General features: G+C 37.1%; 103 protein-coding genes, 1 pseudogene and 4 riboswitches (1 of these 108 running past the window's edge). Of the genes and pseudogenes, 18 read left to right on the top strand and 86 right to left on the bottom strand.

What is annotated here, in order from left to right:
- Positions 1 to 138, top strand: partial view of a cytochrome c biogenesis protein gene (locus I0Q91_RS11990; protein ID WP_270454813.1) — the 3' portion only. Its footprint begins 570 nt before the window's first position; 138 of the gene's 708 nt are visible here — the last part of the coding sequence; the start codon falls outside the window, past its left edge; its stop codon occupies positions 136 to 138.
- Positions 139 to 288: 150 nt separating this feature from the next.
- Here the strand turns inward: I0Q91_RS11990 and I0Q91_RS11985 are convergent, their stop codons facing one another.
- The 40 genes from I0Q91_RS11985 to I0Q91_RS11790 all read right to left on the bottom strand — a co-directional run bounded on the left by I0Q91_RS11985 (position 289) and on the right by I0Q91_RS11790 (position 47,622).
- A complete protein-coding gene (locus tag I0Q91_RS11985; RefSeq protein ID WP_270454812.1) occupies positions 289 to 1,680 on the bottom strand; it encodes an MATE family efflux transporter in 1,392 nt (463 codons plus the stop codon).
- A 34-nt stretch (positions 1,681 to 1,714) separates the two neighbouring features.
- Positions 1,715 to 2,998, bottom strand: a complete 1,284-nt coding sequence (gene hemL / locus I0Q91_RS11980; protein WP_270454811.1) for a glutamate-1-semialdehyde 2,1-aminomutase — start codon at positions 2,996 to 2,998, stop codon at positions 1,715 to 1,717.
- Between the two features lie 2 nt (positions 2,999 to 3,000).
- Positions 3,001 to 4,029, bottom strand: coding sequence for a siroheme decarboxylase subunit beta (gene ahbB, locus I0Q91_RS11975; protein ID WP_270454810.1), 1,029 nt, complete (start codon positions 4,027 to 4,029; stop codon positions 3,001 to 3,003).
- Entirely contained in the window at positions 4,022 to 5,023 is a 1,002-nt protein-coding gene (locus I0Q91_RS11970; RefSeq protein WP_270454809.1) for a radical SAM/SPASM domain-containing protein, read from the bottom strand. The genes ahbB and I0Q91_RS11970 overlap by 8 nt, the downstream gene beginning before the upstream one ends.
- Before the next feature lies 1 nt (position 5,024).
- Positions 5,025 to 6,014: a porphobilinogen synthase gene (hemB, locus tag I0Q91_RS11965; RefSeq protein ID WP_270454808.1), complete on the bottom strand. Its 990-nt coding sequence runs from the start codon at positions 6,012 to 6,014 to the stop codon at positions 5,025 to 5,027.
- Positions 6,004 to 7,200 (bottom strand): radical SAM protein, encoded by a 1,197-nt coding sequence (locus I0Q91_RS11960; RefSeq protein WP_270454807.1) that lies wholly within the window; start codon positions 7,198 to 7,200, stop codon positions 6,004 to 6,006. Before I0Q91_RS11960 ends, hemB begins: the two co-directional genes overlap by 11 nt.
- Complete coding sequence (gene cobA / locus I0Q91_RS11955; protein ID WP_270454805.1) at positions 7,200 to 8,720, bottom strand: uroporphyrinogen-III C-methyltransferase; 1,521 nt, start codon at positions 8,718 to 8,720, stop codon at positions 7,200 to 7,202. The genes I0Q91_RS11960 and cobA overlap by 1 nt, the downstream gene beginning before the upstream one ends.
- A complete protein-coding gene (gene hemC / locus I0Q91_RS11950; protein WP_270454803.1) occupies positions 8,707 to 9,645 on the bottom strand; it encodes a hydroxymethylbilane synthase in 939 nt (312 codons plus the stop codon). The genes cobA and hemC overlap by 14 nt, the downstream gene beginning before the upstream one ends.
- Positions 9,646 to 10,296, bottom strand: coding sequence for a precorrin-2 dehydrogenase/sirohydrochlorin ferrochelatase family protein (locus I0Q91_RS11945; protein WP_270454802.1), 651 nt, complete (start codon positions 10,294 to 10,296; stop codon positions 9,646 to 9,648). It lies immediately after the preceding gene.
- Positions 10,296 to 11,609 carry a glutamyl-tRNA reductase gene (hemA, locus tag I0Q91_RS11940; RefSeq protein WP_270454801.1) on the bottom strand — a complete coding sequence of 438 codons (1,314 nt, stop codon included), beginning with the start codon at positions 11,607 to 11,609 and terminating at the stop codon, positions 10,296 to 10,298. The genes I0Q91_RS11945 and hemA overlap by 1 nt, the downstream gene beginning before the upstream one ends.
- A gap of 168 nt (positions 11,610 to 11,777) precedes the next feature.
- The gene (locus tag I0Q91_RS11935; RefSeq protein WP_270454799.1) at positions 11,778 to 12,452 is read right to left on the bottom strand and encodes a bifunctional metallophosphatase/5'-nucleotidase; all 675 of its coding nucleotides are present in this window, start codon (positions 12,450 to 12,452) and stop codon (positions 11,778 to 11,780) included.
- Positions 12,453 to 12,565: 113 nt separating this feature from the next.
- Complete coding sequence (locus I0Q91_RS11930; RefSeq protein WP_270454796.1) at positions 12,566 to 13,228, bottom strand: bifunctional metallophosphatase/5'-nucleotidase; 663 nt, start codon at positions 13,226 to 13,228, stop codon at positions 12,566 to 12,568.
- A 58-nt stretch (positions 13,229 to 13,286) separates the two neighbouring features.
- Positions 13,287 to 14,216: a bifunctional metallophosphatase/5'-nucleotidase gene (locus I0Q91_RS11925; RefSeq protein WP_270454795.1), complete on the bottom strand. Its 930-nt coding sequence runs from the start codon at positions 14,214 to 14,216 to the stop codon at positions 13,287 to 13,289.
- A gap of 91 nt (positions 14,217 to 14,307) precedes the next feature.
- Positions 14,308 to 14,865 carry a DcrB/PsbP domain-containing protein gene (locus tag I0Q91_RS11920; protein WP_270454794.1) on the bottom strand — a complete coding sequence of 186 codons (558 nt, stop codon included), beginning with the start codon at positions 14,863 to 14,865 and terminating at the stop codon, positions 14,308 to 14,310.
- 907 nt (positions 14,866 to 15,772) lie between these two features.
- A complete protein-coding gene (locus I0Q91_RS11915) occupies positions 15,773 to 18,517 on the bottom strand; it encodes an S-layer homology domain-containing protein (RefSeq protein WP_270454793.1) in 2,745 nt (914 codons plus the stop codon).
- A 311-nt stretch (positions 18,518 to 18,828) separates the two neighbouring features.
- Positions 18,829 to 19,257, bottom strand: a complete 429-nt coding sequence (locus I0Q91_RS11910) for a RuvC family protein (protein ID WP_270454792.1) — start codon at positions 19,255 to 19,257, stop codon at positions 18,829 to 18,831.
- A complete protein-coding gene (locus tag I0Q91_RS11905; protein WP_270454791.1) occupies positions 19,250 to 20,608 on the bottom strand; it encodes a DUF3084 domain-containing protein in 1,359 nt (452 codons plus the stop codon). The genes I0Q91_RS11910 and I0Q91_RS11905 overlap by 8 nt, the downstream gene beginning before the upstream one ends.
- 10 nt (positions 20,609 to 20,618) lie before the next feature.
- The gene (locus tag I0Q91_RS11900; protein WP_270454790.1) at positions 20,619 to 21,719 is read right to left on the bottom strand and encodes an LptF/LptG family permease; all 1,101 of its coding nucleotides are present in this window, start codon (positions 21,717 to 21,719) and stop codon (positions 20,619 to 20,621) included.
- A gap of 97 nt (positions 21,720 to 21,816) precedes the next feature.
- Positions 21,817 to 22,536, bottom strand: coding sequence for an LPS export ABC transporter ATP-binding protein (gene lptB, locus I0Q91_RS11895; RefSeq protein WP_270454788.1), 720 nt, complete (start codon positions 22,534 to 22,536; stop codon positions 21,817 to 21,819).
- Positions 22,533 to 23,102 (bottom strand): LptA/OstA family protein, encoded by a 570-nt coding sequence (locus I0Q91_RS11890; protein WP_270454787.1) that lies wholly within the window; start codon positions 23,100 to 23,102, stop codon positions 22,533 to 22,535. The genes lptB and I0Q91_RS11890 overlap by 4 nt, the downstream gene beginning before the upstream one ends.
- The gene (lptC, locus tag I0Q91_RS11885; RefSeq protein ID WP_270454785.1) at positions 23,080 to 23,697 is read right to left on the bottom strand and encodes an LPS export ABC transporter periplasmic protein LptC; all 618 of its coding nucleotides are present in this window, start codon (positions 23,695 to 23,697) and stop codon (positions 23,080 to 23,082) included. Before lptC ends, I0Q91_RS11890 begins: the two co-directional genes overlap by 23 nt.
- Positions 23,687 to 24,874 (bottom strand): lipid-A-disaccharide synthase, encoded by a 1,188-nt coding sequence (gene lpxB, locus I0Q91_RS11880; protein WP_270454784.1) that lies wholly within the window; start codon positions 24,872 to 24,874, stop codon positions 23,687 to 23,689. Before lpxB ends, lptC begins: the two co-directional genes overlap by 11 nt.
- 56 nt (positions 24,875 to 24,930) lie before the next feature.
- Positions 24,931 to 25,743: an LpxI family protein gene (locus tag I0Q91_RS11875; protein WP_270454783.1), complete on the bottom strand. Its 813-nt coding sequence runs from the start codon at positions 25,741 to 25,743 to the stop codon at positions 24,931 to 24,933.
- Positions 25,730 to 26,536: an LbetaH domain-containing protein gene (locus tag I0Q91_RS14460; RefSeq protein ID WP_270454781.1), complete on the bottom strand. Its 807-nt coding sequence runs from the start codon at positions 26,534 to 26,536 to the stop codon at positions 25,730 to 25,732. The genes I0Q91_RS11875 and I0Q91_RS14460 overlap by 14 nt, the downstream gene beginning before the upstream one ends.
- Positions 26,537 to 26,547: 11 nt before the next feature.
- Positions 26,548 to 26,979 carry a 3-hydroxyacyl-ACP dehydratase FabZ gene (fabZ, locus tag I0Q91_RS11865; protein WP_270454780.1) on the bottom strand — a complete coding sequence of 144 codons (432 nt, stop codon included), beginning with the start codon at positions 26,977 to 26,979 and terminating at the stop codon, positions 26,548 to 26,550.
- On the bottom strand, positions 26,969 to 27,829 hold the full coding sequence (lpxC, locus tag I0Q91_RS11860) for a UDP-3-O-acyl-N-acetylglucosamine deacetylase (protein ID WP_270454779.1): 861 nt from the start codon (positions 27,827 to 27,829) through the stop codon (positions 26,969 to 26,971). Before lpxC ends, fabZ begins: the two co-directional genes overlap by 11 nt.
- A 15-nt stretch (positions 27,830 to 27,844) precedes the next feature.
- Positions 27,845 to 28,972 (bottom strand): LptF/LptG family permease, encoded by a 1,128-nt coding sequence (locus I0Q91_RS11855; protein WP_270454778.1) that lies wholly within the window; start codon positions 28,970 to 28,972, stop codon positions 27,845 to 27,847.
- A 21-nt stretch (positions 28,973 to 28,993) separates the two neighbouring features.
- Complete coding sequence (locus tag I0Q91_RS11850; RefSeq protein ID WP_270454776.1) at positions 28,994 to 29,650, bottom strand: LptA/OstA family protein; 657 nt, start codon at positions 29,648 to 29,650, stop codon at positions 28,994 to 28,996.
- Between the two features lie 39 nt (positions 29,651 to 29,689).
- Positions 29,690 to 30,310 carry a hypothetical protein gene (locus I0Q91_RS11845; RefSeq protein WP_270454775.1) on the bottom strand — a complete coding sequence of 207 codons (621 nt, stop codon included), beginning with the start codon at positions 30,308 to 30,310 and terminating at the stop codon, positions 29,690 to 29,692.
- A gap of 2 nt (positions 30,311 to 30,312) precedes the next feature.
- Positions 30,313 to 31,383: a UDP-3-O-(3-hydroxymyristoyl)glucosamine N-acyltransferase gene (gene lpxD / locus I0Q91_RS11840; protein ID WP_270454774.1), complete on the bottom strand. Its 1,071-nt coding sequence runs from the start codon at positions 31,381 to 31,383 to the stop codon at positions 30,313 to 30,315.
- On the bottom strand, positions 31,352 to 31,906 hold the full coding sequence (locus tag I0Q91_RS11835) for an OmpH/Skp family outer membrane protein (RefSeq protein WP_270454773.1): 555 nt from the start codon (positions 31,904 to 31,906) through the stop codon (positions 31,352 to 31,354). The genes lpxD and I0Q91_RS11835 overlap by 32 nt, the downstream gene beginning before the upstream one ends.
- Positions 31,899 to 32,873 (bottom strand): hypothetical protein, encoded by a 975-nt coding sequence (locus I0Q91_RS11830; protein WP_270454771.1) that lies wholly within the window; start codon positions 32,871 to 32,873, stop codon positions 31,899 to 31,901. The genes I0Q91_RS11835 and I0Q91_RS11830 overlap by 8 nt, the downstream gene beginning before the upstream one ends.
- A 91-nt stretch (positions 32,874 to 32,964) precedes the next feature.
- Positions 32,965 to 33,387 carry an OmpH/Skp family outer membrane protein gene (locus I0Q91_RS11825; RefSeq protein ID WP_270454769.1) on the bottom strand — a complete coding sequence of 141 codons (423 nt, stop codon included), beginning with the start codon at positions 33,385 to 33,387 and terminating at the stop codon, positions 32,965 to 32,967.
- 85 nt (positions 33,388 to 33,472) lie between these two features.
- Positions 33,473 to 35,104 (bottom strand): BamA/OMP85 family outer membrane protein, encoded by a 1,632-nt coding sequence (locus tag I0Q91_RS11820; protein ID WP_270454768.1) that lies wholly within the window; start codon positions 35,102 to 35,104, stop codon positions 33,473 to 33,475.
- 23 nt (positions 35,105 to 35,127) lie between these two features.
- The gene (locus I0Q91_RS11815; RefSeq protein WP_270454767.1) at positions 35,128 to 39,600 is read right to left on the bottom strand and encodes a translocation/assembly module TamB domain-containing protein; all 4,473 of its coding nucleotides are present in this window, start codon (positions 39,598 to 39,600) and stop codon (positions 35,128 to 35,130) included.
- 83 nt (positions 39,601 to 39,683) lie between these two features.
- Positions 39,684 to 41,579: a SpoIVB peptidase S55 domain-containing protein gene (locus tag I0Q91_RS11810; protein ID WP_270454766.1), complete on the bottom strand. Its 1,896-nt coding sequence runs from the start codon at positions 41,577 to 41,579 to the stop codon at positions 39,684 to 39,686.
- Positions 41,580 to 41,613: 34 nt separating this feature from the next.
- Positions 41,614 to 42,636, bottom strand: a complete 1,023-nt coding sequence (gene mreB, locus I0Q91_RS11805; protein WP_270454765.1) for a rod shape-determining protein — start codon at positions 42,634 to 42,636, stop codon at positions 41,614 to 41,616.
- A gap of 30 nt (positions 42,637 to 42,666) precedes the next feature.
- Positions 42,667 to 43,935, bottom strand: a complete 1,269-nt coding sequence (gene murA / locus I0Q91_RS11800; RefSeq protein ID WP_270454764.1) for a UDP-N-acetylglucosamine 1-carboxyvinyltransferase — start codon at positions 43,933 to 43,935, stop codon at positions 42,667 to 42,669.
- Positions 43,936 to 44,148: 213 nt separating this feature from the next.
- Positions 44,149 to 45,243, bottom strand: a complete 1,095-nt coding sequence (locus I0Q91_RS11795) for a hypothetical protein (protein WP_270454763.1) — start codon at positions 45,241 to 45,243, stop codon at positions 44,149 to 44,151.
- Between the two features lie 132 nt (positions 45,244 to 45,375).
- Positions 45,376 to 47,622: an amino acid permease gene (locus I0Q91_RS11790; protein WP_270454762.1), complete on the bottom strand. Its 2,247-nt coding sequence runs from the start codon at positions 47,620 to 47,622 to the stop codon at positions 45,376 to 45,378.
- Between the two features lie 254 nt (positions 47,623 to 47,876).
- On the opposite strand from I0Q91_RS11790, the gene I0Q91_RS11785 reads away from it, so the two are divergent.
- Positions 47,877 to 48,599 (top strand): PHP domain-containing protein, encoded by a 723-nt coding sequence (locus I0Q91_RS11785; protein WP_270454761.1) that lies wholly within the window; start codon positions 47,877 to 47,879, stop codon positions 48,597 to 48,599.
- A gap of 2 nt (positions 48,600 to 48,601) precedes the next feature.
- On the top strand, positions 48,602 to 50,398 hold the full coding sequence (locus I0Q91_RS11780; RefSeq protein ID WP_270454760.1) for a sensor domain-containing diguanylate cyclase/phosphohydrolase: 1,797 nt from the start codon (positions 48,602 to 48,604) through the stop codon (positions 50,396 to 50,398).
- A gap of 9 nt (positions 50,399 to 50,407) precedes the next feature.
- On the opposite strand, the gene I0Q91_RS11775 is transcribed toward I0Q91_RS11780, so the two are convergent.
- The 3 genes from I0Q91_RS11775 to I0Q91_RS11765 form a co-directional block, all read right to left on the bottom strand.
- On the bottom strand, positions 50,408 to 51,118 hold the full coding sequence (locus I0Q91_RS11775; RefSeq protein ID WP_270454759.1) for a HesA/MoeB/ThiF family protein: 711 nt from the start codon (positions 51,116 to 51,118) through the stop codon (positions 50,408 to 50,410).
- A gap of 124 nt (positions 51,119 to 51,242) precedes the next feature.
- On the bottom strand, positions 51,243 to 51,875 hold the full coding sequence (locus tag I0Q91_RS11770; protein WP_270454758.1) for a class I SAM-dependent methyltransferase: 633 nt from the start codon (positions 51,873 to 51,875) through the stop codon (positions 51,243 to 51,245).
- Between the two features lie 112 nt (positions 51,876 to 51,987).
- Positions 51,988 to 53,262 carry an MFS transporter gene (locus I0Q91_RS11765; RefSeq protein ID WP_270454757.1) on the bottom strand — a complete coding sequence of 425 codons (1,275 nt, stop codon included), beginning with the start codon at positions 53,260 to 53,262 and terminating at the stop codon, positions 51,988 to 51,990.
- 162 nt (positions 53,263 to 53,424) lie between these two features.
- Here I0Q91_RS11765 and I0Q91_RS11760 point away from each other — a divergent pair, with 162 nt between their 5' ends.
- Positions 53,425 to 55,077 (top strand): S8 family serine peptidase, encoded by a 1,653-nt coding sequence (locus tag I0Q91_RS11760; protein WP_270454756.1) that lies wholly within the window; start codon positions 53,425 to 53,427, stop codon positions 55,075 to 55,077.
- A 31-nt stretch (positions 55,078 to 55,108) separates the two neighbouring features.
- On the opposite strand, the gene I0Q91_RS11755 is transcribed toward I0Q91_RS11760, so the two are convergent.
- The 4 genes from I0Q91_RS11755 to I0Q91_RS11740 form a co-directional block, all read right to left on the bottom strand.
- The gene (locus I0Q91_RS11755) at positions 55,109 to 55,825 is read right to left on the bottom strand and encodes a hypothetical protein (protein WP_270454755.1); all 717 of its coding nucleotides are present in this window, start codon (positions 55,823 to 55,825) and stop codon (positions 55,109 to 55,111) included.
- Positions 55,826 to 56,044: 219 nt separating this feature from the next.
- Positions 56,045 to 56,626, bottom strand: a complete 582-nt coding sequence (locus I0Q91_RS11750; protein WP_270454754.1) for a 2-oxoacid:acceptor oxidoreductase family protein — start codon at positions 56,624 to 56,626, stop codon at positions 56,045 to 56,047.
- A complete protein-coding gene (locus I0Q91_RS11745; protein ID WP_270454753.1) occupies positions 56,619 to 58,535 on the bottom strand; it encodes a thiamine pyrophosphate-dependent enzyme in 1,917 nt (638 codons plus the stop codon). The genes I0Q91_RS11750 and I0Q91_RS11745 overlap by 8 nt, the downstream gene beginning before the upstream one ends.
- A 168-nt stretch (positions 58,536 to 58,703) precedes the next feature.
- Complete coding sequence (locus I0Q91_RS11740; RefSeq protein WP_270454752.1) at positions 58,704 to 59,540, bottom strand: Wzz/FepE/Etk N-terminal domain-containing protein; 837 nt, start codon at positions 59,538 to 59,540, stop codon at positions 58,704 to 58,706.
- A 192-nt stretch (positions 59,541 to 59,732) separates the two neighbouring features.
- Between I0Q91_RS11740 and I0Q91_RS11735 the strand changes: the two genes are divergently transcribed.
- Positions 59,733 to 61,832: a S8 family serine peptidase gene (locus I0Q91_RS11735; protein WP_270454751.1), complete on the top strand. Its 2,100-nt coding sequence runs from the start codon at positions 59,733 to 59,735 to the stop codon at positions 61,830 to 61,832.
- A gap of 14 nt (positions 61,833 to 61,846) precedes the next feature.
- On the opposite strand, the gene I0Q91_RS11730 is transcribed toward I0Q91_RS11735, so the two are convergent.
- From I0Q91_RS11730 to I0Q91_RS11720, 3 genes are all read right to left on the bottom strand, one after another.
- On the bottom strand, positions 61,847 to 63,967 hold the full coding sequence (locus I0Q91_RS11730) for an LPS-assembly protein LptD (RefSeq protein ID WP_270454750.1): 2,121 nt from the start codon (positions 63,965 to 63,967) through the stop codon (positions 61,847 to 61,849).
- Positions 63,968 to 64,142: 175 nt separating this feature from the next.
- Complete coding sequence (nagB, locus tag I0Q91_RS11725; protein ID WP_270454749.1) at positions 64,143 to 64,868, bottom strand: glucosamine-6-phosphate deaminase; 726 nt, start codon at positions 64,866 to 64,868, stop codon at positions 64,143 to 64,145.
- The gene (locus I0Q91_RS11720; protein ID WP_270454748.1) at positions 64,868 to 65,665 is read right to left on the bottom strand and encodes a GntR family transcriptional regulator; all 798 of its coding nucleotides are present in this window, start codon (positions 65,663 to 65,665) and stop codon (positions 64,868 to 64,870) included. The genes nagB and I0Q91_RS11720 overlap by 1 nt, the downstream gene beginning before the upstream one ends.
- Positions 65,666 to 66,283: 618 nt before the next feature.
- Here I0Q91_RS11720 and cysK point away from each other — a divergent pair.
- Complete coding sequence (gene cysK / locus I0Q91_RS11715) at positions 66,284 to 67,264, top strand: cysteine synthase A (RefSeq protein WP_270454747.1); 981 nt, start codon at positions 66,284 to 66,286, stop codon at positions 67,262 to 67,264.
- 66 nt (positions 67,265 to 67,330) lie between these two features.
- Here the strand turns inward: cysK and I0Q91_RS11710 are convergent, their stop codons facing one another.
- From I0Q91_RS11710 to I0Q91_RS11695, 4 genes are all read right to left on the bottom strand, one after another.
- Positions 67,331 to 67,651, bottom strand: a complete 321-nt coding sequence (locus tag I0Q91_RS11710) for a type II toxin-antitoxin system RelE/ParE family toxin (protein WP_270454746.1) — start codon at positions 67,649 to 67,651, stop codon at positions 67,331 to 67,333.
- Positions 67,652 to 67,900: a type II toxin-antitoxin system Phd/YefM family antitoxin gene (locus tag I0Q91_RS11705; RefSeq protein WP_270454745.1), complete on the bottom strand. Its 249-nt coding sequence runs from the start codon at positions 67,898 to 67,900 to the stop codon at positions 67,652 to 67,654.
- A 61-nt stretch (positions 67,901 to 67,961) separates the two neighbouring features.
- Positions 67,962 to 69,269, bottom strand: a complete 1,308-nt coding sequence (gene purD, locus I0Q91_RS11700; protein ID WP_270454744.1) for a phosphoribosylamine--glycine ligase — start codon at positions 69,267 to 69,269, stop codon at positions 67,962 to 67,964.
- Positions 69,270 to 69,292: 23 nt separating this feature from the next.
- Positions 69,293 to 70,597, bottom strand: coding sequence for an adenylosuccinate synthase (locus I0Q91_RS11695; protein WP_270454743.1), 1,305 nt, complete (start codon positions 70,595 to 70,597; stop codon positions 69,293 to 69,295).
- A gap of 235 nt (positions 70,598 to 70,832) precedes the next feature.
- On the opposite strand from I0Q91_RS11695, the gene I0Q91_RS11690 reads away from it, so the two are divergent.
- The 5 genes from I0Q91_RS11690 (at position 70,833) to I0Q91_RS11670 (ending at position 78,844) form a co-directional block, all read left to right on the top strand.
- Entirely contained in the window at positions 70,833 to 71,915 is a 1,083-nt protein-coding gene (locus tag I0Q91_RS11690; protein ID WP_270454742.1) for a DnaD domain protein, read from the top strand.
- 20 nt (positions 71,916 to 71,935) lie between these two features.
- Entirely contained in the window at positions 71,936 to 73,288 is a 1,353-nt protein-coding gene (locus I0Q91_RS11685; RefSeq protein ID WP_270454741.1) for a replicative DNA helicase, read from the top strand.
- Entirely contained in the window at positions 73,278 to 73,505 is a 228-nt protein-coding gene (locus I0Q91_RS11680; RefSeq protein ID WP_270454740.1) for a hypothetical protein, read from the top strand. The genes I0Q91_RS11685 and I0Q91_RS11680 overlap by 11 nt, the downstream gene beginning before the upstream one ends.
- 88 nt (positions 73,506 to 73,593) lie before the next feature.
- Positions 73,594 to 73,673, top strand: a riboswitch (cyclic di-GMP riboswitch).
- Between the two features lie 88 nt (positions 73,674 to 73,761).
- Entirely contained in the window at positions 73,762 to 75,390 is a 1,629-nt protein-coding gene (locus tag I0Q91_RS11675; RefSeq protein WP_270454738.1) for a S8 family peptidase, read from the top strand.
- A gap of 250 nt (positions 75,391 to 75,640) precedes the next feature.
- A riboswitch (cyclic di-GMP riboswitch) is annotated at positions 75,641 to 75,720 on the top strand.
- Between the two features lie 242 nt (positions 75,721 to 75,962).
- A riboswitch (cyclic di-GMP riboswitch) is annotated at positions 75,963 to 76,042 on the top strand.
- Between the two features lie 231 nt (positions 76,043 to 76,273).
- Positions 76,274 to 78,844 carry a S8 family serine peptidase gene (locus tag I0Q91_RS11670; protein WP_270454736.1) on the top strand — a complete coding sequence of 857 codons (2,571 nt, stop codon included), beginning with the start codon at positions 76,274 to 76,276 and terminating at the stop codon, positions 78,842 to 78,844.
- 397 nt (positions 78,845 to 79,241) lie between these two features.
- On the opposite strand, the gene I0Q91_RS11665 is transcribed toward I0Q91_RS11670, so the two are convergent.
- The 32 genes and pseudogenes from I0Q91_RS11665 to rnpA form a co-directional block, all read right to left on the bottom strand.
- The gene (locus I0Q91_RS11665) at positions 79,242 to 79,493 is read right to left on the bottom strand and encodes a hypothetical protein (protein WP_270454735.1); all 252 of its coding nucleotides are present in this window, start codon (positions 79,491 to 79,493) and stop codon (positions 79,242 to 79,244) included.
- A gap of 192 nt (positions 79,494 to 79,685) precedes the next feature.
- Positions 79,686 to 80,912: an AfsR/SARP family transcriptional regulator gene (locus tag I0Q91_RS11660; protein WP_270454734.1), complete on the bottom strand. Its 1,227-nt coding sequence runs from the start codon at positions 80,910 to 80,912 to the stop codon at positions 79,686 to 79,688.
- Positions 80,913 to 81,143: 231 nt separating this feature from the next.
- Complete coding sequence (locus I0Q91_RS11655; protein ID WP_270454733.1) at positions 81,144 to 82,397, bottom strand: ABC transporter permease; 1,254 nt, start codon at positions 82,395 to 82,397, stop codon at positions 81,144 to 81,146.
- A gap of 10 nt (positions 82,398 to 82,407) precedes the next feature.
- Positions 82,408 to 83,646: an ABC transporter permease gene (locus I0Q91_RS11650; protein ID WP_270454732.1), complete on the bottom strand. Its 1,239-nt coding sequence runs from the start codon at positions 83,644 to 83,646 to the stop codon at positions 82,408 to 82,410.
- A gap of 2 nt (positions 83,647 to 83,648) precedes the next feature.
- Positions 83,649 to 84,338: an ABC transporter ATP-binding protein gene (locus I0Q91_RS11645; protein ID WP_270454731.1), complete on the bottom strand. Its 690-nt coding sequence runs from the start codon at positions 84,336 to 84,338 to the stop codon at positions 83,649 to 83,651.
- A 164-nt stretch (positions 84,339 to 84,502) separates the two neighbouring features.
- The gene (locus I0Q91_RS11640) at positions 84,503 to 84,811 is read right to left on the bottom strand and encodes an AzlD domain-containing protein (RefSeq protein WP_270454730.1); all 309 of its coding nucleotides are present in this window, start codon (positions 84,809 to 84,811) and stop codon (positions 84,503 to 84,505) included.
- Entirely contained in the window at positions 84,801 to 85,496 is a 696-nt protein-coding gene (locus I0Q91_RS11635) for an AzlC family ABC transporter permease (RefSeq protein WP_270454729.1), read from the bottom strand. Before I0Q91_RS11635 ends, I0Q91_RS11640 begins: the two co-directional genes overlap by 11 nt.
- Positions 85,497 to 85,633: 137 nt before the next feature.
- Positions 85,634 to 86,236, bottom strand: coding sequence for a thioredoxin-dependent peroxiredoxin (gene prxU / locus I0Q91_RS11630; RefSeq protein WP_270454728.1), 603 nt, complete (start codon positions 86,234 to 86,236; stop codon positions 85,634 to 85,636).
- Positions 86,237 to 86,387: 151 nt separating this feature from the next.
- A pseudogene (gene prxU, locus I0Q91_RS11625) lies at positions 86,388 to 86,990 on the bottom strand (thioredoxin-dependent peroxiredoxin); the annotation flags it as partial.
- A gap of 211 nt (positions 86,991 to 87,201) precedes the next feature.
- Positions 87,202 to 87,654: a 50S ribosomal protein L9 gene (gene rplI / locus I0Q91_RS11620; protein ID WP_270454726.1), complete on the bottom strand. Its 453-nt coding sequence runs from the start codon at positions 87,652 to 87,654 to the stop codon at positions 87,202 to 87,204.
- 27 nt (positions 87,655 to 87,681) lie between these two features.
- Positions 87,682 to 88,599, bottom strand: a complete 918-nt coding sequence (locus I0Q91_RS11615) for a DUF2232 domain-containing protein (protein ID WP_270454725.1) — start codon at positions 88,597 to 88,599, stop codon at positions 87,682 to 87,684.
- 71 nt (positions 88,600 to 88,670) lie between these two features.
- Positions 88,671 to 88,883, bottom strand: a complete 213-nt coding sequence (gene rpsR, locus I0Q91_RS11610) for a 30S ribosomal protein S18 (protein ID WP_270454724.1) — start codon at positions 88,881 to 88,883, stop codon at positions 88,671 to 88,673.
- 28 nt (positions 88,884 to 88,911) lie between these two features.
- Positions 88,912 to 89,352 (bottom strand): single-stranded DNA-binding protein, encoded by a 441-nt coding sequence (locus tag I0Q91_RS11605; RefSeq protein ID WP_270454723.1) that lies wholly within the window; start codon positions 89,350 to 89,352, stop codon positions 88,912 to 88,914.
- A 22-nt stretch (positions 89,353 to 89,374) separates the two neighbouring features.
- Positions 89,375 to 89,668: a 30S ribosomal protein S6 gene (rpsF, locus tag I0Q91_RS11600; protein WP_270454722.1), complete on the bottom strand. Its 294-nt coding sequence runs from the start codon at positions 89,666 to 89,668 to the stop codon at positions 89,375 to 89,377.
- A gap of 137 nt (positions 89,669 to 89,805) precedes the next feature.
- Positions 89,806 to 90,903, bottom strand: coding sequence for a redox-regulated ATPase YchF (gene ychF, locus I0Q91_RS11595; RefSeq protein WP_270454721.1), 1,098 nt, complete (start codon positions 90,901 to 90,903; stop codon positions 89,806 to 89,808).
- Positions 90,903 to 91,112, bottom strand: coding sequence for a DUF951 domain-containing protein (locus I0Q91_RS11590; RefSeq protein ID WP_270454720.1), 210 nt, complete (start codon positions 91,110 to 91,112; stop codon positions 90,903 to 90,905). Before I0Q91_RS11590 ends, ychF begins: the two co-directional genes overlap by 1 nt.
- Positions 91,113 to 91,133: 21 nt before the next feature.
- Positions 91,134 to 91,688, bottom strand: a complete 555-nt coding sequence (locus I0Q91_RS11585) for a tetratricopeptide repeat protein (RefSeq protein ID WP_270454719.1) — start codon at positions 91,686 to 91,688, stop codon at positions 91,134 to 91,136.
- Positions 91,689 to 91,809: 121 nt separating this feature from the next.
- A complete protein-coding gene (gcvPB, locus tag I0Q91_RS11580; RefSeq protein WP_270454718.1) occupies positions 91,810 to 93,249 on the bottom strand; it encodes an aminomethyl-transferring glycine dehydrogenase subunit GcvPB in 1,440 nt (479 codons plus the stop codon).
- Positions 93,242 to 94,591, bottom strand: a complete 1,350-nt coding sequence (gene gcvPA / locus I0Q91_RS11575) for an aminomethyl-transferring glycine dehydrogenase subunit GcvPA (protein WP_270454717.1) — start codon at positions 94,589 to 94,591, stop codon at positions 93,242 to 93,244. Before gcvPA ends, gcvPB begins: the two co-directional genes overlap by 8 nt.
- Positions 94,592 to 94,978: a glycine cleavage system protein GcvH gene (gene gcvH, locus I0Q91_RS11570; RefSeq protein WP_270454716.1), complete on the bottom strand. Its 387-nt coding sequence runs from the start codon at positions 94,976 to 94,978 to the stop codon at positions 94,592 to 94,594.
- A gap of 26 nt (positions 94,979 to 95,004) precedes the next feature.
- Positions 95,005 to 96,084 carry a glycine cleavage system aminomethyltransferase GcvT gene (gene gcvT, locus I0Q91_RS11565; RefSeq protein ID WP_270454715.1) on the bottom strand — a complete coding sequence of 360 codons (1,080 nt, stop codon included), beginning with the start codon at positions 96,082 to 96,084 and terminating at the stop codon, positions 95,005 to 95,007.
- 141 nt (positions 96,085 to 96,225) lie between these two features.
- A riboswitch (glycine riboswitch) is annotated at positions 96,226 to 96,323 on the bottom strand.
- Between the two features lie 107 nt (positions 96,324 to 96,430).
- A complete protein-coding gene (locus I0Q91_RS11560) occupies positions 96,431 to 97,081 on the bottom strand; it encodes a potassium channel family protein (RefSeq protein ID WP_270454714.1) in 651 nt (216 codons plus the stop codon).
- A 117-nt stretch (positions 97,082 to 97,198) separates the two neighbouring features.
- Positions 97,199 to 98,164, bottom strand: a complete 966-nt coding sequence (locus tag I0Q91_RS11555; RefSeq protein ID WP_270454713.1) for a ParB/RepB/Spo0J family partition protein — start codon at positions 98,162 to 98,164, stop codon at positions 97,199 to 97,201.
- Positions 98,157 to 98,918, bottom strand: a complete 762-nt coding sequence (locus tag I0Q91_RS11550) for a ParA family protein (RefSeq protein WP_270454712.1) — start codon at positions 98,916 to 98,918, stop codon at positions 98,157 to 98,159. The genes I0Q91_RS11555 and I0Q91_RS11550 overlap by 8 nt, the downstream gene beginning before the upstream one ends.
- On the bottom strand, positions 98,919 to 99,770 hold the full coding sequence (locus tag I0Q91_RS11545) for a ParB/RepB/Spo0J family partition protein (protein WP_270454711.1): 852 nt from the start codon (positions 99,768 to 99,770) through the stop codon (positions 98,919 to 98,921). It lies immediately after the preceding gene.
- A 61-nt stretch (positions 99,771 to 99,831) separates the two neighbouring features.
- Complete coding sequence (rsmG, locus tag I0Q91_RS11540; protein ID WP_270454710.1) at positions 99,832 to 100,590, bottom strand: 16S rRNA (guanine(527)-N(7))-methyltransferase RsmG; 759 nt, start codon at positions 100,588 to 100,590, stop codon at positions 99,832 to 99,834.
- Between the two features lies 1 nt (position 100,591).
- Positions 100,592 to 102,505: a tRNA uridine-5-carboxymethylaminomethyl(34) synthesis enzyme MnmG gene (mnmG, locus tag I0Q91_RS11535; protein ID WP_270454709.1), complete on the bottom strand. Its 1,914-nt coding sequence runs from the start codon at positions 102,503 to 102,505 to the stop codon at positions 100,592 to 100,594.
- A 20-nt stretch (positions 102,506 to 102,525) separates the two neighbouring features.
- On the bottom strand, positions 102,526 to 103,914 hold the full coding sequence (gene mnmE, locus I0Q91_RS11530) for a tRNA uridine-5-carboxymethylaminomethyl(34) synthesis GTPase MnmE (protein WP_270454708.1): 1,389 nt from the start codon (positions 103,912 to 103,914) through the stop codon (positions 102,526 to 102,528).
- Positions 103,915 to 103,991: 77 nt separating this feature from the next.
- Positions 103,992 to 104,618, bottom strand: a complete 627-nt coding sequence (jag, locus tag I0Q91_RS11525) for an RNA-binding cell elongation regulator Jag/EloR (RefSeq protein WP_270454707.1) — start codon at positions 104,616 to 104,618, stop codon at positions 103,992 to 103,994.
- Positions 104,619 to 104,632: 14 nt separating this feature from the next.
- Positions 104,633 to 105,298: a YidC/Oxa1 family membrane protein insertase gene (locus I0Q91_RS11520; RefSeq protein ID WP_270454706.1), complete on the bottom strand. Its 666-nt coding sequence runs from the start codon at positions 105,296 to 105,298 to the stop codon at positions 104,633 to 104,635.
- Between the two features lie 21 nt (positions 105,299 to 105,319).
- The gene (yidD, locus tag I0Q91_RS11515) at positions 105,320 to 105,532 is read right to left on the bottom strand and encodes a membrane protein insertion efficiency factor YidD (protein ID WP_270454705.1); all 213 of its coding nucleotides are present in this window, start codon (positions 105,530 to 105,532) and stop codon (positions 105,320 to 105,322) included.
- Positions 105,533 to 105,552: 20 nt separating this feature from the next.
- Positions 105,553 to 105,894, bottom strand: coding sequence for a ribonuclease P protein component (gene rnpA, locus I0Q91_RS11510; protein ID WP_270454704.1), 342 nt, complete (start codon positions 105,892 to 105,894; stop codon positions 105,553 to 105,555).
- 474 nt (positions 105,895 to 106,368) lie between these two features.
- Here rnpA and dnaA point away from each other — a divergent pair, with 474 nt between their 5' ends.
- From dnaA to gyrA, 7 genes are all read left to right on the top strand, one after another.
- Positions 106,369 to 107,730, top strand: coding sequence for a chromosomal replication initiator protein DnaA (gene dnaA / locus I0Q91_RS11505; RefSeq protein WP_270454703.1), 1,362 nt, complete (start codon positions 106,369 to 106,371; stop codon positions 107,728 to 107,730).
- 226 nt (positions 107,731 to 107,956) lie between these two features.
- Entirely contained in the window at positions 107,957 to 109,072 is a 1,116-nt protein-coding gene (gene dnaN, locus I0Q91_RS11500) for a DNA polymerase III subunit beta (protein WP_270454702.1), read from the top strand.
- 8 nt (positions 109,073 to 109,080) lie between these two features.
- The gene (gene yaaA / locus I0Q91_RS11495; protein WP_270454701.1) at positions 109,081 to 109,302 is read left to right on the top strand and encodes a S4 domain-containing protein YaaA; all 222 of its coding nucleotides are present in this window, start codon (positions 109,081 to 109,083) and stop codon (positions 109,300 to 109,302) included.
- A 1-nt stretch (position 109,303) separates the two neighbouring features.
- On the top strand, positions 109,304 to 110,425 hold the full coding sequence (recF, locus tag I0Q91_RS11490) for a DNA replication/repair protein RecF (protein WP_270454700.1): 1,122 nt from the start codon (positions 109,304 to 109,306) through the stop codon (positions 110,423 to 110,425).
- 15 nt (positions 110,426 to 110,440) lie between these two features.
- Positions 110,441 to 110,707, top strand: a complete 267-nt coding sequence (remB, locus tag I0Q91_RS11485; protein ID WP_270454699.1) for an extracellular matrix regulator RemB — start codon at positions 110,441 to 110,443, stop codon at positions 110,705 to 110,707.
- A 5-nt stretch (positions 110,708 to 110,712) separates the two neighbouring features.
- Positions 110,713 to 112,629 carry a DNA topoisomerase (ATP-hydrolyzing) subunit B gene (gene gyrB / locus I0Q91_RS11480; protein ID WP_270454917.1) on the top strand — a complete coding sequence of 639 codons (1,917 nt, stop codon included), beginning with the start codon at positions 110,713 to 110,715 and terminating at the stop codon, positions 112,627 to 112,629.
- Between the two features lie 45 nt (positions 112,630 to 112,674).
- Positions 112,675 to 115,128, top strand: coding sequence for a DNA gyrase subunit A (gene gyrA, locus I0Q91_RS11475; protein ID WP_270454698.1), 2,454 nt, complete (start codon positions 112,675 to 112,677; stop codon positions 115,126 to 115,128).
- The last annotated feature ends 215 nt before the right edge of the window (positions 115,129 to 115,343 follow it).

Here is a 115,343-nt window from a genome sequence, read left to right as displayed (position 1 = left end):
GTTTTAATCTTTTCAGTCCTTGCTATCACAATTCTATACCTGCAACTGATTTCTCTTAAAATCAAGCAACTTAAAAATAAAGAAAGAGTTGAAAAGATCCAGAATACTTTAAGAAGAAAGGAGGGCATGGCTCCCTAAAGCCATTAATATGAACTATTTATCTACAGCATATTTGATTTTTTGGATATTAATATTCTTTTATATCTATAAAGTCCGTAAAACCAACCATGAACTAACTGAAAAAATAGAGATACTTGAAGAGAAACTGGAAGAACTGGAACAGAAAAATTAATTCTGACTTTTATGTCGCTCATCAATCATAACCCTTGCCTCATCTGCCCAGTCACCAGATAAATATCTTCTGGCAACCCAGCCGGCTCTTGCTATAAAATCAAGGACCATGCCTATAAATATTCCTGGCAAACCAATCCCGGCTGGAACTGCCAGCAAATAACTTAAACCTAACTTAAAAGATGTCTGGCTGATTACCAGCCCGTAAAATGGCGTCCTTGTATCTCCAGCAGATGACAGTAAGCCAGAAAGCACTCCATAAAGGGTTAAAATAGGCGCCCCAATCCCTAAAGCTCTCAAAAAGTTGATACTATGATTTAAAGTTACAGGATCATCAGTGAAAAATCCTGTTAGAACCGGTGCCCCCACAAATAAAACCACTCCACCGGCAGTAATTGTAATTGCTGTCAGCCATAACATAGCATCAGTTATCTTTTTGCTTTCAAAAGGCTTATCCATCCCTAAAGCCTTGCCAGTCATAATAGTCGTTACAGTGCCATAAGCTCTATGCAGGGGAGCCACCAATTGCTGGTGAACCCTTCTGGCAATATGATAGGCCGCTGCAGCTTCAGTTCCAAAGAGTAAAACTAAAGCATTAAAGGGAAATGTAATCAGACTCTGATACCCGCCCTGGAGTATTCTAGGCAGACTAATCTTAAATAACTGTTTAACGATTATTAAATCCCAGCCATCATCAGGCAGACCCAGGCTTAAATGACTAAAAGAAAAAGTAAATATCACAAGATACATTAGAGCAGCCACCAGTTTGGCAACAAAGGTACCCCAGCCAACACCAACCACTCCAATTTCAGGAAATGGCCCAACTCCTAAAGCCAGGCCAACTGAAAGCACAATATTTACAACATTACTTATCACATTAACAACCATCGGTGTTCTGGTATCGCCTGTCCCCTGTAATGACCTGTCAGAAATAAGAGTTATCATTCTAAAAGGAGCAGCAGCCAGAATGATCATTAAATACTCAGCTCCAAGTTGAATAACCTCTGGAGCCGCACCTAAAATAGCTATTAGAAAATCTGAAAAAAGCAGACCAACCAGCAAAAAAGGCAGACTAATTACAACACCAGTTAATAAAACCTGAGACAAGACTTCATCGGAACTCCCGGCTTCACTTCTAACCTCTTCAACCCCGGTCTCCTGGGAAATCAGGGCAATACTCCCGGTACCCAGGCCAAGCCCAAATCTTAAAACAAGCCGTTCCCAGACATCACCCAGGCCAACAGCAGTAACAGCCGCCGGCCCAAAAAATCCCATTAAAAGCATATCAGTCGTCCTCATAGCTGTTGTGAAAATATGATTGAGAACTACCGGCCAGGCAAGAACTATTGCCTCATTCCAGATACTATAATACTGTCCCAGGTTAACCATAATACCATCCTTTTTAGCTAAATTTTAGCAAAAACTATTCAATCCGGCTGATTGCAACTCTTGCAGCATCTAAAAACTTATCCAGTTCAGTTTTATCATGGGCCATAGATAAAAAGATGGCCTCATATTGTGAAGGCGCCAGATATATACCTTCCTTAAGCATCTCCTGAAAATATTCCGCATATAAATCAGTATCTGAACTGGTTGCAGTTTCATAATCAACAACTTCTTCATCAGTAAAATAAAGACTAACTAAAGTGCCGGCCTGATTCACAGACAGCTTAAGGCTGGACTTTTCAGCAATTTCTCCGAGCCCGGCAGCTAAATAATCTGCCTTCTCTTTTAGCTCCTCATAAACACCAGGCTCCTGAATCAATTTCATCATCTCTAGCCCTGCTGCCATCGCCAGCGGATTACCAGATAAAGTACCGGCCTGATATACCGGCCCTGATGGAGCAACCTCATCCATAATCTCTTTCTTACCGCCGTAAGCACCAACAGGCAGACCGCCACCGATAATCTTGCCCAGACAGGTCAGATCAGCCTCAACACCATAATATTCCTGAGCTCCACCTGGGGCCATTCTAAAACCAGTAATAACCTCATCAAAGATCAATAAACTGCCATGTTCTTCAGTAATCTCTCGCAAAAAATCAAGATAGCCTTCTGCTGGAGGAACTACCCCCATATTGGCAGCAACAGGCTCCAGAATAACAGCTGCTATCTCATCACCCTCTTCAGCAAAAACCTCTTTAATAGCCTCCTTATCATTATAGGGCAGGCTAATAGTTAGACGGGCAAGCTCAGCAGGAACACCTGGGCTATCTGGCAGACCTAAAGTAGCCTGACCTGAACCAGCTTTTATCAAGAAACTATCGCCATGGCCATGATAACAGCCATTAAACTTTATAATTTTATCCCGGCCAGTATATCCTCTGGCCAGTCTGATCGCACTCATAGTTGCCTCAGTACCTGAATTAACCATTCTCACCCGATCAATAGAGGGAATCAACTTAACAATCTCTTCAGCCATCTCAGTCTCAACAACAGTTGGGGCTCCATAACTTGTTCCCTTTTCAAGCTGGCCCCTTACAGCCTCAACAATTTCCTTTTTATTATGGCCAAATAACATCGGCCCCCAGGAACCAATAAAATCAATATATTCATTGCCGTCAATATCAAAAATCCTGCTACCCTGTGCTTTTTCAATAAAAAGCGGGTTCTCCTTAACAGATGAAAATGCCCTGGCTGGACTATTTACACCGCCAGGCAACAGATCACAGGCCCGCTTATATTCCTCATAAGATTTCTCGTACATCTTTAGCCCCTCCCATTAAAGCTATAATATTTCATGCTCGACTTCTTGAATTCCTCTAAACTATAAATAATCTGATAATTTTTATTTCCAATCTCCTCAGCCATCTCTTCAGCAGTAGCTTCCAATCCAGCCTGGGTTTTTGCATGGGTCATGGCATACAGATTAAAAGGCCAATCTGGTGGATATGCCGGCCGATGATAACAATGACTCACCTGATCAAAGGCAGCCAGCTGATAACCAGCCTCATCTATCTCAGATCCAGCCATCTTCCAGACAACCATCCCGTTCGCCTGATAGCCACTCCGGCGATGATATAATAAAGGAGCAATCCGTTTTAATGCACCGGCCTCCTTCATCTGCTTGAGCCTGGCAAGAACTTCATCCTCGCCACAGCCACAGCTATCGGCTATCACCTTAAAAGGCCTGGCCACCAGCTCGATATCCTCCTGCAGCAGAGCAATTATATTCCTATCCAGTTGATCTGGTCGATAAATATCCTGCCTGGCTTCTCTAACCTCATCAGCCTGACCGGAACCTTTATCTCCAGCATCCCTGGCTTTAGTTTCCATTTTGCCTTTATCCTGGAGATCAAGTTTAACCCCGAGTTTATATCTCTTAATCGCAGGAAGTTGCAAAATTTCAATATCCAAATCTTCTTCCAGCTTGCTAATCTTCTGATCCAGGCTATCTTCAGGTCCAACAGTCAGCGTAAACCATAAATTATAATCATGGGAACGCCTGTAATTATGAGTAACTCCAGGCAATTTATTAATCTCCCTGGCAACAGCCCTAATCCGAGCCTCAGCCACAGAAGCTGCCAGCAGAGTACTCTTAAAACCAAGTTGGCCAGATCTAAATACCCCACCAAAGCGCCTGATAATATCACCTTTTAAATCATTAAGTATATCTATAGCCTCAGATTCCTCTATACCAGCACGTTCAGCCAGACTCCTAAAAGGCCTGCCAGCAATCTCAATTCCTTCCTGGGCCTCTGTTAATAACCTCCTGGTTTCAGTATCTAAATTACTCATTGGTCTTAACACCACACCAGGGATCCCCAGCTAAATAATTGCCATCAGAGTAATAAAAGGCTCTGGCCCTGCAACCTCCACAGATTCCAAGATATTTGCAGCTATCACATTTGCCTTCATATTTATCATAATCCCTTAAATCCTCAAAAACTTCGCTATTCTGCCAGATCTCAGAAAAACTCTGCTCTTTCAAATTACCTGCTGCCACCGGGAGATATGGACAGATATGAACTTCACCTTCCGGCAGAATACAGCAATAAGAGACACCAGCCAGACAGCCCCGGCTAAAACGCATCTCAAAGCCTCTCTCTTTAGCCAGAGGCAGAAACTGGGGCGCACAGGTCGGCTTTAATTCAATCTCAACTTCCTCCGCCTTATCCAGAATAGATTCTATCATCTCCTGATATTTCTTGCCCCTTAAGGAATCCTCTTCAATCTCTTTGCCCCGGCCAGTTGGAACTAAAAAGAAAGGATGCACAGCTCTAACACCTAATTCTTCAGCAAGTTCAATAATTCCTTCCAGTTCAAAAAAGTTCTGTTCAGAAATAGTCGTATTTATCTGCACCGGGATTCCGTATTCCCTGACCAGTTTAATGCTCTCCACAGTATTCTCCCAGGCACCTTCCTGGCCTCTAAATTCATCATGAATCTCAGGGGAAGCACTATCAAGGCTTATCCCCATACCTTTCAAACCAGCAGCTTTTAAAGCTTCAACCCTATCAGCAGTTAAATCAAGAGCATTTGTCCCTAAAACAGGATACAAACCCTTTTCAGTGGCGTATTCAATCAGACTATCCAGGTCAGCCCGCAAAAGCGGCTCACCGCCACTTAAAATCAACAATCTAAAGCCCTGCTCAGCCAGATCATCAATCAACTGAAAGCCCTCTTCAGTCGTCAACTCCTCAGACGTATCTATTTCAGGTCCAGATTCACGGTAACAATGCTGACAGTATAAATTACAGCGTTTAGTAATATTCCAGGAAACCATCTTCATTTTAATTATCCCTCTTCCTGTATTCTTCAGAAAACCTATTGGCAAATTCTAAAGCCGCATAAGTAATAATCAAATCAGCGCCAGCCCGTTTAATAGCAGTTAAAATCTCATTTTGCAGCTCCCAGCGATTCACCAGGCCAGCTTCACTCCCGGCATGAACCAGCGAATATTCTCCACTGACATTATAAGCAGCCACAGGCAGATCAGTCTTTTCTCTAACATCTTTTATAATATCAAGATAAGCCAGAGCTGGCTTAACCATTAAGATATCAGCACCTTCATCCTCATCAAGCAATACCTCTCGCATAGCCTCCCGACTATTGGCATAATCCATCTGATGGCTTGAACGATCGCCATCTGTCGGGCTCGAGCCCTGGGCCTCTCTAAAAGGCCCGTAAAATGCCGAATTATATTTAGCAGCATAGGACATAATCGGAATATCTTTATAGCCATTCTTATCTAACTCTTCCCTGATAGCAGCAACCCTGCCATCCATCATATCAGATGGAGCCACCATATCAGCCCCACTCTCTGCATGGGATACAGCCATCTCAGCCAGATGAGGCAGAGTCTTATCATTTAAAATCTCTCCATTATCAACAAGACCGCAATGGCCATGGGAAGTATAGGCACAGAGACAGACATCAGTAATCAGATAAAGCTCTGGATACTCCCTTTTCAATAACCGACAGGCCTTCTGAACCGGGCCATCATCAGCCTTAGCCCTGCTGCCAACTTCATCCTTATCAGCTGGCAGCCCAAAAAGTATTACACCTTTCAGCCCGGCCTCAACAATTTTTTCAGCCTCCTGTAATAACATCTCATCAGGTGAAAGATGATAACAACCAGGTAATGAACCGATCTCATCTCTAATCCCTTCACCTGCTTTAATAAATAATGGGTAAATCAAATCCTCAGGCATAACTCTGGTCTCTCTGACCAGAGACCTTAAACCACTATCTTGCCGCAATCTTCTTGGCCTAATCTGCATTAATATCATCACCTCTAGAGTAAATCTCTTCATCAGTCAAATAACAGCCTGGATCAGAAGCCCAGTAATCATCAAGCACAGCCTCAGCCCTGGCCCTAAAATTACCGCTACAGTTCTCAAACCAGCTGCATTCACTGCAGCGGCCAGTAATATATTCTCCTCTATCTCTTAACTTAACAAGCAACTCTGCAGGCTTATCTCTCCAGATATCAACAAGCCTATCCTCTCTGATATTGCCTAAAGTATGTCCAAAGGAAAACTGATCAGGATGGACATTGCCCAGCCAGTCGACACAGCCAATTGCCTGGCCAGATCGGTTACCCTGATTCAAACCAATATATTTTAAAACCTGCTCAGCCCGGGGATCATCCTCGTATAAAAACTTATAATATAAGTAAATAGCATCAGTATGGTTGGCCACAGTTAAGATCTCCTGATCGCCACCTTTACTTAAAAACTCATCAGTTCTCTCTATCAGATCATCAATGATCGCCCTTTTTTCTTCCAGGGGTATCGGCGTAGAACCTAACCGCTCCCCTCTGCCACTGGCCACCAGATGATAAAAACAGACCCTGGGAATATTCTCCTGCTCCAATAACTCAAATATCCCTGGTATATCCTGATAATTAGCCCTGGTAATAGTAAACCTTAACCCAACCTTCTGATCAATTTCCAGGCAGTTTCTAATGCCTGTCAGGGCAGATTTAAAGGCCCCTTCCTGGCCTCTAAACCTATCGTTGGTCTCCTCTAAACCATCCAGGCTAATCCCGACATAACTGACCCCTAAATCCTTGATCTTCCTGGCAACTTCCTGATCAATCAAAGTTCCATTAGTCGATAAAGTCACCCTGATACCCTTCTCCCGGGCATAACCAATCAAATCAAATACATCTGGCCGCATCAACGGCTCGCCACCAGATAAAAGCAATACCGGCACATTTAATTCCTCAAGCTGATCAATCAACTCAAAACCCTCTTCAGTCGTGAGCTCATCAGCTGCAGGCTCTGCACAAGCCGAGGCATAACAGTGGCGGCAGGTTAAGTTACAGGCCTTTGTTGAATTCCAGACCATCACCGGTCCCCGATCAGTTCTGGTTCCGCTGCTGGCCTTTTTGCTATGACGGCTATATCTCAAAGAATCCCCATAACTATCAACATCAGCCAGCAATTTACTTAAAGAAATCATCAACTTCCTCCTTCAATATTTCTAACATAATCTAAAATAGCATCTCGCAAGCCCTCAATCGTATATTCTTTAGCAACAATAGGTACATCAAGACCAGCCTCCCTGGCAGTCTCAGCAGTTATCGGTCCAATCGCAGCCCCGATTATTCCCTCAAGATATTCAGCCCCACCAGCAGATTTCACCAGTGATCTCACAGTCGACGAACTTGTTAATGTCACAATATCAATCATCCCATCATCTATCAATCCCTGAACATCCTCAGGCATCTCAGCCTCCTCAGTCAGATAAGCTGTTAACTCATCAACCTGATAGCCCTTTTCTTCAAGACCGACAGCTAGAGTCTCCCGGGCCAGAGGAGTTCTTGGCAGGAGCACCTTTTCGCCAGCATCGGCCTGATCAAACCCGGCCACAAGTCCCTCAGCAACATATTCATCTGGCACAAAATTAAGTTTTAAACCTAAATCCTCCAGGGCAGCTCCAGTCTTGCTGCCAATAGCAGCCAGTTTAACCCCGGCCAGCTCCCTGATATCATGGCCCTTAACTCTCATTCTATTAAAGAAATTATCAACTCCATTGGTACTGGTAAAGATCACCCAGCTATATTCTTCCAGCCTATCCAGGGCCCTGTCAAGTTCAGTATAATCTGCTGGCGGCTCAATCGAAATAGCTGGAGCCTCTCTAACAACAGCCCCTTCACTCTCCAGCAGTTCAGTCAAAACTCTGGCCTGATGAGCCGGCCGAGTATTCAAAATCCGATAACCCTCTAAAGGCAGATCTTTATCCCAGCTTAATCTAGCCCGCAAACCAACAACCTCACCAATCACAATGATAGCCGGCGGTTTTATCCTGGCCTGATCAGCTTCCTCAGCAGCCACACCTAACCTGCTAACCAGCACATTCTGTTCCGGCCAGGTTCCCCGCTCTATAAAAGCAACAGGGGTCTCAGGATCCCGGCCATTCTCCAGCAGCTGTTTCTGAATCCCAGGAAAATTACCGACCCCCATTAAAACAACAATCGTATCTGAACCCCGGGCTAAAGCCTGCCAGTTATGTTCATTATCCTCCTGTTCCGGGTCATGATGCCCGGTCAGAACAGTAAAGGATGAGGCAATTCCTCTATGAGTCAGCGGGATGCCAGCATAGGCAGGAGCTGCCATGGCTGAGCTTATCCCTGGCACAATCTCAAACTTAACACCTTTAGCCTTTAAATAATCAGCCTCCTCACCGCCTCGGCCAAAAATCAAAGGGTCTCCGCCCTTTAATCTAACAACAACTTCCGACCTGCCAGCAGCTTCAGCCAGCCTCCGATTTATCTCATCCTGGCCCATACTGTGGGCACCAGGCTTTTTGCCAACATAAACCAACTTGCAGCCAGCCTTAACATAATTTAACAGAGAAGGCTCCATTAAACGGTCATAATAAACCTCATCTGCACGTTCTAGCAACTCTCGACCCCGGCAGGTTAAAAGTCCAGGATCCCCGGCACCAGAACCAACTAAATAGACCTTACCCATCATCATTCCGAACCTCCTCAAGTATTTCAGATGCACCAGCTTCTTTTAATTTACCGGCTAAATCCCTGGCCAGCTGACTGGCAAATTCAGGCCTGCCAGTAATCTCATCCCTGACTATCTTTTGACCATCAAGGGAACCAACCAATCCGTAAAGAGTTAACTCTTCATTAATCACCCTGGCATAGGCTCCAACAGGAACCTGACAGCCGCCACCTAAAACTTTCAGCAGAGTTCTCTCAGCAGTCAGCTCATTCTCAAGATCTTTGTTAATCAACCTGCTTAAAAACTCCCTGATCCCCTCATTATCAGAGGCAATCTCAATCGCCAGCGCTCCCTGACCTGCCGCCGGCAGAAAGCTTCTCGGTGAAAAATAATCAGAAATTCTATCAGTCATTCCCAGCCGCTCAAGCCCGGCTGCCGCCAGAACTATCCCGTCATAATCTTCCTCAGCAAGCTTTTCCAGCCTGGTATTTACATTGCCTCTAATCGGTTTAACAACCAGGTCAGGCCGAAAACCTAAAAGCTGACTGGTCCGCCTTAAGCTGCTGGTACCAACAACTGCCCCCTCAGGCAACTCCGAGACTGAATTATACTCCAGAGAAATAAAAACATCCCTGGCATCAGCCCTTAAAGTCGGCCCTAAAAGTTCAAGCCCGGCAGGCAGTTCTGTTGGCACATCCTTTAAGCTATGAACAGCCAGATCAATCTCGCCAGCAAGCAGTTCTTTCTCTAATTCCTTTAAAAAAAGTCCTTTCCCATCAATCTCATGGAAAGGTTTATCGATAATCTGATCACCCTTTGTAATTATTTCCTTTATCTCCACACCAGTATCAGAATAATACTCTTTGATCATTTTCTCCACAGCAGCAGCCTGAGCCAGTGCTAACTCACTTGCCCTGCTGCCAATCACAATAGTTTCAAAAGTTTCCATTTATAACGCCCTTTCATTAAAAAATCTTTCTGGAATAGCTTTTTCCATCTCTCTAAAAACTCTATCTAAATCACCAGCCAACAAATTGTCAAAAATCTCTCGGCTGGCAATCGCCCTAAGAATTCTCCGTCTTTCTTCCAGATCCTCATTTTCAAGTAACCATTCTCTAACTTCACCGGCAAATTCAAGATATTCACCAAAACAATCCCCAAATTTATCTGCCAGCTCTCTCCTTATCTCAGCCGAAAGAGCCGGGGCTTTCCCGCCAGTACTAATAGCTATCTGCAAATCCCCTTTTTTAACTCTGGCAGCTGTATAAAAAGTTGAAAGATCAGGCCTATCAGCAATATTATACAATTGCATCATCTCTTTTGCCTCTTGATAAACCTGATGATTAACGCTGCTATCAGAAGTCGCAGCAATAACCAGCCAGAACCCTTTCAGGTCGCCATATTCATAGCTCTTTTGCCGCCATTCCAGCAGCCCGGCTTCTACCATACCCTCCAGCCTGGCATTTATTTCAGGGCTAATAACCACAATCTCAGCGCCAGCCTCAACTAAAGAACTAACCTTTCTGCTGGCCACACTGCCCCCACCGATAACAGCCACTTTCTTATCTTCCAGCTTCAAAAAAACAGGTAACCCGGCCATTAATTACCACCCTCATTTTCCAGACCGAACAAATTAAAAGCTATCTCCAGTATTCGTTCTTCTTCCTCGGCAGAATCAGCTTCCTGCAGCATTTCCTTTAACCTGATCCTGGGGTGATGCAAAAGCCGATTGATAATTCTATAGCCCATCTCCTTAATAGTCTCCTGGTCATTACAACCCTCAAGATTATTAATAGCCCGGTTCTCTTCTTCTCTACTTATCTCCCGGGCCTTATTACTCAACTTCTTTATCAACGGCACAGCCTTTCTGGTCTGGCACCAATCCTGCCAGTCCAGCTTCTCTTCAGCAATTATCCCATAGACAGCCTCACATTCATTCTCTCTAAATTTCATATTTTCAGCAACTATCTCCTGGAGATCATCAAGCATATAAAGCTCAACATTCTCAATTTCCCCAATAGCAGCCTCAATATCCCTGGGCATCGCCAGATCAATCATATATAACGGCAGCTGTCTCTTCCCCATTTCCAATTCAGGAATAACCCTATCTCCATATAAAACAGGATGGGGCGCATTTGTTGAACTTACCACAATATCATATTCATTTATCTTCTTTATCTTATCATCCCAGTCAACAACTTTTAAAGCACTGCAGTTTGCAAAATCATCTTTCACAGCTTCCCCCTGTATAAAATCCTGAATTCTGGCCCTGGTCCGATTAGTTATCGCCAGCTCCTTAAGCTCCAGTTTGAGCAGATTCTTCAAAACTATCTGCCCCATCTCACCGGCTCCAATTACCAGCACCTTAGAATCCCTGATATCACTAACCTCGCCCTTTAATAATTCAACAGCAGCATAGGCCACCGAGGCAGCCTTTTCACTGATACCTGTTTCAGACCTGGCCCTTTTTCCAGTTCTAATAGCCCGGTTAAATAACTCATGCAAATATGTAGAACAGAAGCCCCGGCCAGCAGAAAACTCATAGGCCTCCCGAACCTGTCCTAAAATCTGTGGTTCCCCCTGAATCATGGAATCCAGGCCAGTGGCAACCTCAAATAAGTGATTTGCAATTTCATCATCCGTTAAAAAATATGTACAATCCCTGATATCTTCATTCAAATAACCCTCAAGATTATTAATCAATAACTTCCTGCCATCAGAGATATCCTCAGTACTCATATAGATTTCAGTCCTGTTACAGGTAGCAAGGATAACTGCCCCATTGCAGAAATGACAATCTGTTAAGTTACCTATAAATTCAATCTTTTCAGCCTCAGAAAAGGCAACCTTCTCCCTGGTCGCAACTGAAGCAGTTTTATGATTTAACCCTAATAGGATTAAACGCTCCCCCATAAAAAGCCCTCCTGTTAATAAAGTAACATGCTATTAATACTTATTCTAGATAATAGATCATATTCCTGCCCTATTATCATATCATATAAATATCATAACATATAAAAACCGACCCCACCAATTAATGGCAGGACCGGTTAATTTAATAAATTATCTTAAAATGAATCTCTAGTCCATAACAACTATTCTACCCTCTACAACCGGGAAGAGCGGGCTGTTATCCTGAATGTACTCAATAAACATAGCCTGATCTCTGGTACCGAAGGTCATCAGCTGTCTTGATTCTTCCATCATATAATACTCATCGCCACCGGCAGCTAGGAAATCATTAGTGGCAACTTCATAAGTTTCTCTAAATCTTAAACGCTGGCCACCGACATAAATATCCTTTACCCTATTACCAGGCTCAGCATCAGCATCAAAATAGAATCTCAAACCACTGACCTGCAAGAATTTACCAGATACTTCAGGGTAATCACTTACAGCATGCTCCAGCATCCTTTTAATATTGAGACCTGTCATCTCAAGTGAGACAACCTCATTATCAAAGGCTAAAATTTCAATAGCATCTTCAAGGGTAATGTCGCCTAAATCAGCTGAATCACGGATACCTCCACCGTTATATACAGCTATGTCAGCACCAGTATTCCAGCGAATAATATCAGTAACTAAATTTCCAAGATTGGTTTCCTGGGTTCTCACATGCTGTCTTTCTCCATTCAGGCTAATATCGGTCTGCCCGATAACAGTATCGAGAGCCTCAACATTAGCAGCCATAAAGATTGAAGCAAAGACAAAAATAGCAATTACTGAGATTGATAAATACTTACGATTTAACTTCATCAATAAACCCCTCCTAATATAGTTTTTAAAGATTCTTATTTATTATAGCTAACAGCTGTCAGCTTATAATCTACATAATAATGACAGCTAATAACTTACAGGTAATTGATAATTTATTCAAGAATAGTTATTCTACCTGTAACTCTAGGCTGTACAGGACTATTTTCCTGGAAGTGATCTATCAATGCTTCATCAAGAGCAACAAATTCTTCTAAAACTCCAGCTTCTTCTAGCATATCAAACTCATCGCCACCTGAAGCCATGAAATCATTGGTAGCTACAACATAGGTAGCATCCATATCTAGATCTTCACCGTCAAAATGGACCCACTGAACTCTTTCGCCAGATGGTTCTGCTGGATCAAAGGCAAATCTAATTCCACTAACCTGCAAGAAGCGGCCATCATGCTCAGGGAACTGACTTACGCCATTTTCAAGAGCTGCCCAGAGCTGCTCGCCAGTTAACTCCTGGGTAACAATAACATTTTCAAATGGATGAATATCAAGGGCATCTTCTAAAGTAATCGGACCAACATCAACTGAATCACGGATACCGCCACCATTAGTAATAGCTATATCTGCACCGGTTAGGTCTCTCATCATATCAGTAATCATGTTCGCAAGATTAGTCTCGTTGGTTCTAACATGTTCTCTTGCCCCTACCAGCAATATTTCAGTCTCACCAATCTCAGTATCAAGAGCCTGAGCCTGACCAACTGTAAAGACAAAAGCTAAAACCAAAGCAACTACAATAATTCCTAAATTTCTTTTACGCATTAACAATCCCTCCAAATTTATATTTTTAGTTCCATTGAAACCAGCATAATCAAAACATTTAATTACCGAGCATTATTCTCCGAACTTCAGCTCTAAAATCATCAAGCATTGTTATAACTTCTTCATTTGGATTAAATTCAGCTGTAACATCTTCAAAAGCCATAACTGATGCAGTCATCTCTGGCCTATCAGCACCAAGCCCAATTTCAACCTTACCTAAATACTTGGTATACTCATTGGCCTGGACAATCAATGTATCATCATGCCATTCGCCTTCTCTTAAAAGGCTATGACTGTGGCCATCAACAAAAAGATCTACCCCGGCAACCTGAGTTACAACATCAGAGGAGGCACTCAACCCTATATGGCCCAATCCAATCACCATATCGACCCCATAATCGTTTCTTAAGACATCGACATACCTTTCAGTAGCCTCAGCCATATCAGTGAAATCTATGCCCCTTATATTATCAGGATGGGTAGTACTATAAGTCGCAGAAGTGGCTAAACCAAAAATACCGATAGTATAATCGCCAACCTCCCGGATCACATAAGGATTAAATAGCAATTCCCCGTCTTTTTCAACATTGGCAGCTACAAGATCAAATTCCATTATCTCTTCTAACTCAAGTAACCGCTCATAACCAAAGTTAAAATCGTGATTTCCAGGAACCATCACATCATAGCCGATAAAGTTCATAAGCTCAACAGTACTCTCACCATAAAGTCTGTCAGTAATCGGTCTGCCATGAATCGTATCGCCGGCATCCATTACCAGCACATGCTCATAATTCTGACGATACTCCTCGATTACAGAGGCTATATAGGGAAATCCCATATAGTCATCGCCAATCTCAATCCGGCCATGAATATCATTGGTATGCAACACAATCAGATCATCGCCAGCCCCGTAACCAACCATACTAATTGACATTACAGCAAAAACCATAACAAAACTAATAATCAATAACTTTCTGGTTAGCTTCATCTCTATTCCTCCTGTTTTTATATATAGTTCAAAAAGTTTATCATCGCATCTTAATAATAACAAAATTTCATAGTTTAAACAAGTAATTTATTTACCTAATTACAAAATTTTCAACCATATTCTCAAATTCTTCTCTATTATCTTCAGCATACTTCACCAGATTTGCATATGTTATTACAAAGGCATTATCCCCGGTCGTAATTAATATCTGCTCAAAATTAATTAAACCCTCTTCAGCGTCAACCTGATACACTATTTTCTTGCCATCATAACCGTCAACTTCAAAACTCTCTGGCTCCTGCTCAAGTTCAAAATCAGGAAACTGATAATCAAGGTTCTCCAGGTTAGCCTCAAGATACTCCTCAACCTCAAGATCAACACCCTTTTCCACCACAACATTTATATTAGGATTAAACCTGTCATCAACTACCTGATAAAAATAAACAATCTCTATAAACTCATCAATCTCAGTATCAACAGAAAAATTCCCAGGATAATAAATCTCAAAATAGTCATTCTCCGTATACTCCAGATATCCCTCAGGGGCTTCAGCCTCTGCAACACCTGCAATTCCAGCACCACCAGTAAATAAACCGGCTCCAAATACCAGACCAACTATAATTCCAATAACAACAATTCTTCTATTCATCAAATTAATACCTCCTGGGTATATAGTATCATAAAAACACCAGATAAAAAACCACCTGCCGGTTACCCGACGGTTACCAAACGGTATCTCTTAACAAATTTCACAAAGTTGACGAACTCGATGTTCTAATGCTGAACTATCCATGCGTTTATAAAAGAAAGTTCAGTGAGACGCCATCGATGTCTTAGTGCTGAAATATCCATTCGTTTTAAAAAGAGATTTCAGTGCGACGGGTTAGATACCCTATTGCTGAGCTGACAATGCGTAATAAAATGAAAGATCAGCAAGACGACCTCGATGCCCTGGTTCTGAGCTATCCATGCATAAAAAATCCTGACCTATCTCACTCAGGCCAGGAACATAATTCATATTAAATTAATTCAATTCTAAACCAGCCTAAATACGATCATTCTTCGGTCTGGCTTCGGTTCAGGTTCGCTATTGATTCGGTCTAGATTCGGTCTAGATTCGCTTTAGATTCGCTATAGTTACGCTCTAGATTCGCTTCTTATTAAATTAACCTTAAAGATTTATTCCAGATACCCTTTAAAACTCTTTCGAAAATCCAAAAAAAATCTATCCCATTTTCAAATAATTAATTGCAATAATCTCCAGATATCCTCCATAATTGCTCCAGGACTTCTCCGGGTTTGCTCCGGGATTCCTCCGGGTCAGCTCCGGCTTCTATCCTATATTCATTCATATAAAACTAATAATCTCCTATACAAACTTTTAAAATTGATGACTATAAAGAGCTGAAACTACAAAATCATAAATAAGAATTCATTTATATTCATTATACTATATCAGGTTAATTCAAAAAAGTCAATAACCAGCTAGTGCAAATAAAAAAAGAGCCCCACCCAGAGGTGAGACCCTTTTGATATACGTTCTATTTTAGTTGAGATTAAAAGTCTATGCTGACACCAGCTTTGATTTCTCTAGTTGACCAATCATCATCAGCGTTATCATCATCACTGAATCTGAATAGTCTTTCCTGCCAGCTAGAAGTAAACTCAACATCTTGAACTAGTTCATAATCTAGGCTGAATGTATTATCAAATAGGTTACCATCAGAAACGGCATCACCAGTTTTATTGGTGAATTCAAAATTGTTACCGAAAGTAGCTCTACCCATAACATATTCTAGACCTACATTAGCGGAAATAGTATTCACATCAAGTGTATCTGCAGCCCATGCTTCTTCTACAGCATCAGCATAATCAGTAGCATCGGCTTCTTCAGTATAATCGAATTCATAACCAGTAATCATTTCATATGATGCACCGGCATTTAGAGTTAAGTTTTCGATTACTTCAAAGTCTACAAGATCTGCACCAAAGCCAATAGTCTGCTTTGAAAGATCTTCATCAATGTCATCAAAGTCAGCTGCATCATAATTACCTAAGTTTTGAACTAACTCATAACTTGCGTTCAATGTTAGATAATCCATTGCTGCGAAGCTACCATTAGCACCAAATGTTAACTCATCAGCTGATTGTTCCTGACCATCAACATCTGTACGACCTTCTTCTAACATAACCATCTGGAAGTTCAGACCTAATTCAATAGGATCTACATCATAAACACCAGCTGCTTTAATGGTATCAGTATCTTCGTCTGGAGCTTCATGTAATCTCTGGAAGCTAGCAGTACCTGATAGACCATCGATTAATAGGTCATCGATTCCGCCACCAACAGTAAGTCTCCAGTCTTCATCATAAAGATCGAAGTTTACATAACCGTCAAACAGATCAACAAACTGCTGCTCTACACCTAAGTTAAGAGCAAATCCATCTTCTGGAATACCAGTATCAAATCTATCCGCATCATCATAATCGAAGTGTGCATCTGCACCATACAGGTCTTCGAATGTATCGTTCTTCCAGCGTAATTCTGCATCAATCTTAGCAACATCTTCTACATCAGCATCTCCACTAGCAACTATTGCTGTACCAAGATTTAAGTCATCAGCAAATGGCTCCATGCTAAATGCAGCATCTACATCAAGACTCAAGTTATCGATAACAGCACCAGTACCTAGAGTAACAACTGCTCTATTGGAATCAGCAGTGAAATCATATCTGTCTGAACGCATAGCTGCTCCAGCTCTAATATTAAAGTCAGCAAGACTAATATTAGTGTCAGCGCCCATTAAATAATAGTTATTAGTTACTTGATCATCTAGACCCTGAGTAAAGTAAGCACTATAGTCTTCATTACCAATTACAAAGAAGTCATCTTCAAAATCTTCATCTAGTTCATCAACTTCATCATAATCTGATACAAACTGATCGGTCTCATCTGCACCAGTGGTTTCACTTAAGTGACCAAAGAATGTATTAACATCCCATTCTTTAAATTCTACAGTTACACCATTAACAGTTTCGCTATCTACGGCAAATTTATTTAATGATACAGTATTACTTGTACCATAAACGCCTTTTAAGAAGTCATTTTCTAACTCAAGACCAGCGCTAGAAAGTGCAACCTCTTCATCTGTTCCCTCGATATCAAGGTCTACGGTAGCATCAAAGAAGTCAGTTCTAATATCCATTTGTAATTCTAGTAGCTGACTGAAACCAGTTGATTTTTCTAAACCAGTAAATTCAGTAGCTGATGCCCAACCAGGTAGTGCAAGATCATCAGAAGTATCTTCCTGAATTCTTAATGAACTTAATGGAGCAACATTTTCATTGAAAGCTTTAACAGCTGCTGCTAAGTGATCGTCAAATGAAGTGTATAATCTATCTCCATCTTCTTCAGCATCATAAGCAACATAATTTTCATTATCTGAGTCAGTCATGATTGCTTCAATTTCCTGAGATACTACATAATACCAAACATCTCTAGCGGTATCAAATGTTGCTATAACCTCATCATCTTCATCAGTTAAAACATATTCGTCTTCTTCGCCATCATATTCAAATTCAAAATCATCAAAATCTTCAATAATTCTTTCTAATAAAGCGGAATCTACATCTGGAAGATAGTAATAATTTAAATCTGTACCAAATGTATAATCTTCACCTTCATGATCAAAAGTCTGAGTATGATTGAAGTCTACAGAATAACTACCACTAAACTGAACAGTTTCAACGGCAGCCATTCTTTCTTCAAGATCAGCAATTAGCTCCTGATTAGCTTCGATGTCGGCGCCCCATGCTTCCATGGCACCAAGATCGTCGCGGAGCATTCTTAGCTCAGTGTTGAACTCAGCGGTTAGAGCTCTAATTAGGTTAACAACCTGCTCTGACTGCTCTGCAGTTAATCCTTCTTCTCTTTCAGGTACATACTCTTCGAGCATGGCCTGAACGATAGCTGCAACGTCGTCAGCCTGTGCGGCTGTTAGACCTTCGCTTAGTTCGTCAACTTCAGCATATAGAGCGTCAATGTCATGCTCCATAGCGTCAAGCTGCATGTTTAAGTCGTCTAGCATTCTGGCAATGATTAGAGCCATTTCGTAACGAGTCATGTTCTGCTGACCTTTAAACTCGCCATCTGGATAACCTTCGATAACGCCAGCTGCTTGCAATTCTACAACGGCCTCATATGCCCAGTGATCTTCGGACACATCAGGGAAGTTAGCCTGTGCAGGCATTGCAACTGCAACAGCTAAAAGTAATACTAATACAAATGTTAGTTTTTTCATTTTTATTTATCCCCCTTTGGATAATTGTTTCTAGTGTTATGGACTAAGTTCCATTCGGCTACACATCTGCCCGGTGGGGGATCTTCCAGACGATGAGTTTCCTCGTTTCCTCATTCCTGGCCTGATCTCCTCTTGCGGGTGGTAGCCTATATCTTATCATTTTAGAACCCTATCACCTCATCAACCTCGCGGACCCGGGGGCACCTCCTTTCTGCCGCAGTTTAGTCTTAAGATGATAAGAAATAGCCATAACTGTCTTTATTATAGCATAGCCTCTCGGCTTTGTTAACCCCTATTTGAACTTTTTTTAATTATTTTTGATATTTTTTTAAATATCTCCTGGCTAAAACCAGGGCTGCGTATTGATCTATCGGGCTTTCTGGCCTCCAATTAAATATTTTAAAGAAAATATTTTTTATAGACCCAGTCTTTTCATATTGCCGATAAAGCTCAATCGCCTCATCAGTACTGCCCCATTCATTAATTTTAATAAATCTAGTTTCTGATTTCAAGACCGATTTTATAATTTCTTCTAATACTTCCGAACCAGTCCCATCGCCAATAACAACAACCTCTAGCTCATTCAACTGGCCAGACAGCTCGCCATCAAACAATTCTTCAAATTCTTCAGCAAAATTTTCAATAGCAAGAATCCCCAGCCAGATAGGTTCACCATCGCCATCAGTTAAAGCCAGGCCAGCTTTATCCTGGCCTGGATCAATAGCAAGTATTCTACTCATCAAATTCATCCTCATCAGTCTCTACTTCATCACTTTCAATATCTAAAGTCTCCTCATCAACCTCATCGCTCTCTATTTCTCTAAACTCAAATTCCAGATTATCAGAGAGTCTGTCATGACGCCAGATCTCCTCGGCAGCCCGAACACTAACCTCAACTTCACCAGAATAAGCCTGAATCTCATTGACTATCTGATAAAAATTCATAAAGTCAAGGCTGCCAACAGAACCATCAATATCCTGGAGCATACCTCTTAAGGAGGCCTCCCGATTAACTTCAGCCAGGAGCTCCCTTAACTGATTATCAATCCGGTTAGTTCCAGCATCAGCATCAATCACAGCCGAACTAATCTCTTCATTTTCACGATAAACAACAAAATTCCTATTTATATAGATATCAGCCCTTAAACTATCATACCTGGGCACATTAACCCTGGCAGCCAGGCTAATTATTAGCCTCTCGCCTTCTTCTACATTATACAGCATCTGGGCTGCATGGAGTATATCCTCAGTCTGTAAATGCAGGGCCATTCCAGTCTCCTCATCGACCTGCACCTCACGCTGCTGGGCAACCTGATTGGCCTGGGAGAGAAACTCATTTAAATCAGTTAATATCTCATTCTCACTCCGACCACCTTCAATTACCTCAGAATAAACGATCTCGCCTCTTCTAAAGACAATATCTTCATCCATAAAGTAAAGAACCTGCTCCCTGGCATCCTCTAACTGTTCATTAACTTCAGTCAATTCCATATTTAATTCTTCAAGCTGTTCATCCAGCTCATCCCGTTGAGCTCTCAAATTCTCGACCATCTCATCGAGCTCATCTCTTTCAGTCAGGAGTTCGTCCCGTTCAGCAACAAGTTCATCTCTTTCAGCCATCAATTCATCTTGCTCCGCTAAAAGCTCATCTCTTTCAGCTCTAAGCTGTTCCCGTTCAGCTTCCAGATCAGCAATATCCTCCTGGGCTTCTACCAGATTGGCCTCAGCTTCATCAAACTCAATCCTAACTTCCTCCAGTTCATCCCGGAGCTCATCTCGCTGGGCCTGAAGTTCCTCAAGTTCTAAAGTCCTTTCAGCCAGGCGATTATCCAGCTCATTTAATCGCTCCAGCACTTCATTTATATTAAATAATGCCTGCCGCAATCCTGAATAAGCAGTCAATAAAATAACAATTGAAATTCCAGCAATCATCATACCTGTAATCACAGTAATGATTATAGATGAATATCTCGGACGGAGTCCAAAGAGCGATATTCTCTTTTTACCCAGTTTCATACCTATCTGATCACCAAGATAAGCGACCAGGCCTGATAATAATATTAGTAACAGGATTAATCCAAATGCATACATAACCTGTCACCTACCTTCCTGTTTTATATAGTAAAACCGATCCGACACCGGCAAAAACAATATTCTGCAACCAGGCCCCTAACCAGGGCGATATCGCTCCCTGGCTGCCCATAGCATCTCCTAATGTCATCAAACCATAATAAATAAATATTATAATAACACTCAAACCCATTCCAGTTGCCGAGCCACCCTGCCTCTTCGGTTTCATTCCAAGAGGAGCAGCCATCAAAGCAAAGATAAAACTGGCAAAGGGCACCGAAATCTTCTGATGCCAGAAGACTCTCTCCTCAAAGACATCCCGGCCCTGACTTCTCATAACAGCAATATATTCACTTAATTCCCATAAAGTCATCTCATCAGTATCCCTGTCCAGCTCAGCAATCCGGTCCGGTGATTCAATCTCTGCCCTGACAATATATTCTGAAAAGTCCATCCTGGCTACCCGGTCTCCTGCCCGGAGCTGATAGATCTGGCCATCATAAAACTGCCAGCCATCTTCCCGCCAGACAGCCCTGTCAGCCTCTATCAACCTTGCCGGCCGGCCATCTTCATACTCCTGAAGATTAACAACCTCCATCTCGCCATCATCAGCACTAAAGCGCCTGGTATATAAGATAAACTCAGGCCGGTTCGTCGCAGAATCCAGAGGAGTTAAAAATAAATCATACTGGGTCCTGGGCCGCTCTTCACCGCCATGCTGAAACTCATAAACCATCTGACTGTACCGGTAATTGGCCTCAGGAACAACAAATTCATTAATGGCTATCCCGCCAAAACTGGCCAGCAGTCCAACAATCAAGGCCGGAATTATCAATTTCCTCAGACTAAAACCGCCAGCCCTGAAGGCCGTAATCTCCGAATCACCATTCAGCCTGCTATAAGCCAGAATCGTCGCCAGGAGTGTCGCCATTGGAAAGGTATAGACAATAATCTGGGGCAGGCTCAACAAAAATAACTCCACTGTTGTCAAAATAGAAACATCGAAATTTGAATAAAAATCAGCAAGTCTAAATAGAATATCAGTCCCTACAAAGATTGCTGTAAAAGCCCCGATTCCAAAGATAAAGGGCTGGATTAACTCCTTTAAAATATATTTTAAATAAATCTTCATCATTTAATCTCCTATTAATAAACATATAATTATATAAAAATTTATATTATTGCTTTTCTTCCCCATATAATAACTTGAATTCTCGCAACATTATAGCTTATAGCCTGAATTTCTCCCCGAGATAAAACTCCCTGGCTATCTTGCTATCAGCAACTTCCTCCGAATTACCGGATAATAAAATCTCACCCTCGTGCATAATATAGGCCCTATCAGTAATCGATAAAGTCTCCCTTACACTGTGATCAGTTATCAATACTCCCAGGCCTTTTTCCTTTAAAAACTTGATAATATCCTGGATATCATTAACAGCTATCGGATCAACCCCGGAAAAGGGCTCATCCAAAAGAATAAATGAAGGATCAGTCGTTAAAGACCTTGCAATCTCAACCCTCCGGCGCTCACCGCCAGAAAGCTGAAAGGCCTTCCTATCCCTTAAATGACTAATTCCAAGCTCATCCATTAAATCTTCAGCCTTCTTATCCTGTTCTTCCTTTGATAAATCCTGGCCCTCAAGAATGGCTAAAAGATTATCCTTTACATTAAGCTTCCTGAAAACCGAGGCATCCTGGGCCAGATAACCGACTCCTTTTCTGGCCCGTTTATACATCTGCAGCTCTGTAATATTTTCATCATCTAAAAAAACCTGGCCACCATTAGGCTCAATCATCCCGACAATCATATAAAAGGTTGTTGTCTTGCCGGCACCATTAGGCCCTAAAAGCCCGACAATCTCGCCACGGTTAACCTCTATATCAACATTGTCAACAACTTTTATCTTATTATATTCTTTAGTTAAGCCTTTGCCAGCTAAACTCATTCAAGGTCACCTTCATCAATCTCACCTTCAGGCAACTGCATTCTGGCCTGGCCAGAAAGTTTAATCTTATCTTCAGCAAGATTGACCTCAACCTCATCACTGGAAAACTCCTGCTGGCCCCGGCGGCCTTCAACATTGCCCCGCAAATAAACCATCTCTTCAGCCATCAAGTATTCAACCTCATCAGATGATGCATCAAGTTCAGCATACTGCACCCTGGGTCGCCCAGTCATAAATGCCCTCTCTCCTATCAGTTCATAGATTAATTCATCTGCCTCAATATTTAAATCCGGTCCAGTCACAACAACATTATCAAAAAATCTGGCCTCCTGCTCCAGGCTATGAAACTCTCCTAAATCCCCGGTAACTTCCAGCTCATCAATCTTCAAATGAGCATTACCTCTGGCCTCAAAGATATATTCATCATCCTCAAGAGCAGTTATCTCAAGCTCATCACCGGAAATTTCTCTTACAGCTTCAACCGGTCCTGCCATGAGTACCAACCCGGCAACTATCACTATAATCGCAATAAATCCTGTTTTTTTATAATCCATCAAGTTCATCATCTTCTCCTGCCTCCCAGGTTACCCGGGCCTGATTATCGTCACTCCGATAAATTATCAGAGTCTCTAAATCGCCTGTAGCATCAAAACTGCCACCCCGGGCTGTAAAATTATCTGTTCTTATTTCAGTCTCGCCTTCAGATGAAATCATATTTGTCGCCTGATCCCAGACAATATTTTCAGAAATAAATATATAGCGATCGCTCTCAAGCCTGGCTGAACCAATCAACTCCAGAATCCCATCTCCTTCTCTATAAAGACCGGCATCACTTTCAAGCCAGTAAGCAACAATCTCAGAAAAATCATCACCATCAGCCAGAAAAGCCTCAACATCAACTGGTTCCAGTTCAAGCTCACCGGTTCTTTCAAGCTGTCTGATCAGATCAGATTCCAGCCTCCATCTAGTCTCATCATCGTCACTATAGAGATTCAATCTACCAGAACGGATCTCCTGGCCAGGTTCATCCAGTCTATCGTCAACCTCTTCTTCTGCCACTGGCTCCTCAGTTTCCTCAACTTCTCCATTCTCACAGCCAGCAAGCATGCCAATAGCTAATACCATTATAACAAAAAATATTAAAAAATTTTTATTCTCCATTAAATATCCCGGCCTCTTCTAATAAAAACCTGGCCGTCCTATCAATAGCCCCAGGCTCTCCTAATAATTCTCGCAACTGATTATAACCTTCTACCTGCTTTCTAATCACCTTCGGATCAGTCAGATAAGGCACTGCCCTCTTTGCAATTTCAGCACCATCAACATCATCCTGTAGAATTTCCGGCACCAGTTCCTGATCAGTTAAAATATTCGGCAGACCAATATATTCAGGTCCAATCAGATATTTTCCTAAAAAAGCAGTTAATTTATCAGCTCTATAGATTAAAAGCTGCGGCGTTCCCAATAAAGCAGCCTCTAAAACAGCTGTCCCAGAAACTACTAAAGCCAGATCAGCAGCAGCCAGCAGTTCCCGGCTATAACCTGATAAAAGTACCGGATTTATTCTGTGATTTTCAATCTTTTCTTCCACCTGTTCAATATCTATTCCTCTGGCCACAGGGATCACTGGCCTTAAAGCAAAGTCATGGGCCAGCTGATCAGCAGCAGCTAACATCGGTCCCAGGTGGGTCTCAACTTCCTTTGGTCGGCTCCCTGGCATTATCGCCAGTAGCCTCTCACCTAACTGAAGTTCTCGTCTGCCAGCCAGTTTGATCAGTTCAGCCAGCTCCTCCCTGGCATCAGCCTGATCCCTGGATTCAGGTATCTCATCTAAAAGAGGATGGCCCACATACTTAACTTCAGCCCCGGCCTCCCTGTAAACATCAGCTTCTTTCGGGAAAGTTGCTGCAACCTTCACCCCGGCGCTGGCCAGCCATTTTGCTCGCCAGCGCCCCCAGATCCAGGCAGTAGGAGGAAAGTAATGAATCACAGGCAGATCAAGTTTCTTCCTTAACCGCCTGCCTAAATACATATTAAAACCTGAGTAATCAACTAAAAAGCAGACCGCTATATCTCTGTCTGCCACCAGGTCTGTTATTTTATGGGCCAGTTTAATATGACTAAATAACCCAGTAATACCTGAGGCAAAACCATGGCTACCAGTCTTAATCTCTTCAGAAGGAAGTAGATTCTCAAGCTTTAGATAATCAAGTTCCCTGCCACCAAGGCCAGAAAATTTGACCCCTGATGTCAGCTCTTTTATTCTGGCTACAACTTTAGCAGCATGCATATCACCAGATGTTTCCCCTGTTATAACCAGTATCTCTTTATCAGCCATCAAATACTTCCTCCCTTCATCTTAAGATTATTTGTGCTCATCTAAAACTTATATAATTAACCTGCCATCACCGTTATTCCCAGTTCATCAGCAAGCTTAATAATTTCTTCCTCTTCCAGCATAAATACCTTTTCAGCCTCTATAATTACTGCCTGGCCACCGGCCTCAGCTAAATTCCGCAAAGTTTCAGCCCCAATTGCTGGAATATCAGACCTGAAATCCTGATCAGGTCTGGCTGCTTTAGCCAGAATCAGATCGCCATCTTCACCGGCCAGTTCTCCTGCCCTGGCAATCGTCTCATCAGTGCCTTCTAAAGCCTCAACTGCAATAACCTGACCTGCTTTATAAAGCAGAGTCTGTCCAATATCAAACTCAGCCAGTTCTTTAGCCAGCTGTAATGCCTGCTTCATTGACATTCTCAAATCTTCAGACGGTTCAGGTCCTGCCAGCAGACCGGCTTCAGGTAACAACCTCTCAACATAACTTGATTGGGGCAATACATCAAAGCCCTCTTCTTCAAACCGCTGATTGATCGCCTCAAGAATAGTCATATCCATGTAATCATCAAGGCTCTCAAGCATTTCTTCCAGTTCAGAATCTGGCTCAAGGTCCTGGTATAAATGCTCCTTATGCACCTTACCTAAAAATATTACCTGTTCAACATTATCTTCTTTTAATCTATTTAAAATATCACCTAAATTTGCCAGACTTACATCCTGGACCTGATTGGCTGATTCAAGAGCAAGAGGTTCTTCCTCCTTTAAGCGATACGCATAAACTTCAACTCCCTTTAACCTGGCAGCTTCCAGCCAGATTTCAGGCAAACTGCCCCCGCCAGCGATCAGTCCAGTCCTCTTATTTCCTGCCATGTAACTCTACCTCCTCCAGAATAAACTTCTGCAATTCCCTGCCTTCTTCTGTCTCTAATTCCATCTCCTTAATTGGAGTATCACCATTTTCTCTACTTAATTTACGATAAACCTTTTTAATTTCAGAAAATGCCTCTCTTGAGATATCAGTTCTTCTAATCCCAACAACATTCATGCTTTCAACTCCAGCAGGATTGCCATCTGCCAGCAAAAATGGTGGCAGCGGGTCAACAATCCTGGCACAGGCTCCAACCATTGCCAGTCTGCCAATCCTGGTTTCCTCCGGGATATAAGCAAGGCCAGCAAGAAAAGCCTGATCATCTATCAGACAGCCCTCATCAAGAACACTACTATTGGCAACTGTAATTCTAGATCCTAATCTGGCTCCTGATTTTATCTGTATATAAGCCATAAGGAAATTGCTATCACCAATTTCCGTTGGCTTCTTTTCTACTCCTACCCGCTGACCGCCATAGATTATAGCATATTCTCGAATAATATTATTATCTCCGATTATCAAATCAAAATTATCATCCTGGTCAGTGCCTTCAAGCTGTTTGCGCCTTTCAGAATAACTGGCAGCCTGACCTAGAATAGCTCCAGTAAAAATCTGATTATTATCTCCAAGCCTTGTTTTCCCTGTTATTTCAACCCTATTACCAACTACCGTATTTTCACCTAGTTCGACACCAGGGCCAATCTGACAGTACTGGCCAATCTCTGACCCGGCTCCAATGACTGCCTCAGGAGAAACTTCAGCTGTCTCATCTATTTTAACATTAATTCTTTCCACATCAAATCCTCCTATTTCCTGGTAGCAAAGGTTAACTCTGCTTCAGCTGCCACCTGGCCATCAACAGTAGCTTTAGCCTTTATCTTACTTAAGGATCTCCTCATTCTTAAAACTTCACATTCTAACAATAAAGTATCCCCAGGCACAACTGGTTTTCTAAATTTAGCTTCTTTAATTGCTGCAAAGTATGATATCGAACCCTTCTCCCCGGTGCCACTCTTATAAAGCAGAACTCCACCGGCTTGAGCCATGGCTTCAACGATTAAAACCCCTGGCATAATTGGATGGCCAGGAAAATGGCCCTGAAAAAACTCCTCATTTATTGTGACATTCTTAATAGCTTTAATTGATTTACCCTCTTCCATCTCCAGAACTCTATCTATTAATAATAAGGGATAGCGGTGGGGTAAAAATTCCTGAATTTCTTCAATATTAAACTCCATCGATAAACCTCCTCAATATTCTGGCCATCTCCTGATTCAAATTATGACCACTTCTAATTCCAATAAACCTTGCAATAACCGGGCCTGCTAAATATAGATCTCCAATCAGATCAATTAACTTATGATATGCTGGTTCCTCAGCAATTCTTAGATCTTTATCTGGCCCATTTTTCCCATAAATTACTGCATTATCTATAGTTCCACCTTTGGCTAAGCCGGCAGCCTTTAATGACTCAACCTCATCAGCTAAAGCAAATGTTCTGGCAGAGATTATCTGATCAAAATCATCTCCACCTATTTCAAAGGCTGCTGCTGCTTTACCAGGGGGATTTTCCCCGTAATCAAGATAATATTCAAAAATTGGGTTTATTTCAAAAATATCTCCAGCCAGAGGCAGAGCAATTAATTTTGAACCCCTGGCATTTAAAATTACTGGCTCTTTCAACCAGTATACATGTCTTGGCCTTTCAATTTCAACAATCCTGGACTCCATAAAAAGTTTATAATATATCCAGCCACTGCCATCACCTGCTGGCAGCTCTGGACCATCTATCTCTATAACTAGATTATCCAGCCTAAGCCCTGCAGCTGCAGCAAGTAAATGCTCAACAGTACCGACAATAAGCTGATCATTTCTACCTAAAGATGTTGCCCTCCTATCAGAACTAATCGCCTCAGCCCTGGCTCTAATCTCAGGTTTCCCAGGAAGATCAATTCTTTTAAAGATAATTCCCTGACCGGCTCTCCCAGGTTTAACAGTAACCTGACAGCGTTCCCCGCTATGGAGACCTGTCCCTACCAGGCTTCCTGGCTTTTTAATTGTCTGTTCCTTACCTGATTGATATAGCATTTTACCAGACCTTTCTTAAAAAATACGAGCCAGCACATTATTCAAGAAGTTATACCATTTATTTCGCCAGATAATAAGGTTTATACCTATTAAAGTAAAAAAACCATTTGGCAACCAGGCTGCCACTAACGGGTCTAATACACCATTTCGTCCCAGCGATCTAGAAAATGAGACCAGCAGATAATACAAAAATATTATAATAACTGTTAAAGCTAAAGACAGAGCCCGGCTTTCTCTATTTCCCAGGCTTAAAGGCATACCAATTAAAATAAAAATTAGCGGTGTTAACGGTAATGCAAGTTTCATATGGTAATCCACCAGCAATCTGGTTACATCAATTCCACTCCGCTGAAAGAGCTCAATTTCCCGGCGAAGTTCAGTCCTGCTCATTTCAGCCGGTGTCCTCTGCCTGGCTAAAAACCTCTCCATATCATCTTCAAGCTCTATTGTCATCTGGTCAAACCCAGCTGCCATTTCAAGCCTTCCGCCACTATCATAGCTATGAATATGGCCATTATGGAGCAGCCAATCAGAGCCCATTACCTGGCCTTCAGCGGCAGTAATCACTTCAGGAAAATCATCTGTGGCAGCCTGATCAAAGATTACAACATGGGAGAGAATCAACTCTTCCTCATCATAACCTCGAACATAAAAGACCCGGCCATCTGGACCTTCAAAGAAGACATTCTCTCTGACCTCAGGCATTACATCCTGAAGCATCGAACCCCTGATAATATTTCTGGCCTGGTGATTTGTCCAGGGGACAACCTGTTCATTAATTACAAAGGTAGAAATACTTATTACAACACCAAATACAATTAACGGAACTGCCAGCCTGTATAGACTGTAGCCCCCCATTCTTAAAGCAGAAAATTCATTCTCCCTGGTCAATCGTCCCAGACCTGACATTACTGCAAATAAAACAGCCATTGGAAATGACTGCACAAATATCTCAGGCAACTGATATAATAAAAGCCGCAGGACCTCATTAACTGGAACCTCCTGAACTATTATCAATTCAGCAACTTCATATAAAAAATTACTGAGCATAACTATACCTATAACCATAACTCCGGCTATATAAGGACGGGCCATCTCTTTAAATATATATTTATCTATGATAGCCGGTTTTATTGAAGGCATAATTTTTCCTCCTCTATTGCTTTACATTTGAAGCTCTATTTCAACATTTCCTTCAGCAGTAAAGAGATCGCCTTCACTTAAATCAAGTCTGGCTGTTTCACTTGTTATTCTATCGCCATCATCTTCAACTATCTCCACCCCTGACCGGAAATAAAAAACATCTTCAGCTTCATTATAAGTTCCAGCACCAGCTCTAATTGTTCTTCCAGCCTGTCTAATTTCAATATCATCTTCAAAATCAAAGGTCCCCGCCTCAGTATTATAAACTAGCCTTTCACTGGACAATTCCAGTCTTTCTTCACCCTCATCTTCATCATCTTCAGCCTGTCCTCTTCTATAATCCAAAAACACATTATCAGTAAAAACCAACTCATCCTCATTCATATAAATAACTAAATTATCTGAATTTATAAAGCCTCGCTCAAAAGCCACCTCGACATTATCATATAAATAAGTGATCGATTCCGGTCTATCAATCTCTCCCCGGTCAGAGACAATCTCATATTCCTCCCAGAAGATTGTAACACCGTCTTCTAAATCTATCCAATCTGCCTGATAATCCAATCTGCCTGCCCGAATTTGAACATTAGCAGCTGCTGCCTGAGATAAAGTCAGAACTAACATCAGGACGAAGAGTAAAATTGACCCCAACTTAATAATATCATAACTCTTTTTCATAGAATTACCTCCCTGACCAGGAATTTGATAAACTAATTATTAGAAATTAAAATGGACTCCTGCCTTGGCCTTATCAAGGCCAATTAGACTTAACTCAACTGATAACTCAGGTGTAAAATTCATTCTGGCACCAAAATTAAATTCTTCATCCAGGTATTCTGCCATAATTCTAGTTCTAGGAAGTCTCATCCCATTACCTTCTTCATCAACTATCTGGACATCATGGGGGTTAATCACATGGTCTATCCCAAAGAAGATGCCTCCCATTGAGCTATCTGAAAGACCAAAATGACCTCTTGTATTCTCATAAAAGCTCAGGCTTCCAACTGCATAGAGTGAACGGCCTCTAATTCCAACAGCAATATCAGGTCGACCATCGCCCTCTGCAATCAGCCTTGTCTTTAAAAGAATCCCTAGTTCAGGTTCCTGGGGCTTATCTATTACCTGACCACCAATCTCAATAAAGTTCTCCAGCTTAAATAGGCCATAAATCCTGGTATCAGAGCCTATTCTCTCTGCCCCAACTGCTCCCTGATTCTCAATGATTCCTGCAGTCGGTGTTAAAATCAAATCAGTATCTGCAGCATCTGCAGGCTGCAAAAATGCCATAACTCCAACTATTATTAAAAATACAATTGCAATCTTGCTAATAATATTCACTATTAATCTTCCTCCTTTAAATAGTTCTTGATCTCTTCCAATTCACCTTTAATATCTGATATTTCTTTTTTTAATTTATTTATCCGCCTAATTCCAGCAGCTTCTTTTAGATATTCTCTATGTTCTCTGGCAGGAATTCCGGAATAGAAACCAGATTCCTTAATATCTTTACTAACTTTGGCTTTACCGGTTACTGTCACATCGTCTGCAATCCTGATATGATCTTCAATTCCAGCCTGACCGGCCAGAGTTACCCTGGCTCCAAGTTTTGTGCTGCCGCCAATCCCTGTCTGGGAGACAATCAGATTATCTCTGCCAGCCTCTACATTATGGCCAATCTGAACCAGATTATCTATTTTAGTGCCCTGACCGATAACTGTCTTCTCATTTGCAGCCCGGTCAATTGCAGTTAAGGCCCCGATCTCAACATCATCTTCAATGACAACCTGGCCTAACTGGGGCATCTTATAATGCTTGCCAGCATCACTTACATAGCCATAGCCATCAGAGCCTATAACTGCACCAGCCTGTATCTCAACCCTGTCTCCAATCCAGGTTTCAGCCATTATCTTAACACCAGGATGGAGCAGAATATCATCACCTAATTCACAATTATCACCAATAATAACGCCAGCAGCAATTCTAACCCTGTCACCAATAAAAACATTATCGCCGATTATAGCTCCTGGATGGATTGAGATATCCTCACCAGATTCAAAACCGGCTCCTATTATGGCCGAATCAGCAATTCCAGGTTTATAATATCTCTTATCTGGAAACTGCCTGGCCAACCTGGCATAGGCAAGTTTGGGGTTATCAACTATAATGGCAGGAATTTCATCCTGATATAAATCAGCAGTCACTAAAACCAGCCCTGCAGAGTTTTTCATGGCAGCTTCCAGGTATTCATCTGATTCAGCATAGGTCAATTGCTTGGCACTTACAGAACCAGCCCCGCGATAGCCATTTATCTCCAGCTCAGGATCTGCCTTTAGAGTTCCATCAATTAATTCTGCCAGCTCACTGGCCTTAAACTGAAATTTACTCACCTGGTTCGACTGGCTCTCCTTCATCCAGTTCAGCCTCCTCTGCTAGATCTGCATCTAAATGCTTGGCAACCTCATCTGTTATATCGATCCCACCGGCAATCACCCTGTCAGCCTCGATAACCATCCAGAGATCATACTCGCCGGTCAGCTTATCAATGGCCTCTTTCATTAGCTCTGTAAACTGACGGGCTAGCTCGCTCTGAGTGAATTCATATTGTTGATAAATCTGTTCCTGATCATAGGTCTCTCTGGCACTACCATCACCGGCAGCATTGTAAATCTCTTCTAACTCCTGACCTCTTTCATCAAGTTCTCTCTGAAAATCAGCGGCCAGTTCACTCTCAGCCTGAAGTCTCTCCAGGTTTATATAGCCAATTGCCGGTTCTGGTTCAGGCTCTTCAGGTTCCTCCCTCCAGACCTCTAAATACTGATAGGTCAACAAAGACGAACCAATTCCTGTCAAAATAAATATAATTAATACTGCAATCAGCCAGCGTTGGTTATCTTTAAAACTAAAAAATGCTTTCAACTTATCCATCCTATTCATCCAGCTCCCTGCTCAAATATTTAAAATTATCTTCAAGCCAGGCAACAGTCTCTGCCTGGGATTCTAAATGACTTAGATAATTACTTTCAAGTTCAGCATACCATTCTTCTCTTCTATCCTGATATTCAACATCTAATTCTCTCTTCTTAGCCTCTATTGCCTGATTCAACTCTTCATTTCTGGCAGACTGATAATCAGAGAATTCCTCCTGAAGCTCAATAACCTTATCATAGATATCCTCTCTTAAATCAGACTCAAGACTGGCCCTGACAGCTTCAACCTGTCTATCAACTTCCTCTTCAATTTCAGCTAATCTTGTTCTTATCTCAGCTTCTCTGGCTGCAGTCATATCAAGCACCCTTAACTTAACTCTTAAATTCAAGAGTTCAGCCCGATATTCAGAAAGAAGTTCTCTTCTATAGCTTCTGAGTGAAGCCAGTTCATCCTCTGATAAGCCAACTTCCAGATCAATTATCTGCTGATTTATCTCCTGTTGCTTCTCAAGAATCTGACTCTGAATCTCATTCTGCCTCCTGGTAGCATACTCCTCTAACTCCTGTTTCTGGCTTCTCTCTAAGGCTTCCAGGCGATTCTGAAGATTTATTTCTCCGATTAAATAATACTGGTCAGCCAGCAATTTTTTCCTCTCTTCAAGGAAAAAAAGTTGGTTTGACTGACTGAGTATCAGGTTATCCTGAACATTAGCCAGACTTAATTCAGATTCAGCTCTACTGCCCTCAACTAAATTTCTGTAATTTTCATGAACAGATCTCTCTGCTCCAGAAACATCAAGCTGAAAAGCTGCTCGTTCAGGCTGAAAGGCTGTCATCTGTACATAATTAAATATTACAGCCCCACCTGCAAAAACAAATGCCAGAGCAGCAAAAAATAATATATATTTCAGGACTAGATTATCCTTTATATTTATTTTTTTCTTCTTATCATTTTTAAGCTTTTTATCTCCCATAATAAAATCTCCTTATCATCAGGAAGATTATTATAAACAAAAAACAGCCCGGAACCCGACAGCACTGCCGGCCCGGGCCTTGAGATTTTAATTACTCAATCATCTCAATTAATTCTGGGGTAAGGTCGTAGCCACCGTATAAAACATTCTGACCATCAAGAACTACTGAAACCCCTTTCTCTTCGGCCAGTTGGTTTAATAATCCTTCAATATCTGCTAGAACTTCCTGAATCAACTCCTGCTCCCGCTGAGTTAATTCCTGCTGATATTGCTCTAAAAGCTGTTGCTGTTCTTCCTGGCTTAATTCGTCAACTTCAGCCTCTAATTCAGCCTGCATTTCCTGGGCCTCTAAATTTAACTGAGCCTCAGCTTCAGCTTTATCTGGATGGGCTTCAAAAACTTCTTGTAAATTTACAAAAGCAATCTCACCCTCTGCAGCTGCTGGAGTTGCCATAAAGAAACCCACTGCCAGTACTAATACTGATACCATCATAACTTTGCTTAACCTGTTCATTAAAAAAACTCCTCCTTGTGTATTTAAAACTTATTGAACCCTATATTTTATTATACTATCTTTCGGCTATAAATTCCAGCCTATTCTAGAATGTCTGGCCAAAACTTAAATGAGGTGTACCTGACCAGTCTTTATCCCAGGCATAATCAAGTCTTAGCTGTCCTAACGGAGTATTTAACCTTACTCCAAGTCCAGTTGAATGATCAGTACCGGAGAATTTAAGACTTTCGCCATGATCCCAGACTCTACCGGCATCACCGAAAAGAACACCCTGGACATTATCTATCACCTGCATCCGATATTCCAGATTAAATAATGCTTTATTATCTCCAGATCTACTTCTATAACCCCGTAATGTATCCGGGCCACCTATTCTATAACGCTCATGAGACGGAAGCTCAGCATTACTAAAGCCTGTATCAAGTCTTAAGGCAACTGCATGATCATCTCTAAAACCTTCATAATAGCGACGATTATCAGTGCCATATTTAATAAACTCGCTATCTCCACCGATTACATAACCGGCAAATTCTGCTGAGAGTCTATCTATACCACCACTCTGTGGGAAAATTGGATTATCTCTGGTATCTCTTTCGCCACTCAGTGTAATGCTTCTACTTGTCTCTTCATCAGTTAAATTCCTGTCATTTTTAAATCGGAACTCGCCATCCCAGGTTTCGGTAATCGGATGGCCAAAGGTTGTTGTAAAACCTCTAATTCTTTTTCTTTCAGCATCAAGGGATCTATACTGATCATAAACATTAAAGCCAAAGGAAAGGTCTGTGCCATCGACATGGGGCTCTCTAAATCCTAAGTTATATTCACGCTCATCACCTAACTGGACATTAAAGGATAAAGTCTGTCCCCGGCCAAAGAGGTTTTCTTCCTGGATATCAGCAAAGGCAAACCAGCTACCGTCACCGGCTGCATCCTGGCGATAACCTCCACCGAGATTTAAGCTTCCAGTATTCCCCTCTTCCATTTCCAGCACTAAATCTGCACGGTTATTTTCTTCATCTACCATTACTAGATCAGGATAAATGTCCTCGAAAAACTCAAGCATGAATAGATTCTGATAACCTTCCTGAATCCTGTTGAAATTAACAGGATCACCAGGTTCAATATCAAATTCTCTTAAAATTACATAATCCCTGGTCTTCTCATTACCTTCAAGTCTTATTTCATTTAAATAACCTATGTTAATCTGAATATCAAGTACACCTTCTGGACTTATATCAACATCATCAAACCTTGCCAGAGCATAGCCATCCTCCTGAAAGCGGAATCGGAGTTCAGATATGCCTGAGTTCAATCTTTCAACATTTAATATCTCACCTTCAGCAATACCTAATTCTTCCAGTACATCTTCTCTATCATAAATCTCATCAAGGCCGGTTATATTTATTTCTGTTAATACCGGAAATTCCTGAACCTGAAAGATAGCTACCAGGCCATCTGCTGTACTCTGAAAGTTAACATTAATATCTTCAAAATAACCTAAATCATAAACAGCTTCCATATCTTCTCTCAGTTGTGTCCGATCATATTCTTCACCAATCTCACTCTGAATAAATTCCATAATCCTCTCTTCAGAGATATTCTCGTTACCTTCAATTACTATATCAGCTAAAATATCTTCTGCACGTACCTCTTCAACATTAAACGCCATTGTAAAAACCAATGTCAAAATCAAAATTCCTAAACCATACTTCTTCATCAACTTAATCCTCCTTTAGCCTCCTAGAATTCAATCATCGTTTCAATTGATAGTGAAAATTCACCTGGTCCATAAATAGTTCCATCAAGAACTGTTCTATCTGTTATATCATATTTAAATGAAATTTCAGTATCCTGTTCATCAGTACGTATTCTACTTGAACCCTCAATATATAATCTATCAGTTAGATCTTTTCCTATATGAAGTGAAACTTCCTGATCCCAGCCTAATTCATGGGTTACAATTTCAAATCGATCAAGCTCAAAAGCTCGTCTAATCTCTCTTTGAATATTACCAACAATTTCTAGCTGAAAGGTATCACTTAAAAAGCGAAAAAATTCCTGCTGGACTATCTGAAAAACATTTAAATCTTCACCGACAAGGGCTCCTCCGATTCCGCCTCTTCTGGCCAGCAATGCCAGGATCTCTTCTTCTTCCATCTCTGGATCAGAGGCAAAGCTTAAATTTAAATCAGTGGCCAGTCCATCTAATCTTACAAAAATATCATTACCCTCTGCTCTTGTTGAAGCTCTAACTGTTACAGTAGGTATTATACCCTGGCGCCTTCTGAAATTAAGCCTGGCTGAATCAAGATTAAATCGGTTATTATAAAAGAATATTGTTCCCTGATTTGAAGAAATCTGGCCATCTATTTGAAATTCATCCTGGTAGAGAAGCCTTAAATCTCCACGCTGAATAGGTATCTCAGCATTTTCATGACTAAACATATTATTATTCCCAATTCTTACTCTTAAATCAATTTCTGGTTGAAATCTTGCCTCTTCAAAGGGATCAAACTCATCATCAACATCATCGTCAGGTTCAAAATCTTCAGGAACAACAGCCATTAAATCGTTAACTGTTATCTCTCCACCAATTACTGGTTCGTATAATGGCCCTGAAAATGTCAGGCCACCATTAATTACAGCTGAACTACCTGCATATTCGATTGGAATAGAATCGCCAATTAACTCTAAATCCCAGAAATTAGCTTGATCGATAATATTCATCAGGCCAGTTAACTCAAAACTTCCTCCGTCGTAATTACCAGTCATATCAGATAACTCAATCCGGTCACCGATAAAATCCAGATATCCATCCAGAGAAAGGTTTTCTGTTTGACCAAAATTCAATTCATCAAGACTTAAATATAATTGGCCATCAAGATCAGGATTCTCTAAACTTCCTCTAAAATCAACCTCTCCATCAAGACGGCCATCAACAAGATCAACCTCTGGAAAGAAACCAGCAACTGGATTAAGAGGAAAGTCCCTTGCCCTTAATTGGAAGTTGCTCTCTTCAGGCGCCGGTATATTAACAACTCCATCTAGCCTGATATCTTCTCCTGTTGCAGCTATTAATTCCTGTTCGACAGTTAGGCTATTCTGGACATCTCCAGATACCCGGCCTGAGATCTGGCTTAAACTATACTGATTAATTTGAAAACCTCTAATTGTAGTTTCTAAATCAACCTCAGGCCCATCCAGTGGACCATAAACAGTTCCAATCAACTCCAGGTCACCATCTATATCAACATCTGGGCCTAGATAACCACAGAGCCAGTCAAAGCCTAAATCTATTCCAACCAGTGAAAGATCATATTCTTCTCCTATCCAACCAAGCAAGTTTAAACGGCCTAAATCAGAAACATCACTATCTGCATCAACATCAACTGCAATTAGCCAGTCATCAATATCCCCGGTCACCTCTAACTCTCCACTAAAATAATATTCAAGAGGAGGAACATCTAATCCAAAGGATTCGATATAATAGGGCAGATCAACATCATCAAAGGCGACCTGGAGATCAAGTTCAGCCTCATTTAATATATTATCAACTTTTCCAGTAATTATAAAGTCCCCTGAACCTGGTTCCCAGCTGATTCCTTCAGTCAATAAATCTCCTTCTTCAAGTTCTAACTGGCCTGTTAAACGACCTAAATCATATCCATCATAGATCAGATCTACAACTTCAAGATCTGCATAACCCCAGGGATTATCGTAACTTCCTCCGGCTTCACCTGAAGCCGAAAGCCGGCCTCTGAAGTTATCAAATTCAGAACTATCAAGTCTGGATAAACGATAGTCATTAAAGGCATAATCTACATAAAAATTATCACTAAATTCTCCATAATCTATCACAAATACTGCTTCTTCTTTCTCCATTCTTAAATCAATAACCTGAAATGGCTCTCCTTCAGACCAGTAAAAATCTGATCTGCTATTTTCAAATTCAAAGTATTCATCGCCAATAGGCAGGGAAGTACTCCTTGATCTTGCTGATGCATTGACTGTTGGTGCATTTAATCTGCCATCTAACTCAACATAACCACTTACATCTCCTATTAATGGCAGAGAAATCCCAAAGATTTCATTGATATATTCATAGGTCAATTCATTTATATCAAGCCGGGCATCAATTAATGGCAGGTTTTCATCCCCATTAAAGATCGGAGAAAAATCAAGCTGGCCATCTGCAATTATATCAGTTGTCCGGCTTGTGAAATCAAGATTCTCAACATATAACAATTCTTCTCCAGGGCTATAATTAAGGTGACCATGACCATCAGAGACTTCCACACCAAAAAATTCTGCTTCTGACAGCCAGAGTTCAAGATCAAATACTGGCTCAGAAAGGCTGCCAGCAATACTCCCTGATACCCTGGAGTCACCCTGAATCCCCTGCTCTATTCCAGCAAGTCCAGAGATCTCACCTAAAACTAAATCATCTAAAATCAATTCCAGATCTATTTCTTCTGTTTCTAAATTAATTCCTCCAGCAAAATCAAATTTACCGGCAGAACTTTCTCCTCTAACCGGACCAACTTCAAGATAATTATCCTTTAACCAGAAATTCACTAGAGGTCTATCAATAGCAAGATCATAGATATTTATTTCTTCAGCCAGCAACTGACCTGATAGAACAAGATCACCTAAATCAAAGCCTTTACCGGCAGCAAATAATTCCCCTGAAATTTCATCTTCAGCTATAAAATCTAAATCCTGCTCGATAAAGTTTTTTATTGTAGCATATCTAAGCTGGTTGAGTTCCAGATCAAAGCTATACTCTTCAGTTTCTGGAATAAAGTAACCATTTCCAATAATTTTATCTGCAATATTCAAGCTGCTTAGCTGTAACTCATTATCCTGCCAGGCAAATTGCATTGAACCGTCATAATTTATTTCAGAATCAACCAGTTGAAACTCAGATATATCAACATCTCCTTCTAACCAGAGATCTTCTTCACGGTATCCACCAGATAGTTTGATATCAACTGGTATAGCTCCAGCCAGGAATGTATCTAATTGTTCTTTGAGTTCATTAAACTGATGATTATTATCAGCTAAAATATTTAAATATTTATATAAATCTTCAGTACCTGTTTCAAGATCCAGATAAACCTCTGGGCCAATATCAGTTAAATCCGCCTGGCCACTTACTCTAATTTCTTCATCTTCAAATAGACTGAACTCAAGTTCAGGAATTAACAATTGATTTTCTGCAAGACTAAAACTAAAATTCTGCCTTAGTCTCTGAATATCAAGAGGTTCAGCCATTTCTTCATATTTAAAGTTTATCCTGCTAAGATCTGTCTCGCCCTGAACAAGTAAATCAATTAGCCCATTACCATCACCTGTCATTGAAAGATTAACCGTCTGGCTTCCATAGAGTTCAAGCTCACTTAAACCAAAGCTTCCTCCTATCCTGTCAGCCCATCTATTAAACTGACCTGCTGCTGGAATCATAAAATTGCTATTTAAGTTCCACGAGCTACCATTAAGCCTGGCTGCTAAATCTCCTGAAAGTGTTAATTCAGGAAGTAAAAGTTCTTCCCATTCCTCATCTTCATAAATTATTTTTTCTATCTCGAAATTATAAAGATCAAATTCTCCTGAAAAGTTAGTTTGCACCTGTCTTTCATCGACAAAAATAAGCTCGAATAATTCAGGTTTAATATTTATTGAAGGTCCACCCTCATCATAATTAATTGAGCCACCTTCAATTACAATTCCTGTTCCAGCAGGTATAACCGGTAAAGCCTCCCAGATATCATCAGGATCAAATATAGTTGGCTCATCAAGTTCGACTTCATCAAATTTTAAAAAATCCTGTTCAGGCATACTTAAGTCAATAACCGGTTCAACTAACCTGGCCTTACTTACACTATTTGCCAGAGAAGCTGCCAGATCAAATCTTAAATCTTCCTGAAAAAAGTTAGCAAGGAAACTTCTTAAATCATAATATAGCTCCATCTCTTCAAGTTCAAACTCAAATTGATTATCTCTATCTTTAACAGATAGGTTTTTAAAAGCTATTCTATTTATCGGAAAAACTGTTGCTTCTTCATAACTGATATCAACATTTAAGGCAGCTTCAATCCTTAATAAAGTAACAAGCTGCCATTCTGCAAACTGCCCTGTCTGATACAGATGGTAGGGGACGGCCATTAAGATAAAGAGCACAAGTATAATTAAAAATATTTTTTTCCAGCTCAATTTATAGCCCCCCTTAACATAATATTAACCTGGACAGGGCGCCGAGGGGCTGCCCCAGGCTAGAAAAACATTTGCAGCCTTTTTTAATTTCGCCCCGGGTTAAACGAATCAGTATCAGCAGATGTTGCTCTATTTGAATTTCTAAATGATTCATAACCATCATAATCTCTATATTCCTCATCACTTTCCTGGTCCGGGTCTTCAATCATAAAATCAAGATATAGATTGCCCTCTAAAACATAATCAGTTTCAATAACTTCCCTTAATGGATCTTCTTCAATCTCATCCACTGGAACCTCTTCAGGTGTTTCCTGGTTTTCAGGACCAGGCCGTTCATCATTTTCATCTTCTGTCTCTGGTTCTTCCATATCTGGTTCTGGTTCTTCCTCTTCTTCAAAGCCAGGCGCAGCCGGAAAACCAGGATATATTTCAAGAACAAGATCATTATTTTGAGGCCTATCAAGAAAAGCCTCAATCTGTTCTTCAAAACTGGTAAATCCAGCAGCTGTTGTACTCAAACTTTCTTCTTCATAAAAATCAAAATCATTACTCCCAAAGCCATAATAACCAAAACTATCACCACTTATAACTGACATACTTGTTGGCCCTGGTTCCATATCATCAGGCAGCGAGACAGTGAATTCAAAATCAAAGGAATCCTGCCTGTATGGCCTTAAAGCAATCTTAATATCCAGATCATCTCCAGGATATATCTCATCTTCATTCTGTATCTCCAGTTTTTCTATAAGGGCTACCTCTATAGAATCCTCGACATCAACAGAAAAGTTAATATCTATTAAGTTAACATCTACAAATGAGTTCTGATTAATAAGCCTTATCAACTCCTGTAATTCAACAAGGCTTCTACTGGCAATATCATCTCTACTATAAAATATATTTTCTCTTTCTATTGAAAGTCCTGGTATGTTATTACCCATTATTTCAATTCTAGTTTTAGCCAATCCTGAGCCAATTCTATCCAGGCCTGTATCCACTGATTGCAGAGCAATTGTTGGCACTAAAGAAGTTAAAAGCTGCTCATCATTTATAATCTGGACAGCTATATTACTCTCTCTGCCTCTATCAAGATCATTAACATCAACGCTAAATGGTACTACCTCCGGAAAAACATCCAGTTCCCCACCAATGCCAGCTCCTCTATCCTGGCGGATCATGCCCAGTGGCCTTCTAACTGGTGATCCTAATTTAAAAGGCTGTTCTCCAGGAATAATCTGACTGATTCTGGCCTGGGATAAGAAAAAATTAACCTCACCTCTATTGGTGAAGGGGTGCCCAAATGCAAGGATCTCAGACTCATTCCGGTAAGTTAATGTACCGATTGAAGCTAAATTGATATCTCCTCTAGCCATCTGAACTGCAACAGAACTGCCTGGTTGTAAATCTGGATAATAATCATCCTCTGGATCAGTTTCATCTCCTCCAGGTATCACCTTAAAATCTGCAGACATATAACTATCTAAGTCAGACTCCAGACGCTCTAAACTTCTACCTGACAGACCACTGATCATAATTGGAGTTTTAAGTTCAGGAAGCTCTTCCATATCTCCAAACTCATATTCTTCTCCAGACTCTAAAATATCAAGCATTTCCTCAATAGGGGTTGCTAAAACATATCTGTTCTCGCCCTGAAACCAGCCATAAGCAATTGCCCCGATTATTTTATCATCAATATAAAGAGGGCTTCCGCTCATACCGGAAGCAACGCCATTAGTCTCTTCAATCTTTTCACCTTCAAGTTTTACTAAAATAAAGTTTCTGCCTGGTTCATAATTTCTCATAAGGTCAATTATTTCAAATTCAAATTCCTCTATTTCCGTGCCCCTAAAAACTGTCCGCCCATACCCTCTTTCCCCTGGAGCCAGATCATTAAATGGCATGGTAGCAGAAGCTACCGGCAGGGAGATAAGAAAGAACATGAGCAGGACAATTAATGGAAGCAGAACTCTTTTCTTGAACAAGGATATCCAACCTTTCTCAGCTTAATTTGCCGATTTATTTATAAGCCTTCTTCTTATTAAATAATACATCCTTTAACTGATCAATTTCTTCTATTGCCTGGCCTGTCCCTTTAGCAACACAGGTTAAAGGATCATCAGCTAAAAATACAGGGATTTCTGTCTCCTTACTAATTAATTTATCAAAATTACCAAGTAAAGAACCACCACCGGTCATAATTACCCCTGTATCCATAATATCTGAAGCTAATTCTGGTGGTGTCTGTTCAAGGACACTCCTTACAGCTTCAATAATTGTAGCAACACTTTCACTTAATGCGCCTTCAATTTCAGAAGCTGAAATTTCAATATTTCTTGGCAGGCCTGACATTAAATCCCGGCCTCTAATATCCATAGTTTTATCCTCTAAAACCATGGCAGAACCAATTTGAAATTTAATTTCTTCAGCAGTCTTTTCACCGATTACCATATTATATTTCTCTCTAACAAAGCGGCAGATATCACCGTCTAACTGGTCTCCTCCCATGCGGAGAGATTCACTAACAACGATTCCACCGAGAGAAATAACAGCTATCTCTGAAGTTCCTCCACCGATGTCAATAATCATACTTCCAGTCGGTTCAGCCACAGGCATACCAGCTCCAATGGCGGCAGCCAGAGCCTCTTCAATTAAATATGTTTTTCTGGCGCCAACCTGGTTACAGGCTTCTTCGACAGCTCTTCTTTCAACTTCAGTAATGCCAACTGGAATACAGACCATAACTTCTGGTTTAAATATCGGCCTTTTACTAACTGTCTTCTCAATAAAATGCTTAAGCATCATCTCTGTAACTTCAAAATCTGCAATAACACCATCTTTAAGAGGTCTAATAGCAACAATATTACCTGGTGTTCTTCCTAGCATCCTCCTGGCCTCTGTTCCAACAGCCAGCGGTTTATTATTATCTTTATTAACGGCAACAACAGATGGTTCCTGTAAAACAACACCTTTTCCCTTTTGATAGACCAATACATTTGCAGTTCCTAAATCAATCCCTATTTTTTGCGAAAAATTAAACATATTATTTTATAGTCCTCCTATTTGTATAACTTAAGCAGTTGTAACTTTGCTTACTGGCTCTCTTTGAATTACTGCTCCAATACCCTGTAATTTATCTACAATATTTTCATAACCTCGCTCAACATGGCTAATCTCATTAACAACAGTTAAACCTTCAGCAGCCAGGCCGGCAATAATTAAAGCTGCACCAGCCCTTAAATCAGTCGCCTCAACTTCTGCACCCTGAAGTTCAGAAGGATGAACTAAAGCAGTATGGCCATCCAGTTTTATCTTTGCCCCCATCCTTGCAAGTTCATCAATGTGGGCAAATCTATCTTCCCAGACAGTCTCTGTAACAACACCTGGCTCATCGGCCTGGGTTAGCATAACCATCATCTGGGCCTGAAGATCAGTTGGAAAGCCTGGATATGGCAATGTTTTAATATCAACAGACTTCAATTCATCAGCTGCTGAAATTCTTACGCCAGAAATATCTTCTTCAAGCTCAACTCCCATTTCTGTTAATTTAGCAAGTAAAGGCTTGATATGTTCTACCAGAACATTTTTTACATATACATCTTCACCGGCCATCGCACCGGCAATAATAAATGTTCCAGCCTCAATTCTATCAGGAATAATTCTATGTTCCTGACCTTTAAGCTTATCAACACCTTCTATTTTTATAATATCTGTACCGGCACCCTTTATATTTGCACCCATAACGGTCAGATAGTTTGCCAGGTCAATAATTTCTGGCTCTCTAGCTGCATTTTCGATAATAGTTTTGCCATCAGCCATAGATGCTGCCAGCATTATATTGACAGTGGCACCGACACTTGGATAATCGAGATAGATCTGGCCACCTCTTAAGTTTTCAGCCTCTACTTCAACATGGCCATGCTCTATATTGACTTCTGCCCCTAATGCTTTAAAGCCTTTAAGATGCAGGTCAATTGGACGATTGCCAATATTGCAACCTCCTGGCAGGCTTGTTCTGGCCCTGCCTTTTTTAGCCAGCATTACACCTAATAAATAATATGATGCCCTTAATTTTCTGGCCAGTTCTGGGTCAGTTGCATGATTATTTACTGATGACGGATCAATCTCCATCTTATTATCAGTAAAATCAACCTTAGCCCCCATCTTCTCTAAAATAGCAGCAAGATTCCTAACATCCCTTAAATCAGGGATATCCAGCAATGTACTTTTACTTTCTGCAAGCAATGCAGCTGAAATTATCGGTAAGGCTGCATTCTTTGCACCGCTAACCTGAATTTCACCTTTTAATTTATTTCTGCCCTCTATGTAAAATTTATCCACCTTTTAAAACTCCTTTCTGGTGAGAAATACTCTATTAACATAAACCAACCTCTTATTTTTAGACCTACTTATACATTATAACTATTCTTGATTATAAGGTAAAATCCTCTAAAAATCCAGTCCTAATTAACAATTACCTCAAATATCCTTAAATATAAAGAAAAAGCCCTGCCTATAAATAGCAGAGCAGGGGCTTTATATAGTACTTTAGTATCATATTTCTTTTTTGAATTTATAAGCAGCCAGACTGACAACTTTATCTTTTTCAATTTCTTTTCCTGGAGCCAGAGACTGCAAATCTGCAGGAGTTCTTGCTTTTAAAGTCCAGTAATGCAAATTCCAGGCCATCTCCTTAAATAACTTCTTATATTCTTTATAAGTTTTGCCTGTTCTATTTAGGCCAACAAAGTCAGAGATATTACTTCTAACAACATCAATATCAGTCATATTATTAAGTTCAAAATATATTATCACCATAACAGTCTGAAAATCCTTACCCTTTAAGTCGACCTGATCACAAAGGAAATCCATAAACTCCTGAACCTTTTCATCTGGTTTAGGATATAAATTCTCATAGGCATACTTTATTTCATCAAAATCAACCTGATAGGTAGATATGTCAGGTCTTTTTAAGCGCTCTTCAATTATTAATTCTGGCGACTCCACCATATTTAAACGTAATTTATCCTCATGAAACACAATCATTCCAATTGTTTTTGTATATGCATTCAACACCTTCATATACTTATCTTTGCTAATATTATAATTATCCAGTTGATTAATCTTAGAAATAATATCATCAATTTCAACAATCCCATAATAAATTAAAATTCCTAAAGAAATTTTATTTATATCAGTATTAAATTTTATCTTATTTTCAATTTCAGGATCATTTCTAAAAACTTCTCTAACCTTACTGGAAATTAAATGTGGCATATAGACTTCAATATCATCGCCTTTCCAAAATGCACAGACCAGTCCAAAATCATGCAATGCAGTAGTTAAGGCCATCCCTGTTTTAGACTGGTCTAATAAGTAAAATCCATCATCATAATTGGCAAGGGTTTTTAACGGTAAATACACATCGTAATCAAGCTGATAAATCCAGGAATCCAGTGCCTCAGGGATTAACTCAACTAGTTCATCAACTAATTCCTCTTTATTTAACTGGCTTAAACCTGAAAAGCCCCAGGCTTTCCTGGTCTCAGTCAGCTCTTCCTTGGTAAGCTGCATTAGCATTAATTTATATTCACTTTTTGAATCTTCTATCTCATCAAGTTCCAGTTGATTTTTTTCTTCAATATTCATGAAAACTGCCTCCAGTATCTTTTCATATTTTTCCTTTCACAACTTAAGAGTTCTATATGAAAATTAAGATTCCTGCCTGGAGACAGTTTTTATTTAATCCTGAAAGATTTATTATTTAATTTAAGATTTAATTTAAGACTTCAATTTCTCCTTTTTCCTAAGCATTTTTTTGAAACTGGCCAGAATAGTCTGCCGGGAAAAGGGCTTGTATCTTTTAACAATTAGAAGATCTCCTTTAGCATGGGTTGCTATTCTATTTGACCTGCCTCCAAGAATACTAAACTTAAATCTTCTAATTGAATCTCCAACTATTGTCAGATCGGCTTTTTCAGCATTTTCTATAACTGTATCAGTGACAGAAAATCTCTTTTCTATTCTATAACTTACTTTTCCTTCTAATTTTTCCAGGTCAATCTCTGATGAAACCTCGCCTGGCTTATTAACAACCTTATCCAGCTCCTGTCTAATCCTATTTATTTCAACCTCTGGAGTATCAGGACTTACAACATGGAGAATATCAATTTCAGCCCCGGTTTTTTCTGCCAGCCTTCTGGCAAGGTAGAGACCATAAACTGAATTTTCCCTGCCGTCATAGGCAACAGTTATTTTATTTAACTCTTCCGGATAATGTCCTTTTAATACTCCAATATTTGTCTTGGCCTCTCTTAATACCTGGCGGGTAATGCCTCCAATCACTGAGCGCAACCGGTCTTCTCTCTGCCAGCCCATAATGATCATATCAGGATTTTCCAGTTCAGTCTGTTCTAAAATTGCTGCAGAAACACTATGATCATAAACTGTTAAACACCTCTCAGAATGCTCAACTGTAGCAGCATGCTCACAAAAAATCTCGTCTCTATCCTGATAATCCTGGTCTAATTCACTTAATTCTGCATCTCTTGCATCCCTGAGCCCCATCTGATCAGGTACTTTTATGACATTAAGACCTACAGTCTCGTCACTCATAGTATCAGCAAATCTTAACAGGTCTTTTTCCGTCTCAGGATCAGAAACAGGTACAAGCACTTTTTTCTTTCTGGCATCTGCAATCGATGGAACAGGTCGATCTTCTAATATATCTAAAATTGTATATTCTGGTGTAGCTTTACCGGCGCCATAAATTTTATACCAGACCAGCCCGACTAATATAACTGCACCAGCAAATACCAATGAGAGCGCATCAAACTGTGGAATCAACATTAAACCTCCACCTATACCGATCAACTGAGGCAGTGGAAATAGTGGCGATTTAAAAGTTGGTTTAAACCATTCCTGATTCTTCTTCCTCAATACAATTACGGAGATATTCAAAAACATAAATATCATAACATTAAAAGTACTGGCCATCTTTGCCAGTTCTTCAACTTCAAATAATAAAAGCAAAAGAATCATTGCCAGCCCGGTAATTACAATTGCTCTGTAAGGTGTCTCATATTCATCATGGACATCAATAATCCATTCAGGAAGAAGATTATCCCGGCCCATAGCAAAGGGGAATCTTGATGATGACATAATTGCCGCATTAGCAGTTGAAACAGTGGCGAAAAATCCAGCTAATATTATTAATAATCTACCAGTTCCTCCAGCCATAAATTGAGCTGCTGCTACCAGAGGTGTATCGAATTCAACAACCTCCTCCAATGGAAAAAGCCCATTGATTACCAGCATAACTCCAACATATAAAAGAGTAACTGCAGCCACAGAAGCTATAAAGGCTCTAGGCAAATTTTTCGAAGGATTTTTAACCTCCTCAGAGATAGCAGATAACTGAGAAATCCCTAAGTATGATACAAATATCAGTCCTGTTGTTGCAAAGATAGAAGCTGTGCCATATGGCATAAAAGGACTTAAATTCTCAGTGTCAAGCACAATCATTCCCCGGCCAATGAAAATCGTTAAAATTATAAATAACCCGACTACAATTCCATTCTGTAAAGAGCCGCTACTTTCAGCTCCCCTAAAATTAATAAATAAAAGCAGAAGTCCAGCACCAACAGCAGTCAACAAAATTGGGATTGGAACTAAAATATGCAGATATTCAGCCAGACCAACCAGGGCAAACGATCCTTTAAAGACCAGGGCCATCCAGGCTCCTAATCCAACAACAGAACCAAAGGCTGCTCCCATTGTCCTACTGATAAAATAATAATCTCCGCCAGCTCTTGGCATACCTGTAGCCAGTTCTGACATACTTAGAGCAGTTGCCATTGAAATTATTCCACCGAGTAAAAATGAAAAGATTGCTGCCGGCCCGGCAGAAGCTGCAGCTATTCCTGGCAGAACAAAAATACCTGCCCCAATCATCGTTCCTGTACCTATTGCAAATGTCGGAAAAAATCCTAAGTTTCTTCCCAGACGTTCATCTCTCTGTAAAGCCATTAATATCACCTCTTAAAATAAAATATTTCACAATCATATTAAAAATTTTATACCACTCTCTATTTGCCACTTATAATATATGATAATTTAAAAGAATGCAACTCTATATTCAAAGTCTTTATATTATGAAAAATTACAAATATATGATATAATTATAAAGCATATCTAATTACTACCTTTTAATATTAAGCTATTATTGTTATAATTAATTCTATTAAAATTGAGAGCGTTTCCTGAAAGTGGAGGTTTTATATATGTTAAATTTTAAAGCAGACCTGCATATACATAGTATTGCCAGTGGCCACGCCTATTCTTCTATTACTGAATTAGCCCGGGCTGCTGCAGACAAAAAATATGAGCTAATAGCAATTACTGACCATGGACCAGAAATGCCAGGCAGCTGCCATAGCTATCATTTTGGAAATTTAAAAGCCCTGCCAGCAGAAATTCATGGTGTTAAAATCATTTCTGGAGTTGAAGCAAATATTGGCCCTGATGGCAGCCTGGATCTTGGCAGTAGATTCAGAAATCGACTTGACTTTATTACCGCTGGAATCCACGATGATGCCCTTTATGTCGGGGAATATCAGGAAGACTGCACCAGAGCTATCATCTCTGCAATTGAATCCGGGGAAGTTGATATGATAACCCATCCAGTCAGCAACTTTAACCCTGTTAATATTGAAGAAGTTGCAGCAGCAGCCAGCAGGCATCAGGTAATTTTAGAGATCAATGCCAGCTCATATTCAGAGGGCAGGAGTATTGAAAGAGGCAATCTTGAAAAGGATATTGAGCTTTGCAGACTGGCTATTGCTGATCCCAATCTGCTTTTAGCTCTAAATAGTGATGCCCATTATCATGATTGTATTGGCTATCTTGAACCTGCCATTGAAATTATTAATAAATCAGGCATCTCGCCTGATAGATTTATAAATTATTCAGCAGATAAATTTATTGATTATCTGAAAGGAGAATAATAATGCCAGATAATATTAGCAAAGAACTCCTTTATAAAACATTACATGAGAATGAATTAAATGGATTTGCTGTCCATAAACTAATTTACGGAAAAAATGATAAAGTCATAGACTATCTATATCTTGATATAAACAAAGCTTATGAGAAAATTACTGGCCTGGATGCCAGCCAGGTCATTAATCATAAAGTTACAGAAGTTTTTCCAGAGGCGACTAGAGAAGATACATTAATCGATACCTATGCAAAAGTTGTCAGAGATAATCAAAGCACAAGCTTTACCTGGCATTTCGAGCCCCTGGACAGCTGGTATAAGATCTCAGCCCATCCAGTCGAAGATAATAAGTTTATCACCATCTTCTTTGACATTACTGAGCAGAAAAAAGTAGAAGAAGATTTAAGATCAACCAAACAGCTTCTAGAACAGACCCAGGAGATAACAGGAATTGGCGGCTGGGAATATGATGTAATCAATGATGAAATTTACTGGACAGATGCTCTATTTGACCTTCATGGTTTTGAAAGAGATAGAGAAACCGGTTATATTGAGCGGAGTTTAAAATGCTATCCCCCTAAAGCCAGAAAAAAGGTTGATAAAGCTTTCAAAAAAGCTATAAATGGTAAACCCTATGATTTAGAAGTTCCCTTTATCAATGCCGATGGTGAAAGGATGTGGGTCCGAACAGTTGGCAAGCCAGTTATTGAAAATGGCGAAGTTGTAAAGGTTATTGGCAATCTGATTGATATCTCAGAGCAGAAAAAAAGAGAGCAGAAACTTAAATATATCTCCTATCATGACAATTTAACAGGTTTATATAATCGCCAGTATTTAGAAGAAGAGATAAAAAGAAAAGATACCGAGCGTCAGTTGCCAATTTCAATTATTATGGCTGATATTAATGGGCTTAAAATGATTAATGATTCCTATGGCCATGAATCAGGTGACCGACTACTTAAAAAAGCCACCAATATCCTGCAGAGTTCCGTCCGCCAGGAAGATCTGGTTGTCCGCTGGGCAGGGGATGAGTTTATTATCTTCTTAACCCAGACCGATGAAGATGAAGCCTGTAAGATCTATAATAGAATTAAATCTAACTGCAATGAATCAGCTAATGATAAGATTCCTGTCTCTCTAGGGATAGGAATGGCTGTTAAAAGAGACCCTGGCCAGGATATCTATGATGTTTTAAATAAAGCAGATGAAAGAATGTATAAGAATAAATTATCTGAAGGCCGGAGTGCAAAAAATCGGCTGGTCAAAAATCTTCTTAATAGCCTGGAGGCTAAGACAGCTGAAACTAAGGAACATAGCCAGCGAATGGTTAAATTAGCAACAGAATTTGGTAATAAACTAGAGCTTCAGGATAAAGATATCAAAGAGTTAAGCCTTGTCGCTTCACTCCATGATATTGGAATGATTAATATACCTGAAGAAATAATCAATAAACCTGATGATCTCAATAAAGAGGAATGGGAAGATATCAAAGAACATCCTGAGATAGGCTCCAGGATTGCTTCAGCCACTAAAGAATTTGCCCATATTGCTGAATATATAAAATCCCACCATGAATGGTGGGATGGTTCAGGCTACCCTGAAGGCCAGAAGGAAAAAAGTATCCCTCTCCTTTCCAGGATGATTTCAATTATTGATGCTTACGATGTTATGATAACTGGCCGGCCATATCAGAAAGCTATCTCTAAAAAAGAAGCCATCGCTGAATTAAAAGCCAATGCCGGCAGTCAATTTGATCCAGAACTTGTCAGTCAATTTATTGAATTAATCATTAATAATCCAGAATAATCCAGATATTTAATCTGCTACCTCTATTCTATCAAATTCCTGTTTCCAGAGATCAAAGTAAATTATATCTTTTCTAATTAAATCCCGGTTGCCACTTAAAAACTTAATTGCTTCTGTACTTTGCAGAGTGGCAACCATCATCGGGGTTGTATTTAATATTCCATCCTGGCAGGGAGAAAAGAGTTCTGAGCCAGAGTCAAAATCAAACCAGCTACCAATCGACTCGCCTTTATCAGCGGCAACAAACTTAACCATACCAATAGCAGCAACGACTCCTCCATAAATCCAGGGTATTTCAAGTTTTCTGGCAATTTGATCAATATGATTCCTTGCTTCAGGATTGTCACTACAGTCAATTATTAAATCAACATCCTCAGCCAGCTCTTCTCCATTTTTTAAATTGAACCGGCTATCATATATTTCTATCTCTACCTCACTATTAATTTTTGCCAGATATTCTTTGGCAGCATGTACTTTAAGTTGAAAAACATCAGCATCTTCTTCTGTAAAGAGAAACTGTCGATGAAGATTTGCCAGTTCAACCTGATCACTATCAGCAATTCTCATAAAACCTATTCCTGCTCTGGCTAGAATTTCAGCATTAACAGAACCTAAAGCTCCACAACCAACAAGAAGAGCCCGGCCTGCCCCTAATTTTTTCTGTCCTTCTCGGCCTAAGCCTTCGAAAAGTTCCTGAGCAAGATAACGACTGCTTACCATTTTCACTACCCCCTTCTTATAAAATACAAAACAAAAAAGTTATCCACAATTATTGCGAACTTTTATTAGTTATCCACAGGAAAAGTGGATAACTTGTTTATAAATATTCATAAATACATACTTTTTACCGTTTTTTCTGAAAAAGCACCTGTTTGAAGTCATCTATTTTAATTATCTCCATTTTATAATTTTTGGCAATCCACTCCATAGTTTTCCTGTTATAAAAACCAACATGTGTTTCATCATATTTATACCACCAACCGGCAAATTTTTCAGGCCCAGGATGAAAATGAGTCATAACTGCCAGATATGCTTCTGGCTTTAAAGCATCAACTAAAATTTCTATCTCTTTAGCAGGATCATGTAAATGCTCAAAAACTTCAGTCGAAGTTATCAGATCATATTTTTTGTTAAGTCTTTCTGGATAATGATAATAAAAGGGGTCATATAAGCTTACATCAATGCCATGTTCCCTTAAAAGTTCTGCCAGAACCGGTCCTGGCCCTGCTCCAAAATCCAGGGCAGTATCCACTCCGGCTAAAATATCCCGGAGGCCCCATTCAATAAAATCATGGAACATCTTCACATAACCTGGACTGCTAAAGCTATTATCATGCTCATCATAACGCTCAATCTCTTCCACTGGCTCAGGCAGTTCTTTTAATTCAATCATAATAAACCCACAATTTGAGCAATATAAATATTCATCTGGTTCTATCCGCTGAACTTCTTGACTTCCACATAATCTACAGCTCATAAAATATACCTCCATAAAACTTTTATTTATTAATTAATACTTAATTGTAAAATGAACTTGAACTAAAAAAAATTTACTAATATAAAATGCAATATAATTTTTATTCCAGAACTTAAGGTCTACCTCCAGCAGCTTTAAGCTTTTGAATTTTTACAAAGACCCTAAATAAAGCCAGGCAGACAAAAGCTATAACCACTCCTATTACAGCTGCCCGCATGCCAATTACCAGGCTACCTGTCTGGTCGGCAATAAACCCGGTAAAGACTGCTCCTGCACTATAAATAGCTGTGTATAACGTCGAGAATAGCCCAAATCCTGTCCCCTGGTATTCTTTAGGCATAACTTTAAGCACATAGGAATTAATCACGGTATTATGGCTTTTAAAGGTTATCCCAAAAAGTATCAATGTTGCTATTACACCAATATGTCCAGGAGCTGTAGTCAGATAAAAGAATAAGCTAAAATTAAAGATATAAAAGACAAATAGTATCCTTTTGCTGCCAAATTTATCTGCAGCCCAGGCTACTGCCATTTTAGTAATTAAACCACTTATTGCAACTATTGCAAATAATTGATTGGCATTACTAAAACTATAGCCTCCAAGGTTATGAAGAAAACTTGGTATAAATGATTCAAACCCTTTAATTGCAAAAGCTCCAAAGCCTCCAACTAAGGTCGACCAGATGATAAATCGATTGATTGCTGGCTCCTTGAGTATTGCTACTGTACCTTTAACTTTTGGCCAGACATCAGCCAGAGAAGCTGATTTTCCTGTTGCTCCACCCTGCTGCCTGCTTTCAGCATCCAGTAGATTATTCTTTTTTGCCAGCCAGATAAAGATTAGAGAAGCCAGTAAAGCCCCTGCTGCCATTATAAAAAATAATGCTGATATCGGCAGTCCTAGAGTTTCCCAGATAAGAACAACAAACAATGGAGCTACCAGACCTGAAATACCGCCAAAGGTTTCCAGTAATGCAGTTGAAACTGTTTCAAATCTATCCTGACCTAATATTACAGAATAAGAATATCCTGCTGTTACATACAACCCGGTTGATGCTCCCATTATAAAGCTGAATATTGCCATCGCCAGGAAATTCGGAGAAATCCCAACCAGTAATAATGAGCCAGACATTAAAATTCCAGTTCCGGCAATAACCTTTGGACAGCCAAAGATATCAGCCAGTATCCCTGAAGGAAATCTGGCCAGAGCATAACCTAAATAAACCAGAGTTATCAATAAACCTGCCTCAGTTGAACCAACTTCAAAACTATTTTCTATTGGTGTTACCAGCGGAACATATATGTATTTAGTAATTCCCTGAAAGAAAAACAAAAATGAATTTGCAATAAATAAAGCTATAACTTCTCTTTTTTCAAGTTCTTCCACAATCAAGCCTCCTATTTTTCCAAAAATCTTTAATCAATTATAACATATCCAATTAAAACTAAAAACCGACTGGCTATAAATTTATTTTCCCTGAGTTAATATATAAAGGATTATCTTCATAAAGAGAGAATTATCTATATATAATCAATTAAGGTGGTTAAGATGATAAAAACCAATTATAAACCAGCCATATTAATCTCAACATTGCTAATTTTTATATTAGTAGCTTCAGGCTGCTCAATTATTAATTTTAACTCTACTGAATCTACCTTAAATACTTTAACTGGTGAACTTGTAATCAAGCATAACTATCCAGCCTCCCGCCTTGATAATACCGAGTATATTATGTCATCAACAGTCTCAACCGGTTCATTCCAGGCTTTATCTGATAATAATCAGCAGAAAGCTAGTAATTTAATTATCGCTTTTAGAGAAGATACTTCAGTTAATAGGATTAACGCTATCTTTAACGATTATAATTTTAATATAATAGATGAAAACCCTTCTTTAGACGCCTTTCTTATTGAAGCTCCAGATTATTCTATCCCAGGGGCTATAAATTTAGCCAGCAAAATACCAGAAATTAGATATATCGAGCCAAACTACAGAGCAACTGCTTTAACAGACAATGTTTATATTCCCTTTGACCCTGATTATAATAGACAGTGGAATCTATCTCTACTTCGTCTGCCCCAAACCTGGAATACTCTTGGCAGAACAAATAGAATTAGAGTTGCAATCCTTGATACTGGAATTGATATTAACCATCCTGACCTGAGAGCCAATCTTGATACCAGTTATGCTTATAATTTTGTAAATAATAATCGGAATGTAAATGACGATCACATTCAGGGGCACGGAACTCATGTGGCAGGGATAATTGGGGCCCAGAGAAATAATCTTGGAATTGCAGGCATCTTAGAAAATGTAGAAATTTTACCGCTAAAAGTTTTGTCAGCAAGTGGCGGAGGTAGCTTCTGGAATATTGGTGCAGGAATATTATATGCTGCAGGGATTGAAGTTGAAGGCAAACCGTTCAACCCTCAGCCAGTTGATATTATTAATCTCTCCTTAGGAGGGACTATTAATAATGAGGTAGGAGAATATTTACATGATACTATTAAACAGGCAGCTGCAAAAGGAATCATCATGGTAGCAGCTAGTGGCAATAATAATCAGGACTCTTTATTGTATCCTGCAGCCTATCCTGAGGTTTTATCTGTCGGTTCAATCCGTCTAAATAATAATCGATTATTTAGAACAAACACTTCAAATTATGGGGTTGATCTTGATTTTGTAGCCCCAGGCCATTTAATATACAGCACTATCCCAGGCGGAAATTACGAATACCTTTCTGGAACATCAATGGCTGCCGCACATCTGACAGGAGTTATCGGTCTAATGTTGACCCAGGAAGACAGGTTAAGTTTTACTGAAATTAAAGAGAGGCTCCAGAAAACTGCCATGAAAATAGAAGGCCGTTATTTCGCAGAAGAGACCGGCTATGGTCTGATCAATTCATACTGGGCAATCCAGAATCTTAATCAAATCCAGGTTTTTATCGGAACTAGAGTCGGTGACCAGTTTAATAAGAAGTCTGGAATTGATCTTCAATTGCGAGATAACCATTATCTCATTGAAGATATTCCCGCTGGTGATTATAAAATAATGGCCTGGATTGATGTAACTGAGAATGGCATTTTAAGTCCAGGAGATTATTATGCCGAAAGTCAATTAATTGATTTTCAAACTGAAAATAATTATAATCAGAATTTAATTCTCGAAGAACTCCTGAACCTAGAGGACCTGGATTAATTATCTCAATTTAAAATTATTGCTATTTAAGCTAATAATTTTCTGGTGCAGGCTGATAAAACTCTATATTTTCAAAACCATAATTAATAAACCTGATGCCTAAAAGGCTTTTCCCTAAAAAACCTAAATTACTATCAATTCTTTGGGCTCCACTATACAAAATTGATAGACTTTCAAGGAAATCAGGATTACCATCATAATTAGACATTCTTTGTATAACGCCATTAATAAGGTTTTCCTGGCGAACTCTATGATCTAATGGATATTCGTCGTATAAACCTGATTTAAGATAAGAATCTGCTGCTTCTGAATCCATAGATCTTATGCCCTCAGCTGTTTCAACTTCAATTCCTCCATAAAGATCTATTACATCAATAAAATATCCAAGATTCATCCTTAAATAATCAGTATCCAGATGACCATTAACTTCTCTAGCTATTTTTTGAGCATCTTCAGTATCTAAAAATGTTCTCAATGGGAGATTATATAAATAAATTTGATCATCTTCTTCATATAAAAACATAATAGTTGAAACGACTTCATTTTCAAACTCTGAAACCTCCATTGCTTCATATAAGATTAAAAAGGCCTGGCCATTAAGTTTATCTGCTATGATATCTGCAATCTCACCTGCTCCTTCCCCTAAGTTCACTCCTGTCTCCAGTTCAACTCTGCTGGAACTTATAACAGATTGAGAGAAACTAAAGATGATTAATATTATAAGAGCCGATATTATAATTTTATTCATGAGAAGTTCACCTGCCTTTTAATCTTATTGATTTATCTTTAACTATTTTTATTATATCATAATTTCTTTCTTCTATTAAAACTTTAGCTTTTTACTTTTTCTCCCCAAACTTATTTTACACTAGCATTTCACTTGTAAAGCTGAAATATAACCGCAAAGAATAAACCTGGCTGATTAAAGCCAGGCTTCTTTTAAATATGAATGATATTATACTTTTTATTACTGGAGCGAATCAAATAACTCCATATTTGTTTCTAACATTGAACCTTTCATTAAATCTTTCATGGCATCCTTATAATGCTCTACTTTTACACCAGGTATCTTTTCTTCCTTTGCCATTTTAGCCAGTAAGACTGTATTCTGCATTCTGGCATCTTCTAAATCTTCCAGATAAACCCTGGTTACCTCGGCGTCATATTCAGTAGCCGCATCAGCGATATCTTCAGCAGAAGTATCTGGCTCTTTGCCGAGCCTTGTAGATAATGTCTGCCAGGAAGTATCGTAATAGATCAATTCACCACCAATTTTCAGATGACTAACCATGCCCCGGAGCGCCTCATTTCTTTCCATACCTAATACAATATCAGCCTTAGCCTCCCTGATAAGTGGAGAAGCCGCTGAATCACCGAGACGGAGATTAGAAACTACCATACCGCCACGCTGAGCTAAGCCATGAGTATCAACACCTTTAACTGTATAACCTGCATAATCACAGGCTCTAATTAAAACTTCACTTAAAAGTCCAATCCCCTGGCCACCGACACCGATTAGATAGAGATCAAGTTTATCGACTCTACTCATCACTATCACCTTCTTTCGAAGCTTCTGACTGATTCTTCTTTGGAGCAAATTCAATAGCACTGGTTGGACAGGTCTGGAGACAGGAACCGTCACCTATACAGAGATCTGTCTGGACCCAGATCGTGCCATCTTCTTCTCGCTGGAATGTCGGGCAGGCAAAGTCACTAACACATTCATGGATATGGACACATTCATCCTGATTTATATGGACTTTCTTATCCTTATAAGCTCCAGAACGGCGCTGTTCTCTTGTCATTTTTAACATACATGGATGCTTTGCAATCACAACGCTAAAGCCTTCTTCATTGACAGCATCCTCAACCATCTGCTGTAATTTGCTCTGGGCATAGGTATCTATCTCATAAATACTCTTAACTCCCAGGCCTTCAAGAACCTGCCGGACTGGAATCGGCTCTGTAGAACCATTGAAATTCCGGCCTGAAGCAGGGTGATCCTGATGACCGGTCATGGCAGTCGTTCCATTTTCCATTAAAATGAGTGTTAGATTATGGTCATTAAAGACTGCATTGGCTATTCCAGGGAGGCCTGCATGGAACATTGTTGAGTCACCCAGGAAGGCCACCACTTTTCTTTCATCATTAAATAGAGATAAACCGGCACCTGTTGAGGTCGAATGACCCATCGATAATAGGACTTCGCCCATCTCATAAGGAGGCAGAAAGCCTAATGTATGGCAGCCGATATCGGCCACAGTTATATCGTGTTTATCAAGAACTTTTTTGATTGGATGGAAAGCTGAGCGATGGCCACAGCCAGGACACATTTGAGCTGGCCTTGGAGATATTGGTGACTTCCTCTCCATTGTTTCTCTTTCAGGTAAAAGATCAGGCCAGGTCCTTCTTAAGACAGCCTCGGCCTTATCTGGAGTATATTCATTCATCCAGTCATCGATGCCCTTTTTACCGATGATTTTAACATCTATACCCTGATCAAAGGCCAGGGCTTTTATCTCCTGTTCTAAAACATTATCAAGTTCTTCAAAGATTTTAACTTCATCATGGCTCTTTAAAAATTCTATGACTGTTTTTCTGGCCAGGGGCTGAACTATTCCTAGTTTTAAAATATCAGGAAGTTCACCTTTAGCGTCTAGCAGGACATCCTGCAATGATAGATAAGGAACACCTGCCGTTATTATACCCCGCTCTTTATTGCCATTATCTATAACTTTATTTAAATCAGAATGGCAGGCATAATCACGGAATTTTTCCAGTTTATTTAATGCCCTCCGTTTCATTGGAAAGACTTCGCTGGTTATTGGTACATAAGGACCGTTCTCACTGGAAAATCTAGGTTTATTATCTGGCTCAACTGGCTGCCAGCTGCCAAAATTAATTTTCTCTTTAGAATGACAGACATGGGTGGTTAATCTAATAATAACAGGCATTTTCTCTCTTCTAGAAATTTCAGCAGCCTCTAAATACATCTCATAGGCTTCCTGGGCTGTCGCCGGTTCCATCACTGGAATATATGATAATTTTGAGTAATGGCGGTTATCCTGCTCGTTCTGAGAAGAATTGGCCCCAGGGTCATCGCCAATGATGATTACCATACCACCGGTTAATTCCATTAATCCGAGCTGAACAAAACTGTCTGCTGCAACATTTAGACCGACACTCTTAAAGAATACCGTTGAAAAATGTCCATTAACTGAGGCTCCAAAGGCCAGTTCTGTTGCTACCTTCTCATTTGTTGAGAACTCAAAATAAAACGGTCTCTCATCAACTGGCATTGAACCAATAGCCGAGGCTATCTCTGGAGTCGGTGATCCTGGATAGGCAGAGACCACTCTAGTCCCGGCTTCAACCATAGCTCTCACGATTGCCGTATTACCAATCATAATCTCTGAGCCTGGCTCACGGGAGAGCAGTACATCCTGCATCTTTTTCATTAAATCATCACCCCTTCATATGATAATCGTTGCTTGCATATACAATAATTTCTATTAATAACTTCTACATACTTTAGTAAATTCCTGCAATAAATAGAACCATATTGCCTCAAAAGAAAAACGCCGGAAAATCCGGCGCAAGAATTTAATGATTATTTTATTGAAATATTACTGGTCGTCTTCTTTTAAGAATTCGATAAAGAAAACGCCAAAGACTCCGATCATGCCTGCCAGGACTGCAGCTACTGCCATATTTAGCCTGACCCTGGGTTCTGATGGGCTTGTTGGCATATAGGCGGCATTGATAACTTCAGCTCTCTCTATATCGGCCAGCCTGTCTTCTAAATCAAATATTCTTTCCTGCTGGCGGTCATATTCCTGAACATATAAGGATATCCGCTGTGAGATGCTGCTATCGATTAGATTTCTGGCTGCGGCATCTAAATCTGACTCAGCCAGCTCCTGGATCTGCTGCTCGGCCTCCTGTATCTGACGGTCATAATTCTCCCGGCGCTGACGATAAGTTTCAAGTTCATCCTCCCGGCGAGACATCCAGTTATCATACTGTTCATCTGAACCTTCTATAAATGCATCGCTCATTCTTTGAGCTATCTGATAGGCAGTTTCAGCTTCACCGGCTGCAACTTCTAATCTAATATAATTAGTATCATCAATACGGTTTAAATTAATATTATTTCTGGCAAAACTTCTGAACCTTGAAGTACTTGGTTCATAGCCAAACTCAGATAATATTGGCCCTGCTATCGATTCACTCCTTAAATTCTCTCTGGTCTGCTCTACAGATCTAAAAGGACCTGAGACATCTGTCATTCTTAGTGTTGCCTCTGTTTCATAGGTTTCATCCATAATAAATGAACTGACTGCCCAGGCAGCTACCATTGCAATTATGACCAGGCCAATAATCAACCATTTTTTATTCCAGAGGAGCATGATATACTCTCTTAAGTCGATTTCGTACTCGTCATATGTATTATTTTCTTGCATTATTATCTCCTTCCAAATAATTAAAAATTTAAAACCTAACCCACTTAACATTATATATTATCCATAAAATTAATTCAACACTCACAAAAAATAAAATGCACCTTATTAAAAAGGTCATTAGAAAGTTATATCGAATTATATATATACAAGATTCAATTTATATATTCAAGACTTAATTAGGATGTGATTAAAATGCAAAAGAAACCCGATAAATTTATATTTTCATTGCTAATAATATTACTGGTCCCTGTAATTATAACAGGCTGCTCAGGCTTGAGATCCTCTAGCTCATCAAGTTCAACAACAGAGTATTCATTAAGGATAAATGAGATCGAGTATAACTTTTATGATTACAATAATTATAAAGATTATGAAAAACCTAACATTAAACCTGATCCTGGAGAAATTCATAAATATGAAAGTGGAACAATTGTTGATCTTTTAATTGAACCAAATGATTTTTTATTTCTTGAGTGGCAAGGAGATACCGTTAGTGATAATAGCATACTAATGGATAGCCCAAAAATAATAACTCCGATATTTGGACTTGCTCCAGAGGATAATAAGGCATTAGTCCAGGGGAATATAGAGATTAAGCATAATTTCCCGTACTCAAAATTGGAAGATGAAAGTTTTTATAGTACTTCATCCTCTAGCTCAACAACAGCTTCAGCTGAAAAATTATTTAGTCAATCTTTTAGTGAAGAAGACGAAGATATTAAAGAATTAATAATCCGTTTTGACAATTTTATTGATATTGAACAGATTAATGAGATTTTAGCAGATTTGAATTTTGAAAAAATAGATCAGATACCAGAATTGAACTCTGTGCTTGTTAAAATACCTGATATAGCCCTGGACAAAGCAATTGACATGGCCGAAAATATTAGGGGTATAAGATATGCTGAGCCTAATCAAAAGGTTAGAGCATTAAGTAACTATAATTATAATGGATTTGAAAATTATTTAGATATTCCAGATGATTCATATTACCCTGAACAATGGCACTATCCATTAATCCGCCTGCCTCAAGCCTGGAGTTATTATAATAGCACCTCAAATACTCCAATTAGAATTGCTGTTTTAGATTCAGGAATTCCCTATGATAAAGATAAAGATGAAATCATCCATGAAGATTTAAATCATATTAGCACAAAAAATAGCATACATTTTTATGAAGATGATGATGTAGAAGATGATGAGGAGGATTCTAAAAAATATAATCATAATATAGATGATGATTATAATGTGCAAGGCCAAATTGGCCATGGAACTCATGTTACTGGAACAATTAATGCTTATACAGATAATAATACTGGCGTTGCTGGAGTAAGTTGGAAGGGAACAGTTGAAATTTTACCTATAAAAGTATTAGACGACGGTGGTGCAGGGTCAGACTGGACAATAAGCAAAGGTTTACTTTATGCAACTGGTTTAACCGAAGAACCTAATAATCCTAATCCAGTTAATATAATAAATCTATCAGTTGGAGGCTCATCACCATTAAGCCTTACAGAAGATGCATTGAAAGAAATTGATCGCCAAAATGAAAATGTTTTTATTATAGCATCATCCGGTAATAGAGGTGGTAGTAGTTTATTATATCCTGCAGCTTATGAACAGGTAATCTCAGTAGGTTCTGTCTCTTTAAATTCAAATAATGAGCCTGAAAGGTCTTCATTTTCAAATCGCGGATCAGACTTAGATTTTGTAGCTCCTGGTGTTGATATTTATAGTACATTACCAGATAATAATTACGGGAAGATGGATGGTACATCAATGGCTGCACCTCATCTGACAGGGCTAGTAGGTTTAATGCTGTCTAATGGTGTTAGGCCAGGAGATGTTGAGAATATTTTAGAAAGAACAAGCATGAAAATAAATGACGAAAGTATGTACCGTGATGATGAAACCGGTTATGGTCTGATTAATGCTTACTGGGCTCTCAATAATGTTCAGGAAATTAGAGTTATTCTTGGAAAAGATGATATTTTAGAGGATGAAGGTGGTTCTATTAAGATAAATAGAAATCATGATAAAATAGCAGCTGAAAAAACTATACCCCTTAAAGAATTTTATGAGATGGATAAAAATAAGTTCAATTATCTCTTTAACGGTATCGATCCCGGTGATTATATCTTAATAGGTTTAATTGATGTTAATAATGACCATTCCACTGATACTGAAATAAAAATAGAACCTGGAGACTATTTTTTCACCGAGTCATTAAGTCTCCAGGCTGATAAGCACTATGAATATAAAATTGAACTGGAAGAATATGACGGTTTTTAAACCTGGTCTAAAATTTAATCAGAATCTATTTCAAACAGGAAGCCTTCTTCCTGGCTCCGGCCAGTTGTTAGCCCTCTGCCGCCAAAAAGATCGAGGTGATAGGAGACGGTGAATTCTCTATCAATGTGATCATAGGTAAATCTTAACTCCCGGCAGTGGATTCTCTTTCTGAGGGCTATGCTGGCTTCTCTTAATCTATCTTCCTGGGGTCTATCAAAATCATAGCGGATTCTATTTGAGATAGACCAGCCATATTCTCCTGGAACCTCATAATCCAGCTGGTTTCTGATTCTATAGAACTGGTATTCATTAAGATCATAATCCAGGCTTGTTGTAGCTGTAAGCTGTTCTCCCCGGTAGCGACTGGTTAGTGAAAGATCATCTGAGAATTCCATCTCATTTAAATCATATTCTGTATTAATCCTAATCCGCCAGTCATCATTTGGCCTTAATGTTACGGCTGCTGTTAATGGCAAATAGATAAAATCAATCAGGTCATAACCGCTATCCAGGGTGAAATCAATTCGATCTCTACGATATCTTAACTCACTTTCGAAAACTTCTTCTGTTTCTATATCATCAAAATTAAATGGTGTTGCTCCAAATGAAGTTATATAATTATGGCTGTTGGTGAATGTCCAGTTTTCAAATATTCTGGTTTCAAGGCTTACTTCGCTTTCATAGTTTATAGCCCTGGGATAACCTTCTTTCTCGTCTCTTACTCTATAAATTAATCCTGTCAGCTCCTGGTCACTTCTTAATGTAAAACGCTCCATAGGTTGCCAGCGATTGCTAAAGTCGATACCTGCTGCAGCTCGATACCCTTCTATATCAGTCTGGTCTTCATAATAACGACCTAATTGTAATCTGTAATCAAAGAAGCCTGGCGGAGAATAATTTAAGTTGAATTCTGGCCAGCGGTAAAAACTTACACCATCATCGCCAAAACCTGGTGCATCTCTTTCTAGAACCATATTGTAATCAAAGCGACCTACTCTTCTTCCTGCTAAAAAATAGCCTGACCAGCGCTCCTGTAAATCTTCTTCAGGCTCTAATAACCGGCCATATTCATATTCAAATTCTGCTCTCCAGCCATCTCCCCAGCGATAGTCAGCTTCCAATTCGGCCTGGTCTTCTCTGGTCAGTTCTTCATCAACTCTTAAATCAATCTCCCGACGATAATCGCCGCCAAGATTTAGACCGATGTCAAAACCTTTATTAAATCCTAGCTGAAGGTCACTTGTCTGCTGATCAAAATCTTCTCTATTAAAATAATCTGTCCATTCAAGGTCATAATCTATATAGATATCGAGATCTCTAGCAAAACTCCGATCATAGCCTAAATTAATATTGGTTATCTGGCGGTCATTTCTTTCAGCCTCATAATAGATTAATCGTTCATAATCTGATGCTAAATTGGCCTCATAATCATCAGTCTGATTATTTATATAAAAGTCTGCATTAGTTACATCACGATGGTCATACTGCTGATAATTTATAAAAGCGCTGGCTTCCCAATCCTGCCATTCAAAATCATGATTTAAGGTTGCCTCCCAGTCAAATAATCTTTCTGATCCTATATTATTATCCTGGGTATAGTAATATAGATAACCCTGATTATTATCTGTATGGATGTAATGCTGTTTGATACCATAGGCCTTTCCTGTATTCTGATAATAATCCAGATATAGTTGGCCAGGTCTTTCCAGGACATTATAATTGTAGGTTAACTTACCATACCAGCCTCTGAGACTGCTATAACCATATTCAAACTCAATATTAGTCCTGTCATCATCTAAATTTATATAAAGGACTGGCCAGTAAAAAAGTGGTAATTTACCATCAAACTCATAGAATACAACATTATAGGCAATTAAATAATCACCCGGATAGATTTCAATTGTTGATGCTCTAAATAGATAATGGGGAAGGTCTAAATCGCAACCGGTAAAACCACCTGGACTCATCATTATTTCTTCTGGAGTCCTTAATTGTTCTTCCTGACCATCTTCCATTTTTAAGATAATCTCATCTGCCAGGAAATGATAGACTCCATATTGTCCTCTAACATTGGCTGTTAGTTCAACAACCCCTGTTTCCGGATTATAATTGAGTTTATCACTTCTAATATTCATGGTATCACCTGTCTGAGCTAAAGCTTTAGGACTAAAGGTGATAGAATAAAAAAACAGAAGACAGCTTATAATTATACCTGAAATCAGGAAGGTTTTAAATAAACTATTATTTTTGCAGTTTATAACCAGTAATTTAATAATAATCAGCCCCATTCTTTTTTATGACATATTACTATTATATCCTCTCGGCGGCCTCCTGGTCAATCATTACTGTGACTGCTGGATGGGTATGAAGTAACGAAGCTGGAAAATTTGTTGATATTTTACCAGAAAATAGTCTTTCAATAGCTGCAGCTTTTGAGTTGCCATTGGCTATTAAGAGGATCTGATCGGCATTTAAAATTGTTCCTACCCCCATTGTTAATGCTCCCTGGGGCACTTCTTCTTTAGACTCAAAAAATCTGCTATTTGCTTCAATTGTCTCTTTAGCAAGTTCGACCTGATGGGTTTTAGCAATTAATTCTTCTGCTGGTTCATTAAAACCTATATGGCCATTTCGTCCGATTCCAAGAATAACTAGATCTAAACCGCCAACCTGAAGAATTTTTTCTTCATATTTATTACATTCTTCTTTTTTGTCCGGGGCTTTTCCATCAATAAAATAAGTATTTCGAGATTTTAAGTTGACTTTTTGTATAAAGTTTTCCTGGAGATAGTTGTAATAACTTCTTGTATGATCCCGGGAAAGCCCTATGTATTCATCTAAGTTAAAAGTCTTTACATATGAAAAATCGAGATCATATTCTTCATGAATATCGACCAGCTCTTCATATAAACCTAAGGGAGTACTACCTGTCGGTAATCCTAATGCTGCCTGAGGATTCATTTCTATCAGGCCTGATACAAATCTGGCTGCTTTTCTACTTAATTTACCGTAATCTTTTACAATTTCTACTCTCATTAACAATCATCCCTTCCTAATTGGATTTCGCCGTTCAAACTACTATCAAATCTTAACTTAAATATATGGTTGGTCTGGGCATAGTAAGCTCTATTCCATTCAAATGGTCGACCATCTGTTAAATAAGTGAGCTGGTCAAAATATAAGGCCAGTTCTCCATCAGCAAGCTTTAATGCTGTGATTATTTTTTTATCTGAAGAATTCCTGCTATCAAAGCTGACTGCTCTGACCTCTGCTTCAGCTCTTTTAAGGGCTAGCTGATATTCCTCTCTTAATATGTTATATAAAGAGTTAGATGGACTAAACTTTTTATTTAAATCCGGGGCCATTTTTGCTGGAATTATTATTTTTTCCAGAAGTAACGGCTCGCCAGCAACTTCTCTTAACCGAATAAAGGAATAGACTTTGCTGCCTTCTTCAATTTCAAGTTTTTCTGCTATTTTTTTATTGGCTTTTTGTTCCTGCCATTCTTTGATTTCTGTATTAAGCTTATAGCCTAGCTCTTCCATCTGTTTCGATAAAATAACTAAAGGCGAGATCGACTTATCCTGGCTGCCACTGGCAACATAGGTGCCGCTGCCCTGTTCTTTTTCTAAGAGACCAGCCTGGACCAGATTATCTAAAGCTCGGTGGACTGTCATTCTGCTGATATCAAGCAGACAGCAGAGGGTCCGTTCTGATGGCAGTTTATCTCCTGGTTTTAACTCTCCCTCCTTGACCCGGCGGCAGATCTCATTCTCCAGTTGACGATAGAGAGGATCTGATTTTTTGCAGGTTAATTTTATGTCATCAAGCATTTAATCACTCCAATCAATATGAAATTTGGTATATACCATTATATCAGGATATAAATTTCATTGCAAAGCTTTAGGTGGATAAATTATAAATTTTGTTGATTGTAGATTGGGTGTATATAAGATGTATGTTAGGACTGGGTTGGTACTGGGTTAGTACTGGGTTGATACTGGGTTGGAATTATACCAAAGTAATATCTTTTATCTAAAGGCCTGGCATTTAATAAAAATAATCAAATCAGAACTGGCTGGCTACCACCACCAGCACCACCACTAAGATTATTTTCTTTATTCACTTTTTAAGCATTATTAACATTATTGTTTGTGTCTTCAAGTGGTTTCCAGGTGGCTTTCTTCTGGTCTTCACCTGGTTCTAGACTGGTTCTTTCTCTGCTTGGTTCTTTCTGTAAATCTTGAAATTATCGGCCTTTACCCTGGCTCTTTAATGGTCTTTCCCAGCAGAATCGTGCCGGCGATTACCAGTAATCAGGGCCTTAAAACTTGTGGGTTTATAACTTAATTCAATGATAAGTCCAGTAATTATCAGATAAACTTGACAGAGGCACTAAGATTAAGTATTATTAAAATGTAGCTTATTTGTTTTAATGAAAGGGTGATATGATGTCTGAAAGAAATACTGAGCATAAGGGTGAAATTGCCGGAGATATTACTGAGTTAATTGGCAATACTCCCCATTATAGGACTGAGAAATTTGGCCAGGAATTTGGGTCTAATATTTACATAAAACTGGAGATGTTTAATCCTGGGAAGAGTGTTAAGGATAGAATTGCCTGGAATATGATTCGGAGAGCTGAGGAATCTGGTGAGCTTCCTCCAGGTGGTGTAATCGTTGAACCGACCAGCGGCAATACCGGTATCGGCCTGGCGATGATTGGCGCTGCCCGGGGTTACAGGGTGATCCTAACAATGCCTGATACAATGAGCATTGAGCGGAGAAAATTGCTTAAAGCTTATGGAGCTGAACTTATTTTAACTCCTGGCGATAGCGGGATGAATGGTGCTATTGAAACTGCTAGGGATTTAGCCCATGGCAATCAAGGTTATTTTTTGCCTGATCAATTTTCCAACCCTGCTAATCCTGAGATTCACCGCCTGACGACTGCCAGGGAGCTCCTCAATGATTTTGGCCAGAGTCTGGATTATATAGTTTTAGGCGTTGGTACTGGTGGAACTCTAACCGGTGTTGGTCAGGTAATGAGAGAGGAAGCTCCTGGAACTAAGATAATTGCTGTCGAGCCTGAGGGTTCACCTGTTCTCTCTGGTGGCGAGGCTGGTTCCCATAAGATACAGGGGATTGGTGCTGGCTTTATTCCTGAAATTATGGAAACAGATTTGATTGATCAGATTATTAAAGTCAGTAATGATGCGGCTTATAATACGGCCAGGGAGCTGGCAGCTAAGGAAGGCCTCCTGGTTGGTATTTCATCAGGGGCAGCAGCTGCTGCTACCAGGAAACTTGCTAAAACCTTAGATAATAGGCCGCCCTCTGAGAAGAATAGTCAGCCTAAAATTTTAACTCTGGCCCCTGATAGTGGCGAACGTTATCTTTCAACTGAGTTATTTGAATTTGAAAATAAATAGCCATAAAAAAAGCCCCTTATGGTAACACAGACTTTTATTCTGTTTACCATTAGGGGTTTTTTATTTTTAAATTAAGTCTTGATATTGCCTTCTATTATATATTATTCTAACGATTATTACTAATCTCTCATCTTTATTAACTTTATAGATAACAATATAATTATCAATAACAATTTTTCTATATCCTTTTTTTCTCAGTATTTCATCTTTTAATAGTTCTGACATATATGGAAATTCTCGTAGTCGAATTATAGAATCACGAATTTTCCTAATTAACTTCTTAGCAGCAATATCATTTTTAAATTCTAAGCTTATATAATCATAAATTTTTTCTAGATCATGTCTGGCTTCATCAGTGATTTTTATCTCAAATATATTATCGACCATTTATTTAATTAAACCTTCAAAGGCTTTATCAATGTTAGATAAATTACCCTTTTCTATATCTTCTTCACCCTTAGCAATCTTTTCATATAATTCAAGTCTTGCTAATTTTTTATCATAGCTGCTTTTACTCATTACAACTAGATCCCCATAACCATCTTTAGTGATATAAATAGGTTCATCACTTTGATGGCATAATTCAGAAATTTTTTCTACATTTTTCAGATCATCTAAAGGTCTTATTTCAGTCATAATCATCACCTCTCAATATTATGACTCTATTATAACATTAATTTGTTTTTTCTGCTATTAATTATATGTTTTCTTCTATCTGGATTTCGTCGTCATCGACGGCCAGTAATGAGTCAGAGCCGATATCGCTCCGGTAATGCATATCCTGGAACTGGACGACATCGACTAAGTCATAAGCCAGATCGGCTGCTGCCATTAAGCCGTCTTCCATTACTGTGAGGTTTAGAACTCTGCCGCCGGCTGTAATAAAGGAGTTGCCTGATTTTTTTGTGCCGGCATGGAATATTATCAACTCATCAATATGGCTTGCTTCTTCAAGACCTGTAATTGTAAAGCCTTCTTCATGGGTGATTGGATAACCACCTGAAGCAAGTACTAATGTGAGTACGGTTAAGGATGCCATATCTATTGAAACTTCGGCCAGACGGCCATCGATCGTTTTATTTAATAATTCAAAGAGATCGTTATTAAGCCTTGGCAGGATTGCCTGGGTTTCAGGGTCTCCAAAGCGAGCATTAAATTCCAGAACTCTTGGACCTGAAGCTGTTATGATTACAACGGCATATAGCACTCCTTGAAAATGAATTCCCTCTTCTTCCAGGGCATTGATTGTTGGATACATGATATCTTCATAGATCTCTTCTTTTAGATCTTCATCGAGCCAGTGGACCGGAGAGTAACTTCCCATTCCAGCTGTATTTGGACCTTCATCGCCATCAAAAACTGCCTTGTAATCAACAGCTTCTGCAAATGGAAGAACTGTTTCGCCGTCTGTTAAGGCGAAGACAGAAATCTCTTCACCCTCTAAGAAATTCTCAATAACAATTCTTTCACCGGCATCACCAAAAATCCTATCTTCCATTATCTTTTCAACGGTTCTAAAAGCTTCTGGTTCGCCGGTACAAATTACTGCTCCCTGGCCCTGGGCCGGACCTTCAGCTTTGATAACTAATGGATATTCGGCATCTTTTAAATATTTTAATGCTGTTGATGGGTCTGTAAAGACTTCATATTCAGCTGTTGGAATATCATACTTTTCCAGGAGTCGTTTGGCAAATACTTTACTGCCTTCAAGCATAGCAGCCTCTTTTTCAGGGCCAAATATCCTGAGATGCCGATCTTTAAATTCATTGACTATGCCGGCAACCAGTGGTTCTTCTGGACCGACAATAGTTAAATCTATTTTCTGTTCCTCGGCAAAATCTGCAAGTTTATTAATATCTCCTGCCTCAATATTTATTAGCTCGGCAAGATCCTCCATACCATTATTACCTGGAGTTGCATATATTTTATTGACATGGTCACTCTGATGTAATTTCCAGATCAGGGCATGTTCTCTACCGCCTGACCCGACTACTAATACTTTCATGATTACGCCTCCTTTTCAATCAGCTAAAAAAACAGTCCTTTTCTGACAGGTTTTCTGATGCATTCTCGTCTTTCTGGACCTGTACTTATATATGATATCGGTAGATCAACTTCATTTTCTATAATATCTAAATAACAGCGGGCATTTTCTGGTAATTCTATTATATCCCGCATTCCTGAAATATCAACATTCCAGCCAGGTAAAGTTTCATAGACTGGTTCCACATTATCGCAATCTAAAAGGTCTGCCGGGAAATTTTTGGTCTTTTCGCCATTTATTTTATAGGCGGTACAGACTTTTAGTTTATCAAAACCGCTTAAGACATCTAATTTTGTCAGTACTAACTCGGTAAAGCCATTAACTATGCTGGCATAGCGGAGAGCAGGTAGATCTAACCAGCCACATCTCCTGGGGCGACCAGTCGTTACACCGAACTCTCTACCTTTATCTCTAAGAAGATCTCCAGTACTACCGTGAAGTTCTGTTGGAAATGGACCTTCACCGACTCTAGTGAGATAGGCTTTAGCTACACCAATTACACTATCTATATATTTAGGACCAAAACCGGTTCCTGAGGTTACGCCTCCACTGCCTGGGTTGGAAGATGTTACAAATGGATATGTACCAAAATCTATATCTAAGAGGCTGCCCTGGGCTCCTTCAAAAAAGATCTTTTTGCGATCCTGTCTGTATTTTTCAAGCAGATAGGGGGTATTAGTAACATATGGAGCCAATTTATCAGCAAGGGGTAAGATTTCAGCTTTAATTTCATCTACAGATATTTTATCTTCTCCATAAACTCCATGAAGGATTGCATTATGATATTCGAGCGCTTTTTTAAGTTTCTCAGTAAATCTTGATTCATTGAAGATATCTAGAACTCTCAGGCCTCTTCTGGCAACTTTATCTGTATAAGCAGGACCAATTCCCCGGCCTGTTGTACCTATTTTATCGTCAGCTTTCCTTTTTTCTTCTAAGTTATCCAGTATTCTATGATAGGGTAATACTAAATGTGCAGTTTTACTCAAATAAAAGTTTTCAAGACTAATTCCTCTATCTTCTAGCATTTCCATCTCTTCGACAAGTACTTTTAAATCGACAACTACACCGTTTCCAATCATACAAATAGTGTTTTTTTGCAATATTCCAGAAGGTATTAAATGTAATTCAAATTTATCATCTTTTACAACGACTGTATGCCCGGCATTATTTCCTCCACCATATCTAACGACAACATCAGCTTCTCTGGCCAGCATATCAGTTATTTTTCCTTTACCTTCATCGCCCCACTGGGCGCCAACTAAAACTTTGTTTAAACCGCGTGGCATAATAAAATCCCCTTTAGAAATAATATTTTAAATTGTCTAACAACTTTAGACTTTTTAAAAATGGCTTGATTACAAGATAATAGTAGCAAATTAATAGGCCACAGTCAAGAACTTCGATTTATAGGCAGGAAATTTCAGTTTGATCAAGAATTGATAATATTACAGCTTAAAAAGTTTTCGGAAATAATTTTACTTTTACATAATTAATTTATTTATAAAGGAGGCTAAACCTGATATGGATGGTGGTTTCTGGTTTAGGCAGGAAGGTATTTCTTTTAAAGGATCCCCGGCAAGCAGGACAGTTTCACTTGGCACTGACCTGATCAACCGGGGTTTTTTAACCCAGTTTCCTGGTTCCAGTCTGGCTGCATTTTTATTGCTGGCCAGCAAAGGAGCTGAGGTCGATGCGAAAGAGCTAAGTTTACAGGAGTTAAACTGCTTAATACCTGGCTCTTTAAATGAGGTTATTACTGGTTTAGAATATTTACAGGAAAGGGAAATTATCATTTTTGAAAATTTAAATGATAATCAGAATAAACTTGATTTAAGGAATTTAAATAAAGATGATAATATCTATATCTCTTTAAATCCATCAGGACTAATGCCTAGCCAGAAAGACGATGATAATGCCTGTGCTGCTAGAGATGATAGCGAGTTAGTTAAGAAACTTTTAGAGTTTTTTCCTGGCCAGCCTGATTCTCAAGCTCTAAAACAGGCTAGAGCTGAGATTAGCCGCTGGTGCGATGATTTCCCTCCAGCTTTAATAGAAGAGCTCTTAAATAGGGTCCATAAATGGCTGGAGCATCCACAGAACCCCCATGAGAGAGCTCATTATTACTTACGGGCTATTATTTCTGACTGGTATGAAAAGGAGATTTTTAGCTTTGAAAAGCTCCAGGAATATGATAGACTATACCGGGAGACCCGTGAACTGGCCAGAATTTATGGTTTTAAGAATTATCATCAACTAAATCCTATTCAACTTGAGACGTTACAAAGTTGGCTTAAAGGTGGTCAGGGGCTTTCTGTGCAACTTGCCTGCTGGGCTGTTAAAAAAGCTGTTAAACAGAAACGGGATGGCCGGCCTTCCCTTGATTATATTGAAAGGAATTATATTAAACCTTTAAAGGATGCAGGTATTCAAAATACTGAAGAGGCTGAGGCTTTTTTCAATGAAAGAAGTAAAAAGTACCATCGAGATAAAGCTAATGGTAAAAATACTGCAGACAAAACTATTAATATAGATGAAGAAACCGAGGAAGATAATTTTACATGTGATTTAAGCTGGGACAACCTTGAATGGGAAGAACCAGAATGATTAGAAGGAGGTAAGTTTTAATGCCAGAGAACAACCATGAATTTCAATTATTAGGGATTCTGCTTCAGTATCCAGACCAGATCGATCAAGCTGCTGATGAACTGGAAAATAGACATTTTAATAATCCTCAGGCAAGTTTGATTTACGAGGAGTTACTCAAACAGTTTAGACGGGATGGCGGGATCTCCAGGACAAAGTTATTATTAAAACTTAGAGAGGGTAATCTTGTTAATGATCCTGAAGAGATCATGGAACGGCTTACTTCTGGCTATAACTCCAGAGAAGAATTAAAGCCAACTATTGACCTGATTAAGGAAGATTATCAGAAAAAACTTCTGCGTCAGGCAGCCAACCAGCTCCAGGAGCTGGCTAATGATCCTGATAGAACTATTGACCAGTATCAATCCCGGGCCCAGGAGATTGTCTTCACTGCGACAAGTGAGGCCAGTGATCTTGAAAAACATATCTTTTCTATGGAAGAGGCCTTAATAAAATCCTATGAATATTATATTGACCGTCGGAATAATTTAACTGATACCGGGGTTCAGACCGGTTATATGAGTTTGGATAGAATGATAGGGGGTTTCAAGAAAGGCCACCTGAATGTTATTGCTGCTTCCACTTCTATGGGTAAGACTGCTTTTGCTATTAATATTGCACAGAATATTCTCCGCCGGGATATTCCTGTTGGAATTATCTCACTTGAGATGGAGGCCCAGGAGATCGTTGACAGGATGATCGTTCAGGAAGCAATGGTTAATGCCTGGAAATACAGTCAGGGAGAAACCAGTGATTCTGAGGATGAGAAGATTTCAAGTGCTTTAAATAAGATGCATGAATATCCGCTGATGATCTCTGATGAGCGTGGTTTGAATGTTGCCCAGATTCGGGCCCGATTGCGAAAGTTTAAGTCACAGCTAGATGAGCTGGGGCTAGTAATTATTGATTATCTCCAGATGGTCAAATTACCTGAAGATAGTGCTCAGAATACAGCCAGAGCTGTCGGTGAAATCGTACTCCAGCTGAGAAATATGGCCTCAGAGCTTGAGGTCCCGATTGTATTGATATCACAGATCAGCCGTAGCTTTACAAGCAGACAGGATAAACGGCCTGTGCTCTCTGATCTTCGTGATTCAGGAAATATTGAAGAGATAGCTGATGGAGTTATCTTCCTTTATAGAGAGGCTCATACTTCAGCTGCTGCCAGGGAAAAGGCAGAACTTGAAGGAACCCAGGGTAAGACCGATATTATTATTGCCAAGCAGAGAACTGGCCAGACTGGACTGGTTAACCTCCATTTCGATGAGGATCATATCCGTTTTGTTGATCCTGAGAATATGTCTTATGAGGATGCGATCCCAAATGCCCAGTGATGAAAGTATCAAGCTTAAAGCTTTAACAGCTTTCTTTTCAGCTTATGCCGACCTTAAGGACCAGGGAGATATAACCAGAGAGCAGTTTAATCAGGTCAATGAGTTAATTGAAGATATTGAAAAAATAGAGTATGATGCTCTGATAACAAGATTGGTGGAAATTTTTCCTGATTATCAACCTAAGGAATTAGGACTATTTTCTCTGGATAACAAATAATAATTCTTTAATATTATACACATTTTTTTATCTTTATGATATAATGAATCCAAAGATTAAAAATATGTTTTAAAAATTTAATAACATCCTTTGATAAAGGCACCCCTGTCGTAAGGCAGGTCCGCAAAGCCTGAAGCCCAATAGTTATTGGGTGGTTCAGCTACCGAAGGGAGTAGCTTAACTTATAATACTACTCTTCGGAGTAGTTTTTTTATTGCCTTTATTCAGGATTGTTATTCAGGAGGTCCGAACAATCTTGAAAAAAAATACTAAATTATTTGCGCTTGCAGCCTTATTGTTTAGTTTTATATTTATAATATCTGCCTGTTCAAGTTCTTCCTCTCTTTCAGAGGAAATTGATTCGACAAATAAACCTGAAGGCACCTATATTGAAGGCATTATAAGTATTAACCATGATTTCTCAAGCTCAACAACGACAACTGAAACTTCTTCTGTTTCTTCATTGAGTAATTCTTCAGGTATAAATAATGTAAATACTGAAAGTCAGTCTGAAAATGAAATGATAATCCATTTAAATAGTGGATTAAGTAAAAGCGAAGCTATTGATAAAGTCGAAGAGATGGGATACCGAGCTCTTGATTTTATGCCAGAGCTGGATGCAATCCTGGTTGAAGTTCCTGACAATGGTGCTCGTGTTTCAGCAATGAGTTCAGCTGAAAGTTCTTCTGATATTAGGTCAAGCCAGCCCAACCATATTTTTACCACCCAGGATTACGTAATCCCTAATGATGATAATTTTTCCAGACAATGGGCAGCTTCAGCGATTAAACTTCCTCAGGCCTGGAGACAGACAACAGGTTCAGACAGGGTTAGAGTTGCTGTACTTGATACTGGCATAGATTATAACCACCCTGAACTGGCTGATTTTATAGATAAAGATTCGAGTTATAATTTTATTGATAATAATTCAGATGCTATGGATTATAATAATCATGGTACACATGTTGCTGGAATAATTAGTGCTAAAGGAGATAATGGCAATGGTACCGCCGGAGTAATGTGGGAATCAGAATTAATGGCTGTAAAGGTACTAGGTGATGATGGAAATGGCTCTGAATGGTCTCTAGCCCAGGGAATTCTTTATGCTGCCGGTCTTTTAGATAATCAACCAAGGCAGACTGCTGATATTATAAATTTATCTTTAGGTATGAGTGATCCTAATCATGTCCCTAAAACTCTAGAAAGGGCTATTGAAAGAGCTGCTGCTGAAGGCATAATAATTGTCGCTGCTTCTGGAAATAATGGCTCCAGAGGAGTTATTTATCCTGCTGCATTCCCAGAGGTTATTGCTGTAGGAGCCCTTGAAGAAAATGGCTCAGATATGCCTGGGGTTGCAAGTTATTCCAATTATGGACCTGAGATAGATGTAACTGCTCCTGGATCATTGATTTATAGTACTCTAGTAGATGATAAGTTTGGCTATATGTCTGGCACTTCGATGGCTGCACCCCATGTATCTGGTCTTGCTGGCTTAATGCTAAGCGAAGGTATTAGAGCTAGAGATGTTAGATCATTACTACAGGATACAGCAATTAAACTTGGAAACGATGATTATAGTGAATCATACGGTTACGGTATGATAAATTCATATAAATCTGTTTATCAGGCTAATAAAATTAATATTATCCTGGGAAATGAAAATGGCGATGGATATGATATAATTAGCAAAACTAAAGTTGATCTTAATCAGTCTAAATTTATAATAGAAGATGTTCCTTCAGGTGAATATGAAGTAATCGCCTGGATTGATATTAGAGATAATGGCAAATTAGAGAATGGCGATTATTTTGCCTCTACTGGTAAAGTAAATATTGAAAGTGATGATTATCTTTTTGAGTTTGTTTTAGAGGAGTATTACAAATAAATATAATTAGTTTATAATACTTTTCAGCAGTGTCTCCAAATCATTGGAGGCGCTTTTTTTATTTTGCTATTATTTATTCAAAAAGCATAAATATAAATTTTATTATTAATACTATAATTTATGATTAATAGTAATGTTAATGCATTTCTTACAATCTTTTTCGATACTTTTCGACAATATAGGTAGTAATAACCATTCTTCTTCTTGAATAATTATGTTAATATTAGTTTACAAAATAAAATATAGAATCCTTTGATAAAGGCACGCCTGTTGTAAAGCAGGTTCGCAAAGCCTGAAGTCCATTTATATTTGGGTGGTTCAGCTACCGGAGGGAGTGGAATTTAACTTATACTACTCTTCGGAGTAGTTTTTTTATTATAACTTATTTTCAAAGGAATTCATTTAAGGGGGAATCTAAAACATAACTTGCTGGTTTAACAAATATTATTTAAATGATTGTTACGTCTAACCTAATAATCATTAAACAGAAATAATTTCGATATGCAACAATTAATTATAGAAAATAAAATTAGTTTACATCTATTATTACTTTTAAAAAACTAAATAGATTCCTTTGAAAAAGGCACGCCTGTTGTAAAGCAGGTTCGCAAAGCCTGAAGCCCATTTATATTTGGGTGGTTCAGCTACCGGAGGGAGTGGAATTTAACTTATACTACTCTTCGGAGTAGTTTTTTTATTATAACTTATTTTCAAAGGAATTCATTTAAGGGGGAATCTAAAACATAACTTGCTGGTTTAACAATAAATATTACTTAAATGATTGTTACGTCTAACCCAGAAGCCTCAATACAGAAATTAAATACAATATACAGAAATTAATTATTAAAAATAAAATATAATAAAAGAGGGTCTGATTAAAAAAATGGTTAAAAAAAATAAAATATATATGATTTTAGTTTTATTATGGGCAGTCACTTTTGTTATGTCCGGATGTTCAAGTACTAATTCACCTATCGTCGATAATTCTCCCGTCAGTGAATTTAATGTTCTAGTTCATGAGCCTGGAGCTAATTTTGAAGAAGATTTGAATTATTTTAAACTTGCAGATACTGAAGTAAGCCTGGCAGGTAAAACAACTAATACTGATGAAAGTGGAGTCGCAAGATTTAATAATATAAAAAGCGGAAGCCAAACATTAACTATAAGTAAAGCCGGTTATGAAGATTTTTCTCAAAATATTGATGTTACTGAAAACGCACTTCCTGCTAAAATAAATATTATTCAAGTAAATAGTGCAAAATTACAACCTAATATTAGAGAATTCAATCTAGCTAATCCTGAAAATATTAATACCAGTATTGAATGGAACGGCTCTAATAACGTCGAAGGTTTATACAGAATTTTAAGTGATGATGGCTTTGATACAAAAAATCTTCTTGATAGTAATTTAACAACTTTTAATAAGGCAAACAGTACTTTAATAATTGACAAACAATACTTCCTTAATTACGAAAAAGGAGATAAAGTAGAAATATTTATTAGCTTTGATCAAGGCAGCGATTCATTACTTACTATAAATATTGTGGAAAATGAAATTGAAGAAGATGCTAAGATTAATCCATCAAAATTTGATTTTAATATTGATGACCAGAAAGATATTGAAACAATAATTACTTGGAATAAAGCAGGTGAAGTTGATTATATTGAATCAGAAATTGATGATGACTACTATGACGTTGATATTAAAAACGACTATATCTTAAATGAAGAAACAAATTCTTTAGTTATTACTGCTGACGAAATTATGAGCAACAACCCTAAAGTCGGTCATGTTCTTAAGTACACTATACATTTTGATGTCGGAGATCCTGCTGAGTTATTTGTTACTATAATAGGAGACGGACAAGAAGCCGATAACGGAGATGATGAGGATGAAGAAGATGACGATAACCAGAATGGCGACGATGACGAAGATACAGAGGAGCCTGAGGAGCCTGGAGATGGCGATATAACTATTACTGGTACTTTTGATTTTCAGCATAATTTACCAGAATCAATCGTTACAGGCAGTTCAGTAAGTTCTGAAAATGAAGAAATTTGGCAGGCTAATATTCTAACAAAAAACGAAAAAAACGAATTAATTATTAGATTTAGAGCTGGCTTATCTGAATCTGAAGCTAATGAGAAAGTTAAAAAGCATGGCTACGAGCCTATTGATTATATGCCAGAATTAAATGCTATGCTTGTAAAATTGCCTGATAAGAATATAGCTTCAGAGGAAGTAAATCTCTTCAGTAACGACCCTGAAGTTCTTTCAATATCTGAGAATAGTCAGTTAGAAATTTTAGACTACAGAAATCCAAACGATACTTATTACGATAGACAATGGGGCAATCCAGTTATGAGATTGCCTCAGACCTGGAGAGATAATACTGGCAGCAGTAGAGTAAGAATCGCTATTCTCGATACCGGTATTGATCATACACATCCTGATCTCTTGGATAATCTAAATGTCACTGAAAGTTATAATGCTGTTAACAATAATGACGATGCAATGGATTACCATAGTCATGGAACTCATGTTGCTGGAATAGTAGGTGCTGTAGGAAATAATGCAAGAGGCGTTGCTGGAGTTATGTGGGATGTAGAAATGTTACCTGTTAAAGTTATGGGCGATGATGGTTCTGGTTCTTCCTGGGATGTAGCAAGAGGCATCTTATATTCAGCAGGTTTAATGCAAAATAGACCTATAAAACCTGTTGATGTAATTAATATGTCTTTAGGAAGTTCAAATTATAATAGTACTATTCATGATGCTATAAAGAAAGCCCATAATGAAGGGGTACTCATTGTCGCTGCAGCAGGTAATTCAGGAAGAAGAGGCGTTAGTTATCCTGCCAGATATGATGAAGTAATAGCAGTTGGTGCACTTGAATTAAGGTCCAACGAAATAATGTTGGCTCATTATTCCAGTTATGGCCCTGAGATTGATGTTGTAGCTCCCGGGTCACAGATTCTCAGCACAATACCTAACAGTTCTTTACAATACAAATCAGGTACTTCAATGGCCGCCCCTCAGGTAGCTGGTCTGGCTGGATTAATGATAGCTGATAGAATACCTCATTCCAGAGTTAGAGATATATTAAGAGATACAGCTATAGATATGAGCGATGAAGGTTTTAATGAAGAATATGGCCATGGCCTGGTAAATTCTTACTGGGCAACAAATGAAGCTCTTCAAGTTAATGTTATGGTTGGAACCAGAAATGGCAGTCGATTTGATTCTGTAGCCCAAACCACTGTTTCAATCACTGACAATCAATTCAAAATTGAAGATGTTCCTGCTGGTGAATATGAAGTTATCACCTGGCTCGATGTCAGAAGTAATAACACTATAGAAAATGGAGACTATTATAGCTCCACTGGCACTATTAATCTAAATAATAACCCATATGACTTTGACTTTACTCTAAAAGAATACAATCAAAACTAAGTATATTATTACCCCCTAATAATATAGATGGTACCTAAAAACCCCTGATTTATTTTTCAGGGGTTTTACTATTTAAAATCCATTTTATTCTTTCATAATATTGATTTCCATAATCGAAATCCCTATTCCTTTTTTAATTATTCCTGGTTTTATCAATCTCTCACCGAATTAACTTATCTGAACTAACCAGTTTTAATATATCTTTTTAACCTGGTGATAAAATTGAGCTAATATTTATAACTAAATTATTCATATCCTTTTTGGCTAAACCATTAACTATTTATTTTCTGTTTTCCAATGCTACTGAATATATCACTGTTGAATTACTAAAGACTAGAAGAGTTGTTTGCAAAATAGTAATTAATAATAAATAATGCTTTATTTTATAGCCTCCAGTTTATTTTAATTCTTTATCTTCTTCTCTCCAACGTCTAAAACTATATTCTGCATCTGGATAACCAATCGTTTCAAGGGCATCGCTAATTAATGTGACTAACTCTAAAAAGCTCCTAAAAGAAAGAACCTGCCTTCTATCCTTATTCAACCATTCTATTTCTCCCTGGATTGAGGCTGACTGCCTGAAATTTATTTTTATGAGAAAATATGTTGGTTGTTTTTCTAACTTTTTATCTTCTGGAAGTTTATTCACCTCAACACCCTCCTTATATATTACATTTTAATTTAATCTAATTATACAATAAAAAAAAGAACCACTAGTCATATCTCAGTCACACGATACTTTTATTTCAATCATTTCTCAGTCATATCTCAGTCACACGAAAAAGGCCTCCTAAAGAGGAGGCCAATTGATTTGCTATATTCATTTAAATATCAACAATCATTAAAGTTTTCTATAATTAGTATTTAAAGCTGTTCCAGTAGTTTCCCTTTGTATATAATAATAATTTTTAAGTCTTCCAAGTATCTCTCTAACTGTATCTTCCTGAATTGATGGGAAAAAAACTACAAACTGCTGATCTGTCCACTTACAGATTACATCACTGCTTCTTAGACTTTTCAAAATTGCATTTTTTAGTTTATCTATATAATAATCTTTTTTATTTTCATCGATATCACTCTGAGAAAGATCAAGTGCAATAGAGGCCATATAAAGACTACCATTATATCTTTGCTGATTTTTAACTAAAAAATCAGCAAAATCACAACAGATATCAGCAGAAATAAATTTCTTATCTGATATTTTGCCAGATAGACTTAGTTTTTCTTTAATACTATCTATCTCATATATATTACTAACTGCTTTATAGTCATTAAGCTGATCATTAGTGCTAATGGACTTTCCTGAATTACCATTTATTTTCTTATAAAGTTCTGGAAATGGTTCTGAAACCTGGTCTGCAAATAGTGATTTCACGAACTCATAATGGATTTTGGCTTCCCGTTTATAGCCCTGTTTAATTAAAGATGTCAGCAAAAGATAATGGGGGCGTTCTTCAAATGGTTCATGTTGAATAGCCTCCCGGCAAAGAGTTTCAATCTTATTATACTCCTCGAATTCTTCTAATATATGAGAAGCCCTATTTAATGAATCAAGATAGATTTGTTTATATTGGATTCTTGAAGGTATTACCCAGTGTTTATTTGTTCCATTATTTAAATAGTCTCCTTTATAAAGATCTAAGGCCGGCAAATATTCGCTTAAAGCAGCTTCTTTATCACCGTTTACCGCCTTATCTTCTCCTTTGCGACATTTATTTTTAAATTCAAGCATATCACACCAATAATTACCTTGCCAGTTTAATGAATAGCCGCCATGCTTGAAAATAATATATTTCCCCGACTTATATTCTTCTCCTTTTGAAAGCAGTTTTCTAAGCCTGTAAACTCTGTTTTCCAGTGCATTTTTGGCATCTAGCATTTCCAGATCGAAATTGAGATCATCAATGATCGTCTCCATTGGCTGAATTTTATTTGGATGACTTAAAAAATACTGGAATAATTCCCAGAGCTTATTGGAGTAATTCGTCTCATCTGTTAGAATATTATTATCTTTTTTAACTACAAATTCTCCCAGGGTATAAACTTTTAAATTAGGGTCTCCCTCCATAAAATCGCCCCGCTTCCTGTGAATTATCTTAAATAATTATAAAATTATCTACATATTTATTATACAACAGTCCTGAGAAAATTTCCAGTAAAAAACATATCATCCCTACTAAAATTCCAGTATTAACTATTTATTATTATTTAATCCCATGTGCTATCCAGCACTGTTCCTGGGAGCAAGAAACAATCTCCTTATCTATTAATTTAATTTTATAAAATAATCTTATCTCAATTAAATTTCTCTATGAAGGGCATCTACAGGCTCCATCTTTGCTGCGTTTCTAGCCGGCCATAACCCTGTTAGGCTGGAGATAATTGCTCCTAATAGAAAACTTACCACTAAATTTTCCAGACTAAAGACTGTATAGATAACTGGTGTTAAGATTAAATCCATATCTTCAAGTAAGTGACTGTAATAATCAAGACCAACCTGAGAAAAATAATAGGTTAAAATACCTCCTGGAATAACTCCAATCAGACTTCCTAAGGTTCCCATTGCAGCACCTTCCATAGCAAAAACTTGCATTATTTCACGTTTCTTAAGACCTAAAGCGCCCATCATACCAATCTCTGAGGTTCTTTCCCGTACTATCATAATCATAGTATTTATTAGAACTATTGATCCAAGCAATATAAAGAAGACATAAATTCCATCATATATTCTAATTGCTACCTGAAAGTATTCCATAAACTCATCTCCCTGTTGCCAGGGTTGAGCGATATAACTGGTCTCTCCAGCACCAGTAAAATAATTTTCAATTCTGCTGGCAATATCTCTAGAATTCTGAAAATTACTTCCAAATACAAGCACCTCTGTAGCTTCATCTTCTAAATAAAGCATATTCTGAGCCATTTCCAATGGAAGAAAAAAGAATGTATCATCAAGCATACTCAAGCCTGTATCTCTAACCCCTACAATTGTAAAAGTTCTCCCTTGAAATGATTGGTAGGCATCAGAAAATAATATTGTTACCCTACTACCTATTTCGGCATCAAACTTCCTTAAAAGGCCTTTTCCAACGACTATTTCATTTCCTGACTCAACCATCCTACCTTCCACTATATCAGCTGTTAAACCGCCATATCTTGATTCAGATTCAGGATCTACACCAATACCGGCCATCTGAATTATATCATCGCCAGGACTAGCCATAGCCCCAAATTTTAATCTTGGGAGTAAATATTCAATACCTTCAATATCCTGAAGATCCGATAACATTAACTCCAGGCCCTGGCCATCAATTCCATCTACTGTATATTCTAAAGATAGAAGTGCTTCTCTGGTATCATATTCTTCAGCAAGAATCCTTACATGACCTAATTGATTATCAAACTGTAATTGCAATGTCGATTGAACGGTTCCTAATATCAAGCCTCTTGTAAAGACAACAATCATTACAACCAGGGCTATCGCCAGGATCGATATAAAACTTCTAACTTTATTTCTACTTAAATTTCTTAAAGCTATTTTAAATAAATATTTCATTTTATACCTCCTAACGATGATAGATTGCTTTGATTGGATCTTTCCTGGCGGCCCAATATGCCGGTGGAATGCTTGCAATCATAGCTACTATTATTCCAAAAATAAAGATAAATAAGAAAGCGTTGGGATTCCAACTGCCATATAATCTGCCCAATATAGGTATTCCATAAGTTGTATCTTCAGTGATTATTGCATCCATAGCTACTCCATAGCTGGTGAAGAAATAATTAACTATTCCTGCAATAAGGCATCCAAGACTGCTGCCAATCAAACCAATTCCAGTTGCTTCATAAGAAAAAATCTTTACTATTTCTTTTTCCTTTAAACCCATGGCTTTCATCATACCAATTTCTTCTACTCGCTCTAAAGCAGAGAGAATTATTACATTAACAATACCAACTGCACCAATTAAGAGAATTAAACCTAAAATAACATAGTTTTCTATTTGACCAACTGCCTCCATTGCTAGCATCATTTCAGCAGAATCTTCCCAACTTCTAGCTGTTAGTCCACCTTGTAATCGATTTGTCAAATCTGAAAAAATACCTGTAGCTCTCTCTCGGTCATCTAATCTAACAAAAATTCTAGTACTTGCATTTTCTTCAACACCGGTCCACTGCCTGGCCTGATTTATATCATAAAGAACAACTCCAAGATTCATGTCAGGGTGAGGTGTACTGACTATTCCCTGAATTTCGCCATCTATTGTATTAAAACTTCCAGTAGTATCTCTAAATAAAAGAGTAAAATAATCTCCAACACCAATTTCCAATAACCTCGATAATCTATCTCCAATAACCAGCCCTTCATCGCCTGGGTTAATAAACTGGCCATCAGTTATATATTCCTCAGTATTAAAGACCTGACTATATCTATCAGGCTCAACTGCTCTTACTCTGAGAGGAAATTCATCTCTGCCAGAACTTATATTAGCCTGAAAATCTAGAGCCTGCACATGGCTTTGATAACCATCAATTCCTTCGATATTATTTATTAAGCTATCTTCTACAGGAAAAGCTTGACGGAGACGATTTGTATCTTCTTCAGCTTCAAAGTATTCCTCTAGACCAATTTCTAAATGGGCAGATTCAAAATCTATTATATTATTATATGAGATATCGCCCATACCTCCCATTAAGGAGTCCATTAATAAAAAGATAAAGACAGCGAGGGCTAATACTCCAGCAGTGACAAAGGTTCTGCGTTTTCTGCGCCAGAGATTTCTCCAGGCTATTTTAATTAAATACATGACTAATCTCTCCTCTCATCCTTCGATATTCTGCCATCACGAATCTCAATTAAGCGGAGAGCATAATCCATAACCATTGGATCATGGGTGGAAAAAATAAATGTTGTCTCTAACTCTCTATTCATTTCAAGCATGGTTTCTAAAACACCGGTAGCTGTTTCAGAATCAAGATTAGCTGTCGGCTCATCGGCTAGAACCAGCTTAGGTTCTTTCACTAAAGCTCTGGCAATCGCAACCCGCTGTTTCTGACCACCAGAAAGTTCATTTGGCTTTCTATCTTCAAGTTCATCAAGCCCTACCTTTGCCAGGATATTCATCACTTTTTCTTTAGTCTTCTTACCTTCACTACCTCTAGCTATTTTAAGCGCAAATTCAACATTCTCATAAGCTGTTAATACCGGTATTAAGTTATAACTTTGAAAAATAAAACCAATATGGTTTCTCCGGAGCATAGCTAACTGATTTTTATCTGATTCTACAATATTATTACCGTCAAAACGTACTAATCCACTTGTTGGTTTATCTAATGCCCCAATTAAATTTAAAAGTGTTGTTTTTCCGGAACCGGATGGTCCAAAGACAGTTGAAAACTCTCCAGTTTCAAATTCAAGATCAACCTCTTTTAATGCCGGTACTTCAATTTCTCCCTGTTGATAAATTTTACTGGCTTTTTCTAACTTTATTAACGCCATCATTTATCCCCCTTAGAAATATATATTTATTAATATTCTGAATTTTAATAGCTGCAATCTATGAAAAAACTTACATCTTAAGCAGATTATATATATAACTTTTAAATAAGTCAAGTGGTTGCCTTATGACAACCACTTATATTATAAACGATAATTATTTTCCATCAAATTAAAAACTGGAGAAAAAATACTGCAACTATTGCAGATAATACTATAGTTAGTAAATTAAATTTTAAATATGCCATTAAAGCTGCTACAATACCTCCGGCAACTGCTATAATGCTTGAATCTGTAGCACCGAGAATTCCAGGAAAAATTAATGCACTCAAAGCCGCTGGAGGTATATAATACAAAAACCTCCTCCAGAAGGATGTTAATTCTAAGTCAGAAAGAATTACAAGGGGAAACATCCTTGGAATATATGTAACAAGTGACATACCTATTATGATTACTAAATAATAACTATTTGACAACTCTATCACCTTCTACTTTTATAAACTTGGCCGCAAAGAGAGCTGATACCAGAGTCGTTATAGTTATTATCCAGCCCTCAGATAAGTTAAATACTGGCAACCAGCTTAAGCCTGAGCTGATAAATACAGCCAGTATAACAACTTTAAGTTTACTATTCGATCTCTTAATTTCTGGTATCAATAAGCCAACAAACATTGCATAAAGTGCTATTTCCATACTGGATTCCAGAAGAGCAGGCAAACTCTCTCCTATTAGAACTCCTGCTGCTGTTCCAAATACCCAGGCGATATATGGAATTGTAATTAGTCCAAAAACATAAGACCTGGGCAAATCTTCTCTATTATCTGTTGCAATTATTGAAAAACTTTCATCTGTGATCCCAAATGACATTAAGGCAAGCCAGCCTTTGTTATGTTTTTTCAATTTCTCTGATGTTGTGGCTGACATTAAAATATGACGAAGGTTAACAAAAAATATAGTTATAATTATACCTAAAATACCTGCCCCGCTAGCTATTAAATTTATAGCTACAAATTGACTTGCTCCAGCAAAAACCATAACTGACATGAGAACTATCATTGTTGATGGCAGATCAGCTGATCTTGCAACAACACCAAAAGTAATTGCAATTGGCAAGTAACCAATTGCGACTGGTAGTGCCCTTTTTACCCCCTGATAAAACATTAATATAAACCCCCAAACTATAAACTAAAAAATAATTATTAAATAGAATTTATAACTCATTATATCACTAGTTTCTTAAATCAGTCAAAAATAAAAGCGCCCATTTTATTGGGCGCCTTAGAATTTTAATATTTATTTTATTCAAGTTCTTCATCTGGATTCCAGTTTTCATGAACTTTACCGACAAGGTCTTCTCCTGGGGTTAATGTTTTCTTCCCAGGATGCCAGCCAGCTGGAGTAGCTTCGCAGGTATTACTTGTATGCTGAAGTGCTCTCACCTGTCTTACTAACTCCTCAACATTTCTTCCTGTTGGCTCATTTAAAATCTCCATAGCCTGTAGAACACCATCAGGATCAATAACAAACTTACCTCTTATATTTATGCCGTTTTCGGCATCATACACATTATACATTTTACCAATATCTCCACCTGGATCAGCTAACATTGGAAATGGAAGTCCACCCTCTATCATCTTGGATAGCTCTTCTTCCTGCCAGACTTTATGAACAAAATGGCTATCAGTACTAATAGCTAAAACTTCAGCATCAGCTTCCTGAAGTTCATCATACTTGACGGCAACTGCCGTTAATTCAGTCGGTCAGACGAAAGTGAAATCGCCTGGATAGAAAAATAATACAGTCCATTGCCCTTCATAATCTGTTAGTGCTACATCTTTAAATTGACCATCTACATACGCTTTTGTTTCAAAAACAGGTGCTTTTTCTCCAACTTTTATCATTATAAACCCTCTCCTTTTAATCAAGTTTTATGTTCTATTATATGATAACAGTTATCAATTAGAATTGCAACCTGATTTATATATAAATTGTTAAAAAAATAAAGCCGACCTAAATAGGTCGGCGATAAGTTAATTATTCAACTATATATCTTTATTCAGAACCTGGTTTCCATTCTTTCCAGACCTTACCTACTAAGTCAGGGCCAGGTTTAAGGGTTTTCTTCCCTGGAGTCCAGCCAGAAGGTGTTGCTTCTCCTGTTTCTCTTACATGTTGAAATGCTTGAAGCTGTCTAAATAATTCTTCAACATTACGGCCTACAGGTGGTGTAAGGATTTCCATGGCCTGTAATATGCCGTCTGGGTCAATTAAGAAACGGCCTCTTACATCGACACCTTCTTCTTCATCATATACACCATATAGACGACCAATCTTACCTGCTGGATCTGCAAGCATTGGAAATGGAACCCCACCATCTACCATCTTTGAAAGCTCTTCTTCCTGCCAGATTTTATGAGTGAAATGACTATTAGTACTTACCGATAATACTTCAAGATCTAATTCCTGTAACTCAGGATACTTGGCGGCAACTGACGCCAGTTCCGTAGGTCAGACGAAAGTAAAATCTCCTGGATAAAAACAGACCATTCTCCATTTCCCGTCATAATCTGATAAACTTACATCTTTAAATTCTCCCTGATGAAATGCTTTAGCAGTAAAATCAGGTGCTTTTGCTCCTACCTTAACCATTTGTTTGTTCCCCCTTTATAATATTTAATTTAACTGCTTTAATAATAACAGTTATCAATTAAATAGTCAATAATTTTCACTTATTTCCTTATTATAATTACGAATAACAAAAATAATAATTTCTTATACAAAGTATTATACTATGTTATGTCAATTTTATTAAATAAAAAAACAGCCCTGGTAAAAAGGGCTGCTTAATTAATATATTAAATTGAGCTTACTCTTCTTCTTTAGCAACAACATTAACAGTTATTTCTGCTGCTATATCTTCAAAGAGCTTAACTGTAACTTTATGAGCTCCTAAATCTTTGATATTCTCATCAAGGTCAATTTTCTTTCTATCTATTTCATAACCAGCAGCTTCTACTTTATCTGCTATATCATGAGTTGAGACAGAACCAAACAATCTTCCTTCTTCACCAGCTTTAACAGCTATTTCAAATTTCTCAGACTCTAACTTTTCAGCTTGAGCTTGAGCTGCTTCTCTATTTTCAGCTTTAGCTTTTTCTTTAGCCTTTTGAGCAGCTTTAACTTCCTGAATTTTAGCTTTTGTAGCTTTTTCTGCTAACCCTCTAGGAAAAAGAAAATTTCTAGCATAACCATCAGCAACATCAACAACCTCGCCTCCGGCACCTACTTTTTCAACATCTTCACGGAGTATTACTTCCATTTAAATAGACCTCCTTTATATTCACATTTAATTGTTTCCATATTTTAATTTTCGAATATCAAACCATAAATCAACCAGACCTATTAGAAATAAAAGTGGTGGTATTACCGGTATCATTATAACTAAAAGGATATAAATCCAGTTTAAGAAAAAGGATTTGGTCTTTTTTCTTACATAATATAGCCCTACTCCAAAACCCTGTAAAAACAATAAAAATATTATTATCACCAGAAGATTTAAGCCAACTGGACTGCCTCTAAATAAAATAGAGATTACCAGTCCCAGTGATAAGATTATTGTTGGGAAACGCCAGTAAGAGATACTATTATAGGTATTAACTGAAATCCTTTTAATATCAAAATACCAGTGAACTAAATAATAATTTAATATACCAGTTAAAACACCTGAAATTATAAGCATTCCTGGAATTATCAAAGAAATTAACTCCAATTGAGCCTCTAAAACTGCTGTCATCTCTCCATTTTCAAGTAATGGGACTAAATTATCAGCAATTGCTGATTGAACTGTAGCTAAAATTCCACCGTCATATGCAAAGGAAATTCCAGCTATAATTAAGAAATTAGAAGCTATTGCTGCTAATACTGTCATTACCAGGACTTTAAAGGCCGACAATTTTTCTAGGATAGCTCCGGCCATTACAAATCCAACAAAACCAAAGCCAGCAACAGTCAATAATCCCATTAATGGATTAAATAACAGGCCATTAATTAATGCTGCAATTGCAATTAAAATAGTTGCCTTCTGCATTCCCTGATGGATAGCTAGATTGACTATTGGTATTGGCCAGATTAAAATAACAGCTAGATTAAAAAATGGAAAACTAACATTTATAAATGTTAAAATAACTATAGCTATAAGACTCAATAAAAACTGCTTTCTCATTTCTTTCAGGTCCTGGTCTGGTGTAGATGGTTTATTATCCATCTAAAACAACTCCCTAATATATCCGTTAAAGGAGGCAGGAAGTCCTACCTCCAAATATAATCTTTAATTAATTACTCTTTAACATACGGTAATAAAGCAATATGTCTTGCCCTTTTAATAGCCTGGGTAATGGCTCTCTGATGTTTTGCACATGTACCTGAGACTCTCCTGGGCATAATTTTACCTCTATCAGTAAGATGCTTCTTTAAAGTTCTTAAATCTTTATAGTCAATTTCTTTATCATTCCCGCAATAATAACAGGATCTATTTCTACCTCGTGCCACTTATATCCCTCCTTTTTGGAACTTCAACTTAAAATGGAACATCAAAATCATCGTCAAGCATATCCTCAGCACTGTCAGGTGGACTATCTGGACCAAACTGTTGATTACTGGATGCTCCACTTCTTCCACGCTGGTTCTGAGAATTACCATCCTTTGGCCAGTCAAGAAAACGTACATCCTGAGCTACAACTTCGGGGTTAATATAGGTTCTATTTTCCTTTTCGCTTTTGCGAATCTGGAGACGGCCATCAACTGCAACCAGCCGACCTTTACCTAAGTGCTGGGCACAGGTCTCAGCTAATTTTTGCCAGGTTACTACTGGTATAAAATCTACATCTCTATCTCCATCGCGATTTGTATAGTTTCTCTCAACAGCCAGTGTGAAATTGCAGACAGGAGTACCACTACCTGTATATCTCAATTCTGGATCTCTAACTAGCCGCCCAATTAATATTATCTTATTTAACATTTACATAACCACCCCGCAAGTTTTACTCATCGACTCTAATAACCATATAGCGCATTACTCCACCGATAAGTTTAAGATTACGTTCAAGTTCATCAACTGTATCTGCATTACCTTCAAAGTTCAGCATATAATAATATCCTGAGTATAAATCGTTGATTGGATAAGCAAGACGTTTCTCTCCCCAATCTTCTAACTCAGTGATATCGCCTGCTGAGCCTTCAACAGAATTTTTAATACGCTCAACTGCCGCTTCATGTTCCTCTTCAGTAATTTCGTTATTTAAAATAAAAGTGGCTTCATAATTTCTTCTTCTCATTTATAATTCACCTCCTCCATCCGGTCTTAACGGCCCTATTTTTATAGAGCATGGAAGTTTGGCCTGCTTTAAGCAGACCTTTTAATATTATAGCATTACTAAAACTATCTTGCAAGCAAAATAAGAATAAATATTCATTAATCTTTAAATCTAAAGTGACAGATATCGCCATCTTCAACTATGTAATCTTTACCTTCTATTCTAACCTTACCTGCATCTCTTGCCCCGGCCATTCCATCAAAACTATCCCAATCTTTAAAATTAACTACTTCTGCTCTGATAAAACCTTCTTCCATTGATGAATGAATTTTCCCTGCTGCTTTAATTATCTCAGTACCTTCTGGAATTGGAGTAGCCCTAACTTCTCTGCCACCTGCAACTGTATAAAATGTTATTAAATCTAGAAGTTCATATCCAGCCTGAATCAACTTTTTTAATCCAGGTTCTTCTAATCCTAATTCATTTAAAAATATTTCTTTCTCATCAGTTTCCAAATCAATTAATTCAAGTTCAAAGACAGCTGACAGTTCAATTAATTCAGCCTCTTCATTTTCAGCTTTATTCTTTAAGCTTTGAAAATTTTCTATATTATTTAATTCAGTTAATTGTTGCTCAGACATATTTGCTACATATAAGACAGGCTTATCAGTTAAAAAGAACAGCTCATTTGCAAGTCTTCTAGCATTATCATTTAATTTTTGAAGTCTAACTGGAATCCCGGATTCTAAAGCTTGTTCTATCTTTTTAATGATTTTCATTTCTTCTTTATATTTATCTTCTCCTGTTTTTAGCATCTTTTCCGTTTTTTCCTGCCGCCTTCTCAAGGTTTCTAAATCAGCTTCAATTAATTCATTTTCTATAATTTTAATATCCTGAACAGGATCTATATCACCACTAACATGGGCTACATTTTCATCTTCAAAAAAACGGACTACATGGATTATGGCCTCAACTTCTCTAATATGACTTAGGAATTTGTTTCCTAATCCCTCTCCTTTACTTGCCCCCTCAACTAATCCTGCTATATCAACGAACTTAATTGGGGCAGGTGTACAGTCCTCTGGATTATATTCCTGGCAGAGCTTTTCTAATCTATTATCTTCAACATTGACAACACCGATATTTGGCTCAATGGTACAGAAAGGATAATTATCTGCAGAAATACCTGCTTCAGTTAAAGCATTAAAAAGTGTTGATTTTCCTGAATTCGGCAAACCAATAATTCCTAATTCCATTAATTATCTGGCCTCCGCTCTAATGTTTTTTTATAGGATTTATTAAAATTTTTTCTTGAAAGACTGATATAATTTTGACATTCAATACATTTAATTTTAACATCCATTCCAATTCTAATTAATTCCCATCTGTTTGTGCCACAGGGATGTTCTTTTTTAAGCTTTATTATATCTCCAGGTTTTAATTTAGAGATTTCTTCTAAATTCATTTAAAATCCCCCTCTGATAAATTATAATAACCAGAAAATAGTTAAAAGCAAAAAAACAAAACCTAAAATAATGGGGACCATACATCCAGGATCTTTATAAATAGGAGTATCCTCTTTAGCTTTAAAAGCATAAGTTCCAAGTTTTCTAGCTTTTTTTAAGTATTTAACAGACTTAGAAATTTCCCCTTCTTCTCTTAAAATAACCCCCAGATTATTATAAGCAGGCCCATATTCAGAATTTAAATCAATGGCTTCCTGATAAAGCTCTTTTGCTTTATAAGTATTGCCTGCTTCTCTTTCAAGGCTCCCCATATTTGTTAAAGCTGGAGGAAACTTAGGATCTACTTCTCCTAATACATATTCTAAAATTTCTCTAGCTTCACTTTTATTATCCTGTCTGATATACATTACAGCTAGTTTATTATAGGCAGGAGCAAAATTTTCTTCTCTTTCGATAACTTCGCGGAGAAGTTCTTCCCCTTCTTGATCTTTACCTCTATCCACACATTCTGTTCCTTTTTCATATTTTTCTACCAGATCTTCTGAATAATCATTTAAATACGTTTCTTCTCTCATTGTAATCACCTGATTAGATTATACCACAACCTTTAAAAGAAGAAAAGCACCCTGATAATAACTACCAGGATGCTTTATATAATCGCCTTTTTAATATAATAACACTCGTTTTGAGTTTTAATTACCAGCGTAAATCCGGATTTCTTGCAGCTTGAGCCTCATCTAGCTTTCTAACAATTGTAGTGTGAGGAGCTTTTTTGACCATTTCTGGATCTTCATCTATTTCCCGGGAAATAGTTTCAAGAGTTTCAATGAACCGATCAAGCGATCTCAAATTCTCTGTTTCAGTCGGTTCAATCATCATTGATTCTTTAACTATTAATGGGAAATAAATTGTAGGTGCATATTGGTCATAATCTAATAATCTTTTAGCAATATTTAGAGTTGATACTCCTTTTTCTTTCTGTTTACTTCCAGAAAGCACGAATTCATGGAGGCTATCTGCACTAAACGGAAGTTCATAATCATCTTTCAACTTAGCTTTAAGATAATTAGCGTTTAAAACTGCATTCTCTGTAATTTCTTTTAATCCGGTTTTCCCGTGGCCTCTAATATAAGTGAATGCCCTTAGCATTACACCATAATTACCATAGAAGCTATGAACTCTACCCATTGAATCAGGCCTATCGTAATCCCAAAAATACTCTCCCTCTTTTTCTGTTAAGAAAGGTTTAGGTAGATATGGAGTTAAAAACCTTTTAACTCCAACCGGGCCTGAACCAGGACCTCCACCACCATGTGGAGTTGAAAAAGTTTTATGAAGGTTAAAATGCATTACATCAAAGTTCATATCTCCAGGACGAGCATAACTAAGAATTGCATTCATATTAGCGCCATCATAATACAATAGACCTCCAGCATCATGAACTAGATCTGCTATTTCACAGATATCTTTTTCAAAAATACCCAGGGTATTGGGGTTGGTTAACATTAACGCTGCAACATCATCATCAAGAGCCTCTTTTAAGCTATCTAAGTCAACCATACCTCTATCATTAGATTCTATTTCTACTGCTTCATAACCTGCCATTGTTGCTGTTGCAGGATTAGTACCATGAGCAGAGTCAGGGACAATTACTTTATTCCTTTCCTCTCCTCTAGTTTCAAAGTACTTTCTAATTATCATTAAACCTACATATTCTCCATGGGCTCCTGATGCCGGTTGTAAAGTGATTTCATCCATACCACTTATTTCGGCAAGATATCTTTTAAGATCGTACAGCATTGAGAGGCTACCCTGAACTTCATTTACAGGTTGAAATGGATGAATATTGGCTAAACCAGGAATCCTCGCAACATCTTCATTGATCTTAGGATTATATTTCATTGTACAGGAACCTAATGGATAAATTCCTGAATCAACGCCATAATTCATTTCTGAAAGACTGGTAAAATGCCTTACAACATCAACTTCACTAACCTCAGGCAAATCAGGAGCTTCTTCTCTAACTGTACCTTCAGGTAAACTCGCCTTTGGGTCTACTCTATCAACATCTAGTTCTGGTAAACTATAACCCTTGCGACCTGGAGTACTAAAGTCTTTAATTAGAGGTTCATTCATTGACTGCCACCTCCATCGCTGAAACAAATTTATCTAAATCTTCTCTTGTCTTCTTCTCAGTTACACAGATTAATAAACCCTCTTCTTCATCAAATTGAGATAGATCTACACCAGCCAGTATGCATTTATCATACAGCTCACTAAATATTTCTGAAGCTGGTTTTTCTGTCTTAACCCAGATTTCATGGAAATGATTATCTCCATTGACTACTTCTAGACCGGATATTCCTTCCAGCCTCCCTTTTAAATAACGGGTTTTATTAAATGATTGATAGGCAACTTCTTCTATACCTTTCTTACCCATAGTTGCCATATATATTGTTGCCATTAATGCATTTAAAGATTCATTGGTACAAATATTAGAAGTTGCTTTTTCTCTTCTAATATGCTGTTCTCTAGTTTGCATGGTCATTACAAAACCTTCTTGACCTTCAACATCTTCAGTTTTGCCAACTAAACGGCCTGGCATTTGTCTTAATAGACGACGATCATCTCTTATTGCCATATAGCCAAGATATGGTCCTCCATAATTTACTCCATTTCCTAGTGGCTGGCCTTCACCGATTACTATATCTGCACCAAATTCACCTGGAGGGGTTAACATTCCAAGGGCAATTGGATTGGCAGCAACTATTAGTAAAGTCTTTTTCTGTTTTTCAACCATTGCAGCAATCTTTTTCATATCTTCTACAGAACCATAAAAATTAGGATATTGAATTATAACTGCTGCAGTCTGATCATCTAGAGCTTCTTCTAGTTGTTCTAAGTCTGTTAAAGAGCCAGATAGACCTATTTCTTGAAAGTCAGCATTATGGGGACCACCATAAGTTCTTCCAACTTCTCTATATGAAGGGTGAATAGATTTAGGCATTATTACTTTGTTTAATCTTGTATGCCTTAAAGCCATTAAAATGGCTTCTCCTAATGCTGAACCTCCATCCAATAAAGAAGCATTAGCAATTCCCATGCCTGTCAATTCAGCAATCATACTCTGATACTCATAAATAGCCTGGAGGGTTCCCTGACTTAATTCAGCCTGATAGGGTGTATATGCTGTATAGAATTCTGATCTTAGAACCATATGATCTATAATCGAAGGTATATAGTGATCATAGGACCCTGCTCCTAAATAACTATCTGCTTCAGTTAAATCAGTATTTCGAGAAGCCCGTTCATTAACTAAATTCATCATTTCTAACTCTGATATAGGATCAGGTAGTTCTAGTGGTTTATCGAGTTTTATATTATCAGGAATAGCTGAAAAAAGATCAGTAATTTCCTCCACACCTATATCAGAGAGCATTTTTTTCTGTTCTTCAGGTGTGTTAGAAATATATTTCATTTAGGCTTCCTCCTCTAGAAAGCTAGAATATTCATCTGAATTCATTAATTCATCTAATTCAGCCTCATCACTTAATGATACTTTTATAATCCAACCACCTTCATAGGGCTCATCATTAACTAATTCTGGTTGATCTAACAAATCTTCGTTTATCTCTACTACTTCTCCACTAACTGGCATATAAAGGTCAGAAACCGCTTTTACTGATTCAATAACACCGAAATTATCCTCCTGATCAAATTCATCGCCAACCTGTGGTAATTCTACAAAAACAATGTCTCCTAATTCATCCTGAGCAAAGTCTGTAATCCCAATAGTACCTACTCCATCTTCAACTTTTACCCACTCATGATCTTCTGAATAATAAAATCCTTCTGGTATACTCATGATTTAGCCTCCTAAATATTTTTGATTTATATAAATGGTAGTTCTACAACTTTAGCTTTAACTTCTCTATTCCTTATCAAAATACTAATCTCTCTACCTACTTCTGCATATTGGTTTTGTAAATATCCCATTCCAATATTTTCATCAAGTGTTGGAGAAAAGCTGCCACTTGTAACAAAGCCTGCTTTCTTGTCATTTACTTCAATGTCATAACCATGACGAGCAATGCCTCTATCCTTTAATATAAATCCAATGAGTTTTCTGTCAACTCCTGCATCACTAATTTCAAGCAAAGCTGATTTGCCATAAAAATCATCTTTATCAAATTTAACTGTCCAATTCAACCCGGCTTCTAATGGATTTATCTCTTCATCAATATCATTACCATAAAGACATAGAGCAGCTTCCAATCTTAAAGTGTTTCTACACCCTAGACCTGCAGGCATTATACCATAATCTTCTCCTGCTTCCATGATAGAATTCCAGATTGTTTCTGCAAGATCAGGGTTTAGATAAAGTTCAAACCCATCTTCACCAGTATAACCTGTTCTAGAAATAATCATTTCATGGCCATTAACTTTCTCATTCAATAACCTAAAGGGCTTTAACTCGCTTAAATCAAAATTGACAAGTGAACTTAGTACTTCTTCTGATTTTGGACCCTGTAAAGCTAGCAAGCCAAACTGATCTGTTAAATCCCTGGCATTAACATCATCTGGTGCATTCTTTGAAATCCATTCAAAATCTTTGTCTTTATTTGAAGCATTAACAACTAACATATAATGATCTGGCTTGATTCTATATACAAGTAGATCATCAATAATACCGCCATCCTCATAACACATTGGAGTATAAATAACTCTTCCAACTTCAACATCAATCTGGTTTGTAACTAATTTATTGACATAAGAGGTTGCTCCAGGTCCAGTAATTTCAATTTCTCCCATATGAGATACATCAAAAAGACCACAATTATTCCTTACTGCCTGGTGTTCTTCTATTATTCCCGTATACTGAACTGGCATTTCCCAGCCTCCAAAATCAATCATCTTAGCTCCAAGATTATGATGCAGTTGATTCAATGCTGTTTTCTTCAAATAATCCACCTCCTAATATAAACAAATATTTTAATAATTCAAACTATACTAGCAACATAATTTAATCTTTATAATTGTGCAAAATTATACAACTAAAGGGGAGGCCAGAAAAATTCCAGCCTCCCCTGTCCAGTACAATGTCCAGAGCTCCGTCCAATCAGGATTCTTATGCCTGAGAGTTTCAATCTCTTTTAAAGACCTTGCCCCTTCGGCGCTCTGTAATAACAAAGCTCTCTCCTGAAATTCTTCCGGATACTTGTATTTAATTTATGTTGCTTATTATTTATATTCGTAATAAAAGTTAAAATTCCTGCTTATTTTTAAATATTTTTTTATAATTTTATTTTCAAGCTAATTAAGTAAAAATTTCATAGATATCATCTTTAAAATCTTCTCTAGCTAAAACAACTATCATATCACCAGCGCAGACAGTTGTATTACCTCTAGGAACGATTGGTTTATCTCCTCTTAAAATCGAAACTAAGACTACTTCAATCGGCAAGTCTAAATTTTTGAGTTTTTTATTAATAGCTTTAGCTCCATTTTTCACTGTAATTCTAAGCATTTCAAGATTATCATGGTTTTTAGTCAAAATTCCTTTTAAGTCCTGCATCGCAACTTCTTGATTTACTAATCCTGTTAGTATTGATGAACTACTAATAGCTACATTAACACCTAACCAATCAAATAATCTCTCATTGCCTGGTGTATTGACTCTGGTAAATGTCCGCTTTACATCATATTGCCTTTCTGCTAACTGACAGATAACTAGATTATCTTGATCATCTTCAGTAACAGGAAGAACAACATCAGCATCTTCTATACCTGCCTCTTCTAAAATTTCTGGTTTTGAACCATCACCGCAGATTATTTTAATACCATATTTTTCTCTAATTCTATCACACTTATTCCTGTCCTGTTCAATAAGAACAATTTCGTATTTGTCCTTAAATTCATTCGTTAAATATCTCCCTATTTTGCCTCCGCCAACTATTATTACTTTCATTTTCACACCTCTATATCTATATTATAATGTTTCACGTGAAACATTATAATAATATTTATAGCCTAATTTCTATCATTTGAATAGATTAAAATTGATTGTTCCACGTGAAACATCAACTTAAGTTAAATTATCTATCAGTCTTTCTAGCTCTTTAAGATCTTTTGAATAAATAACTAATCGATTCTGGCCGTTAACTCTACTAGCTTTAGTATCCAGACCTGTGATCTCAGTTAGTCTTTTAGCTAGAGATTTTAATTCTCTATTATAAATATTTTTTTTAGCTTCAGTATCTATTTCTGAATTCAAATCTTTTTCTTTAGGTTTTTTATTGGCCCTGTCATGTATTTCGTCAATTAAATCAAGTTCATCCAAAATATCGCCATTTTCATCAGAAGTATCATTATCTTTTTTATTTTGTTTTTCTGACTTTATTTCAGCAACTAAACCTTCAGTCTGTCTTACATTCATATCTTCTGTTAAGACTTTATCCATAGCCTCTTTCTGATCTTTTTCCGATGAAAGTCCAGCTAATGCTCTGGCCTGCCCGGATGACAAACTTCCCTCCAATAATTTTGCTTGAACCTCTTTAGCTACTTTTAATAATCTAAGAGAATTAGTTATTGTTGAACGACTCTTTCCCAATCTTTCAGCTAATTCAGCCTGTGTTAAATCAAATTCATCTAAAAGTTTTTGATAAGCCCTGGACTCTTCAAGGGGATTTAAGTCTTCTCGGTGAATATTTTCAATTAAAGCTAGTTCCATCATCTTCTCTGGAGCCATTTCCTGAATAATAGAAGGGATTTCTTCTAAACCAGCTAGCTTTGCAGCACGCCATCTTCTCTCACCCGCTACAAGATAGTAACCTTCTTCATTAGGAGTTAGGATGATCGGTTGAATAACACCATTTACTTTAATAGATTCAGCAAGCTCAGCTAATTCAGTTTGATTAAATTCTTCTCGCGGCTGATACGGGTTAGCCTCAATTTTGTCAAGTTCAATATTTTTGAAACCAGCTGCATCTTTTTTGCTATCATCACTAATTAATGCATCAAGTCCTCTGCCTAACCTTCTCTTTTTAGTCATCCTCTAATACCTCCCGGGCCAGTTCTCGATATGCTTTAGCGCCTGAAGATCTGTTATCATAAGAAATAATAGACTGACCAAAACTTGGTGCTTCACTAAGCCTAACATTTCTAGGTATTACTGTTTCATATATTTCATTAGAAAAATGTTTTTTTACTTCATCTGCTACCTGATCAGAAAGATTAGTTCTACTATCATACATAGTAAGTAATACTCCCTCAAGCTCTAAGTTACTATTTAAATTATTTTGAACTAATTTAATTGTTTCCAGTAACTGACCAAGTCCCTCTAAAGCATAATACTCACATTGAATAGGTACAATTACGCCATCAGCTGCAGTTAGAGCATTTAATGTCAACAAACCTAAAGATGGAGGACAATCAATCAAGATATAATCGTATATATCTGAATCCTCTTTTAAAGCATTATCAAGTCTACTTTCCCTGGATATTTGTGACACTAGTTCAATTTCTGCACCAGCTAAATCAATATTTGCAGGGATTATATCCAGTTTCGAGTCAGTAACAGAAATTATTGCCTCAGAAAAATCAATGCCTTCAAGCAATAAATCGTAGATTGAATATTCAACATCGGTTTTATCAATACCCAGTCCACTACTAGCATTTCCTTGAGGATCTATGTCTACTATCAAAACTTTTAAACCTTTTTCTGCCAATGCTGCTCCTAAGTTAATTGCAGTAGTACTTTTCCCTACTCCGCCTTTTTGATTTACAATAGCCAATTTTTTAGCCATTTAATCACTCTCCTGCCCTGCTTGTTCCCTTTTAATTCTAATATGAAATTCAACAGCATCTTCTGATTCTAAGCGTTCAACTTTAAAATTAGCTCCAGCCTCATCAAGTTGATTGATTGTCTTTTCAATTGTGTTCAAATATAATCTAATATCTGCAAAAGCCCCTGTTATTTTGCCTGACTCTGCTTCTTTAAGCTCTTCTTTTGAACTATCTTTTACTTTATTTACAAGTTCTTCAGTTTCTCTAACATTTAAATCTTTTCTAACTGCTTCTTCAACTATATCTAGCATATCATCTTTTTTATCAAGCTTTAATAAAGCTCGAGCCTGTCTCTCATTAAGTCCACCCTGTTGAATCACATGTAAGATTGACCCTGGAAGATTAAGTAGCCTTAATTTATTAGCTATAGTTGATTGAGCTTTCCCTATCCTTGTTGCCAGTTCAGTCTGGGTAAGATTAAACTCTTCAATCAATTTATTATATGCTTCAGCTTCTTCAATGAAATTAAGATCTTTTCTTTGCAAGTTTTCTATAAGAGCAATCTCAGCCATTTCTCTATTTTCAAGATTCTTTATGATTACTGGTACTTCAGTTTTACCAAGTAATTTAACTGCTCTTAATCTTCTTTCACCGGCAATTAACTGATATTGTTTATCTTCATCAATTTTCCTTACAGTTAATGGTTGAATCACTCCATAACTGGCAATAGAATCAGCTAATTCTTGCAATTTATCTTCAGAAAAACTCTGGCGAGGCTGATATGGATTAGGAGTAATATTCTCAACATTAACATTTACTATCTGCTCATTATTTGGTTTTTGATCTTCATTATTAAAAAAAGGAATACGCATTAAATGCTACCTCCAAATTTAAAACTGTAAACAAAGTGTATTTAATTACTTATTTCTGGATTTAGATCGATATATCCTCTTTTTTTAATGGATATTTTTTTGGTTTACCTACTCTTCGAGGATATTTTTCAGGTGTATTCTTAATTTTTTTGATTTTAATAAGATATCTTTCCCTTTCTAAATCTGGAACTTTAATATTAATAATATTTATCATCCCGCCACCTAAAAAGCTTACTATTCCATTCATATCAGAAATTTCATCCTTATAATCTGGACCTTTAAATAAATAAGCATAACCACCTATTTCAATTAATGGCAGAACATATTCAATCAAAATATCCATACTTGCAACAGCCCTTGCAGATACAAAAGAAAACTGTTCTCTCCAGTCCTGTTGCTGCCCAAGTCTTTCGGCCCTTTCTTTTACAGGGTAAAATTTATCTATTTTGATTTTGTTTTTTACCATTTTTAAAAAGTTAATTCTTTTTTTTCTGGAATCTAAAAAATAAAATGATATTTCAGGATAAATCAATTTCCAAACTACTCCAGGCAAACCTGCTCCAGTACCTAGATCAAGGCCCTTATTATGATTTAAAAGTTCTATATTCTTGAGCGGAGCCATTGAATCATAAAAATGCTTAGTTATAATTTCTTCTGGCTCTGCTGGCCCAATTAAATTATATTTTTGATTTTCTTCATAAAGAAGAACTAAGTATTCATATAATCTTTCGATAACTTCCTGATTATCCGGTAAACCTAACTGGTTTAATCCTTTAGTTATTTTAAATTTTAATTTATCCTGATTCTGTTCATTAAACATCTTATTTTTCACCTTCATTATTGACTTTTTGTTTATTTTTTCTGTTTTTTTCTAAATAAATCATTAAAACTTGAATATCAGCTGGAGACACACCGGCTATCCTTGATGCCTGGCCAACAGATCTAGGCTTTACTTTATTTAATTTTTCTCTAGCTTCCTGACGCAAATTATCTAACTCTTGATAATTTATATCTTCTGGAAGAAGTTTATTCTCTAATTTATCAAATTGTTTAACCTGTTTTAATTGTCTTTCAATATACCCTTCATATTTAACAGAAATCTCAATTTGCTCTGTAATTTCAGCCGGATACTCAGGAAGATCATCAACAAGCCGGCTTAAATCTTTGTATTCTATTGCTGGTCTTCTAAGAATTTTTTCTAAACTTGCTGGCTTACTTAAATTACCACTACTTAGTTCTTCAAGAATATCTCTAACTTCTTTAGTAGGAGTAATTCTGTTGTTTTTTAAGTATTCTCTTAGTTCATTTATCTGTTCAATCTTATTTTGATAATGTTCCCAGCGCTTATCATCTACAAGTCCAATTTCTCTTCCTAATGGAGTTAATCTTTGATCTGCATTATCCTGGCGTAATAACAGACGATGTTCTGCTCTTGAAGTCATCATCCTATAAGGCTCTCTTGGTTCTTTTGTAACTAATTCATCAATTAAAACACCTATATAGGATTCGGATCTTTTAAGAATTATTGGTTCTTTATTCTGAAGAGAACGAACAGCATTTATAGCTGCAATTAAACCCTGTCCAGCAGCTTCTTCATAACCTGATGTTCCATTTAACTGACCTGCCGTATAAAGACCATCAACAAGCCTTGTTTCCAGAGTAAGATCAAACTGCCCACTTGCTACACAATCATATTCAATTGCGTATCCAGGTCTCATAATTTCAACATTTTCCATTCCTTTTAAAGTTCTAACCATATCAATCTGAACATCTAATGGAAGACTTGTTGAAAAACCTGAAATATAAAATTCTTTAGTTCCTCTGCCTTCTGGCTCTAAAAAGAATTGATGCCTCTCTTTATCAGGAAATCTTATTACCTTATCTTCGATCGAAGGACAATACCTAGGGCCAACACCGTCTATTTCTCCTGAGAATAAAGGTGTTCTATCTTCGTTCTCTCTTATGATTTCATGAGTTTCTTCATTTGAATAAGTTAGCCAGCAGGAATCCTGCTCACCTTTTAAAGAATCTGAAAGAAATGAGAAACTTAAACCTTCCTCACCTGATTGTTCTTCCAAACTAGAAAAATCTATTGACCTCCCATTAACCCTTGGAGGTGTACCTGTTTTAAATCTTAAGAGATTAAAACCTAATTTTTTAAGGGCATTTGATAATTTATTAGCAGGATATTGCTGGTTAGGGCCTGAATTAAATTTAGCTTCCCCAATTATAATTCTTCCCTTTAAAAATGTCCCTGTCGTCAAAATGACTTTTTTACCTTTATATAATATACCTGTCTTTGTTATAACTCCTTTGACTTCACCTGATTCTACTTCAAGATCTTCAACAATTGCCTGTTTTAAATCTAAATTTTCCTGATTTTCAAGGACACTCTTCATTCTTTGATGATATTTAACTTTATCAGACTGACCTCTTAAACCATGAACTGCAGGACCTTTACTAGTATTTAACATTCTAATCTGAGTCATGGTTTCATCCATATTTATAGCCATTTCTCCACCTAAAGCATCAATTTCCCTTACTATATGGGATTTGCCTGGTCCACCCAATGAAGGATTACAGGGCATAAAAGCCACATGATCTAAATTAACTGTTAAAGTTAGAACATCAAATCCCATTCTAGCTGCAGCTAAAGAAGCTTCACTTCCTGCATGACCTGCACCTACAACTATAACATCGTATTCTTTTGGATATGTCGAAAAATATTTACTCATATTAAAACTCCTTTACTGTATTATTTTCCAATACAGAAATCTTGAAAAATTTGATCTATTAAATTATCAGTTACTGTTTCACCTGTTATTTCACCTAAACTTAGCAAAGCATCTTTTAAGTCTACAGATAATAAATCTGGAGGAATATTATTTTTATTACCTTCAATTACTAATTCAAGACTAACCTTTGCTTTTTCCAATAAATTTCTATGACGCATTCTTGTAATAATTTGATCATAACCACCTTTTACATCTCCTGCCATGATTTCATCTTTAATTGTCTTTTCTAACTCTTTTAAACCTGCACCTGTTTGAACTGAAGTATAAATAATTCTCCCATCAGGAAAATTTTCTTCAATTTTATTATGATCTATTTCCTTTGAGAGGTCAGTCTTATTTACCAGTATAATTATTGGTTTATCCTTTACTTCCTGATATATCTTATAATCCCCAGGGGAAATGCCCTGAGATACATCTAACATCAATAAAACCAGATCTGCAGTTTGAAGAGAGTTTATTGTTCTTTCTACGCCTATCTTTTCTACTTGATCTGAAGTTTCTCTTATACCTGCTGTATCAGTAATTCTTAACGGAATTCCACCAAGATTTACAAGTTCTGAAATTATATCTCTAGTAGTCCCTGGTATTTCAGTAACTATAGCTCTATTCTCTTTTAGTAAATAATTTAATAAACTTGATTTGCCAACATTTGGCTTCCCAACAATTACAGTTTCTACTCCTTCAGTAAAGATTTGTCCTGTTTTACTACTTTGTATAAGTTCATTTAAAGTATCAATAACTTGATTAATTTTATCATTAACTCGATCACTATCAAATCCTGGAACTTCATCTTCTGGAAAATCAATGCTAGCTTCCATTCCTGCTAAAATAGTCATTAATTGTTCCCGAATATCTTTTATATGATCAGATAAACCACCTTTCAAATGCTGAACAGCAAGCTCTCTACCTTTTTCAGTCTGAGAATTAATTAAATCCATGATTCCTTCAGCCTGGGTAAGATCTATTCTCCCGTTCATAAAAGCTCGCTTAGAAAATTCTCCAGGCTCAGCAAGTCTTGCTCCTGCTGATAAAACAGCATCCAGAACTCCCTGCAATGGTAGGCTTCCCCCATGACAATCAAACTCTACTGTATCTTCTGCAGTAAATGATTTGGGGGCCTTTAAAATTAAAGCAAGTACCTCATCTATATCTTTATTATTTTTATCTCTTATAAAGCCATAATGAATTGTATGACTTTCTACCTTTTTTAAACTTTCAGTTGAAGATGAATAAAAAACTTTATCTGCTATCTCTAGAGCATCTTCACCACTGATTCTAATTTTTCCTATACCTGCACAACCAGGAGGAGTTGAAATTGCAGCTATTGTATCATCCATATTATAATTCATAATTAACACCCCGGTTTTAATTAAATTATTTAAGTTAAAAACCCAGCAGGTAATCCCTGCTGGGTTAATTTTCAAAATTAAACCTTCTCAATCATTACTTTTCTAAAGGGCTCTTCGCCTTCACTATATGATTTTACTCTATCATCATCTTTAATAGCCAGATGAATTATTCTTCTTTCATGAGGCGGCATTGGGTCCAACATAACTTTTCGACCTGTCTCAAGAGCTTTATTTTTCATTTTGTTAGCCAATCTCTCTAAAGTTTCTTTTCTTCTCTCTCGATAACCCTCTGCATCAAGCATTATCCTAAAATAATCATCAGTCTCTCGATTTACTGCTAAAGAAGTTAAATATTGCAAAGCATCAAGAGTTTCTCCTCTATGCCCAATGACTAATCCTAATTCAGAAGAAGATAAATTAAAATAAAGTTGTTTATCATCTGATTTAGACTCAATATATTCCACTTCAACATTTAAATCACTTGATGAAAATATTTCTTCTAAAAAGTTCTTACCTATCTCAGAAGGAATTATTTTTTTTGTAACTTCTACTACTGCCTCTTTTCCACCAATTAAACCTAAAAAACCTTTACTACCTTCATCAATTATATTTATTTCTGCCTCTTGCCTTGATAAATCAAGTTTCTTTAAAGCTTTATCAATTGCTTCTTCTACGGAATTACCAGTCTCTTTACAGCTTACCATATTAAAACGCCTCCTTAAGCGGCTTCAGCTTCTGCATCAGTTTCTTTTGATAATAAATACTGTTGAATAACAGAAAATAATGTGGAAGTTAACCAATAGACCATTATCCCTGCTGGTAGTTGAAAACCTATAAAGACTATCATAATCGGCATTATCCACATCATCATACCTGATTTTCCGCCACCACCACCAGATATGCTCTGAGTGATCTTAGTTTGAGCTACCATAACAAGACCATTAATAATAACTAAAGCAATATCAGGTTCTGCCAGTGAACCGTCTGTAATTCTTCCTATCCATAGAAAAGCTGACTCTCCAAAGGTTTCGCTCATAGCCAGAATTGCTCTATATAAGGGGATGAGAATAAATAATTGTAATATCATTGGTAAGCAACCAGCAATTGGGTTTACATTATTATCCTGATATAACTTCATCATTTCTTCCTGTTGTTTCTCTTTATTATCTTCATATTTCTCTTTGATTTTTTCCATTTTAGGCTGTAAATCCTGCATAGCTTTCATTGACCTTGTTTGTTTAGCTGTCAATGGAAATAAAGCAAACTTTATTGCCAGAGTAAATACTATTATCGCTATTCCATATCCTGGAACAATAGGTAACTGCTGAATAAATTCTATAATCTGAATAATTATATCTATGAAACCATCAAAAAATCCAAACATTTTTTAAATTCCTCCTATAATTTAATCTACCGGATCATAACCACCTGGATGAAAAGGATGACAGCGTAAAATTCTCTTTAATCCTAACCAACTACCTTTTATTATACCATACTTTTTAATTGCAGTTGCTGTATATGTTGAACAAGTTGGATAATATCGACATGATTTTGGTAATAAAGGAGATATATAATCCTGATAGAACTTAATTAATTTTAAAAATAATAATTTAATCATAATGTTCATCTCCATTTTATTTAACCCTTAATTAAGGAACACCTGTAAAGCAAAGATTTTAAATCACTCTTAATTTGATGATAATTTAAATTAACTACAGGCTTTCTTGCAATAATCACAATATCTAAGTTTAATTTTATGTAATTATTATCATCCCATTTTCTCAAAATTTCTTTAATTCTGCGTTTAACCTTATTTCTCACAACTGCATTACCAATTTTTTTACTAACAGTAATTCCATAACGATTGGCAGAACTATTATCTTTATTATCTAACCAGTAGACTACTAAATATTTACTGGCTTTTGACTGACCTTTCTTATAAACCTTTTGAAATTGACTATTTTTTTTTAAACTTTCCAAACTTATACCTCCAGACCTGCCAATTTATCACCCATACAATATAAATTATATGGTATTTAAAAATACTAGTCAAGGTATTTTGCTTTTCCACAAGAATATTTTTGTTGATAAAATGTTAATAATCTGTTATTATATTAGTGATTACTTGTGGAAAACTTTTGATTATGACTCTGAACTAAAAGAATATCGATTGTTAACTCTGTGTATTAATTTATCAACAATTATTTAAAAAACGACAAAAAAATTAAAGTTATCCACAAAAACACACGTTTTTATCCACAATCTGTTGATAAGTGCTGGTTATCCACTATCAACTGTGGATAACTATCTATTTTATTCACAGGGTTGTAGATAATTTTATTAATAATTTTTAGCTTTTTTTATATAGTATAAGTTTGAATCCTTTTTTATTTATGTGGATAAGTAATCTATTTATCCACAATCTGTGGAGAAACGATTTTCAGGAGGTATTATATGAAATTGACCGAAAAAAAATTAAATGATATCTGGGAGGAAAGTTTAGAAAGAATTAAAGAACAATTAAGCAATCCAAGTTTTAAAACCTGGTTTTCTGATACTGAACCAATTAAAATAAAAAATAATACTTTACAATTAAAGGTTCCTAATGATTTTATTAAAGATTGGATCAGTTCCCGCTATCAAAACTTAATCATTGAAACTATTGAAGAAATAACTGATACTGAATTAGATTTAGAATTTTTAACACCTGATGAAATTAAAGAATCAAAACAAGAAGTAACATCAAATAATAATAATAGGAAAAAGGTAAAAACAACCAATCAAATTAAAAACGGTATTAATCCTAAATATACTTTTGATACATTTGTAGTAGGTAATAGCAATCGCTTTGCTCATGCCGCTTCATTAGCCGTTGCAGAAGCTCCAGCAAAAGCTTATAATCCTCTTTTTATTTATGGAGATGTTGGATTAGGTAAAACCCACCTTATGCAGGCTATTGCACACTTTATTCTTGATCATAATCCAGATAATAAAGTTGTTTATGTTTCCTCAGAAACCTTTACAAATGAATTAATAAATGCTATTAAAGATGATAAAACTGTTGATTTTAGAGATAAATACAGAAATATTGATATACTTTTAGTTGATGATATTCAGTTTTTAGCTGGAAAAGAACGAACTCAAGAAGAATTTTTTCATACATTTAATGCTCTTCATGAATCAAATAGACAGTTAATTATCTCCAGTGATCGCCCACCTAAAGAAATACCTACTCTGGAGGAAAGATTAAGATCTCGTTTTGAATGGGGACTAATTACTGATATTCAAAGTCCAGATTTAGAAACAAGAATTGCTATATTAAGAAAAAAAGCTGATATTGAAAATTTAGAAATTCCAAATGAAGTTATTATTGATATAGCAAATAAAATACAATCTAATATTAGAGAATTGGAAGGAGCATTAATAAAGGTTATAGCTTATGCTGAATTAGTAGAAAGAGAAATAGATCTTGATTTAGCAAAAGAAGCTTTAAAAGACCTGGTTAGTAATGATAGTTCTGAACCAAAAGAAATAACTATAAATCATATAAAGAAAATAGTTGCTGATTATTATAATCTAAATTTAGAAGAAATAGATTCTAAAAAAAGAACTCAAAATATTGTTTTGCCCAGACAGATTGCAATGTATTTATCCAGGGAGATGACAGATGCCTCATTACCTATGATTGGAGATAATTTTGGTGGAAGAGACCATACTACTGTGATGCATGCCCATAATAAGATTACTGAAAAATATGCAGATGAAGAAAATTTCAAAAATACAATTGATAATTTAATAAAAAAAATTAAATCTTAATAACTTTGTTTAAAAGTTGTTAACTGTCTGTGGATAAAATTGTGGATATCTTTTTGAATTATTTTCTCTGTTCAAATGTGGATAAATACTTAATTATAGCCCACAGTTATTGCACAGGCTAAATAACCATTATTTCATACAAAGCAGACAGTTTTACACATATAAACATTCCCTACTACTATTACTATTAATTTTAGATATGATAGATAATTACGGAGGTGCTAACATGAATTTTATTATTGAACAATCAGTTTTCCACAATGCTCTTAAAAAAGTTAATAGAGCAGTCTCAAAAAGTAATACATTACCAATTTTATCTGGACTATTATTAAAAGGTGCTGAGAATAAAAATTTACAGTTAGTTTCAACAGATTTGGAAATAGGTATTGAATTAGAAATTGGTGCAGATATTAATCAAACAGGAAATATTGTATTACCTGCCAATGAACTTTCTAATATTATTAGGGAGTTACCTGCTGAGCCAATACATATTAAAGTTAATCAAGATAATTATACAGCTGAAATTCAAACTTCTAATTCACACTTTAAATTAAATGGTTTTAATCCTGAAGAATTCCCTTCTTTGCCTGAAGTTGAAAAGAATTATAATTTAAAGATTAATTCAGATCAATTAAAAAATATTATAGATAGAGTTAAATTTTCCTGTGATAAAAATAATTCACAACCAGGATTAACTGGAGCTTTATTATCTATTAAAGAAAATGAAATAATAATGGTTGCTACAAATACCTATAGAATGGCTTACTGTAAAAAAGATATAGATCATGAAATAGGTGAAGAAATCAGAAACATAATTCCAGTTAACTCTTTAAATGAGTTAAGTAATTTGCTTGGAGATTATGAAGATGAAGAAGTTAATGTTATAATAGACAATAGTCATATTAAATTTTACTTTGGAGATTTAATATTAACGTCGAGATTAATTGAAGGTAAATTCCCTAATTATCAACAGGTTATGCCCAATGATTTTAATAATTTAATAAGAATTGAAAAAGATAGTTTATTAAAAGCAGTTAAAAGAGCGTCATTAATAGCTAAATTAGATTCAGGAGTAATTAACTTGAAATTTACTAATGATAAATTAATTATTGAATCAGTTAATTCAGAAAAGGGCCATGCCCATGAAGAAGTTAATATTGAAATGGATGGCGGAGAACAAAATATAAATATAGATGTAAATTATTTAATAGATGTTTTAAAAATAATATCTGAAGAAGAGGTTAAACTAGAATTAATCGGCCCATTAAATCCTTTAACTGTAAAAGAAGCTGATAATGAAGATTTTATATATTTAATAATGCCAGTTAGACCTGGATCGTAGGTGATAATATGCAAAAGAAAATAAAAATTAATACAGAATCTATTAAATTGGATCAATTTTTAAAGTGGTCAAATATTGTTGGTTCTGGTGGTGAAGCAAAAAATTTGATTCAAGCAGGAAATGTTCTGGTTAATCAAGAAGTAGAATATAGTAGAGGAAGAAAACTTTATCCAGGAGATAAAGTTGAATTTTTAGGAGGAAAAACTATTTATATTGTAAGTAGGGATTAAATTGTTAATTAAACGAATATATTTAAAAAACTTTCGTAATTTAAAGTCGGTACTTTTGGATTTTAATTCAGATTTAAATATAATTGTTGGAGATAATGGCCAGGGAAAAACTAACTTATTGGAAGCTATTTATTATATTAGTACTGGCCGATCACATAGGACTTCAACTGATAAAGAATTAATAAATTTTTCTGAAGACGATAATTCTGATAATAAAAAATTAATTATTCAAACAAAAATTTTAAAAGAAGATAAATTAAATCAAAAACTTTCCCTGCAGATTCAAGGCAGGGATAAGTTATTTAAAGTAGATGATAAAGAAGTTGAAAAAATTTCAGATTTTATTGGAAAATTAAATGTTGTATTATTTTCTCCTGAAGATCTGGATTTAGTAAAAGGTGGTCCTGCAAATAGGCGAGATTTTCTGGATACTGAAGTATCTCAGGTTAATCCATATTATTACCACCAGTTAAAAAAATATGAAAAAGTGTTAAAACAGAGAAATAATCTTCTTAAAGAGATAAGATATAATTCAAATAAAGATAAATCTGTTTTAGAAGTATTTACAGATCAATTAGTTAGTATTGGCAGTAAAATTATTAAAAAGAGACAAGAAGTTGTTGAAAAACTTAAAATTTTAGCCCGCTTACATCAAAGAAAATTAACTGATAATCAGGAAAATTTAAAGGTTATTTATGATCCAAGCTTTGAATTTGAAAATATCAAAAATATTGAAGAAGAGTTTAATGAAATTATTACAAAAAAAATTGATAAAGAGATCGAAAGGGGATATACTTTAATAGGCCCCCATAGAGATGATTTAATTTTAGAAATAAATGGATATGACATTAGAAAATTTGGTTCTCAGGGCCAACAAAGGACAGCAGCTCTGGCTTTAAAACTTGCTGAACTTGAATTTATGAAAAGTGAATCAGGAGAATATCCTGTTTTATTACTAGATGATGTTTTTTCTGAATTGGATGGAATCAGAAGACAGGAGTTAATTAATTTTATTGGTCAGAGAATACAAACTTTTATTACAACAACTGATAAGCTATTGGTAGAAGATATAGCCAGTGATGAAGATAAATATTTTTATATTAAATCTGGTAAGTTTTATTAAGGGTGGTGTCAGATTTTGTTTTTACATATCGGTGATGGGAATATGATTCCTGCAAAGGATATAGTTTTTCTTGGAGATATTGAATCTGTGGCTGATAGTAAGATTACAGATGAATTTTTTAAAATGGCTGATGAAGAAGGTTTTATTATTGACCAGACAAAAGCTAATTCAAAAATTAGATCTTTTATTCTGACTGGAGAAAAAATTTATTATTCAATTATTTCCACTAATACTTTAGAGGATAGATTGAAAAATTTGATCAGTGAAAATGGAGGAGTTTGATGGTTATGATCGATGAACGTAGATACGAAGCAGAAGATATTCAGGTTCTTGAAGGTCTTGAAGCTGTTAGAAAAAGACCAGGGATGTATATAGGATCAACTGCTCTTGATGGCTTGCATCATTTAGTATATGAAGTTGTTGATAATAGTATTGATGAGGCTATGAGTGGTTATTGTGATATTGTTAAAATAGAACTTAAAGAGGGAAATATTGTTGAAGTAAGCGATAATGGTAGAGGTATACCGATAGAGACTCATCCTAAAATTAATAGGCCAGCAGTTGAAGTAGTTATGACTACTCTTCATGCAGGTGGAAAATTTGGAGGAGAAGGTTATAAAGTTTCTGGTGGATTACATGGTGTTGGTGTATCTGTAGTTAATGCATTATCAGAATGGTTAGAAGTAAAAATTAATTGGAAAGATGGAAATATTTATAAACAGAAATATAAAAAAGGTCTGACTGTTTCTGATTTAGAAGTAGTTGATAGTCATTCAGGTGAAAATACTGGAACTACCATAACTTTTAAACCTGATGAAGATATTTTTAATGAAATTAATTTTAAATATAAGGTATTGGCTCAGAGGTTCAAAGAACTTGCATATTTAAACAGAGGTATTAAAATAAGATTTATTGATAGTCGTCAGGATGAACCAAAAGTAAATGAATACTGCTATGAAGGCGGTATTATATCATTTGTCAAGAACTTAAATAAGAATAAAAAGACATTATTTCCTGATCCAATTTATATTCATGAAGAGGCAGATGAACATGAAGTAGAGATTGCTATTCAATATAATAATGGTTTTAATGAAAATATATTTAGTTTTGCAAATAATATTAATACCAAAGAGGGCGGTACCCATCTGAGTGGTTTTAAAAGTGCATTAACTAGAACTGTTAATGATTACGCCCGGGGTAAAAATATTTTGAAAGAAAATGATGATAATTTAAAAGGTGAAGATATTAGAGAAGGTTTACTTGCGATAATAAGTGTTAAATTAGCTGAGCCTCAATTTGAAGGTCAGACTAAGACTAAACTTGGAAATAGTGAAATAAGAGGTTTTGTTGATTCTACATTAAGCAAACACTTAAAAATATTTTTAGAGGAAAATCCTGCTGTAGCTAAGACTATTGTTGAAAAGGCTTTGCAGGCGGCCAGGGCTAGAAAAGCTGCAAAAAAAGCTAGAGATTTAACTAGAAGAAAAAGTGCTTTAACTTCAACAGCATTACCTGGTAAATTGGCTGACTGTTCTTCAAAGGATACTGAAGAATCTGAGCTTTATATAGTTGAGGGTGATTCTGCTGGTGGTTCTGCCAAACAGGGTAGAGATAGAAAGTTTCAAGCGATTCTCCCTTTAAGAGGTAAAATTTTAAATGTTGAAAAAGCCCGTCTAAATAAAATTTTAAATAATAAAGAGATAAGATCTTTAATTACTGCTATTGGTACAGGTGTAGGAGAAGAATTTGATCTTGAAAAACTTAGGTATGGTAAGATAATAATTATGACTGATGCTGATGTTGATGGTGCTCATATAAGGACTTTGCTTTTAACATTCTTTTATAGATATATGGAACCTCTATTGACTGATGGTAGAGTATATATTGCACAGCCTCCGCTGTATAAAGTGAAAATTGGAAGAAAAGAAGAATATGCTTACAATGAGAGGGCTCTTAAAGAACTATTAGGGGAAAATGAAGGTAAAAATTTCTCATTACAGAGATATAAGGGTTTAGGAGAGATGAATCCTGATCAACTCTGGGATACAACTATGGCCCCTGAAGAAAGATTGCTTTTAAGAGTTGAGATAGAAGATGCTATTTTAGCAGATGAAACCTTTACTACCCTTATGGGTGATAGGGTAAGTCCTAGAAGACAATTTATTGAAGAGCATGCTCATGAGGTTGATAATCTTGATGTATAAATCAAAGTTGGATAGTTTAGATTTAAAGGTAGGTGGATTTTTTAAATGCTAAAAGAAAATATTAAACAGGTTGCCATTGATGATGAAATGAAAGATGCATATTTGGATTATGCTATGAGTGTTATAGTTGGTAGGGCTTTACCAGATGTTAGGGATGGTCTAAAGCCTGTTCATAGAAGAATTTTATATGCTTTAAAAGATTTAAATATAACTTCAAGGTCTTCCCATAAAAAGTCGGCTAGAATTGTTGGAGAAGTTTTAGGTAAATACCATCCACATGGAGATACATCAGTCTATGATGCAATGGTGAGAATGGCCCAGGATTTCTCTTATAGATATCCCTTAGTTGATGGTCATGGTAACTTCGGTTCTGTAGATGGTGATTCTGCTGCAGCCATGAGATATACAGAAGCAAGAATGGCTAAAATATCTGAAGAATTATTAAAGGATATTGATAAAGAAACAGTAAATTTTAAAGGTAACTTCGATGATACTTTAGAAGAACCAGAAGTTTTGCCTGCAAGAATCCCAAATTTATTGATTAATGGAAGTTCAGGTATAGCCGTTGGGATGGCCACTAGTATACCTCCACATAATTTAGAGGAAGTTATAGATGGTGTAATTAAATTAATAGATAATTCAAATATTGATATAACTGAATTAATGGAATCAATTAAAGGCCCTGATTTTCCAACTGGCGGTTCAATAATGAATAGAGATGAAATAATTAAGGCTTATCGAACTGGTAGAGGTAAAGTTAGAGTTAGAGCTAAGACCAGGATTATTAATCAGGAGAGCAGTAGTCCTACTATTATTGTTGATGAATTGCCATATCAGGTTAATAAAGCTAAATTAATAACTAAAATAGCTGATCTTGTAAAAGATGATAGAATAGATGGTATTAGAGATTTAAGAGATGAATCTGATAGAGATGGAATGAGAATAGTTATTGAATTAAAAAACAATGCTAACCCTGATGTTTTATTAAATCAACTCTTTAAGCATACCCAACTTCAGGATACTTTTAGTGTTATTATGCTTGCATTAGTAGATAATCAACCTAAAGTTTTATCATTAAAGGAAATGCTGCATCATTACCTGCAACATCAAAAAGAAGTTGTTAGAAGAAGGACTATTTATGATTTAAATAAAGCTGAAGATAGAGCTCATATTTTAGCAGGATTTAGAATTGCTTTAAAGGATATTGATGAGGTTGTTGAATTAATTAAAAAAGCTCCAGATACTGATACAGCCTCTCAGCAATTACAGGATAAGTTCAGTTTATCTGAAAGGCAGTCCCAGGCAATTTTAAGTATGCAACTTAAAAGGCTGACAGGTCTAGAGAGAGATAAAATTGAAGCTGAATATAGTGAATTACAGGAGACAATAGCTTATTTAAGAAGTATACTTGCAAATGAAGAAAAACTTGTTAAATTAATCCGTGATGAATTACTAGAAATAAAAGAAACTTATAAAGATGAACGTAGAACTGAAATTTTAAATCAGGATGTAAGTTTAGAAATTGAAGATCTTATTGAAGAAGAGAATATAGTTGTTGCATTAACTAACTTTGGTTATATAAAAAGAATGCCTCTTGATACATACAGGAGTCAGCGAAGAGGTGGAAAAGGAATTATTGGTATTAGTACAAGGGAAGATGATTTTGTAGCTAATATCTTTACTGCTACCACCCATAGAACTTTCCTCTTCTTTACTAATAATGGTCAGGTTTATAGACTTAAAGGGTATCAGATACCTGAAGCTGGAAGACAGGCTAGAGGTACTGCTATAATTAATCTCCTTGACCTAGATGAAGAAGAAAAAATAAATGCAATTATTCCAGTTAAAGAATTTGATGAAGATAGATATCTTGTAAAAGTCACTAAACAGGGTATTATTAAAAAGACTTCATTAACTGAATATGATACTAATTATACAGGACTTCAAGGAATACACCTTAGAGATAATGATGAATTAGTAGATGTTAAGTTTGCTTATAATGATGAGGATATCATTATAACATCTCGTAATGGCAAAAGTATTCGTTTTCCAGTAGATGAAATAAGAGATACTGCTAGAAACTCTATTGGTGTTAAAGCTATTGACTTAGATGAAGACGATGAAGTAATTGGAATTGGTCTATCAAATGAAGGAGAAGATCTTTTTGTAATATCCGAAAATGGATATGGTAAAAGAACAGCTTTAGAAGAATTCAGGCCTCAGCATCGAGGCGGTAAAGGTGTTATTACCGCTAAGCTTTCTGATAAAGTCGGTAAATTAGTACAATCTAAGGTGGTTAATTCTGAACAGGAATTATTAATTATTACTCAGGATGGTATTATGATAAGAGTAGAAATTGATGATATATCATGTATAAGTAGAAATACACAGGGAGTTAAAGTTATATCATTAAATGATGGAGATAGTGTTGTATCCCTGGCAAAGATTGATTTTGATGATGAGGATGAAGAAAATTTAGAAGAAATTGAAGAAGAATAAAAGTATACTGGGCCGGAGTAAAATCTGGCCCTTAAATTTTTATAAATAAATTTTAAAAAATCCTTGACAATCTAAATTATTGATGTTAGTATAATACTTGTCGCGTGAAAATAAAAGACATAAAAAATTAGTTTTTGCGGCAGAAAAGAACCTTGAAAAATGGATAGCAACCAGCCGAGAAAGATAGGCGGAAACCCGGAAAGTTGATGTAAGAG

Source organism: Halonatronomonas betaini, from assembly GCF_015666175.1.
Taxonomy (GTDB): Bacteria; Bacillota; Halanaerobiia; order Halanaerobiales; family Halarsenatibacteraceae; genus Halonatronomonas; species Halonatronomonas betaini.
The sequence above is the reverse complement of the archived record's forward strand: the minus strand, read 5'-3'. Positions and strand labels throughout refer to the sequence as shown.

Coding starts and splice junctions, on each gene's coding strand:
- I0Q91_RS11985 (WP_270454812.1), bottom strand. CDS start 1,680: ATGGTTAACCTGGGACAGTATTATAGTATCTGGAATGAGGCAATAGTT.
- hemL (WP_270454811.1), bottom strand. CDS start 2,998: ATGTACGAGAAATCTTATGAGGAATATAAGCGGGCCTGTGATCTGTTG.
- ahbB (WP_270454810.1), bottom strand. CDS start 4,029: ATGAGTAATTTAGATACTGAAACCAGGAGGTTATTAACAGAGGCCCAG.
- I0Q91_RS11970 (WP_270454809.1), bottom strand. CDS start 5,023: ATGAAGATGGTTTCCTGGAATATTACTAAACGCTGTAATTTATACTGT.
- hemB (WP_270454808.1), bottom strand. CDS start 6,014: ATGCAGATTAGGCCAAGAAGATTGCGGCAAGATAGTGGTTTAAGGTCT.
- I0Q91_RS11960 (WP_270454807.1), bottom strand. CDS start 7,200: ATGATTTCTTTAAGTAAATTGCTGGCTGATGTTGATAGTTATGGGGAT.
- cobA (WP_270454805.1), bottom strand. CDS start 8,720: ATGATGATGGGTAAGGTCTATTTAGTTGGTTCTGGTGCCGGGGATCCT.
- hemC (WP_270454803.1), bottom strand. CDS start 9,645: ATGGAAACTTTTGAAACTATTGTGATTGGCAGCAGGGCAAGTGAGTTA.
- I0Q91_RS11945 (WP_270454802.1), bottom strand. CDS start 10,296: ATGGCCGGGTTACCTGTTTTTTTGAAGCTGGAAGATAAGAAAGTGGCT.
- hemA (WP_270454801.1), bottom strand. CDS start 11,609: ATGGGGGAGCGTTTAATCCTATTAGGGTTAAATCATAAAACTGCTTCA.
- I0Q91_RS11935 (WP_270454799.1), bottom strand. CDS start 12,452: ATGAAGTTAAATCGTAAGTATTTATCAATCTCAGTAATTGCTATTTTT.
- I0Q91_RS11930 (WP_270454796.1), bottom strand. CDS start 13,228: ATGCGTAAAAGAAATTTAGGAATTATTGTAGTTGCTTTGGTTTTAGCT.
- I0Q91_RS11925 (WP_270454795.1), bottom strand. CDS start 14,216: ATGAAGCTAACCAGAAAGTTATTGATTATTAGTTTTGTTATGGTTTTT.
- I0Q91_RS11920 (WP_270454794.1), bottom strand. CDS start 14,865: ATGAATAGAAGAATTGTTGTTATTGGAATTATAGTTGGTCTGGTATTT.
- I0Q91_RS11915 (WP_270454793.1), bottom strand. CDS start 18,517: ATGAAAAAACTAACATTTGTATTAGTATTACTTTTAGCTGTTGCAGTT.
- I0Q91_RS11910 (WP_270454792.1), bottom strand. CDS start 19,257: ATGAGTAGAATACTTGCTATTGATCCAGGCCAGGATAAAGCTGGCCTG.
- I0Q91_RS11905 (WP_270454791.1), bottom strand. CDS start 20,608: ATGTATGCATTTGGATTAATCCTGTTACTAATATTATTATCAGGCCTG.
- I0Q91_RS11900 (WP_270454790.1), bottom strand. CDS start 21,719: ATGAAGATTTATTTAAAATATATTTTAAAGGAGTTAATCCAGCCCTTT.
- lptB (WP_270454788.1), bottom strand. CDS start 22,536: ATGAGTTTAGCTGGCAAAGGCTTAACTAAAGAATATAATAAGATAAAA.
- I0Q91_RS11890 (WP_270454787.1), bottom strand. CDS start 23,102: ATGATGAACTTGATGGATTATAAAAAAACAGGATTTATTGCGATTATA.
- lptC (WP_270454785.1), bottom strand. CDS start 23,697: ATGGAGAATAAAAATTTTTTAATATTTTTTGTTATAATGGTATTAGCT.
- lpxB (WP_270454784.1), bottom strand. CDS start 24,874: ATGGCTGATAAAGAGATACTGGTTATAACAGGGGAAACATCTGGTGAT.
- I0Q91_RS11875 (WP_270454783.1), bottom strand. CDS start 25,743: ATGGCAGGAAATAAGAGGACTGGACTGATCGCTGGCGGGGGCAGTTTG.
- fabZ (WP_270454780.1), bottom strand. CDS start 26,979: ATGGAGTTTAATATTGAAGAAATTCAGGAATTTTTACCCCACCGCTAT.
- lpxC (WP_270454779.1), bottom strand. CDS start 27,829: ATGCTATATCAATCAGGTAAGGAACAGACAATTAAAAAGCCAGGAAGC.
- I0Q91_RS11855 (WP_270454778.1), bottom strand. CDS start 28,972: ATGCCTTCAATAAAACCGGCTATCATAGATAAATATATATTTAAAGAG.
- I0Q91_RS11850 (WP_270454776.1), bottom strand. CDS start 29,650: ATGAAAAAGAGTTATGATATTATTAAGTTGGGGTCAATTTTACTCTTC.
- lpxD (WP_270454774.1), bottom strand. CDS start 31,383: ATGAAGGAGAGCCAGTCGAACCAGGTGAGTAAATTTCAGTTTAAGGCC.
- I0Q91_RS11835 (WP_270454773.1), bottom strand. CDS start 31,906: ATGAATAGGATGGATAAGTTGAAAGCATTTTTTAGTTTTAAAGATAAC.
- I0Q91_RS11830 (WP_270454771.1), bottom strand. CDS start 32,873: ATGGGAGATAAAAAGCTTAAAAATGATAAGAAGAAAAAAATAAATATA.
- I0Q91_RS11825 (WP_270454769.1), bottom strand. CDS start 33,387: ATGAACAGGTTAAGCAAAGTTATGATGGTATCAGTATTAGTACTGGCA.
- I0Q91_RS11820 (WP_270454768.1), bottom strand. CDS start 35,104: ATGAAGAAGTATGGTTTAGGAATTTTGATTTTGACATTGGTTTTTACA.
- mreB (WP_270454765.1), bottom strand. CDS start 42,636: ATGTTTAATTTTTCGCAAAAAATAGGGATTGATTTAGGAACTGCAAAT.
- I0Q91_RS11795 (WP_270454763.1), bottom strand. CDS start 45,243: ATGAATATTGAAGAAAAAAATCAACTGGAACTTGATGAGATAGAAGAT.
- I0Q91_RS11790 (WP_270454762.1), bottom strand. CDS start 47,622: ATGGCTTTACAGAGAGATGAACGTCTGGGAAGAAACTTAGGATTTTTT.
- I0Q91_RS11785 (WP_270454761.1), top strand. CDS start 47,877: ATGTTAAATTTTAAAGCAGACCTGCATATACATAGTATTGCCAGTGGC.
- I0Q91_RS11780 (WP_270454760.1), top strand. CDS start 48,602: ATGCCAGATAATATTAGCAAAGAACTCCTTTATAAAACATTACATGAG.
- I0Q91_RS11775 (WP_270454759.1), bottom strand. CDS start 51,118: ATGGTAAGCAGTCGTTATCTTGCTCAGGAACTTTTCGAAGGCTTAGGC.
- I0Q91_RS11770 (WP_270454758.1), bottom strand. CDS start 51,875: ATGAGCTGTAGATTATGTGGAAGTCAAGAAGTTCAGCGGATAGAACCA.
- I0Q91_RS11760 (WP_270454756.1), top strand. CDS start 53,425: ATGATAAAAACCAATTATAAACCAGCCATATTAATCTCAACATTGCTA.
- I0Q91_RS11755 (WP_270454755.1), bottom strand. CDS start 55,825: ATGAATAAAATTATAATATCGGCTCTTATAATATTAATCATCTTTAGT.
- I0Q91_RS11750 (WP_270454754.1), bottom strand. CDS start 56,626: ATGAGTAGAGTCGATAAACTTGATCTCTATCTAATCGGTGTCGGTGGC.
- I0Q91_RS11745 (WP_270454753.1), bottom strand. CDS start 58,535: ATGAAAAAGATGCAGGATGTACTGCTCTCCCGTGAGCCAGGCTCAGAG.
- I0Q91_RS11740 (WP_270454752.1), bottom strand. CDS start 59,540: ATGCAAGAAAATAATACATATGACGAGTACGAAATCGACTTAAGAGAG.
- I0Q91_RS11735 (WP_270454751.1), top strand. CDS start 59,733: ATGCAAAAGAAACCCGATAAATTTATATTTTCATTGCTAATAATATTA.
- I0Q91_RS11730 (WP_270454750.1), bottom strand. CDS start 63,967: ATGAATATTAGAAGTGATAAACTCAATTATAATCCGGAAACAGGGGTT.
- nagB (WP_270454749.1), bottom strand. CDS start 64,868: ATGAGAGTAGAAATTGTAAAAGATTACGGTAAATTAAGTAGAAAAGCA.
- I0Q91_RS11720 (WP_270454748.1), bottom strand. CDS start 65,665: ATGCTTGATGACATAAAATTAACCTGCAAAAAATCAGATCCTCTCTAT.
- cysK (WP_270454747.1), top strand. CDS start 66,284: ATGTCTGAAAGAAATACTGAGCATAAGGGTGAAATTGCCGGAGATATT.
- I0Q91_RS11710 (WP_270454746.1), bottom strand. CDS start 67,651: ATGGTCGATAATATATTTGAGATAAAAATCACTGATGAAGCCAGACAT.
- I0Q91_RS11705 (WP_270454745.1), bottom strand. CDS start 67,900: ATGACTGAAATAAGACCTTTAGATGATCTGAAAAATGTAGAAAAAATT.
- purD (WP_270454744.1), bottom strand. CDS start 69,269: ATGAAAGTATTAGTAGTCGGGTCAGGCGGTAGAGAACATGCCCTGATC.
- I0Q91_RS11695 (WP_270454743.1), bottom strand. CDS start 70,597: ATGCCACGCGGTTTAAACAAAGTTTTAGTTGGCGCCCAGTGGGGCGAT.
- I0Q91_RS11690 (WP_270454742.1), top strand. CDS start 70,833: ATGGATGGTGGTTTCTGGTTTAGGCAGGAAGGTATTTCTTTTAAAGGA.
- I0Q91_RS11685 (WP_270454741.1), top strand. CDS start 71,936: ATGCCAGAGAACAACCATGAATTTCAATTATTAGGGATTCTGCTTCAG.
- I0Q91_RS11680 (WP_270454740.1), top strand. CDS start 73,278: ATGCCCAGTGATGAAAGTATCAAGCTTAAAGCTTTAACAGCTTTCTTT.
- I0Q91_RS11670 (WP_270454736.1), top strand. CDS start 76,274: ATGGTTAAAAAAAATAAAATATATATGATTTTAGTTTTATTATGGGCA.
- I0Q91_RS11660 (WP_270454734.1), bottom strand. CDS start 80,912: ATGGAGGGAGACCCTAATTTAAAAGTTTATACCCTGGGAGAATTTGTA.
- I0Q91_RS11655 (WP_270454733.1), bottom strand. CDS start 82,397: ATGAAATATTTATTTAAAATAGCTTTAAGAAATTTAAGTAGAAATAAA.
- I0Q91_RS11650 (WP_270454732.1), bottom strand. CDS start 83,646: ATGTATTTAATTAAAATAGCCTGGAGAAATCTCTGGCGCAGAAAACGC.
- I0Q91_RS11645 (WP_270454731.1), bottom strand. CDS start 84,338: ATGGCGTTAATAAAGTTAGAAAAAGCCAGTAAAATTTATCAACAGGGA.
- I0Q91_RS11635 (WP_270454729.1), bottom strand. CDS start 85,496: ATGTTTTATCAGGGGGTAAAAAGGGCACTACCAGTCGCAATTGGTTAC.
- rplI (WP_270454726.1), bottom strand. CDS start 87,654: ATGGAAGTAATACTCCGTGAAGATGTTGAAAAAGTAGGTGCCGGAGGC.
- I0Q91_RS11615 (WP_270454725.1), bottom strand. CDS start 88,599: ATGGATAATAAACCATCTACACCAGACCAGGACCTGAAAGAAATGAGA.
- I0Q91_RS11605 (WP_270454723.1), bottom strand. CDS start 89,352: ATGTTAAATAAGATAATATTAATTGGGCGGCTAGTTAGAGATCCAGAA.
- rpsF (WP_270454722.1), bottom strand. CDS start 89,668: ATGAGAAGAAGAAATTATGAAGCCACTTTTATTTTAAATAACGAAATT.
- ychF (WP_270454721.1), bottom strand. CDS start 90,903: ATGGAATTAGGAATTATTGGTTTGCCGAATTCAGGAAAATCAACACTT.
- I0Q91_RS11590 (WP_270454720.1), bottom strand. CDS start 91,112: ATGAATTTAGAAGAAATCTCTAAATTAAAACCTGGAGATATAATAAAG.
- I0Q91_RS11585 (WP_270454719.1), bottom strand. CDS start 91,688: ATGAGAGAAGAAACGTATTTAAATGATTATTCAGAAGATCTGGTAGAA.
- gcvPB (WP_270454718.1), bottom strand. CDS start 93,249: ATGAATGAACCTCTAATTAAAGACTTTAGTACTCCAGGTCGCAAGGGT.
- gcvPA (WP_270454717.1), bottom strand. CDS start 94,591: ATGAAATATATTTCTAACACACCTGAAGAACAGAAAAAAATGCTCTCT.
- gcvH (WP_270454716.1), bottom strand. CDS start 94,978: ATGAGTATACCAGAAGGATTTTATTATTCAGAAGATCATGAGTGGGTA.
- I0Q91_RS11560 (WP_270454714.1), bottom strand. CDS start 97,081: ATGAAAGTAATAATAGTTGGCGGAGGCAAAATAGGGAGATATTTAACG.
- I0Q91_RS11555 (WP_270454713.1), bottom strand. CDS start 98,164: ATGACTAAAAAGAGAAGGTTAGGCAGAGGACTTGATGCATTAATTAGT.
- I0Q91_RS11550 (WP_270454712.1), bottom strand. CDS start 98,918: ATGGCTAAAAAATTGGCTATTGTAAATCAAAAAGGCGGAGTAGGGAAA.
- I0Q91_RS11545 (WP_270454711.1), bottom strand. CDS start 99,770: ATGCGTATTCCTTTTTTTAATAATGAAGATCAAAAACCAAATAATGAG.
- rsmG (WP_270454710.1), bottom strand. CDS start 100,590: ATGTTTAATGAACAGAATCAGGATAAATTAAAATTTAAAATAACTAAA.
- mnmG (WP_270454709.1), bottom strand. CDS start 102,505: ATGAGTAAATATTTTTCGACATATCCAAAAGAATACGATGTTATAGTT.
- mnmE (WP_270454708.1), bottom strand. CDS start 103,914: ATGAATTATAATATGGATGATACAATAGCTGCAATTTCAACTCCTCCT.
- jag (WP_270454707.1), bottom strand. CDS start 104,618: ATGGTAAGCTGTAAAGAGACTGGTAATTCCGTAGAAGAAGCAATTGAT.
- I0Q91_RS11520 (WP_270454706.1), bottom strand. CDS start 105,298: ATGTTTGGATTTTTTGATGGTTTCATAGATATAATTATTCAGATTATA.
- yidD (WP_270454705.1), bottom strand. CDS start 105,532: ATGATTAAATTATTATTTTTAAAATTAATTAAGTTCTATCAGGATTAT.
- dnaA (WP_270454703.1), top strand. CDS start 106,369: ATGAAATTGACCGAAAAAAAATTAAATGATATCTGGGAGGAAAGTTTA.
- dnaN (WP_270454702.1), top strand. CDS start 107,957: ATGAATTTTATTATTGAACAATCAGTTTTCCACAATGCTCTTAAAAAA.
- yaaA (WP_270454701.1), top strand. CDS start 109,081: ATGCAAAAGAAAATAAAAATTAATACAGAATCTATTAAATTGGATCAA.
- gyrB (WP_270454917.1), top strand. CDS start 110,713: ATGATCGATGAACGTAGATACGAAGCAGAAGATATTCAGGTTCTTGAA.
- gyrA (WP_270454698.1), top strand. CDS start 112,675: ATGCTAAAAGAAAATATTAAACAGGTTGCCATTGATGATGAAATGAAA.